We start from the raw sequence: 115343 nt of genomic DNA, 5'->3' as shown, positions 1-115343 counted from the left end.
GCCGCAATTCATCACGATAGGCATCGGTGGCCGTAGGCTGGTAAAGCGTTGCGGGATCGAGAAGTTCATCCAGCAGCAGAGGATATCGCGCAAGCTGGCTGGCGATCATTGGTGAAGCGGCGCACAGACGGATCAGATGTTTCAACGCACCATGATATTCAGTTAACAGCTCCAGATAGGTGGAGCGGGTGACAATCCCCAACAGCAAAGGCGTCAGGCGGCTCAGGGTGATATCAGCATCACTGCGTGGACAGACTTCAGACAGCAGGCGCGGCATCAGTTGATCCAGAGCCTGACGACCTCGCGGACCAATAGTGCGTTTATCCACATCCTGATGAAAATCGGTCATTATCTGTAGCAGGCGCTGTCGTGCCGTATCGCCCAGATGAGGAACCAGTGGAATAAGCTCGGCTTCCTCCAGCCTGTCCTGCCACAGGACACCGTACTCACCGTTTGTCTGACTTTCGCCGGTTTCAGGTGTGTCATCGCCGATAAGCTCATCAAACACAGCACGAACGGCTGCCATGTGCTGTTCCAGGTGCTGGTAAAGCTCATCCCATGAACCCTGTGCCATCGCCCAGGCCAGCCGCTCACGGTTCAGCGCATCACCGGGCAGCGTCTGCGTCTGGTCGTCATTGATGCTTTGCAGCAGATTTTCCAGACGCCGCAAGAAAAGCCAGGCCCCGGTCAGCTGATCTACCTGCTCTGATGACAACAGATTAAGTTCGCCAATTGCCTGCAAAGCCTTCAACAGTGAGCGCTGTTGCAGGCTGCGCTCCCGCCCTCCCCGAATCAACTGGAACACCTGAACAATAAACTCAATTTCGCGGATACCGCCCGCACCCAGTTTAATATTGTCGACCAGACCACGTCGTCGGACTTCCCGGGCTATCATGCTTTTCATGTTGCGTAACGACTGGACTACGCTGAAATCAATGTAGCGGCGGTAAACAAACGGTCGCAGCATCTGCTGTAATTCCTGGCTCCAGCGATCGTCCGCACTTCCCATCAGCCTGGCCTTCACCATCGCATAACGTTCCCAGTCACGTCCCTGCTCCTGGTAGTAATCTTCCAGCGCGGCAAAACTCAACACCAGTGGGCCGCTGTCACCAAAGGGACGCAGCCGCATATCCACGCGATAAACAAAGCCATCAACAGTGGGCTGATCCAGAACTTTAATCAGCCGCTGTCCCAGACGGGTAAAAAACTGCGCATTATCCAGCTCACGGCGACCACCTGTGGTGGTGCCATTTTCCGGCCAGGTGAAAATCAGATCGATATCAGAGGAGAAATTCAGCTCTCCGCCGCCTAACTTGCCCATACCCAGAATCAGCAACGGCTGTGCCTCCCCACGGGCATTTACCGGCGTGCCGAACTCGCGGCAGCAGGCCAGCCATAACCACTCTTTTGCAGCGACAATCAGCGTTTCAGCCAGCACGCTTAGCTGCTGCAACGACTCCTGTGTGCTACTGACAGCCAGCGTCTGCATCCATGCAATACGCGTGAGCATGTGGCGACGGAACAGCCGTAATTGTTGCATCAGAGTATTGTCATCAGTCACCGAATCCAAATGGGTATCCAGCCATTGCGCGTAATGCTGCCATTCATCCGCAACGGGCGGGCTCTCTCTCAATAGCCACAGCCACTGCGGATGGCGATTCAGGTTCTCACTGATAAAATCGCTGAAAGCGAACACTGCGGATTCAGTCGCATTGAGTGGTCCCGCTTCCGGGTTGAGACGTGACGCCTGTTCTTTCAACAGCGCAGGCAGCGACGACGAAGGTAATGGCAACATAAAAGAACTCCCTGGATGCATTATTTCCGCCAGCCGCTTACTGCGGCCGGTTTCAGATATTCCCGTTTTTCCAGAAGACAGGTTGTTTTATGGTCTGACGACACTGGCTTTCCAGCCAGGCTACCTGCCCGGACGTAATCGCCTGAGCCACCAGTTGCCAGTTCTCCAGCCAGTTGGCAACGGCGATGGGGTCATAAGCGCCCGCCAGCAGACGCGTTGCCAGCAGCTGACGATGCAGGCGGGTGAGTTTATCCTGATACTCATTCAGCTGATGTACGCGGGCAAAGGTTTCTTTCAGATCGGCTGAGATGCGTCCCAGCATGATGTCACTGAATCGCTTGAATGATCCCTGAAGCCTGGCATCAGCTTTGGCATCAATAAAATGTCGCCAGCGTTCAGTCACAATCCAGTTAGTAAGTGCCAACTGGGTCTCCAGACTGAGAGAGCTGAAACAGAATTTTTCCGCCGGTAAATTTTCCAGCAACAGCTCTTCCAGCCGGGTCAGAGACTGACGCAGTTCGCTACTCGCTTTGCGTGGCACCAATGCGCCAAAGAGCGAAAAGGCCTGACGCAGCGTTTCCAGAGCCTGGTGGATTTGCTCCAGCGCAGCCTGATTGCCGCGCAACCACAGCTCTTCATGATACTGCCACTGACTCAGTGCCAACATAAAGGCAGCGCGCATCCCCTGCTCAACGGTGGCTTTTGCGGCAATATTCATCACCGGAACGGGGCGAAGATCGCGTGGCGGATTGCCTTTTGCCAGCGCATAGCCCCTGGCTGCTTTACTCAGGCTCCCGAGCCGTATCCCCCCCATCGCCGCCAGCTCCGTCGCAAAAGCCAGCAGGTCATCGCGATGACCACTTTTCAGCTCCAGCTCAATCTCGCTCAATGCTTCAGTCAGTTCACCGGCCGCCACTTCACCGCGATCACAGGCGACTTCGATCTCGCTGTTGAGGTAAGTAATTACCCACTTCTCACGGAAAAAGTGCGTACTGAAAAGCGGTTTCAGTTGGTGTTGTAAAGCAATAACATCGCAGCCCTCTGGCCAGATTTCGGCAGGCAATCTGTTGAGATCTAACTCTGGCGTATCCAGGGGGACGTTGTATTCTGGCCGCTGATGCAGCCCGCCAACCGTCTGCCCTGCTGTTTTCAGCGTCATTTCATAACTGTCGCCAAAACCACGAATACGCAATCCCATATCCCAGCGTCGCAGCTGGCTGTCTGCCGTCTCAAAATAGATGTTGGTCAGTTTCTGCCCTTCGCTGTGCTGATGGGAAAAGCCTGCTAACAACGCCGGCAGTTTTTCGGCGCCTTCAGGGGTAACAATGAACTTTAATTCGATTTCGATGGTCATAATTTTTTATCAGTTGATTACCGGCATGGTAAATACGTTATCACGTGAAGAATAAAGCAGAAACGCCCAGGCTGTCCCGGCTTTCCTGCCACTTTGCGTGATGCCTCGCACCAGCCAGAGACCAGGACTGTTCTCATTCAGGTTTGTGCATACCAACTCCAGACTGTGCCATTACTTTTTTCCAGGACTTACGTAAAAAAGACATCGAATGAAAAAAACTCACCTTATCAGCCTTGCGCTACTGACCTTCAGCGTTGCCGCATCTGTTCATGCCGAAGAAAAACGCTACATCTCTGACGAACTTTCAACCTGGGTACGCAGCGGCCCCAGCGACAGTTACCGCCTGGTTGGCACCCTGAACGCCGGTGAAGAAGTGTCATTACTGCAAACCGATGAAAGCACGCATTATGCTCAGATTCGTGATGCGAACGGCCGGACCACCTGGATCCCTCAGGCCCAGTTAAGCCAACAGCCCAGCCTGCGCACACGTGTGCCTCAGCTCGAACAGCAGGTCAAAGATTTAACCGATAAACTGGCGAATATTGATAACAGCTGGAACCAGCGCACCGCTGAAATGCAGAAAAAAGTAGCGGGCAGCGATGGTGCCATCAACAGCCTGAAGGATGAAAATCAGAAGCTGAAAAATGAGCTGATAGTGGCGCAGAAAAAAGTCAGCGCCGCAAATGTTCAACTGGACGACAAGCAGCGGACGATTATTATGCAGTGGTTTATGTATGGCGGCGGCGTGGCCGGCGTTGGCCTTCTGTTGGGACTGTTTTTGCCACACATGATCCCAAGCAGAAAAAAGAAAGATCGCTGGATGAACTGATTTTCCTCTCAGTCCGCTACCAGGCTCCCCTGCTGGCCCTGACCTGACACAATATGGACATCATGACGATGTCCGTGTTGTTTTTCATGGCGGCTGGCTCTCTTCACTTTCCCGCAACAATGTGACAGCTTCCCCACTTCGCGTATGATGCCACTAACCAATCAGTCAGGAGCAAAGTAGTGAAGATTTATCTTGTTGGTGGCGCGGTACGCGATGCACTGTTAAATCTGCCAGTAAAAGATAAAGACTGGGTGGTGGTGGGCGCTTCCCCCGAGGAGATGCTGAATCAGGGCTATCAGCAGGTTGGTCGTGATTTCCCGGTATTCCTGCATCCACGTACCCAGCAGGAATATGCCCTGGCTCGCACCGAACGCAAGAATGGCAGTGGCTATACCGGTTTTATCTGTTATTCCGCGCCTGATGTTACTCTCGAGCAGGATTTACTGCGTCGTGATCTGACCATTAACGCTATCGCTCAGGATCAGGACGGCAATTACCACGATCCCTACGGTGGTCGCAACGATCTGACAAAACGCCTGCTGCGTCATGTTTCTCCAGCGTTCAATGAAGATCCGCTACGCGTGCTCCGCGTGGCACGTTTTGCCGCGCGTTTTGCCCATCTTAATTTTACCGTTGCTGATGAGACACTTGCGTTAATGCGCAATATGGCCGGCAGCGGTGAACTGAATACGTTGACACCGGAACGGGTGTGGAAGGAGACGGAAAAAGCGTTGGCAACCCGCCATCCTGAGGTCTATTTCCAACTGCTGCGCGACTGCGGCGCATTGGCGGTGCTGTTTCCTGAACTGGACAATCTTTATGGTGTTCCGGCCCCAGCGAAATGGCATCCGGAGATTGATACCGGCGTGCATACCCTGATGACGCTGGCAATGGCAGCCCGGCTCAGCGACGACGTTGCCGTTCGTTTCGCTACCCTGTTTCACGACGTGGGCAAAGCGCTGACGCCCCCTGAAAAATGGCCCAGTCATCATGGTCATGGACTGGCAGGTATCCCAATAGTTGAAAAGGTTTGTCAGCGGTTAAGGGTGCCCAATGCCTTTCGCGATCTGGCGCTGCTGGTCACTGAATTTCACGATATGATCCATGTCGTGGAGCGTCAGAGCCCGCAAACCCTGGTTACTCTTTTTGATCGTATTGATGCCTGGCGAAAACCGCACAGGGTGGAGCAGATTGCGCTGACCAGCGAAGCTGATGCGCGTGGCCGCACCGGGTTTGAAAATAATGCCTATCCCCAGGGCACCTATCTGCGTGAAGCCTGGGCGGTGGCGTTGAGCGTCCCTACAAAAGCAGTGATTGAGGCCGGTTTTAAAGGTGCGGAGGTTCGCGAAGAGTTAACCCGAAGGCGCGTTGCCAAACTGGCCGAATGGCAAACTCAGCAAAATTTATTGCCTTGAAGGGAAGGCCGGACTGAACGTCCGGCCTGCTTTTTCAGATCTGCACAAAGAGGAACCAGACCGCAATCGCCACGATGAAGCGATAGATAGCGAACGGCACAAAGGAGATGTTCTGAATCAATTTCAGGAACACCTTAATGGCAATCAGCGCCACAATAAATGCGGTGATAAAGCCAACGGCAAACATCGGAAAGTCTGCCATGGTCAGAAAACCTCTGCTTTTATACAGGTCGAGAATAGTGGCACCCAGCATCATCGGCACTGCGAGGATGAAAGAGAACTCAGAGGCAGCATAGCGGCTGACCCCCATCAGCATCCCGCCGGAAATAGTTGCACCAGAACGCGAGAAGCCCGGCCACAGCGCAAGACATTGAAAGCAACCAATCACAAACGCCTGACGGTATGTCATATCATCGATGCCGACGGCTTTCGGTTTCTTCGGTTTGAGAAATTCAGCAGCCAACAGCAACACGCCGCCCACGACCAGCGCATACATTACGTTAACCGGGTTGAATAACAATTTGATTTTGTCGTGAAAGATCAAACCGATGACCACTGCGGGGATCATACCCAACAGAATATGAATTAACGTCAGATGTCCCCGGCCAGTTCCTTCGTGTGGCACGTTACCAAAGTGGATCCCGATCAAACCAAACAAACGACGCCAGAACATCACCACAACGGCCAGAATAGAGCCCAGTTGAATAACGACTTCAAAGGTGTCTGCCTTGTCTCCTTCAAACCCCAACAGATGACCGACAATAATCATATGTCCGGTGGAAGAGACAGGCAGAAACTCTGTTAATCCCTCAACAATGCCCAGTATTGCTGCCACCCATAGCTGATGTAGATCTGCCATCAAATTCCCCTATCCGTTCAAAAAACATTAAAAAGGCGGTCGCTGTTCGCTACCGCCGAAATTGTGTCAGCCCTGGGTTAGGCCAACCTTAAGACAATCCATAATGTCGTTTGCTTTAACTGTGATGGCAATCACTCTGGCTCTATTTCGGATTAGTCCCGCGTTCAATAATCACACCAACCTGCGTTGCCTGGGCCACGGCACCGGGTTTGCTGAGTTTAATGCGCACCCACGGCGAGTTGAATCGCGCCAGTAATAAGCTGGCAACTTCTTCCGCTACCCGCTCCACCAGGGCGAATTTTCCCCCCGCGACATGGTTGATGATGGCTTCAGATACATCGGCGTAGCTCAGACAGTCTTTCACATCATCGCTGGCGGCGGCCTTGCGGTTATCCCAGGCCATTTCGACATCGAACACCAGCTTTTGTTGAATGGTTTGTTCCCAGTAGTAAACGCCGATAGTCGTGATAACGCAAAGTTGCTCTATAAATACGATATCCATGATGTCACTCTCTGTTTTTGTGATTGCCGGATACCACTTCCGACAGTTTATGCGTATTATCCACAGATGATGAAATCAAAACGACCCCAGCAACACGGAACTGTGTTATGAGTGTATTCGAGCTTGGTATGATTGTTTTCGCGTATCTTTGCGGCTCGGTTTCCAGCGCAATTCTGGTATGCCAGCTTTTCCGCTTACCCGATCCGCGTCAGCATGGCTCCGGCAACCCCGGCGCGACCAACGTATTGCGGATTGGTGGCAAGCTGCCTGCGCTGACGGTACTGATTTTTGATATCCTCAAAGGTATGTTACCGGTATGGCTGGCATACCATTATGGCGTCAGCCCGTTTTATCTCGGTCTGACGGCTATCGCGGCCTGTCTTGGTCATATCTATCCGGTCTTCTTTCATTTTAAAGGCGGTAAAGGCGTGGCGACTGCGTTTGGGGCCATCGCGCCAATAGGCTGGGATCTGACCGGGCTGATGACCGGAACCTGGCTGCTGACCGTGTTGTTGAGCGGTTACTCTTCTCTGGGAGCAATCATCAGCGCGTTGATTGCACCCTTTTATGTCTGGTGGTTTAAACCGCAGTTCACCTTTCCGGTCGCGATGCTCTCCTGTCTGGTATTACTCCGTCACCACGATAATATTCAGCGTTTGTGGCGCGGTCAGGAATCGAAAATCTGGAAAAGAAAGTCCAAATAAAACTTAACTTCACTTAATTGTAATTAATAATTGATAATTGCAAAAAAACCTGGCAATAAATTAAAATAACTGGGCCATTTAATGGCGTGGATTTAATTTAATAATATTAATTACAAGGAATTGTTAATGAAAGAATTATCACAGCAAGAATTATCACTGGTGAGTGGTGCAGGGTTTATTGAGGACGCCCTCAGTAATATTGGAGGCGTGATCGGCAAAAGCTTATACGGGCTGGTTTCAGATAGTACAAGCGTTAGCATTCCACTGCTTGGAAACGTCAGCATCAGTTCGTTGCTGCCAAATTTAGGCACCAGTATAGGCTCCAGCCTTGGGAGCAAGATTGGCAGCGCTATTGAAAACACCCTTGCCAGTATTCCTTTAATTGGCTCCTGGTTAAACAGCCTTTTAGGTAACTGATTTATATAACGACTCTACGCCACCCTACAGCGGTGGCGTATTATATTAATTGTTTCCCAGAGGTAAAAGCTCTGACAGCGGCCACCGTGGTTGTACAGTAACGCTCAGCTTATCCCGTGTCCCCTCTTGCAACCTGACCATGCCAGCATAGGCTATCATCGCACCGTTATCAGTACAGAGTTCCGGACGCGCATAAAATACTTCGCCGCCACGTGCTTTCATCACCTCAGCCATTTTTTCCCGTAGCGCGCGATTGGCGCTGACGCCACCGGCAATGACCAGTCGCTGGAAACCCGTTTGTTCCAACGCGCGTTTGCACTTAATCACCAGCGTATCCACCACGGCATCTTCAAACGCTCTGGCGATGTCCGCGCGCGTTTGAGCATCATCACAATTTTCACGTATGGTATTAGCAGCAAAAGTCTTCAGCCCTGAAAAGCTGAAGTCAAGTCCTGGACGATCGGTTATGGGGCGCGGAAAAACAAAACGTTTTTCGATGCCCAACTGCGCCATTTTAGACAGCAAAGGGCCGCCCGGATAATCCAGACCAAGTAGTTTAGCCGTCTTGTCAAAGGCCTCTCCAGCTGCATCATCGACGGACTCGCCTAACAGAGAATATTCGCCGATCGCGGTAACACTGATCAGTTGAGTGTGTCCACCGGATACCAGCAGCGCAACAAACGGAAATGCTGGCGGGTTGTCTTCCAGCATGGGTGCCAACAGATGTCCTTCCATATGATGGATGGGAATGGCCGGAACGTCCCAGGCAAATGCCAGCGAACGGCCAATCGTGGCACCCACCAGCAAAGCCCCCACCAGTCCGGGTCCCGCAGTGTAGGCTACTGCATCTATGTCCTGCGCCTGTAAGCCCGCTTCTTTCAATGCCGCCTGAATCAACGGCACGGTTTTGCGCACATGATCGCGTGAAGCAAGCTCAGGCACGACTCCGCCATAGTCGGCATGCAGTTTAACCTGGCTGTAAAGTTGGTTGGCGACTAACCCGGATGCATCATCGTAAATCGCCACACCGGTTTCATCGCAGGAAGTTTCTATGCCGAGCACACGCATTTCTTTCACCTCTTTTCTTGCGGCGCGCAGTGTAACATGAAGGGCACGCCACGGGCGGCAATTTTCAGTCTGCGCTTCTGATGGCCTCATGGGGGGACAGGAAAATAGTTTCGCCGCAGCGGATTGATTGATGTATAATCCTTCGCCTGAAAAAACCGGCAGCGGCACAGGCGCATCTGTTGGTGACATTACGCTATGGTGCTTTACAACGCAGCCTGTGTTGGAGTAGAATTTCGCACCATTTTGAAACAAGCTGGCACTGACGTCAGCAGCAAAACCGAATTTATCGAGGTGAGAGTTACATGCCGGTAATTAAAGTACGTGAAAACGAGCCATTTGACGTTGCACTGCGTCGCTTCAAACGTTCATGCGAAAAAGCAGGCGTTCTGGCTGAGGTTCGTCGTCGTGAGTTTTATGAAAAACCGACTACCGAACGTAAGCGCGCTAAAGCGTCTGCTGTAAAACGCCACGCGAAGAAACTGGCTCGCGAAAACGCACGCCGCACTCGTCTGTACTGATCTTTTAAGCTTCACAGACAAGTTTGTAGTATAAGAAGGCCGTGCTTTCCGAAAGGAATGCGCGGCTTGTTCTCGTTTATGAGCTGATAAACCGGGGCTTATGGCTGGACGAATCCCACGCATATTTATCAATGACTTGCTGGCGCGCACGGACATCGTGGATCTGATCGATGCTCGTGTGAAGCTGAAAAAGCAGGGAAAAAATTATCATGCGTGCTGTCCCTTTCATAATGAAAAAACCCCCTCTTTCACCGTCAATGGTGAAAAACAGTTTTACCACTGCTTCGGCTGTGGTGCTCATGGTAATGCTATTGATTTCCTGATGAATTATGATCGTCTGGAATTCGTGGAAAGTATTGAAGAGCTGGCCACACTCTACGGTCTGGAAGTACCCTATGAGAATGGCACGGGCCCCAGCCAGCTTGAGCGCCACCAGCGACAGAGTTTGTATCAGTTGATGGACGGGCTGAGCCATTTTTATCAGCATGCGTTGACTCAACAACACGCCTCTGCCGCACGAGACTATCTGCGCAAACGTGGTCTCAGTGACGAAGTGATTACACATTTTTCCATTGGTTTTGCCCCCGCAGGATGGGACAACGCCCTGAAGAAATTTGGTCATAATCAGGATGACCGCCAGTCGTTGATTGATGCAGGCATGTTGGTCACTAACGATCAGGGACGCAGTTACGATCGCTTCCGTGAACGAATAATGTTTCCTATCCACGACAAACGTGGGCGGGTTATCGGTTTTGGGGGACGAGTCCTGGGTGATGCGCTTCCCAAATACCTTAACTCACCGGAAACCGATATTTTTCATAAAGGCCGCCAGTTGTATGGCTTGTATGAAGCACAAAAAAAACATCCTGAACCGGCAAAGCTGTTGGTGGTCGAAGGCTACATGGACGTGGTGGCGCTGGCGCAATTTGGCATTGATTATGCAGTGGCCTCACTGGGGACCTCCACGACGCCCGAACATATTCAACTTCTTTTTCGCACGACAGACAACGTAATTTGCTGCTATGACGGCGATCGTGCAGGACGTGAAGCCGCCTGGCGGGCACTGGAAACCGCATTACCTTACATGAATGACGGTCGTCAGCTACGCTTTATGTTTCTGCCTGATGGTGAAGATCCGGATACGCTGGTACGTAAAGAAGGAAAGGCGGCTTTTGAAGCCAGGATGGAGCAGGCCATGCCGCTGTCCACTTTCCTGTATGACACGCTGCTGCCGCAGGTTGATCTGAGTACCCCCGATGGTCGGGCGCAACTCACCACGCTGGCGCTGCCACTGGTCAGTCAGGTGCCAGGAGAAACGCTGCGCATTTATTTGCGGCAGGTTCTGGGGGATAAGCTGGGCATCCCGGACCATGTCCAATTAGAAAAATTGCTGCCAAAGCAGGGTGAAAATGCGAAGCCCTCGCCGCAACCTCAGCTAAAACGCACAACCATGCGTATACTGATTGGGCTGCTGATTCAGAACCCAGGGCTGGCAGCAATAGTCCCCTCAATGCAGGGACTGGAGAATTCGGCGCTGCCCGGATTTTCGCTGTTTGTTGAGCTGGTCGAGACGTGCAATGCGCACCCTGGCCTGACGACCGGACAGCTACTGGAGTTATATCGCGGAACAAATTTTAGTCAGAGCATTGAAACTCTGGCGACATGGAACCACATGATCGTAGACGATGAGGTGGAGACCATGTTCAAGGATTCACTGGCCAGCATGTACGACGCCGCGCTGGAACGTCGTCTTGAAGAACTGATTGCCCGTGACCGCACTCATGGGCTCAACGCGGAAGAACGCCGCGAACTCTGGACGTTGAGTCAGGCACTGAAGAAGCAGTGACCTTCAGATGAACAACGGCAGGCAGCCAGTTTTAACAAGGTATTAAAGCGGTCCGTTTATTGCAGCCTGCTAACAGAAACTGGGGAGATGACTGGTTTAGCCGGTTTCAGTGGTCTGAGTGGAAATACGCATCCTCACCGGGCAGACAATCAGGTGGGAATTGAGCGTACTGCCCGGACTGGAAAGGCAACAACTGTGCCCCAGACAGAATATCCAGCGGCTTAAGTGCCGATTATCCGCCAGGTTGAGCCTGGCAGCCGCCATGACGGGCAGCGGCAATAATCAAACGCCCTCACTGTTATTGTTGGCTGCTTAGCCGACCGACACCAATCTAATTTAACAGAAGTGTGGATACCGTCTTATGGAGCAAAACCCGCAGTCACAGCTGAAGCTGCTTGTCACCCGTGGTAAGGAGCAAGGCTATCTGACCTATGCCGAGGTCAATGACCATCTGCCGGAAGATATCGTCGACTCCGATCAGATCGAAGACATCATCCAGATGATCAACGACATGGGCATACAGGTTGTGGAAGAAGCACCTGATGCCGATGATCTGATGCTGAACGAAAACACCAGTGATACGGACGAAGATGCTGCCGAAGCGGCTGCTCAAGTGTTATCCAGCGTTGAATCGGAAATTGGACGTACCACAGACCCTGTGCGCATGTACATGCGCGAGATGGGCACCGTTGAGCTGCTGACGCGAGAAGGCGAAATTGACATCGCCAAACGCATCGAAGACGGGATTAACCAGGTACAGTGTTCCGTTGCTGAATACCCTGAGGCCATTACTTATTTACTCGACCAGTACGATCGTGTTGAAGCAGGTGAAGCACGCCTGTCCGATATGATTACCGGATTTGTCGATCCGAATGCAGAAGAAGAGATGGCACCCACGGCCACTCACGTAGGCTCTGAGCTTTCTGAAGAAGAGCGCGACGACGACGACGATGAAGACGAAGATTCTGATGATGACAACTCTGATGATGACAACAGCATCGATCCAGAGCTGGCTCGTGAAAAATTTAACGACCTGCGCGTACAGTACGAAAAAACCCGTACCGTAATCAAAGCCAAAGGTCGCAGCCATGCTGATGCCGTTAGTGAGATCCAGAATCTGTCTGACGTGTTTAAACAGTTCCGCCTGGTGCCAAAGCAGTTTGACTACCTGGTGAACAACATGCGCACTATGATGGATCGCGTTCGTACCCAGGAACGCATCATCATGAAGCTGTGTGTTGAAATCTGTAAAATGCCGAAAAAGAACTTCATCACCCTGTTCACCGGCAATGAAACCAGCGAAACCTGGTTCAAAGCGGCGCTGGCTATGAATAAGCCCTGGTCTGAAAAGCTGAAAGAAGTAACAGAAGACGTGCAGCGCAGCCTGATGAAACTGTTGCAGATTGAGGAAGAGACGGGGCTGACCATTGAACAGGTCAAAGACATCAACCGTCGTATGTCCATCGGTGAAGCGAAAGCTCGCCGGGCGAAAAAAGAGATGGTTGAAGCAAACCTGCGTCTGGTTATTTCAATCGCCAAGAAATACACCAACCGTGGTTTGCAGTTCCTCGATCTGATTCAGGAAGGCAACATTGGTCTGATGAAAGCCGTGGATAAGTTTGAATATCGCCGTGGTTATAAATTTTCGACCTATGCCACCTGGTGGATCCGTCAGGCCATTACCCGCTCAATTGCTGACCAGGCGCGCACCATCCGTATTCCGGTTCATATGATTGAGACTATCAATAAACTCAACCGTATTTCCCGCCAGATGTTGCAGGAGATGGGCCGTGAACCGACGCCGGAAGAGCTGGCCGAACGCATGTTGATGCCAGATGATAAAATTCGCAAGGTGCTGAAAATTGCCAAAGAGCCTATCTCTATGGAGACGCCAATTGGTGATGATGAAGATTCACACCTGGGTGATTTTATCGAAGACACCACGCTTGAGCTGCCGCTCGATTCTGCCACCTCAGAGAGCCTGCGCTCCGCGACCCATGACGTTCTGGCAGGTCTGACCGCTCGCGAAGCAAAAGTCCTGCGTATGCGTTTTGGCATCGATATGAATACTGACCATACGCTGGAAGAGGTAGGTAAACAGTTCGATGTAACCCGTGAGCGTATTCGTCAGATTGAAGCAAAAGCGCTGCGTAAACTGCGTCATCCAAGCCGCTCTGAAGTATTGCGTAGCTTCCTGGACGACTAATCCCGCCAGGTTACCGTGCGAAGGCCCCTGCTTGCAGGGGCTTTTTTTTGGGGAGCAAAAAACCCAGCAGCCCCCCACTCATTGCAGATCAAAGTCCCCGCAAAGCAAGCGCCGTATCCAGTTCACGATACGCTTCCACCAGTTTTTCCTGTGAAGCCCGGTTCAGACCGCTGGGATTTGGCAGTACCCAGACCTCTGTTTTACCGACCGTTTGCCGTTGTCTGCCCCATTCAACCCGGCTCACCCGGAACGCCTGTTTGAAAGCCTGCTTGCCCAGCACTGCCAGCGCATCTGGCTGATAGTGAAGAATTTTATGCACCAGACTTTTGCCACCGTCGCGCAGCTCCTGACCTGACAACTCCGTAGCTTCCCTGGTTGGCCGTTCTACCAGCATGGTGATGCCACAACGCGTATCCAGCAACCGCATCTCCTCTTCTGGTTTCAGTTGCCTGCTGGTAAAACCAGCCTGCCAGATAGTTTTCCAGAAACGGTTACCAGGATGAGCAAAATGATAGCCGGTGTGGGCAGACGATTTTCCGGGATTAATACCGCAAAACACCACCCGCAGACCTGGGGCAAGAATGTCGCTAATGTTATGTTCTTCTGACTCATGCATGTGCTGTTCTCTCAACAAAAAAGATCTGATAACCGCTGGCAGCTGGCAAATTTCGGTTATTGCGAGCTGAAAGCCTCGCGCAGCCAGTGGATAAAGCCCCTCACGGCTCGCGGGACCTGGGCAGACCAGGGACGTACGACACAGATCGTACCGGCAAAGGTGCCAACCGTCTGCCAGTCTGCCAGAAGTTCAACCAGGCTACCCTCGCGCAGCGCGCTCCGGGCGCTGAAATCCGGTAGCATGGCAATTCCCATTCCCTGCAATGCCGCATCCCGCAGCGACTCACTGTTATTGGTGGCAAAGGGTCCGCTTACGTTAACCGTTAACTTTTCCGCCCCTTTGGTAAATGTCCAGCCTGGCGTTTCCGTGCCGCGTGGATAGTACAGACAGTGGTGTTCTGACAGCGACTGCGGCGATCGCGGCCAGCCACGCGCCGCCAGATACTCAGGCGAAGCCACCAGCAAGGCACGAGTAGCACACAACGGCTGCACCACATGGGTTTCAGACAGCGTGTCACTGTGGCGGATGGCGACATCAAATCCTTCACTGACCAGCGACACCAGCCGGTCTGTCACTTCCAGTTGAACGCGCACCTGTGGATGCTCATGCAAAAAGGCAGTGATATGCGGCACCAGTTGCTGACGGGCAAATGCCACCGGAGCCGTGACGCGCACCAACCCACGCAGCGGTCCGGCTGAGTCCCTGACGCTGGAAAAACTCTGTTCGATAAGGGCAAAGGGGACACGTAGTTCCTCCACCAGCTTCTCACCGGCACTGGTCAATCTGACAATGCGGGTGGTGCGAGTCACCAGCGGAACGCCAGCCTGGTGTTCAAGCTCTTTTATCTTCTGACTCATCGCTGCCTTGCTCACTCCCAGCCGTTCAGCAGCGCGGGTGAAACTGCCCTGCTCCGCCAGTACCGTCAGCCAGTGCAGATGCATCCACAATGCACCTGTTTTAATCTCTTTCATATTGATTGTTCATTTATAAAAACAATAAGTTCAAGTATAGCGACTTTTTTCCTGACCATCATGCGGGTAGAGTGTCTGCTCAGGGCAAAATATTCCCCCTTCCTGTGCCACTGACGCCATCGGGGAGCAACAGCCAAACGCCATTATTTCGCGATTTCAGCCCGGCCCCTCTTTTCACGCAAATTTAAATGTTTGATAAAATAAATGATTTAAAATCAGGAGAAAATAATGCCCTTACTTCAGTTTGATGTTATTGAAGGACGTTCTCCTTCAGAGCTAAAAATCCTGCTGGATGCTGCACACCGGGCAGTGCTGACTGCTTTCAATGTTCCCGAAAGAGATCGCTATCAGATTGTTCACGAAAACAAAGCTCATCAGATGGTTTTTGAGGATACCGGTCTGGGGCTGGAGCGTACACGCAATCTGGTGATGGTCAGGGTCTTTACCAGTCCACGTAGCGACCAACAGAAACAGCTGTTTATGGCGGAACTGTGTCGCGCACTGGAGGAGAGCTGTGGCATTGCAGGGAGTGATGTGATGATCAGTTTTATCACCAACGCGAAGGGAGACTGGAGCTTTGGTAACGGTGTCGCACAATATATTACCGGCGAACTGTAAGCACGGTAATGGCAGGTGGTGTCAGTGAAGGAAAAATGCCCGGTGGGTAACCACCAGGCATTTACCCGCTACTGGATACGTCACGACATCCGCCAGATGAAAAACCGAAACAGTAAAGCTGCCATCGGCGTTATCGGTTGCTGGCTGAGGATTCGTGAGATGGCTCTGAATTCTGATGATTAATTTCCGGGTGAAGAAAAACCAGATAACATTATTTTTTCTTAACATTCATTCCATAATACTCGCAGTATTTCTGCCATTTCACCTCGTTTTGTGCAGCATCCCGGCATTTATCATCTCAACAGGTAATAACCAGTTAGCCCTTTCAATCATGAAATAACATTTAATTAAATAAACCGTAAACAGAATACAGTAAATACCCCGCAGCCTGTCCCCGTTCTGATTGCCAGAGATAATTCGCTACGTTAAATTGATCTGCCGATGACAGATCGGTTCATCGCCATTTATGGCCAGGGATTGTGCCGCATAAGGATTAAAAATAAATAATGGGTTCTGAATTGCTTTCACTGATACTCTTTATCGCCTCAGTTACAATTTACAGCTGGAAGGCGGGCAGAAACCGGCTGTGGTTTTCTGCTATTTTGCTGTTTCTGGGCACTTATATTCTGCTTAATGCCTCAATGCTGGCGAGCGATTATTTTACTGGCGAAGGCATTAATGATGCTGTCATTTACACCATTACCAGCAGTCTTAACGGTGCAGGTGTCGGAAAATATATTTTTCCCGCTATCGGGCTGATAGCAGGGATGAGTTTGCTGTTCGGCCTGCTTTCCTGGATTTTACGTTTACGCAAAAGGCATGATTACAGCAGAATATACAGTCTGCTGGCGGTGATGCTGGCTATCGCTTCCATTAAAACTACCCCGGCTTATCAACAGGTTGCAAGCCTGATTAAATCACAGGTTGGTAAGGGCCATTCAGATTTCTACAGCCACTACAAAGTACCGGCTAAGCAGATCGGCGGTAACAAACTTAATCTGGTGTACATCTATGCTGAAAGTCTGGAACGCACCTATTTTGATGAAAATGCCTTTCCCGGTCTTGCGCCTGAGCTGAGCAAAATCAAAAACAGTTCGCTGGATTTCAGCAATACCGCACAGCTACCCGGCACCGAATATACCATTGCCGGCATGGTGGCCTCGCAGTGCGGCATTCCCTTATTCGCCCCCTTTGATGGCAATGCCTCCAGTTCACTGTCGACCTTTTATCCCCAAAACATCTGTCTGGGCGACATCCTGAAATCCTCTGGCTACCAGAACTATTTCTACCAGGGGGCCAGTCTTAATTTTGCCGGTAAAGACTTATTTCTCTCATCACATGGTTTTGAACCAGCGCACCTTTATGGCTTCAACGAACTGAAAAACGTGGTAAAAGATCAAAACTACCGTAATGACTGGGGTTGGTATGACGACACACTGCTGGACGTGGTTTTTGACAAGTATCTGGAACTGTCGCGTCTGAACCAACCCTTTTCGTTGTTTGCCCTGACCGTAGACACCCATCATCCGGATGGTTTTATTTCCCGCAGTTGCCAGCGCCAGACCTGGCAATATGACGGCAAACCCAATAAATCCCTGGCCGCCGTAGCATGCAGCCAGCAGCATATCGCCCGGCTAATCGAACGTATTCGCGCCACACCTTACTTTAAAAATACCCTGATTGTGGTCAGCTCCGATCATCTGGCGATGAATAACACCGCGTGGAAATACCTCAACCAGCACGATCGCCACGACCTGTTCTTTATGGTGCGCGGCGATGACAGCAGCAGCAAAGTGATTCCGGTCAAACGCAGTACGCTGGATAACGGCGCAACCGTGCTGGATGCCCTGGGTGGTGATAACTTTATTGGCCTGGGGCGCAGCAGCCTTTCGGCAACATCCCTGGCCAGCACTTATCTGAATCTGAAAGAGAAAATGCTTGAGTGGAAACCAGACGTTATCAAATTATGGAACTTCCCGAAAACCATCTCTGACTATCGCATAGATACGCTAAATAACACCTTCAGCTTTTCAGGTGTGGATTTTAAGTTGCCGTTGCTGCTTTCTGTTACGCCGAACAAGATTGAGCCAAAACTGGATGTCTGGCTCGCCACGCCCCTTAAGCAACAGCTGGCGCAATTTGCAGCAGATGAAAAATTTGTCTGGATTGACCGCTGCTTCAAACCCGGTTTCATCTGGGATAAAACACTGGAGCTGAGTCGTGATTACTGCGTGGTCGAGGGAACGCTGGATTCACCGCCGGTAATAAGGCAGATCAGGCCCGGTACCAGCACGGGGCGCGTAACTTTTCAGCAGGTCGGCAAGCGCGATGATAAACAATATCAACAGACCGTTGCCCGCTTAAAAATTTCTGACAGCGATCTGAAATACAGTGCAGACACCATTCTGTTTGCCCTACCCGGACTGCCAGAGCAGGTTTCGAAGGTGTCAGGCCTGTCATATATCGAACCCTGGGGAGGACGATGGTCTGATGCCAGTTTGCAACCGCAGGTCAGCATCCATTTTCGCGATCCGCTGCCAAAAGAATTTGAGCTCGAACTGACTGCACGCGCGTTTGCAGCCAACAGCCAGCAAACTTTTACGGTGAAAGTCGGTAAGGTGACAAAGGAGTTTAGCCTGGGTAAGGATGACAACACGGTCAGGCTGCACTTCACCCTTACTCAACAGGCAGACAGCATTGAGATTCAACCCCCCAGCCCACAGGAAACGACTGAAGGTGCTATCGATGGCTTTAAAGCACGCAAGCTGGGCATTGGCCTCACCAGCCTGAAAGTCACCCCCATCCACTGACATCCCCACCCCGGTGTGCCACACCGGGGCATTTTCTTAGTCGCCCATCCGTCATCCGTCATCCGTCATCCGTCATCCGTCATCCGTCATCCGTCATCCGTCATCCGTCAATATTTTCGCGTCATTTTCTGAAAAAAATAGCTAAACGACAGTCCGAAGCAGGAGATTGACATCAAGTTTCTGTGAACGCTGCCGATGATAGTAACTTGAGTAAACCAAAAAAAATGCCCTCCGCTTCCGTTGGTGATGCCCTCTCTAAGGCAAGGAAAAAAATAAAATGAAATCTGTCAAGAATATGAAAGTCGGCGTGCGCCTTGGGGCCGCTTTTGGTCTGGTGATCCTGTTACTGATTATCGTCAGTATTACAGCGATAACCAAAACCGGGCACATCAATGAAGCCGTTGACAGCATTGTTAACGACCGCTATCAAAAAGTTCGGCTGGCCTTTGCCGTGAGGGATGGCGTCAACGATCAGATCAAATATTTACGCGGCATGGTTATTGATACCACCCGGCCACAAAACAATATCCAGCGCCTGGGATTTCTCAATGAATCCACTCAAAAAACCAATAAAGCCATCGAAGCTATTGTGCAGCTACAGGTAACTGAACTCGGCAAACAGAAAATTCAGGGGTTGAAGGATGCGGCACAGGCTTTCGAAGCGTCAAAGGTTGAGCTGGTGAAGCTCATTCAGGCTGGCGACGAAAATATCGCGGCTGAATATGCACTGAAAAAAATCACCCTGACGCAAGGTGCCTACCTCGACGCAGCGGTGAAATTTGCTGAATCTCAGTCACAACAATTGCAGGCCGAAGGTGCTAAAGCCCTTGCTGACGGGGCAACCGCTATTCATATCACGCTGCTTTTCTCTTTTCTTGCCGTGCTGGCCGCCATTATTCTCGGTTTCTTCCTGACACGGTCTATTGTACGTCCCCTGCGTGAAGCAGTATCCATTGCTGAAAATGTCGCAGCTGGCGACCTGCGAACCGCCATCAAGGTGACCTCCTCTGATGAAACCGGTCAGCTGATGCTGGCACTGAAAAATATGAATGAAAACCTGCTGCGGATAGTCACGGAGGTGCGCTCTGGCTCACATCTGATCACCACCGCATCCGGTGAAATTTCCGCAGGGAATATGGACCTCTCATCACGAACCGAACAGCAGGCCAGCTCACTGGAAGAGACGGCATCGGCTATGGAGCAGATGACATCCACCGTGAAGCAAAACGCTGACAATGCCCGTCAGGCCAATGAGCTGGCAGCTCAGGCCTCGCGTGTGGCACTTCAGAGCGGTGCCGCCGTAAAACAGGTGGTCAGCACAATGGAGATGATCAATGGCTCGTCGAAGAAAATTGTCGATATCATCAGCGTGATCGATGGGATTGCTTTTCAGACCAATATTCTGGCGCTTAACGCCGCCGTAGAGGCTGCGCGTGCGGGTGAACAGGGTCGTGGTTTTGCCGTGGTGGCCTCAGAAGTACGCAACCTTGCTCAACGCTCGGCTTCAGCTGCCAAAGAGATTGCTCATCTGATTGAAGACTCCGTCGCCAAAGTGGACGAGGGCGGTCGGCAGGTGGCGCTCGCCGGAAGTACCATGGAAGAGGTCCTTAACAGTGTAAAAAGCGTGACCGAAATTATGGGTGAAATCTCTGTTGCCAGCAACGAACAGAGCACCGGTATCGAAGAGATCAACATGGCTATCACTCAGATGGATCAGGTTACTCAGCAAAACGCCTCACTGGTTAATCAGTCAGCCGCAGCAGCACAGTCACTTCAGGAACAGGCAGTGCAGCTTTCTCAGTCCATCAGCGTGTTTAAAGTCAACGAACAATCACAACCTGTGAACCCGCTCCTGGCATACTGAAGAGCCGCATCGGCTGCTTTTTTGCTCAGTCTGAGTAAACCTGCCGGATGAGATTAACACAATGACACCCTCCGGCCAGTGACAGAATCTTGTTAGCTGGCCGGTTTGACTTTGCAGGTTTTGCATCAGAAAACATTTATCTCTCTTTGCATAAACAAATAAATCATCGGCTCCTTACCAAAAACCGGGTTGCACTTAATGTCATTTTTTAAAAAACCAATCCCTCCGGTTGAAGGCCGTGTAAAACCGATTACTATACGGTTACTTTTCTGCTCAGTCTGATGGATACAGCCACATTGAAATCTTTCCTTCACCGATTACTGGTAGTGCTGACAGCGATCAGCCCACTTAGCAGTCTGGCTGCAAGGGTTGCGCCTGACCCGCTGCTTGCCTCCCAGATAGTGGATCGTTACGCACAGAATATTTTCTATAACACCAAAGCCACTGGCATGGCGATGGTGGCAATCGATACCAATCAGCGTGTTTTCGCCAGTATGGGTTCCGTGAGGCCCGGCAGCAGTGTCCGTCCTCAGAAGGACTCGGTCATTCGCATCGCCTCCCTGACCAAATTGATGACCAGCGAACTGTTGGTGAAGCTGTCTGAAAAGGGTGTCGTGCGGTTGGATGATCCACTGAGTAAATACGCCCCGCGTAGCAGCAGTGTGCCCAACTATGCCGGGCAAACTATTCGCCTGATTAATCTGGCAACCCACACCAGCGGGCTGCCCCGTGAGCTGCCCGGCGGCAAGGCAAACCGCCCGGTTTTTGTCTGGCCAACCTATAACCAGCGCTGGAACTGGCTGGATAACGCTAAATTGAAAGCTGCGCCCGGAACTCAGGCGGCCTACTCTAATCTGGCGTTCGACCTGTTGGCCGATGCGCTTTCCCGTGCCAGTGGCGTGTCATATCCCGCCCTGCTTCAGCGTGAAATCACCCGTCCACTGGGGATGAAAGACACCACCTTTACCCCTTCACCCGATCAGTGCTCACGCCTGATGGTGGCGGAAAAAGGCGCCAGTCCATGCATGAACACCCTGGCAGCGATTGGCAGTGGTGGCATTTATTCCACGCCGGACGATATGGGCCGCTGGATGCAGCAGTTTCTCTCTTCTGATATCCACACCCGCTCATCCCAGGTCGATCGCATGCAGACCATGATCTATCAGCGCAGCCAGTTAACCAAAGTGGATGGTATGGACGTGCCGGGTAAGGCTTCGGCACTGGGTATGGGTTGGGTTTATATGGCGCCACAAAATAACCGGCCGGGTATTATTCAGAAGACTGGCGGTGGCGGCGGTTTCATTACCTATATGGCCATGGTACCTCAGTGCAGCGTCGGAGTATTTATTGTGGTTACGCGCTCACCGCAAACCCATTTCACTGCAATGAGTGACGGCGTTAACAATCTGCTGACTGAACTGATTGGTAATACGCCAGACAGCGCGCAACTAGCCGCCAGTATTATGGCGAATTAACAATTTTTCTGTCCGGATGGTGGAAAAGGATGCGTGCCAGCCAGAATGAAATAATTGCGCTGTATGCATAACAGTTAAGAAGTCTGAGCACGGAATAAGTCCGTAAGTAATAATTAAAAAGCCGCCTTAAAACAAGGCGGCTTTCCCGCAATAAAATTCCTGCCGGAAAAGACGCCGTAATATCCTTTCAATTGGAAGATTTTTTAAAATTACTTTTCATGTTTTTTGTATGTCATGTCCCAATGTACTGTCATTTGTAGCCGGTATGCAGCTGAAGGTGACAACAACCGGGCCTCTGCTGCTACCTGCCTGTCGGGGGACCGCCATCCGTATTTTCCGGATAAGGATCACCGATAAAAAATGTCAGATATTAACTTAAAACCGACAGACAACCCGATTGATATGACAGTCCGGACAGGCCACTCATCGTCTTCACTTTCCTGCTTAATCACTGCAAGCTGATCTTAATCAAGATCGATAACTGATTTCCTCCGCATATTTTCCGACAGTAAAAATTGAACAAAACAAGCTTCACGTTACAGGAGAATATAATGCAACACCGTATGATACTGAATGAAACATCCTGGTTCGGACCGGGTTCGATTTCCAGGATAGTTGATGAAGTTTCTCAAAGGGGTTTAAAAAAGGCGCTACTGGTTACCGACAAGATTTTAATTCAGGCAGGCGTGATTAAGAAAGTCACGGCGCTGCTTGATAAGCATCAGCTGCCTTATGTTATTTACGATGAGGTTGTGCCAAATCCCACTATTGCGGTAGTGACCAAGGGTGTTGATATATTTAAAGCGTCAAAAGCAGATTATCTTATTGCTATTGGCGGTGGTTCACCGCAGGACACCGCTAAAGCCATTGGTATTATTATCAATAACCCTGAGTTTTCAGATGTCCGCAGCCTGGAAGGCGTAGCAGCGACCCGTCACGCCAGTGTGCCCATTATTGCTGTTCCAACCACTGCGGGCACCGCCGCCGAAGTGACCATCAATTACGTGATCACCGACGAGGAGAAACGCCGTAAATTTGTCTGCGTCGATCCCCATGACATTCCGATTGTCGCGATTATCGATGCCGAAATGATGGCCAGTATGCCCCCGTCACTGAAGGCCGCCACCGGCATTGATGCCCTGACACATGCGATTGAAGGCTATACCACCAAAGGAGCATGGGAGCTGACTGATGCACTGCATCTGAAAGCCATTCAGATTATCAGTCGTTCACTACGCGCTTCGGTTGCCGGAGACAGTCAGGGCGTTGAAGATATGGCGCTGGGGCAATATATCGCCGGGATGGGGTTTTCCAACGTTGGTCTGGGACTGGTGCATGGGATGGCACATCCGCTCGGCGCGTTCTACAACGTGCCGCACGGCGTGGCCAACGCCATTATTTTACCGCAGGTGATGGCCTGGAACGCAGATTACACCGGCGAGAAATATCGTGATATTGCCCGTGCAATGGGTGTTGCCAGCGTATGTGGTAAATCATTAAGTGAAGTCAGAATCGCTGCCGTTGAGGCCGTGCAAAAGCTCTCTGCCGATGTTGGCATTCCCACCAGACTGCGCGATGTAGGTATGAAAGAGGAAGATATTCCGGCACTGGCGCAGGCCGCTCTTGATGATGTCTGTACTGGCGGTAACCCACGTGAGGCCTCACTGGCCGATATTACTGAGCTTTATCGTCAACTTTATTAAGCATCCCTGAATGCAGGTGGCCGGTGCCCCTGCATTGCTTTGTAGCAACGGAATAAATTGCCACCCGATTACCTGCCGGAAGCAGCGCTATCACCTGATAAATTTCTTCGGCAAACCATCATTTTATCCATAAAAGCCGTACGAAGGACAACAGACAATGAAATATGCCAGCATCCCCTTTAATCAGAATCGAAATGGCTGGCTGGATGGTCATCCCCTTTCCGTTCCCCATCCGCCACTCAATGGTGATATTACAGCTGACTGGGTGGTCATCGGCTCAGGTTTTGCCGGGCTTGCCTTCGCACGCAGGCTGGCACAGCACGATCCTCAATTACGGATTGTCATAATCGACTCGGCCTGCGCAGCAGAAAGCAGCTCAGCCCGCAATTCTGGCTTTATTATTGGCTTGCCGCACAATATTGGCAGTTCGACCGCCGAGCTTAAAAAGGCGCAGGATTACAGAACGCTGCTTCAGGAAGGCATCCGCCTGATCGATGAAATGGTTAAACAGCATCGAATTGACTGTGAATGGGAAACCGTCGGCAAATACCACTGCCAGGTCGACGCCAGAAACAACCAGATTTTACAGGAATACCGCGACAGTCTTGATGCTCTGGGCGAATCTTACACGCTGTTCGACCAGCAAATGCTGGCACAAAAGCTGGGAACCCACTTCTATGCGAAAGGCATTTATACGCCCGGAGCGGTTCTGGTTAACCCTGCCACCCTGGCCGTTGGGCTGGCAAGCAGTCTGCCTGGCAATGTGATGATTTATGACCATACGCCAGCGCTGGAGATCCATTACGGCAGCACTAACCGGGTTTTCACACCAGGCGGTAGTATTACTGCCCGCAAGGTGATGCTGGCGACCAACGCTCTTTCATCAGCTCTTGCACCGCGTCACTCACGTCAGGCCGCAATGGCAACCTTTGCCAGTATTACCGCGCCATTAACTGCTGAACAGCAGCAGAGACTTCCTGACACAGGCAGTTGGGGCCTGACACCGGTTAACGCCATCGCAGGCGCAACGCTGCGTTACACGCGTGATGGTCGCTTTATGATCCGCCAACATGTCGTTCCGGCGCTGAAAGGGGCCGTTACTGCCGCGCAGACTTATCAGGCCGCCCAGCTGCACCGGCAAATTTTCCACAAAATCTATCCCCAGCTGAGCGATGTTTCGTTGACTGAATGCTGGTCAGGAACAATCAGCGTCACACGGAATGGCGCACCGGTTTGGGGGACGTTGGGCAACAACGTTTACACAGCCAGCGGGTGTAACGGCGCAGGCATATCGAAGCAAACCGTTGCCGGAGCACTGCTGGCAGACTATGTACTGGGCTATGATAATCCATTGATTGCCAGCATGCTGGCACTGGGCCAGGCAAATTATCTGCCTTCCTCCCCGATCCTGGATGTTGCTATTGCCATTTCACTGGCAAAAGAGCGTTATATGGGAAGAAATGAAATGTGACGCCCGTTTCAGCATGGTGATATTTTCGCTCAGACACGACGCCAGACCAGCATTGTTGCGGACAATATCGCCAGCACTGAACCTGGCGGCGGATGTTAAGTTTATCAGTTACGGACATTAAAAATATTATTGGAGCGAGAACGGAAAACCAATAAAACCGTAAAAAAGAAACAACTATCGCTTACGGCGATCTGATAATCAATGAGACTAAAATTTTAAAATTTAGAGATGGTATATTTGAAGAAAAAGTCAATTTCGTATTTAATAAAAATATTGTAAGAGGCCATTGGCATGCTTCGTCATAAAGTAAGAGTAAAACTGGTGTAAAATTAATTCGGTGTGCTGATCATGGTTTCTTTTAATACAGGCGAATATGGATTTAAAAACTCCTCTCTACTAAAAATAGCAAATGGATTTAAAAAAGATCATTTAAAATCCGCCGGGCGACATTATAAGTAATAAGGAAAATATATCATGAACGGTTTAATAAAAAGAAAGGGGAAAGAAACAGATAATAGTAATATTTTCACTCAACATACAACAACACTGATAACAACTCATTGCATCTGATGATAGAAAAAAACAGGAAATATATAAAGATCAGATGGTAATGATATTTAATGGCGGGAATTATTGAAATGTATCGTTTTGAAAATAATGAAATCTGTTATATCCGTCTTGAATGCTTTGAAAGAAATAAAAAAATTACCAGATACGATCTGAAATTTAAGGAGACTGGTGAAGCGAGAAATATAACGAAAATGCCGGAAAAATTATTAACTGAAGGTTGTATCTAATGCTGGGGCAGGTCAATAGCAACCGTAGTGTGCTGTTTGACTCTGTTGCCAGTACCAGAAAATGTCCACTTCTGGCTCAAGGTAGCCTGTTAGATCGATACTGAGGCTTATTCTCCTGAAATAATCAGCCCGAAAATAAGTCACTACAATAAATCAAACCAACACCTTCAATCCATGCTTTTGCACCACGGTAAGCAGTTTCAGCGATAATCCACCTGGACGCTTTACACCACTTTCCCATTTCTGCACCGTTGACACACTGGTATTCAGGTAGCTGGCAAAGACCGGTTGGCTGACGTTCAGCTTCTCGCGCAATGCTTTTATTTCAACAGGTTGCATATCGTCCACGTTATTAAGACACGCTTTATCAAAGTTGCGCATCGTTTGCTGTGGGATAGCATCAACGCTGAATAATCCAGCAGCCGCGCTGTGGATGGCCTCAAATGCAGGACTCTTGAATTTACTTTTTGCAGTCATGGCAAATCTCCACCAGTTCTTTACTCTTGTTCAGCGCCGCAATCTTTTCATCAGCAAGGGCAGCGTAGTGCTTTGCTAACTCGCGGAAACCGGCCAGTTCGCGATTATCAATGTTTGCCATATCCTGTTTGGCATGAAGGAACGTGTAAAACCAGTGCTCCCCGCCTTTCGCCAGGATAATGGAACGATCGCGATTCTGGTTCAGCCGTTTTTTGTAAACTCCGCCACCGAGATTGTCAGCTTTCCCTTGTATCACCGCCTCAATAGCCTGACACAACTCGCTATCCTTAATAGCATGGGATTTAGCTGCTTTGGTGAACCATTTGGTTTTGAATACGCGTATCAGGCTGACATCCTGTTACCTTAATATAGCACCAGGTGCCAGATTACTCTCTTTCAGTATTGATGCAAAGAACTCAAAGGCGGAATAATTTGGCCGTATTTTTAACTACATACACCTGCTGTCAATGACAGCCAGCCAATGTTTCCAGTATCAGGATGATACGAGTGACCTGTGAGAAACGCCCTGTGTTGGTCACAAGCCAAAGTGTAGTGGCACACTAAATTTGGCCACCTGAACAGAGGTGATATGCTCACCTCAGAACAACACAGGTGCTCCAATGAAAAGAAGAAATTTTAGTCCTGAATTTAAACGCGAATCAGCTCAGTTGGTTGTCGACCAAAATTACACCGTCTCTGACGCTGCTAAGGCTATGGATGTCAGTCTTTCAACGATGACGAAGTGGGTCAAACAACTGCGTGATGAGCGCCAGGGCAAAACACCAAAAGTCTCCCCCATAACTCCGGAACAAATCGAAATACGTGAGCTAAAGAAAAAGCTACAACGCATTGAAATGGAAAACGAAATATTAAAAAAGGCTACCGCGCTCTTGATGTCGGACCCTCTGAACAGTTCTCGATAATCGGGAAACTCAGGGCGCGTTATCCTGTGGTCACTCTCAGCCACGTGTTCGGGGTTCATCGCCGTAGCTACAAATACTGGAAAAACCGTCCTGATAAACCAGACGGCAGACGGGCTGCATTACGCAGCCAGATACTTGAGCTACATGGCATCAGCCACGGTTCGGCCGGAGCAAGAAACATCGCCACAATGTCAACCCAGAGAGGCTACAAAATCGGGCGCTGGCTGGCAGGCTCATGAAGGAGCTGGGGCTGGTCAGTTGCCAGCAGCCGACTCATCGGTACAGGCGTGGTGGTCACGAGCACGTCGCTATCCCGAATATCTTAAGCGACAGTTCGCCGTAACCAAGTCAAACCAGGTGTGGTGCGGCGATGTGACCTGTATCTGGACAGGCAGACGCTGGGCGCACCTCGCCGTTGTTCCCGACCTGTTCGCAAGGAAACCAGTGGGCTGGGCAATGTCGTTCTCACCGGACAGCAGACTCACCATGAAAGCGCTGGAAATGGCATGGGAAACGCGGGGCAAGCCCGTCGGAGTAATGTTCCACAGCGATCAGGGGAGTCATTATACAAGCACACAGTTCCGGTAGTTACTGTGGCGATACCGGATCAGGCAGAGTATGAGTCGGCGTGGAAACTGCTGGGATAATAGTCCAATGGAACGCTTCTCCCGGAGTCTGAAGAACGAATGGGTGCCAGTGACGGGTTACGTAAGCTTCAGCGATGCAGCCCACGCAATAACGGATATATCGTTGGATATTACAGCGTGCTCAGACCGCACGAATATAATGGTGGGTTGCCACCAAACGAATCAGAAAACAGATACTGGAATAACTCTAACACGGTGGCCAGTTTTAGTTGACCACTACAAAGACATTCCCTCAGTTAGTAAAATGCTTAATCATGGCTCAATAAAAGTCACAGAAATTTATCTTGATACAAGTCAGGACGATGTAAACAACAGTTATCATAATTTTCAAATTTAAGAATCATTGCGCATATCTAAGTGTAGCGACTTACCAACATAAGCGCCTATACTCATCCTGCGGTCAGACTTTCACGCGGATTTTATTGACAATCCAGTATAAAATGCCTGAAACAACCACCATCAGGAACAGTACCACCCAAAGAAATGATGGGTCAGCATCACCGTCAGCAAATCCCATCCCAGTTTTATTAAGAACATCATTGCTGATACGTGATAAATAATCGACAAGCGCCCCCAACGGGAATAAAACGACAAAAAATGAAGCAATAAAACAGCCCAGCCCGATTACAGTATTACTTATCAACTTTGCATGACGCATAATCAGTCCTCCCGGTTACATCTATACGGCCATACGCCATTAATCCTTTTCCTCCGGGTACGCGGACTTTCTTACGTCTAAGTAATGATGCTCTGACCATCTGAAAATCCGGGATATTATAGAATGTAATACATCCCCATGGCTCTCCTTCCCCGTTTGGGCGTAATGGGTGGAGCCTGAAAGATCCCCTGTCCACACCGTTTACAAAAACATGGTCACTCATTGTCGCTGAATTATATAAACCGAACCATTCAGCATGGTTTGTCCCGTTTTTGAAATCCTTTACAGCTCTTTCAAGCCGATTAACTAAACTCCCTTCTGGTGCATCAACAATCCAGTATGTCCCGACAGGTAACGCTGCATTCCTGATAAATGCGCACTCAGCAATATTGGTTACAGGCGCAATACCTGAGAAGACCGGAAAGGTTCCAACGCCATATACAAGCAGCTTGAGCCGTCTCCCGTCTGGCGATACATCGTCATAATCCATCCTGCAAATCTGCATAACATCACGTCCTGGTAATTTCTGAATTTTGTACAGCCTAAAGATAAGGATGATTTATCATAAAGCCTCATTCCAAAAAGACAATAAAAGACAATAGAAGCCATAAAGCCCCGTTGGTGGTACTACCAACAAGCAGAGCGTAGCGACTTCATCAACGGTTCAGAGTGATCACACCTTATCAGGATAACCGTGTACCGTTAGAGGCGTGGCTGAGATGCTGGTAGAGCCTGCATATCGTGTGCAGGTACGTTGCCACCATAAATCTGTTTAGGGGCCTTGTAAGGCGGCACATCGGGCTTTAATGCGTGTGATAAAACTGTTTTAGGAAAGTTTTGAGACGTAGGCTAAGTCATTAGCCTCAAGTTGACTATTGCTACGTGTTTGAGCCTGGAACTACACGCCGCTATGAGATAGCATTTCCTGATCTGCCACTACTAACTACAGCCAGCGGCAATTTCTGGTGAAACATACACATCATTTCTCACGTGCAAGAAAGGTAGAATTTTATCTCTAACTTGATGATAAGTAATGAATTTTATGTAATGGTGCGAAGGCCGGACTCGCCATAAATCACAATTTATTGATATTTAAGTAATTTAATAAAATTATAATTTTTCCGACCACCATATTGACCCCCTAGTAGTTTTATACCATGCTATTTTGGTTAATTTTTAAGCAAATATGAGGACGGCTATCAGACCACAACGAAAGCATTACTACAGGGGTATGCTTTACTCGATAGGATGAAGATGAGTGTTCATCAAAGATCTAATTCAGCACCACGAATCCTGAGCCATTCTTTTCTTTCCCGATAATCCGGTAACACCTTGTCTACCTCGTTCCAGAATGCGTCCGAGTGGTCTCGGTGGTGCAAATGACAAAGCTCGTGGACAATGATGTAGTCGATAACGGTCAACGGTGCCATCAAGCATTTCCAATGGAAATGGAGATCACCATTGCGGGTACATGATGCCCAGCGATAGCCCAGATCTTTAATCTCCAGAGCACCTGCGGTTACTCCCACCCTGGGGGCAAACCAGTTCACTCGATTGCGGATACGGGCCAGACCTTTTGCCTTATAAAAATCTTCGAATGCCTTATGGGCGGCGGAATGACCACCACGTTCGACGATCTCGCGTTGAAGGCAAAAGCGGCCATCTTTGAGTTTAAGAGCGTCGTCCTGTTCTGCAACTAGCTGAAGTCGGTAGCCACTCCCCAGATAGAGAAATGTCTCACCGCTGACCCATTCCCGCATCACCTGCGCAGCATTAAGATCGCGCCATTCAGCCAGATTGCGGTAAATCCACATACGTTTGCTGAGTACGGTCTCATCCACTTGCTCTGGCGTCATTCGTCGCGGAGGTCGAACAGTTATGACTCCGTTGCGTTCAATCACAATATCAGTGGTTTGACGATCGGTCCCTGGCAACAGTTGGTATTCAATATCGCGTACCTGTCGGATTGGCATCAGGTGCCTCCTGCCGGCGCGATGTTGACCAGTTCATCGTGGCGATTTTTAGCCAGCTTCATGATTTCCACAGCCACACGTTCACGGTTTAGCTTAAGCTCTTCAATGCCAGTCTTTGCGATCTCTGTTTTAATCGAACCACGCACACGTTTCTGCTTATCAGGGTTTTGCCAGAAGTCGATGCTGGAAATGGTTTCCTGCAGTATTTTCACAGATGCCTCCATCAATGCTTTGAACGCAGGCTTATCAGCATCATTCACCGTACCGCTGGCAAAACCAAGCTGAACGATATACTGATAAAAAGTGGTCGCCTCCTTGCTCATACCGCCCTCACCTTGCTGTCGCCCTGCAATAGCTTCTTTGCGCAGCTCTGACAGCTTTTCAGCCAGCATTTCCCATTCGTCATGGTGCTTTTCAATAAGCGCATCCACCTTCGCTGACAGGCTCTTATAAAAGGCGGGATCTTCATCGTGGTGAACAGTACAGTGCTTACGGATGGCATGTTCCATCTCGCTGGCCTTGGCTTCGCTATTCTCGCCAGCATGCGCAGTTAACTTATAGAGAAAGTCTTCCGCCAACAGCTCAACAGGCGGCACCTTCGGGTTAATTCCCAAACTGATTAGATGCTCATTAATAAGTGCTTTGACCTTTTCACCTGCACTCCCCAGATCAAGGCTGGTGTCCTTGTACCGCTCTTTGGTCACCTGCAGAATATAACCAAACCGCTTCGCAGGCACCCGGTAAGGCTGGGCAGAGTAATGCGGCAGAATGATATCCAGACTCATCAGGAACTTCTTGAGATACACTTCGAAATCGGCACGTTTCTTCTCATCTTTGAGCACCTTAACCGCCTGATGTACTACGGCAGCCTCGGCATCCAGATGCGGTAACTCGCCGTTAACGAAAGCTTTAATCTGCCTGATACCCAGAGCACTAAAATGTTGCAGTAGCCGCTGATAGCGTTCGTCCAGTATCGGGAGTTCTGACGAGATGTTCTGCATGCCATCATGCAGTTCCTGCAGCTCTTCACTGGCGGCATACAGCGTCAGCGCATCGGTCAGGTGATTGGCCAAACCGATATAATCAACGATGTAACCACGCTGCTTACCCTTTCTCACACGATTGGTACGCGCAATGGCCTGTAACAAGCTGTGTTCACGCAACTTTTTGTCGATATACATCACTTGTTCAATAGGCGCGTCAAAACCCGTCAGCAGCATATCGCACACGATCAGAAAAGCGATGCCGGTGTTGGCTTTGTCCGGATCATTCTGATCGAAGCCGCGGCAAAAGTTCTCCACCGCATTCATCTGCTGCGCCTGCTTGCGGGCATAAGTGATGAATGCCGCTTCGTTGGTGCCGTCACTGGATATCACCACCGCGGTTTTGAGAAAGCGCAGGCGTTCGATCAATGCTGTATCAGGCACTGCCTGCCCTTCTTCCCTGGCAATCCGGTCGGCCAGTGCTGCCTCTATTCCGTTACGATAACGCACGCAGGCCAGTTTGGAATGGCACACCACCTGCGCCTTAAAACCATTAGGTAGGATATTGTCCACATAGTGCGCCACCAGATCACGGGCAATAGCGTTAATCCGGTTTTCAGCCTCAAGAATATCGCCGGTAGCACCGTATTTCTTCTTGATCGCCAGCAATTCCTCATCGCTACGGTCTTTGAATAAATCTTCAAACGCCGTATCAAAGGCATGCTTCTCGTTCAGGGCGCTGTCGGCGGTTTTGCCTTCGTAGAGGATTTGCAGCGTGGCGCCATCGTTAACCGCATCCATCAGCCGATAGGTGTCGATGTATTCGCCAAAACGCTTATGGGTTTTCTTTTCACCATGGCGCTCGGTGAGCAAGGGCGTGCCGGTAAAAGCAATACGTGCCGCATGAGGAAAAGCCTCAAACAGGTTGTCGCCGAGATCCGAACTTTGTGTGCGGTGCGCCTCATCAATCATTAGGATGATGCGCTCAGAACTGTTTACTACACCAAAGGTTTTGCCCGCAGGCATCGCACGATAAGTGCCCAACGCCTCAGCGACCGTATTCGTCAGCGTCAGTTTATGCTCCTGGAACTTATGCACCATCACCATGTTCACATCCGAACTGTCGCCAGACAGATGCGCGCGCAAGCCCTGACGGCTTTCAATCACATTCACCCGCCCACCAATCAGGGTGGCAGTGTCTGACAGTTGCTTCTCCAGATCCTGCCGATCATTCACCAGCACCATCTTATAATCGTTCAGGTCAAGGCTTGAACGGATCATTCGTGCCAGAAACACCATGGTTAACGACTTGCCGGAACCCTGGGTATGCCACACCACACCACTGCGATCCAGCGCTGTCCCACCCTGACGCAAACGCTCGATAATCTTGCCTGCGGCACGAAACTGCTGATATCGGCACACCACTTTGACGCGCGGCCCACCGTCCGTATCCATAAACACCGCGCTGGTACGCAAAATCTGTAACAGATTGGGTTTATTCAACATTCCGGCAATCAGTTGCTGCTGAGCATTTAAGCCCTCCCGGGCGGCTTCCTCTTGCGGATAGAGCGTTTTCCACGCGTAGTAATGCTCTTCGCCCGACGTAATGGTTCCGTAGTCCGCTTTCTGGCCACAGCTGCGAATCAGCAACAGGTTGCTGTGAAATAATCGCGGCTCGCCCTCCTTCAGGCCCGCGTTTGTCGTTTCTTTACGCCGGCGCATATAGCGCTGCAACTGAACAAAGGCTTCCAGCATCGGATTGGCACAGGTTTCCGAGCCTTTCTTGCATTCCACCACCGCCAGTGGAATACCATTCACGAATAAAACGATGTCTGGAATGATAAAGGCCTTAACACAACCCGGCGTGTCGACGCGGAACTGGTTGATGGCGTGAAACTGGTTGTTCGCTGGGTTATGAAAGTCAATCAGACGTACCACCGGGTCAGCTTCGCCGGTCAGCTCGTTGCTGTCGGTCTGCGCCTTAAAGAGCAGCGTCTGCACGGCCTCATTAGACTCCAGCAGGGTACGATTGGGCTGACGCAGCAGTTGACTGCGCAGATCGTCCAGTTGTCTGTCCGTTAGCCATTCCCGATCATCGTCAGTGCGATTGATGGCACGTATAGCGTTATCGAACACCTCCGGCAAAAGCCACTGGCGGAAATTACTGCGCAAACTGGGGCCTGCATGCTGCGGTATACCTGCGCCCTGGTCAATGACCGTCCAACCCTGCCCGGCCAGTTGGTTAAGAAACGGCTTTTCGACTTCGCTATATTCGCTCATACAGAGTCCTTTTCTGCGCCCTTAGCCAACTCTCGTTCCAGTTGCTCAATACTCGGCAAACGGGTTTGCAGCTCCTCTGGCAGGGATTCAACTAATTTGTATTCAGCGATGCCCATCGGCTGGGACTTATCGCCTAAGGCATATTCGGCAACCACTTTGTTTTTGCTCTTGCACAGTAGGAGTCCAATGGTCGGGTTGTCCTGCTCGTCTTTCACCTGCCGGTCAACAGCGGTCAGATAGAACCCCAATTGCCCCAAGTGCTCGGGCCTGAACTTGCCGCCCTTGAGTTCGATAACCACATAGCAGCGCAATTTCAAATGGTAAAACAGCAGGTCGATAAAGAACTCGTCGCCGCCCACGTCCAGCAATACCTGTCGTCCGACAAAGGCAAAACCCGCGCCCAGTTCCAGCAAGAACTCAGTCACATGTTTTACCAAAGCATCTTCCACTTCCCGTTCCTGGGCTTCCTCAGTCAGTCCCAGAAAATCAAAACGGTAAGGGTCTTTCAGTGATTCACGCGCCAGATCGGACTGTGGCTCAGGCAGACTTACATTGAAGTTGGTTACTGCGGTACCGCTACGCTGCAACAAGCGACTTTCAATTTGCATTACCAGAACATTACGCGACCAGTTATGTTCAATAGCCTTGCTGACATACCAGCGTCGATCTTCCGGACGGTTAAGTTTGTCCAACAGCGCCAGTTGATGATACCAGGGCAATTGTGCAAGCACCGCTTGCACAAATTCCGCATCCGGCCAGGCTTCGGCAAAAGCACGCATATACTTGAGGTTACGTGGCGAAAAACCCTTCATTTCAGGAAAAGCAGTACGTAAATCATGAGCCAACCGGTCGATGACCCTCGCCCCCCAACCCTGCTCGGCCTGCCGCATAAGAATGTCACGACCAATCTGCCAGTACAGGCTCACCAGTTCCCGGTTGACCGCCAGTGCGGCACGCTGTTGAGCGCTATGGATGCGGCCCTTCAGGTCAGCCAGCCAGTCGGCGTAGCCGCTGGGTTCTGGGGTCAGTGAAGCCGGGAACTGCTGGGTCATGCGGTTACCTCCGTGTCATGTTCGTCAACCGTTACCGATACTTTGCCGGTAAGCAAGTCCTGCATCAGACCGCGTTTCTGTTTTCTGAGCTTTTCGAGTAATGATTTTTCCTGCTCAATCTGCGCTGAAATTTTCACATATCGGGCATAAATCAATACTTGCTCATCAACACCAGGAACAGGTAAGTGCAGCGTCTTCAATGTGCTGGATTGAATTGCATCCATTATACCCCCTGCATTGCACGACGAAACCACGCATGCGCCCAAAATGAATGGTTGAGCTGCCAGCAGATCAATTCTGGGATTACTTTATCGAGATCAAATGTCATCGTCCAAAGGTGCTTGGAAGAGAGCCCGAGTTCAAGATTGTCTGGAATGACACAGCATCTACCAACTGTTCCCATAATCGTGATAACCACATCGCGAGGGCGAACCCTATACCTGGCTAACTCCTGGAATTTTCGATTACTTACAAACCGACGAAACTCAGAATTAAAGCGTTCTACATGAACATTATCGATACCTAAGAATGGAATCCCATCCTCTACAAGCTCGTATTTAAGCAAGGCACTGCCAAATGGTCCGCTTCGGATATTATTTGGCAAAGGTGCAAGCAATTCTTCAAGAGTAGAAACCACCCACGCCTTCGGAATCCATCCAATCTCGGTTTCCTGATACTGCTCAGGGGCTTGGCTGCGCGGTGGGCGAAGTTGGCCGTTAGGTAATAACCCACGGGTAAATAGGTCGTGCATCAACCCCGCCTTGAGCTGCTGATATTTGGCGATCAAGGCTTCGGTTTTTTCGATGGTAGCGTCGATGACAGTGAGAATGGCAGCGATTTTTTTTTGCTTCTTTGGTTCAAATATCGGCACTGGTACCGTCTTGAGATCATCCGTTGAAACGGCAGCAAAAGTTGACCCCTGGCTGCGGCGATGCAGGTAATCCACATTTAATTCGACTGCGTGCTTGAGAAAAACCGTATCTGATTTCCCCTCTTTAGCTTTGAATGCCCCTAAACCTCTTCCGATACAGTAGTGCTGATCAGCGTAATTCATCGTTCCTACCGGTGCCCTAACACTAATTAGTACCGAACCAACTTTGGCTACCCTCAGCGGAGGTGAACAGTAAATTTCAGAGTGAGGATAATATGCACCGAACTCCGCACTTCCTTGTAGAAATGGTAGTCCTTGCTCTTCGGTATTACACAAATCAGCACCCGGAGACTGACCCATTACGACATCAGCAAGATTGCTCAATGGTGCATACCTAATCTCACTCATAACCCAGCTCCACTAAAAACGCCTGCAATGCTTTTGCGGCTGCATCCCGCTCCGCCTCAATCTGCTTCGCGGTGACTGCGTACTTATTCCACAAATTTTCAATCGCCGCGATACAGGCCCGCTGATCGGCACGCAGATACTGGCGGTAGCTGTCGAACAGCACTTTACCCAAACGTTCGACAATGACCTTTCGCGCTTCATCGTTACCGATCTTCAGGCGCGCCTGTTCCACCAGTTCATACTTCTTCGATTCGGTCGATTTTATCGCTGCCTTCAAGGCTTTAGCTTCGTCTTCCAACACCTTGTGGCGGGCCAGCTGTGCTTCAATACGAGCGGCTTCCTGCTGATGGCTTTGCCAGTTACCAAAGGCACTGTCACGTTTGGCCAGCTTCATCATACCTTTGGCTTCTCTCAGGCTGGTTTTCAGGGCCTTAACGTCACCCGCAGGCAACACACCTGTATCGTCCGTATCTTCAAACTCTTCTTCACTGGCGGCAGCAAACAGAGCCTGCAGTTCAGCCAGCCGGGTATGCTGCTGCTCCAGCTCGGCCAATACCTGCGGGAACTGACTTTGCAGAATGTCCTGATCCGGAATGAGCTCCGGGCCCCAGCCACTGGCAGCAATAGATTTAAAGTCGGAAGCAAGCAGTTTGAAGTAGTTGGCAAAAGCACCGCGAACCTGGTAATGATTGAGCAGATGCTGGCTGGCAAAGGTGCGCTCAATACTGTCGAGCAATGTGGCACGCATCTGGTAGACATTGTTGGCTTTGGCCTGCTGATTTTCCACATCGGGAGCCAACGCTTCAACCATGGGCAGATATTGCTGCCACCAGCTTTGTAGATCGGCCATAAACTGGGCCTGCCGCATAGCGATACTGGAGTGCTGATTAATGTGTTCTGCAATGGCACGTTTGTCATGCAGCGCAGGATGAAAATCGGCATAAGGCACCGCTCCATTGCTCAATGACGCTGTGGCGGTACGCGGCACAAAACAACTCTCGCGCAAACCAGCATAGTTCTGCCAGAAGTGGCCTAGGGCATCAATCTCACTGACCGGTACGCCACCGTGCAGATGAGCTCGCACATCGTGCGGTTCCGGCGGTGGTGCGTTGTCGACGTAGCGGCGAATGTTACAGTTGTATTCCTCGGCCTGGATATCTGCCACTGCGACGCGTCTGGCGTAGGCCGGGATATCCTGACCTGCGCGGTAGGCCTGTACAATTTTGTCGATATCTTCCGGACGCAGATGATTCTGCGCCTTACCTTCACGGTATTCACGATCGCCATTAATAAACAGTACGTGCTTACGCGCTGCCGCACCCGCCTTGTTCAAAACCAGAATACAGGCCGGGATGCCGGTACCGTAGAACAGGTTGCCAGGCAGGCCGATAACGGCCTCAAGGTAACCACTCTCAATAAAGAACTGGCGCGCCTCACGCTCTTCCCCACCACGGAACAACACGCCATGCGGCATAACGGTAGCCATGCGGCCATCGCTTTTAAGCACCGCCAGCATATGCTGCACGAACATCAGGTCAGCCTTTTTGCCTTTTTCCGGCATCCACACGTTGAAACGACCAGGGTAGGCAATGGTAACTTTCTTTTTAGTACCGCTGCCATCATCTTTAGACTGGCTGCGGGCGTAGTTCTGACTAAACGGCGGGTTAGCCAGTACACGATCGAAGCGCCGAAGTTCATTGCCTTCGGTTTTGTGCCGCGGATCGGTCAGGGTATCGGCATTGCGGATATCAGCGTGCGAAATGCCGTGCAACAGCATATTCATCTTACAGATAGACCAGGTGGTACCCATTTTTTCCTGACCGTAAAGCGCCAGTTCGCTGGCATCAGCACCGCATTCTCGCAAATAGTCACGCGCCTGGATCAACATCCCGCCCGAGCCTACCGTCGGGTCGTAGACGCTCATGCCTGCTTGCGGATCACAAATTTCAACGCAGATGCGCACTACTTCCGCCGGAGTGTAGAACTCGCCTGCCTTCTTGCCCGCCGAATCGGCAAAGTGCTTAATCAGCCATTCGTAGGCGGCACCAAGCAGGTCGGGAAATTCGAAGTCCTCATCACTTAGCGGTATTTTTTCGAAGTTCTGGATAAAATCGACCAGCGTGTCGTCATCAAGCGTGTTCTGGCCGATCTTGCGGTTAAAGTTGATCGTCACCTTAAGCACGTCCTGTAGGGCATCGACGTTACATTCTTCCAGCTCTTCAAGTGCTTTGTTAAGTGTGGAACCCACGTTATCTTTGACGTGTTTCAACGCAGGCTGAGGTTTGCCTGCGTCATCTGTCCATGACTCATTCCAGCGCGCACGCGGTGGAACGTAAAAGTATTTTCCGGAATACTGATCCGGGTCTTCCTGGTTAAGGGCGATATCCGCTTCCGACAGGCCTGCTGCCTTACCTTCCTTTTCAATCTCTTTTCGGCGTTGATCAAACAAATCACTGGCACGCTTGAGGAACAACATACCAAAGATGTATTCCTTGTATTCGCTGGCGTCCATATTGCCACGCAGATCATCGCATGCAGTGAGCAGCAGGCTTTCCAGGCGGGCGAGTGTAAGTTTAGGGGATGGCATTGTTCAGTGTGTTCCTAGGTTTTTTGTTGTCGCTGCAGCTCAATCCAGCACCATTAGAAATTAGTTAGCCTGCACACGGAGGCTGGTTTTTTTCAACGAGGCCAGTAAGTTATGGCCGCTGTTTTTGCCTCTCGGATCAACCGCAACAATGCCTTCAGGCAAGAGCCTGGAGGCCATGATTTAGAGGTGGTTCGCGGCTAAATGATGCTTCATGACGGATGTTTTAGTTGCGCAGAAAAAAGTGCTGAATTGTATCAGGCTGACACTACTATGACGAGGTCTGCAGTGGCCAACTGGAAACCGAATTGGAGTTTTCCTGAATCGTTATAACGTTTTTTTCTGGCACTAAGTAGCCTGTCAAATTAGCTCAAAACTTATCTTCCAAAATTGTCATTTTAAGAAGATATCAGTACAACTAAATCAAACCAAGGTCTTCAAATCAACACCTTCAACCCATGTTTCTGCACTACCGCAAGCAGTTTCAGCGCCAGGCCACCAGGGCGTTTTACGCCGCTTTCCCATTTCTGTACCGTTGACACACTGGTATTAAGGTAGCTGGCGAAAACCGGCTGGCTGACGTTTAGCTTCTCACGCAGCGCCTTAATCTCAAGGGGTTGAAGATCGTCCACGCTATTGAGGCACGCTTTATCAAAGCTACGCATTGTTTCCTGCGGGATAGCATCAATGCTGAATAATCCAGAAGCTGCGCTGTGGATAGCCTCAAATGCAGGACTCTTGAATTTACTTTTTGTCGTCATGGCAAATCTCCACCAATTCTTTACTCTTGAGCAGTGCCGTAATTTTTTCATCAGCAAGGGCAGCATAGTGCTTCGCCAGCTCACGAAACCCGGCCAGCTCAGCTTGATCGATATTTGCCATATCCTGTTTGGCATAAAGGAACGTATAAAACCAATGCTCCCCGCCTTTCGCCAGAATGATGGCGCGATCACGATTCTGATTAAGCCGCTTCTTGTAAACGCCACCGCCGAGATCGTCCGCCTTCCCTTGCATCGCCGCTTCAATCGCGTGGCATAACTCACTATCTTTGATAGCGTGAGATTTAGCCGCCTTGCTGAACCATTTAGTTTTAAATATCCGCATCAAGCTAACATCCTGTCACCTTAACTATAGCACCAAGTGCTAGATTACTCTTTCTTTCTGACGGATTCAAAGCGCTTGAAGCAAACAAAAAATTGCCGTATTTTTAACCATGCAAATCTGCTGTCAACGACAGCCACCAATGTTTCCAGTATCAGGACGATACGAGTGATCTGTGAGAAACGCCTTCGGGTGGTCACAAGCCAAAGTCATATGGAATGGAGTGTGGTCTGAGACTGACGCCTTCGGGCGACCACAAAGAAAGTTGTCATAACCTGAAAGACAACGCTGGAAGCGGTAAACCTGCACACCTTTGAAAGCAGGTATCGTCAGTAAAAACGCACCTATGACGTGACGATAAAGGTTCCTTAAACTAAGAGACGGCTAATAACGAGCGTTTCCGCACCGATCGGCATTAGCTGTAAAGAATGTTGTATTCGGTCTTCTCCTCAGTGAATGATTTGCTACCAGCAAGGTAATAGCCATTGCCTGCGCCGATAGCAATATCATCACCTGCTTAACGACAGGTACATCCCGTACCGACGGGTTTTTTGCACCTCAATTCTGGCGCGTATTAAACGCTGCTGGCTGCGCCTTGCTATGCCGTCAGGCATCTGCATGCGCCTGCCCTGCTGCGTACTAATACGTGGCGTCACTTTTCGCGTGTTAACGCATGAAAGTGACGCCGCCGCACCAACCAGCCTCAACCTTTGACATAAGCAGCTCACACAACGAGCCATGAATCTGACGCACAAGTTCGGGAGCCGAACTGACCACTTTTTACAGGAGATTTGAACCGATACCGAGGCAGGCCAACAGCCTGGGGGGATAACCTGCGATCGCAGGAGGCTGCACCGAGTGCATAACCTACACCCCGCAATACCTCAACTGCTGCCCGCTCTGGCGCACAGGTATGGTTCAAGGCAGGCCAATAACGATTGTTCCTGCCATTCAGCCCATGCGCCAGAGAAATGCAGCTCGTTGAAATTGTGAGAATATTGCTATGAGTAAATTAAGCCGTGAAATGAAAACGCTGGCGAAGCAAGCCGGCGGCAGCTTTAAAACCGTTCATGATCGTACCCGTATTATTGAACGATTTTGTCGTCACCTGATCGCCCTCAATATTCAGGTTCGTGATGTTCAGCATCTGAAAGCTAAACATATAGAAAATTATATTGCCGACCGCCAGGCAACAGGCATCGCTGTTCGTACTCTGCATAACGATATGTCGGCATTGCGTACAGTATTTCGGCTGTCTGGCAGGGAAAAGATTGTTACATCGATACGTTTAACGAATAAGGCGCTGGGGTTAAGCGGCGCGAGTCGTGCAGGTACAAAGTACGCAATCCCGGAAGAACGATTCCAGGCCGTATTGCAAAGCGCGCAACAGCATGACCAGGGGCTTGCCAGTGCTATTCGCCTTGCCCGACTGTTGGGGCTACGCTCACAGGAGGCTGTGCAATGCGCCAGTTCACTGAAAACATGGCAAAAGCAGCTTGAACGCAATCAATCCACTCTCACCATTGTTTTTGGCACGAAAGGCGGCAGGCCGCGTGAAACACGGATCATCGATCGTACAGCTGTACAGCAGGCAGTAAATGACGCTCTGCTGGTAGCTAAAACACGTAACGGCAAGCTGATCGATAAGCCAGATTTAAAAACGGCCATGAATTTCTGGCGTTCGCATACCACACGCTTAGGACTCACAGGCCATTATTCCCCACATAGTCTGCGCTACGCCTGGGCGCAGGATGCCATTCGTTATTACCTGTCACAGGGATTTTCCCGCAATGAAGCCAGAGCATTAACATCCATGGATCTCGGCCACGGTGATGGCAGAGGCCGGTATGTTGAGCGTGTTTACGCCAGGAAGGAGAACGCACAATGACGGATATCAAGTTGATTCGCTTATCTGATGTGATGAAAAAGACCGGTTTCAAAAAATCGTGGATTTATCTTTTGATAAGCCAGGGCGATTTTCCTCCGGCAGTCAAAATCGGTTCCCGCTCTGTGGCATGGCTAGAAAGCGAAGTGAATGAGTGGATTGCTGGACGTATCGGCAAACGCGAGGTAGTACAGCAAGCGTGGAAGCTAAACGATGAGTAAATTCGTAACGGATACTGAAGCAGAATTCAGAACCTCACTTCCTCTACGCAAAGGTTCCGACGGCTTTGATACCCGGCAGGACTACCTAATTAAGGGCTACTTACCTGCCTCGTCCGTTGCCAGTGCTTACGGTGCCAGCGGCTCTTACAAATCCTTCCTCGCAGTATCATGGGGATGCCATATCGCCACTGGCAAGCCGTGGGCTGGTAAACCGGTCACACAAGGCGCTGTCATTTATGTCGTTGGTGAAGGCGGGATCGGAGTCCCCCGCCGTATCCGGGCATGGGAGCAAACACTTAACGGCGGTAGCCCGATTGATGCACTTTATCGTGTCGACTGCCCAATATTTCCGGCCAGCCCGGAGAGCGTGCAACAGGTGATACAAGCCGCAAACGATGTTAAGGCCGCAACCGGTATGCCGATTCGCCTGATCATTCTGGATACGCTCGCCCGCTGCTTTGGGGGCTCAGACGCGAACGCTGCTAAAGATATGGGCGCTTTCATTCAGGGGTGTGATTACATCAAAGCGGCAACGCAGGCCACGGTGCTAATTATTCACCACTCAGGCAAAGATCAGGATAAAGGCGCACGTGGCTCAAGCGCCTTCCGGGCTGCCCTGGATGTGGAGTTTAACGTTCGTCGTGAAGGCGATGGCGGTGCATTGATCCTCAGTTGTACCAAGATGAAAGATGCAGAAGAGCCGCCACGTCGCGCCTATGACCTGAATTCTGTCGAGCTATATGTGGATGATGGTGACGACCTGATCACCTCACTGGTACTGAACAATGAAGGCCGTGTAGTCAGGGAAGATGATATCGCTAACGATCCCGAGCTAGCCGGTATTTCAAGGCTAACTGAAAACCATGTTGCCTTATGGCAAGCCATTCGCTCGCGCACAGCCAGCGGCGATAGTTGTACCCGCGCATTAGTCAGGGACGATATGAAAGCGATGGGATTCGACGTGTCCAAAAAATTTACCCGCTGGCTGGATAAACTGGAAAAGGATGGCCTGATCGCTTTTGACGGGGAATGCATTACGCCCTTGTCGCAACGAAACAAAACGGGGGACTAACTGGGGGAAAGTGGGGGCGATCGCACATTCGGTTATCATTAACGATATCTTTCCCCCACTTCCCGGCTATCTATACAGACGAAGTGGGGGAACAAATTAATCACATGATAAATAAGATTATTTTAAAAAACAAAACACTCAACTGGTAAACAGGTGGTCTGCATTTAAGTGGGGGATCAAATGGGGGAGTCAGTGCAAAATGTGACAAACTACCTGTTCGTCACATCTCTAATAGCACCAGCATAGAGTGCCTCAATATTGAGATCTTCATCAATCTCTTCCCAATGGATACCATTGCCACCGGTAAGAGTGAAATTAACTCTCTGCTCTGCCGTCGCGCGTTCGAGTCGAGGAAAATTTTTGAGTGGGATATTCAGCAGCGCTTTTCCTTTAGCCTGTACGTGCAGGTATTTATCTGAGAAATAAACAGTTACTGACGATTTATCAAATAACGGATTGCTCACCCTCTTCATGCAATTTTGTCCTTATTCGCATTTTACTGTCCAGCAGCTTACCAGAATCATCAAAATAACGGCTTGGCCAAATTTTAGCAGGATCAACGCCGAGCGCCGTGGATACAAGCCATTCCCCTTTCGGCCATGGACGGGAAAGCACATTGGCGAGCGTTGAAGAACTGAGTCCCGCAGAGCGCGATAACGCGGCCAGCGACGTGCCTTTCTTATGTAAGGCGGCAATAATGTCGGCCTTATGCCAGTCATGATGCAGTGTCATACCTTTCTCCTTTAAGATCTCAAGTAACCACACGCACTAAATACCAAGTATTACTTAGTATATTTTCAAGGCACACGAATGAGAATCGCGACAAGCCACACAAGAAATCAGGATTCTCATGCTACCTCAACGCTTAAAAGCCGCACGTCTAAAGGCTGGTCTGTCACAGGAACGGTTAGGGATTCTTGCCGGAATAGATGAAGCGACGGCCAGCGCTCGTATGAATCAATATGAGCGCGGGATACACACGCCAGACTTTGAACTGGCCTGCCGGTTAGCGTCAGTGCTACATGTTCCGGCCTTTTACTTTTATGCTGTGGAAGACGATCTGGCTGAAATGATACTTGGGTATTCTGAATCGCAGGAAAAATAAGCCACATAAGAAGAATGAGCTCCAGCCCCCGTGAAAAGGGGCTGGAGCGGTATAAAATCAGATGAGTTGCTGTTCATATATTTTTGAACTCATACGGCACCACATACGCCTTCCGGTTTGCATCCAGATAATCCGCCCACCATTGCAGCATTAAACGCCGTTCTTCAATGTGTTCAGCTTTATGGATATATGCAGCCCGCACGCCATTGCGTTCCTGATGGCTCATCTGGCGCTCAACCGCATCCCGCGACCACTGCCCGGACTCAACCAGTGCGCTACAGGCCATCGTGCGGAAACCATGCCCGCACAGTTCTGTAGCGGTGTCATATCCCATGACCCGCAACGCATTGTTGACGGTGTTTTCACTCATCGGTTTAGTTGGCCGATGGTCGCCAGGAAATATCAGTTCGTGACCACCACTGATGGCCTTAATCTCTTTCAGCAGCGCCAAAGCCTGGCGGGATAAAGGTACTAAATGCTCAGTGCGCATTTTTGCCCCGCGCTGGGAGTGCTTCACGCCGGGAATAGCTTCACGTTCAGCCGGTATAGTCCACATAGCGCGTTTAAAGTCGATTTCAGTCCAACGGGAAAAACGTAGTTCGCTGGAGCGGATAAAGACACACAGCGTAAACTTTAAGGCCAGAGTGGTTAACGCTCGCCCCTTATAGCGTTCAATCCTTGCCAGAAAATCCGGTAGCTTATCCAGCTTCAACGCCGGGCGATGAGTTGCCTTCGGCGGCGCTATGGCACCAGAGAGATCCTGAGCAGGATTGCGCTCTATCAGATCGTTCTGCACCGCATAGCGCATAATATCGGTCACTCTCTGGCGTAGTCGCGACGCTAAATCGAGATGGCCGTTTTGCTCCACCGCTTTCAGTGGTTCCAGTAAATCTTTGGTTTTCAGATCCGCAATGTGGCGATGCCCTATCGCTGGCAAAATATTGCGCTCCATATCGCGCCATACCCGTCCGGCATGGGTTTCTGACCAGCGGCTTTGGCTGATGTTTCGGTGCCAGTCTCTCGCGACCTTCTCAAAGGTTATCAGCGCGGCCTGCGCTTCTTCTTTTTCTTCTTCCCGTTTTTCTGCCGGGTTGATGCCATCGGCAAGCAGCAACCGCACCTCATCGCGCTTTTCTCTGGCCTTCGCCAGCGAGATCAGCGGGTAAGCTCCGAACGCAATCCTGCTTTCTTTACCTGCAAAGCGGTACTTAAGATACCAGCGCTTAGAGCCGCCAGGACTGATTAAAAGATACAGGCCATGCGCATCCGCGAGTTTGTAAGCTTGCTCGCGAGGCTTGGCGGTGCGGGCTACAACGTCTGTCAGGGCCATGATTGGGGGTCAACTCTTAATCGAAGTGAACTGACCCTCATACTGACCCCCAAATCATCCGGATGTCAATGGACGAAAAAAGACCAGTGTGGATAAAACAGGTAAATCAGAGAATGGGAAGATAAGTAAAAATCACTTATTTAACAATGAAATATGGACATTAATGGAAGATTGTGGACATAAAAAAAGCCACCCTAAGGTGACTGATTTTCCCACGATGGTGCCGAAGGCCGGACTCGAACCGGCACGTATTTCTACGGTTGATTTTGAATCAACTGCGTCTACCGATTTCGCCACTTCGGCACTGAAGGGTATGCGGAAAACGTTGAGGATTATACCTTTGCGACCTGTTTCCGCAACCATTATCCGCCGCTGAGGGTGCAACTGCTGAAAAAAGCGCCGTATGCACAGCTACACTGATAAACGCCGCCATTTACTTCCCATTGCATCACCCCGCAAAGGCTCCCAAATGTTGACTACCAGGCTGATTCCCTGCCAGGCTTCGTACTGACTATCACCTGGCTTTCGGGCTTCCTACCTACCTGGCTACCTACCTGGCTACCTGGCTACCTGGCTGCCACCTGCCACCTGCCACCTCTCACCTGCCACCTCTCACCTGCCACCTCTCACCTGCCATCTGAAAATACCACCATCAAAACACCCTGCTTCAGCCGATTTTCGCATTACAAAAGCAGCGCGATCCTGCGCCACCCCCTGACTGGTCACTCATGTTCTGAAAACCATACTGAGGACAAAACCTGCAAAGATTCCTGCCCAGGATTACTCCCAAAGTATTACTCACGGCATAACCATGCGAACAGTTGGGGAACTCAACGGGGAGCGGACAGTCGGAGTGTAGAGATCGGTGTAGGATGGAAATACGCTGAGCAAAAATAACGTCATAAAGGGTGCAGATATGAAAGCAGCAAATAAGCTAATTCTGGCTTTAACGGTTTCTTCTTTATTTACTGGTTCAGCGCTGGCCGCCAGCTGGCAGGATCAACTCAGTAGCGCTGCCAGTTCGCTGAGTCAGAACTCCACCGCTAATGCATCCACCAGCCAGACGGGCAACTCTGTGAGCGCCCTGACTGGCCTGCTCAACGGGGGCAACCAGTCGCTTAGTGCCAGCAGCATGACCAATGCGGCTGGCGTGTTGCAATATTGTGTACAGAACAATGTGGTGGATAACAATGTCAGCTCGGTAAAAGACCAGTTGATCAGTAAGCTGGGCCTGACCGATACACAAAAAGCGCAGGATACCACCGATTATAAACAGGGCCTGATGGGACTGCTGAATACCGGTAACAATCAGCAGGTAAATCTCAGCAGTCTGGGCAATACCGCGCTCGGTAAGAAAGTGAAAACCAAAGCCTGCGATCTGGTTCTGAAACAGGGCAAGCAATTTATCTCTTAATCCCAGCCGACTAAGCAGGCAACGTCACCTCACAGAGAGGCGGCATTTTATTGCCATCACCAAACAGCATCCGGTAAGCGCCATTTCCTGATATTGAGGCTGCCTCAACGCCCGGGCGTTCATCAGTCTTCACCGGCCTTTAAGATCTTCAGACCTTGCTGCGCGGGGCGCGGGGATAACAGAACTTTTACTTCACGATCAGCCGGATCCCCAGTAATGCCATCACGCTGCCGCCCAGCCGGTCAAACATCGCTTTATAACGCAGATAAGTATTACGCGGTCCACTTGACGAAAGCGCATAAGCAACAAAGGCATACCATAGTCCGTCCACCAACATCGAGATAACCGGCAACGAAACGTACATTACTTTACTGATGTGCGGCGGCAGCAACGCGGCAAAGATACCGGCAAACACCACGGCGGTTTTGGGGTTGCTTACCTGCGTACCAAATGCGGTCAGAAAAGCACGCTGAAAACTCTGACCGGTCGCGTTCCCCTGGGTCATTAACAGCGGCTGTTTCGCGCCGCGAAACATTCTGAATGCCATCCAAAGCAGGTAAAGTCCTCCGGCGGTCTTCAGTGCCAGCCACAACCAGGGAACAGCCGACAGCAAAGTATGCAGGCCCAACAATGCAACCAGCGAGATAATAAACGAACCTGCCGCCATGCCCACGGCGGCACCCATCCCGGCGCGACGGGCAGAGGCCATCGCGGTGCGCGCAACCAGAATAAAGCTTGGGCCCGGACTGATTGCACCCAAAATCAATGCGCCGAATATTGTCGCTAATGCAATAATGTTTGCTTCCATTTTTTACCCCTCGCCAAAAATTAAATAAATTACAGCATTTCTCCCTTTATTCCATCCCGTACTCTTCGCAGATCCCGCTTGTCGCGGCCACGGTTTGCATCTGCGACGGGCAGCCTGCATTATCAGTCGCTGACAAACGTTAATTTTTTCTTCTGTGAGAAAACGATGCAAAAGGATTTAACCGAGCTGTTGATCGAACGTGATGCGCAGCAGCATAAAGCCGAGCTGGAAAAGCTGCGGGAAGAGAATCAACGCCTGCTCCAGCAGGTCAGTGACAAAATCGACAATGCCAAAGCGGAAATTACCGAAAGCGCCATTACTAAAACAATGGCGGTGCTCAATCATACCCGCGCCTGGCTGCTGGCTATCGTCAGTGCGCTGGCGGTGACGCTGGCGGTAATTGGCTTTGTCGGGGTGAACGGTCTGACCAGACAGCTGACGATTTATTACACTGACACCATACATAACTGGTTGCGCTTTGATGACGGCAGCAGCGACAGCCATAAGATACTGGATAATCTGCGTACCAGCGCCCTGCTGGACTCGCTGAGCATACGCTATGCCCGCGATAAAACCCGTGGCGGTCTTTCAAGGCCAGAGTTAAATGATGCCGAAAAGCAGCGACTGATGTCGATTATCCTCAATCCCACATCAGATGATTATCAGTTTCGGGATGCGCTGAACCTGATTATCGCCAGCCGGGGAATCTTTGGCAGAGTGATGGCCGACGATACCGGCAAAAAAATCGCCGCGATCCTCGCCAGTAACGATTACAACAATGATAAGAAAGTTAACGTGCTGGAGGCGATGAGTAGTGAGCGCGCTCTTTTTCCCTTCTCACTGGAAATGCTTAACAGTACCAATCCCAGATATGATGAAAATATCCTGATGAAAGCGTTTGCCAACGTTAAACAGTTTGATGACAAACGCGCCCGTCAGTTTGCCGAACAGAACCTGACGCGTTTTGAATCGCCCTATAATCGGATTGAGCTGGCAAAGTATCTGATTGAAATCGATGCAGACAGCAACGCAGTCAACGCGTTGATTGCTGAACTTAAACAGCAGAAAAGTGAACTCTGGCAGGGAAATGATAAAACACTGATCTTTGCCCGTATCGAGCACAACCTGAAAGCCACGCCGCCAGACGTACCGGCGCTGGCCGCGATGATCGATGCACAAATCGATAACGGATTAACTCTCAAGGTTTCCAGTTACAGTCAGGGCAAGCCCTGGTTAAATCTTGCACTGGAAAATTACAGCGAAGTTTTTTCCCAACCCGAAAATCTTGTGGGTAATCCTAAGCTGGTTGATACCATTGTTAAACATCAGCAGGTCAGCGCTGCGCGTCTGCAAAAAGTCAGCGGCTTCTTCCAGACCCGCGATCGCGGCACATGGATAACCACGCTGATGATGAAGCCTGCGGCGGATACGCTGATAACGCTGGATAACGGTCAACAGCTTGCTGGCCGGGAAGTTCGCGATACCGTCTGGTTACGGGTGGAGAAAATAGCCGGAGAGCCGTCGTTGATCGCCACCTGGCGTGACCAAAGCGGCCGGGTGGGCGAAGGCACCATTCGTGGCCTCGCCGGTGGCGAACTGGCCAGTTACTATATCGATTACAACGCTCAGCAGTTGAGAAACTATACCTGGTCGGATGACAGTGATTACTGGCAGCTATAAAGAGTAATAACAGGAAGCGCTGATGAATAAAGAAACCGAACTGGCGAGGGCGAAACGCCTCCCGCTGCTATTGCTGTGCGGTGCAGCGATGGTTTTTATCGTCACCGTGCTTTGTCCGCTGTGGTTTCCGCCCAGTGCATGGATAAGCGCGTTGAAGGCCATCTCTGAGGCGGCAATGGTTGGCGCTCTGGCCGACTGGTTTGCCGTCAGCGCCCTGTTTCGTCGGGTGCCAATCCCGCTCGCCGGTCGCCATACGGCGATCATCCCCCGTAACAAGGATCGCATTGCCGATAATCTTGCGCTGTTTGTACAGGATAAATTTCTTAATACCGACGCGCTGTTAACGTTGATCCGCCGCCACGATCCGGCACAGATGGTGGCCAGTTGGCTGAGCATGCCAGCCAATGCGGCAACATTCAGCAGCTACCTGCTGAAAATGGTGCGCGGATTTCTGGATCTGGCTGATGACCAGCGGATCCAGTCTTTTATGCGCCGGGCCATCCACAAAGCCATTGATAAAGTCGATCTCTCCCAGTCAACGGCGATGGTGCTGGAGAGCCTGACCAAAAATAACCGTCATCAGGCGCTGCTTGATGATGCCATCCGGCAGTTACTGCATCTGGTCAACAAACCTGGTACGCATGAGTTCATCGCCCGACAGGTGGTCGAGTGGCTGAAACGCGAACATCCGCTGAAAGAGAAAATGCTACCTACTGAATGGTTGGGGGAAAAGAGTGCGGGGCTGGCCGCTAACGCCGTTAAGTCGATCCTTAATGATATCGAGCAGGATGGCACACATGAGTTGCGGCAGGGCTTTAACCGTGCGGTACAGCGGCTGATCGCCCGGCTGCGTGACGATCCGGAGATGCAGTTAAAAGCAGAAGAGATCAAAAGCTGGCTGAAAGAGGATACTGCGCTGAATACCTACATCAGTCAGCTGTGGGGCGATCTGCGCAGCTGGCTGAAGATGGACCTGGAAAGGCCGGATTCCGTGCTCCACGCCAGGGTCAGCGCCGCCGGACAATGGCTGGGCGAAACGCTGATGCAGGATACACAACTGCGTCATTCGCTCAATCAGCATCTGGAAGAGGCGGCAACCCGTGCGGCACCAGAGTTTTCGGCTTTTCTCAGCGGTCATATCAGTGACACGGTAAAAAGCTGGGACGCCCGGGATATGTCGCACCAGGTCGAACTGAATATTGGTAAGGATCTGCAACGCATTCGCATCAACGGCACGGTAGTTGGCGGTGTCATCGGACTCATTCTGTATCTCCTTTCGCTGTTACCGCAGTTTCTGGAAACATGGCGCTGACGCTAATACGGCGATGACGGATGCCTGCCGCAAGAAAAGCCGCTGCAAAAAGTAAAAAAGCCCCCTTTACAGAAGGAGGCTTTTTTTGCACCAGGCAGAGATTGCGCGCAGTAAGCTGAGGTTACCGACGCCAGCACCCTGTCAACAATGGCTGCTTAGCGGCGCTTTAACAGCATATAAATACTGAGCATGAAAAACGCCGCACTGGGTAACAACGCGCCCAGCACGGGCGGGATGTTATAGACCAGGCTCAACGGGCCAAAAATCTGATCCAGCACGTAAAACAGGAAGCCAAAGCTGATGCCGGTAATCACCCTCATCCCCATTGACACACTGCGCAGCGGTCCGAAGATAAAAGAGAGCGCCATCAGCATCATCACCGCCACTGACAGCGGCTGGAAGATTTTACTCCACATGTTTAACTGATAACGACCTGACACCTGGCCGCTCTGCTTGAGGTATTTGCTGTAGTTGTAAAGACCGCTGATTGACAGCGAGTCCGGGTCCAGCGACACCACGCCAAGTTTGTCCGGGGTCAGCGTGGTTTTCCATTCACCGCTCAGCGTCTGGTTGCCGGTGACCTGTTTCGGATCGGTCAGCACCGACTCATCCACTTCTGATAAATCCCACAGCTTTTTATCAGCATTGTATTTTGCCGTCGCAGCATAACGAACGGATTGCAGACGACGCTGCTGATTGAAGCTGTAGATACTGACGCCGCCCAGCTCATTATTGTCTTTTAAGCGCTCGATAAAGATAAAGTTATCGCCATCCTTCGCCCACAAGCCATTCTGCGTGGAGAGCAATGATCCTCCCACCAGCTGCTGCGCACGATAGCTGCGCGCCATCTGCTCGCCCTGCGGCGCGACGAACTCGCCGATAGCCATGGTCAGCAACACCAGTGGAATAGCGGTTTTCATTACCGATGCAGCAATTTGCATACGGGTAAATCCCGACGCCTGCATCACCACCAGCTCACTGCGCTGGGCGAGCATTCCCAGTCCCAGTAAGGCCCCCAGCAACGCCGCCATCGGGAAAAATATCTCAATATCCTTCGGCACGCTGAGAATGGTGTAAAGTCCGGCGCCCAACGCGGTGTAATCACCCTGCCCCGTTTTGCGCAGCTGATCGACAAACTTGATGATGCCGGAGAGTGACACCAGCATAAACAGCGTCGCCATGATGGTGTTGAAAATCGTTTTGCCAATATAGCGGTCGAGTACGCCAAACATCAGACGGAACCTCCCTTACTGAAGCGGGCGCGGATACGCCGCAGCGGCACGGTATCCCACAAATTCAGCAGTACCGCCAGCGCCAGATACGCCAGGTTAACCACCCACATCCAGACCGCCGGATCAAGGCGTCCTTTTGCGCCGCTGGAGCGCAACGAACTTTGCAGCAGGAAGAAGATCAGGTACAGCAGCATCGCGGGCAGCATCGACAATACGCGCCCCTGACGCGGATTGACCACACTCAGCGGCACCACCATCAACGCCATCACCAGCACCGAGAAGATAAGAGTAAACCGCCAGTGCAGCTCGCTGATAAACTCGGGATTCTGAGAATGACGCAGTGCGCCAAACCCCATCTGCTGGGCATCATTTGGATCCAGCACCACTTCCTGATGACCAATAATCGCCTGATAGTTTTCAAAATCGGTAATGCGGAAGTCGCGCAGCATGGCCGTCCCTTCGAAGCGGGTTCCCTTATCCAGGGTCACAATCTGCGAGCCGTCTGCCCGTTGGGTCATATGACCTTTGTCGGCCAGCACCACCGAGGGTCGGGCATTGCCTTTGGGACGCAGCTGAGCAAGGAACACATTGCCAAAAGCATTCCCTTTAACATTTTCAATAAACATTACCGACTGACCATCGCCAGATTGCTTAAACTGACCGGCAGCCAGCGCAGCCGCGCCCGGGTTTGCCTTGGCGTTTTTGGTCACCTCATTCTGATAACGTGCTGACCAGGGGCCAAGCCAGGCCACATTGGCCGCCGCCACCACCGCAGTGAACAGCATCAGCACCATCGCGGCTTTGACCAGCACCGCTTTGCTCAGCCCACAGGCATGCATTACGGTGATTTCACTCTCGGTGTAGAGCCGCCCTAAGGTCATTAAAATGGCTAAAAACAGGCTGAGTGGCAAAATGAGCTGGGCCATATCAGAAATGCCCAGCCCCAGTAATGTCAGAACTAAATTTGTCGGAATCTCGCCGTCTGCCGCCGCACCTAAAATCCTGACTAACTTCTGACAAAAGAAGATCAGTAGCAGGATAAACAGGATAGCCAGCTGACTTTTGAGGGTTTCCCGAACCAGATATCTAATGATGATCACGCTGAGTACGCCTGTGAAAACTTGTCTTTTTGCAGGAAAATCGCTAATTTCATCGCTTATACGCCATTTTTATCATTGATGGCCACGGTCATAACTCAATCAGTATGACAATAATCGTGTTCTGGTGATGTAAAAAATTATTTTATCCAACCCGGATTAAGGGTCATCACCAAAACGAAATCTGATGCCCGTTATGCTAACGGCGTGTTGCCCGGCAACATGCGGTCAACAAGCGCTATATTCTAGCGGCAGCCAACGCCGTTGTCTTTAAGATTCAGGAGAGTGCATGGAGTTCAGTGTAAAAAGCGGTAGTCCGGAGAAACAGCGCAGTGCCTGCATCGTGGTTGGCGTGTTTGAACCGCGCAGGTTGTCACCGATTGCTGAACAACTGGATAAAATCAGCGATGGCTATATCAGCGCCCTGCTGCGCCGTGGTGAACTGGAAGGCAAAGTCGGTCAGACCCTGCTGCTGCATCATGTACCAAACATCCTCTCTGAGCGGATTTTGCTCATCGGATGCGGTAAAGAACGTGAACTGGATGAACGCCAGTACAAACAGGTCATTCAGAAAACCATCAACACCCTCAATGATACCGGCTCAATGGAAGCCGTCTGCTTTCTCACCGAGCTGCACGTCAAAGGCCGTAATACCTACTGGAAAGTTCGCCAGGCGGTGGAAACCTCGAAAGAGACGCTTTACAGCTTCGATCAACTGAAAAGCAATAAAGTCGAACCCCGTCGCCCACTGCGAAAAATGGTGTTCAACGTGCCGACCCGGCGGGAACTGACCAGCGGTGAGCGTGCCATTCAGCACGGTCTGGCGATTGCCGCAGGCGTTAAGGCAGCGAAAGATCTTGGCAACATGCCACCCAACATTTGTAATGCGGCCTATCTGGCTTCGCAGGCGCGTCAGCTGGCGGATACCTGGAGTAAAAACATCACCACCAGGGTAATCGGCGAACAGCAGATGAAAGAGCTGGGGATGAATGCCTATCTTGCCGTCGGCCAGGGCTCACAGAATGAATCCCTGATGTCGGTGATTGAATACAAAGGCAGCCCGGATGCAGAAAGCAAACCGATCGTGCTGGTTGGTAAAGGGGTAACCTTTGACTCCGGCGGTATCTCCATCAAGCCCGGCGAAGCGATGGACGAGATGAAATACGACATGTGCGGCGCGGCTTCTGTTTATGGCGTGATGCGTATGGTTGCCGAACTGAATCTGCCGCTGAATGTGGTGGGCGTGCTGGCAGGCTGTGAAAATATGCCCGGCGGACGGGCGTATCGTCCGGGCGATGTGCTGACCACCCTGTCCGGGCAGACGGTAGAAGTACTGAATACCGATGCAGAAGGTCGCCTGGTGCTGTGCGATGCACTGACTTATGTTGAGCGCTTTGATCCGGAGGTGGTGATCGATATCGCCACGCTGACCGGTGCCTGCGTGATTGCCCTCGGCCATCATGTCAGCGGACTGATGTCGAACCACAACCCGCTGGCGCATGAGCTCATCGGCGCTTCTGAGCAGGCTGGCGATCGCGCGTGGCGTCTGCCGATGTCGGACGAATATCAGGAGCAACTGGATTCGAATTTTGCCGATATGGCCAACATCGGTGGCCGTCCTGGTGGGGCGATTACCGCTGCCTGCTTCCTCGCGCGCTTTACCCGCAAATATAACTGGGCGCATCTGGACATTGCCGGAACGGCCTGGCGCTCTGGCAAGGCCAAAGGTGCCACCGGGCGTCCTGTGGCCCTGCTGTCGCAGTTCCTGCTGAATCGCGCCGGTCTGAACGGCGACGATTAATCCATGAAGAACGCCACCTTCTGGCTGATAGAAACCGATACGCCGGTTGATGGGCTCAGCGCTCTTGAGGCGCTGGTGTGTCACCTGGCTGAGGTAAACTGGCGCGAGGGGAAACGCGTACTGATAGCCTGCGAAGATGAAGCGCAGGCTGTACGACTGGATGAAGCGCTGTGGCAGCGTCCGGCCAATGCCTTTGTACCGCATAATCTTGCCGGGGAAGGCCCGGCATTTGGCGCGCCGGTCGAGCTGGCCTGGCCCCAGCGCCGGGGCAATGCGCCACGTGATTTGCTGATCAGCCTGCTACCGCAGTTTGCAGATTTTGCCACCGCTTTCCATGAAGTGATAGACTTCGTGCCCTATGAAGAATCTTTGAAACAGCTGGCGCGCGACCGCTACAAAGCGTATCGCAGCGTTGGATTCCACTTGAATACGGCAACGCCGACGCCCCCAACGACATAGCAGAAATGGAAAAGACATATAACCCGCAAGATATCGAGCAGCCGCTTTACGAGCACTGGGAACAGCAGGGCTGGTTCAGACCTAATGGCGACACCAGCCAGGAAAGCTTCTGCATTATGATCCCCCCGCCAAACGTCACCGGCAGCTTGCATATGGGTCACGCCTTCCAGCAGACCATTATGGATACCCTGATCCGCTACCAGCGTATGCAGGGAAAAAACACCCTGTGGCAGGCGGGGACCGACCATGCGGGTATCGCCACTCAGATGGTGGTTGAGCGTAAGATCGCAGCCGAAGAGGGCAAAACGCGCAAGGACTATGGCCGCGATGCGTTTATTGAAAAAATCTGGCAGTGGAAGGCCGAATCTGGCGGCACTATTACCCGCCAGATGCGCCGTCTGGGTAACTCCGTGGACTGGGAGCGTGAGCGCTTCACCATGGATGAAGGCCTGTCCAACGCCGTCAAAGAAGTCTTTGTGCGTCTGTACAAAGAAAACCTGATTTACCGTGGCAAACGTCTGGTGAACTGGGATCCTAAACTGCGTACCGCCATCTCCGACCTGGAAGTGGAAAACCGTGAGTCGAAAGGCTCAATGTGGCACATCCGTTATCCTCTGGCCGACGGCGCGATCACCGCCGACGGCAAAGATTACCTGGTGGTGGCAACAACCCGCCCTGAAACCGTACTGGGTGATACCGGCGTGGCGGTCAACCCGGAAGATCCGCGCTATAAAGATCTGATTGGCAAGTTCGTGCTGTTGCCGTTGGTTAACCGTCGCATTCCGATTGTAGGTGACGAGCACGCCGATATGGAAAAAGGCACCGGCTGCGTGAAAATCACCCCGGCGCACGACTTCAACGACTATGAAGTGGGCCGCCGCCATCGCCTGCCGATGATCAACATGCTGACCTTTGACGGTGATATCCGTGAAACCGCGCAGGTTTTCGACAGCAACGGTGAAGAGTCTGACGTTTACGACGCGGCTATCCCGACTGCGTTCCAGAAACTTGAGCGTTTTGCCGCGCGCAAAGCCATCGTCGCGGCGGTTGACGAACTGGGCCTGCTGGAAGAGGTGAAACCTCACGATTTAACCGTGCCATATGGCGATCGCGGCGGCGTGGTCATTGAGCCGATGCTGACCGACCAGTGGTATGTCCGCACGGCTCCGCTGGCTAAAGTTGCCGTTGAAGCCGTTGAGCAGGGCGAGATTCAGTTTGTCCCTAAACAGTATGAAAACATGTATTTCTCCTGGATGCGCGACATCCAGGACTGGTGTATTTCTCGCCAGCTGTGGTGGGGTCACCGCATCCCAGCCTGGTACGATGCCGACGGCAATGTTTACGTTGGCCGAAGCGAAGACGAAGTCCGTGCAGAAAATAATCTGGCTGCCGATGTGGCGTTGAACCAGGATGAAGACGTGCTGGATACCTGGTTCTCCTCCGGCCTGTGGACCTTCTCCACACTCGGCTGGCCGGAGAATACCGAAGCGCTACGTACCTTCCACCCCACCAGCGTGCTGGTCAGCGGCTTCGACATTATCTTTTTCTGGATTGCCCGCATGATCATGCTGACCATGCACTTCATCAAAGATGAAGATGGCAAACCTCAGGTGCCGTTCAAAACCGTCTACATGACCGGTTTGATCCGTGATGAGGAAGGCCAGAAGATGTCGAAATCGAAAGGTAACGTCATCGATCCGCTGGACATGGTTGACGGTATTTCGCTGGAAGACCTGCTGGAGAAACGTACCGGCAATATGATGCAGCCACAGCTGGCGGAAAAAATCCGCAAGCGTACCGAGAAGCAGTTTCCAAATGGTATTGAACCGCATGGTACTGATGCCCTGCGCTTCACGCTGGCGGCTCTGGCCTCCACCGGTCGCGACATCAACTGGGACATGAAGCGGCTGGAAGGCTACCGTAATTTCTGCAACAAGCTGTGGAATGCCAGTCGCTTTGTGCTGATGAATACTGAAGGCCAGGACTGTGGGCAGAATGGCGGCGAGAAGGTGTTCTCGCTGGCCGATCGCTGGATCCGTGCGGAATTCAACCAGACGGTGAAGGCATATCGTGACGCTCTCGACAGCTACCGTTTTGATATCGCCGCCAACATTCTGTATGAATTTACCTGGAATCAGTTCTGTGACTGGTATCTGGAGCTGACCAAGCCGGTGATGAACGGTGGCAGCGAAGCCGAACTGCGCGGCACACGCAATACGCTGGTTGACGTGCTGGAAGCTCTGTTACGTCTGGCTCATCCGATTATTCCCTTTATCACCGAAACCATCTGGCAGCGCGTCAAAGCACTGAAAAACATCCAGGCTGAAACTATTATGCTGCAACCAATGCCGGCATATGATGCGGCCAGCGTGGATGAGGCAGCGCTGAGCGATACGGAATGGTTGAAACAGGCCATCGTCGCAGTACGTAATATCCGGGCCGAGATGAACCTCTCCCCGGCTAAACCCTTAGATGTGCTGTTGCGCGGTGCGAGTGATACGGTTGTTAATCGCGTTACTGCCAACCACAGCTTCCTTAAATCGCTGGCCCGTCTGGAAAGCATTACCTGCCTGGCTGCGGATGATAAGGGGCCGGTATCCGTTACCAAAATTATCGACGGTGCTGAACTGCTGATCCCGATGGCGGGCCTGGTCGATAAAACCGCCGAGCTGGAGCGGCTGGCAAAAGAGGTGGCGAAGCTGGAAGTGGAAATCAGCAAGATTGAAAGCAAGCTTTCCAATGAAGGATTTGTCTCCCGCGCTCCGGCTGATGTCGTGGCAAAAGAGCGTGAACGCATGAGCGGTCTGGAACAGGCAAAAGCAAAACTGATTGAACAGCAGGCAGTGATTGCCGCGCTGTAAGCAGTAGTAAACTGCGATAAAGCCCGTTGAGCTTGCTCAACGGGCTTTTTTTATCGGCCCGGTTAAGATGTTCTGTGCTGTGCCTGACGGCTGCTGCTGCCGACCGGTTTAAATATACTGGCTATCCTTCCCCATATTCTTGCAACAACAGGCAGACAACCTTTTGTTGATTTGCCTGAGCTTTTTTTGCGCACATCTGGCGCATTCCGCATGTCGGCATTCCCTGATCGTTTATGTTTGTTTTCGCCTGGTTTTGACTCAGTCAGGCGGTCGTCATTACGGAGAGGAGTAAAAAATATATTTTTATTAAATTCGGGCCTGACAACAATATAATCCTTATTTCTGGAGGCCTCGATATCAAAAACTGAAGGTGCTTTGTTAATATCCAACATGCCCCATACTTCAATGACTTCACCCTCATTTCCGCCCGGGGATGTTAACTGCTGAGGCGTTCTCAGCGCATATGTTCTGGCATGTCCCAAATTCCCTGCAACATAAAATCCCTCACCATTAACATTATTTTTAAGTTGCTGATCACCTGGCTCATAATCACCCCTGAGTCCTTCATTAATAAGACGCTGTGCCACCTGTTTCCCGGTGCCGTGCCATCCAAGAAACTGGGCAACTTTTATATTTTTCGTATCTGAGCTATTTATTCCTCTTTCACTGGCCACACACTTAAACCTTGAAAGAAAATATTTTTCAGCCTTTTTTTCTTGCTTTAACTCTTTTTCAGAACATTGCCCCAGTGCACTTTCTGCACTCTGAAAAATGTTATAGTCAATTATTTTTCTATTTATTTCAATGTCTGAAACGTTCACTGCACTGGATAAGTATTTTCTCACCGGGTTATGGATTAGCCTTACATTTTCGCCCTCTTTTTTACTGATATGATTAATATCAGCCATACAACTCCTGGTTTGCTCACCGCTCAATTTAATTGCCATCATTTATTTCCCGGATAATAAAAACTGATGACACTTTATCACTGCATTAAATCAGTGAATTTCAAAATTCATTTTTTAGAGCGAACAGGGCCGAGTTTCCAAAGAGAAATTTATATTCTGGTGATAATTGCAACTTCATTAACCAGATGTTATTACATCTGCCATGCAATCAGACAATGACAGATTATTATGACCCCGATCCCTTCAGCGAAAACAGAGATTCGCCTTATACAACCCGCCGACGATCGCCATATTGCCCGCGTCATTCGCGATGTTTCGGCCGAGTTTGGTCTTACCGCTGACAAAGGCTTTACCGTGGCCGATCCTGACCTTGATCGCTTGTTCGAACTCTACAGTGCCCCTGACAGCGCTTACTGGGTTATTGAGCACGATGGCGTCGTCGTCGGTGGCGGCGGCGTGGCTCCGCTGCTGTGCAGTGAGGCTGACGTCTGTGAACTGCAAAAAATGTACTTTATGCCGGTAATACGCGGAATGGGTATCGCCAGAAATCTGGCTGTGCAGGCGATGGCGTTTGCCCGCCAGCGGGGCTATAAACGCTGCTACCTGGAAACCACAGCCTCCCTGACGCGAGCAATCCGCCTGTATGAGCATCTTGGCTTTGAACATATCGACGCGCCGATGGGCTGCACCGGACACGTTGATTGCGAAGTACGGATGTTGCGACGGTTATAACCACAGCAGACAGGCTACTGCAGGCACCAGGCGGGCACACCGCTGTGAAAACGCAGCTCGTTATCTGGATCGTTAATCAGCCTGGCTTCCGTCTCACCAATCTTTCTTATCCGGTGAGAAAGATCGCCACCAGCAATCTGCGCCGCCAGCGCCAGATAATCCTGATAATGGCGCGCTTCGGAGCGCAGCAGCGAAATATAAAAAGCCGCCAGCTCGTTATCCAGATACGGAGCAAGGCTGGCAAACCGCTCACAGGATCGTGCTTCAATGTATGCACCGCAAATCAGCTTATCCACCAGCGTTTGCGGCTCATGCGTGGTGACTTCTGCCAGCAGGCCTCTGGCATAACGACTGGCGGTGATTTTGACATAGGGAATACATCTCTCCTGCATAATCTCCATGACCTGATAAAAGTGATGCAATTCCTCTTTTATCAGCAGCACCATTTTGTCCACCAGCGCATCGCCATAGCTGATTTCAGTGCGACTGACGATCATTTTTGACAAGCTTTTGTGCTCCGCAAGAAAAGCCAGATCGGCATCGCGGCTGTGAACAAACTGCTCCCAGGGTTTCAGCCAGGCAAGCAGTGCATTACCGCTTTCCTCATCGGCAACGTATTTGCGGATCAGCCACATTGCGGTCTGTGCTGCTTTCAGTTCACAAACCAGATGATCGGTTAATAACAGTGGGAGATTTTCCGGCTTACGTGCCTCATCAATCCACGCCTGGGGCGTGCGGCACAGTAAAAAGGCGTGGACAGGAGCCAGCAGGCGATCGGTATTCATGCGCTCAACGATTCCGTTGCAGGTGCGAGATTAACAGGTCTGTTCAGCAGCCGGGACAGGCTTTGTCCCGGCTCGAGGGGGGAAAACGGACATTTTCCTGGCTGATCTTGTCCTGACTCAGTGACGAACCCCGTTGTCATCCTCATCTTCCGGAAAGTCGTCCTCTTCATCTTCGGCATCCGGGTCTTCAAAGTAGGTTCCCCAGCCGTCGTAATCAACATTAAATTTACTTACCAGGCTGACTAACTGTTCAACCTGTGCGTCAATCAACTCTGCCTTCAGCGCCGATTCGCTCAGGATATCGCAGCACATCACTTTGCTGCCGTCTTCCAGCTCCAGCTCTTCCGGCTCCGTCACTTCATAGCCCAGTTTAAATGCTTCCACCGCCGCTTTTTCCAGCGCGTCGAAGCTGGGACAGGAGAAGTGATGCTCGATGGTGTAGAGCGCATCCGGGTCACTGCCATCTTCCAGCAGCTCTTCAATGATCAGTCGCGTCTCTTCCTGCTGCTCTTCCAGCAATGCTTTATTTGCCATGATCCGTTCCTCAGTATGTGGCATCTCATGCAAGTATTTTCCCACAGTGCCCTTCGCGCCACTACCTTTATCCAAAAGTTTCTGTAACGCAGGGTTGAAAATGCATATTCATACGGTTAAATTGAATTTAAATTCACAAAATCTTACCGGAGCACTTCATGAGTCAGTTCTGTCAACGCCATTTTCTCAGGCTGCTGGATTTCACCCCCGCGGAAATCACCGCCCTGCTGGCACTGGCCGCCACGCTGAAAACAGAGAAGAAAAAAGGTCAGGAAACACAATACCTGAAAGGTAAAAACATCGCGCTCATCTTCGAAAAAGACTCGACCCGTACCCGTTGCTCTTTCGAAGTTGCCGCTTACGATCAGGGTGCCAACGTGACTTATCTTGGTCCGAGCGGCAGCCAGATTGGACATAAAGAGTCCATGAAAGACACCGCCCGCGTGCTGGGCCGGATGTACGATGGTATTCAGTATCGCGGTCATGGTCAGGAGCTGGTTGAATCGCTGGCACAACATGCGGGCGTGCCGGTGTGGAACGGCCTGACCAATGAATTTCATCCTACCCAGTTGCTGGCCGATTTGCTGACCATGCAGGAACACCTGCCCGGAAAAGCTTTCAACGAAATGGTCTTTGCCTATGCAGGGGATGCCCATAACAACATGGGTAATACCATGCTGGAAGCCGCTGCCCTGATGGGATTTGATCTGCGTCTGGTGGCGCCAAAAGGCTGCTGGCCGGATGCCAGCCTGGTGGCTGAATGTCGCAAGGCGGCAGAGAAAACCGGCGGTAAAATCACCCTGACCGAGGATATTGCCGAAGGCGTGAACGGCGCAGATTTTATCTATACCGATGTGTGGGTGTCGATGGGCGAACCGAAAGAGGTCTGGCAGGAGCGTATTGCCCTGTTGCGGCCCTATCAGGTAAACCGCGCAATGCTGGCACTGACCGGCAATCCCCAGGTGAAATTTCTTCACTGCCTGCCGGCTTTCCACGACGACCAGACCACGCTGGGCCAGCAGATGGCAGAGCAGTACGATCTGCACGGCGGGATGGAAGTCACGGATGACGTGTTTGAATCTGCCCACAGCGTGGTGTTTGACCAGGCGGAAAACCGTCTGCACACCATTAAAGCCGTCATGGTGGCCACACTCTCCGGCCAGCATTAACCCTCGCCTGTGCCCCCTGCTATCGACCTGCCGGTTTCCCCGGCAGGTGACGGGCGGTGGCTAATATCTGATACGGTGCGTAAAGCAGGCGGAGAGCGCCATTCCTCCGCTCAGTGGCACCGCCGCCTCGCTTTCAATCGTCTCCAGGGCGGTAAGAAAAGATGCAGCCCACCAGTGGCAGTCCCAACGCTTAATACCTGCCATCAGCCGGGCATGCATTTTTTTACGTTCGCTGAGCGACAAATGCAGCGCGGTGTGAATCGCGTCGGCAATGGCGTCAGGATCGTAAGGGTTAACGATAATGGCACCGTCCATATGCTCCGATGCCCCGGCAAACTGCGACAGTATCAGCACGCCGGGGTTGGCCGGATCCTGTAGCGCAACATACATTTTTGCCATCAGGCTCATCCCGGCGATTAACGGTGTCACCACCGCCACCCGTGAGGCACGATAGATACCGGCCTGTTCTTCGCGGCTGTACTGCCGGGTGAGAAAGTTCACCGGATACCAGTCCAGCGTACCTTTCACCCCATTAAGTTCGCCGCACAGCGTTTCCAGCTCGTGGCTCATTTCCGCAGCCCGGTGAGAATACCCCGCCGACGGAGAAGCCAGCTGAAGCAGCATAATGTTACCCACGTATTCCTGATGCCGCCGCAGCAGGACCTCCATCGCGCTGATGCGATAAGGAAGCCCGGCGCTGTCATCAAGATGGCCTCCGCTGAGCACGGTATTTTCCGGCAGGGTTTCCCGGCACTCCTGCTCCGTTACCGTGCAGCCAGCGGTATGGCTGAGTGAATCGACATCGTCCAGGTCGATGCCCACCGGAAAAACGCCGGTGGTGATGATCCGGCCAAAGATACGAAAACAGGTGGCGCCCAGCCGCTCGGTACGAAATTCGCTTTCGACCCACAGTAGAAAATTTTTCATATCCTGTAAGGTCTGAAAACCTATCACATCGCAGCACAGCAGTGACTCAGCCAGCCAGCGCCAGTCCGGAATGGCTTCAAATCCCTGACCGGCAGGAAATGGCTGATGAAAGAAAAATCCCGTCCGGTTAGTCAGACCGGCATGACGAATAAGCTGAATGCAGGGGATCAGGTGGTAATCCTGCACCCAGATAACATCATCAGGCATGGCGTATTCCGCTATCGCCAGGGCATAAGCTTCGTTGAGTTTTCGGTATTGTGTCAGACCAGGCTGGCTGAAGCGCGCCAGGTCCGGGCGCTGATGAAATACGGGCCACAGTCCTTTATGGACATAACTCATATAACCATCCTGCAACTCCGCCTGACTGAGAGGAAAGGTCAGCGAGTCATAATCCTGGCCGCTGCTGAAGGTAAATTCTCGCGGCGTATCAGATGACACCTCTGCGGTTTTGCCATCCCAACCAATCCATAAACTCAAGCCATGACGACGGGTCAGTATGCTTTTATACAGGGCTGAAAGCGTGGAGGGATGAGACATATTATGAGAAACCAGAATCAAACCTGACATAACCTTTTCCTGATAACGCCTTCCCTGCCGGATGCAGAGAAACGGGTTGTGGTGGTACTGCTGACGCGGTTCATTAAACGGCTTCGGGTATAAAAAAAGCGTAAAAATATCAAGCGGGGAAGTAAAAAAACTGCTTAATAATGTTATCGTTCTGAAAGTAACTGGCACGGTAAATGTTGCAGACTTGCGATTTGGCATTAACTTTAAACCGACAGACACGCATGCCCTGTACTGCCCGCGCTGGTTTTTTTTGGGCTGTTCTGGCTCACGATAACTCACGGATAAAACGCATCTCTTATGACTTCAAAAAAACAGTCGCTTCCTGTAGCCATGCTGGCCGCAGCGGGCATCGTGTTTGGTGACATTGGCACCAGTCCGCTCTATACGCTGAAGGAGTGTCTCTCGATTCTGCCAGCCGGTGGCGTGACAGAAACGGCGATAATGGGCTTTCTTTCTCTGATTTTCTGGGGACTGACGCTGATCGTTACGGTCAAGTATGTCTGTTTTGTGATGCGGGCTGATATCGATGGCGAAGGCGGTATCCTGACCCTGATGTCGCTGGCGCGTCAAAGTGTCAAAGGGCGCGCCGTCCATCTGGTGGTGCTGGCCGGACTGACCGGCGGCGCTTTCTTTTATGGCGACGGCGTGATCACCCCGGCAATTTCGGTGATGTCCGCTATTGAGGGGATCGAAGTGGTCGCCCCGGCGCTGGACCGCTTTATTGTGCCGCTTTCCGTGGTTATTCTCGCGCTGCTGTTCATTATTCAGAAGCACGGCACCGAGCGGGTCAGCCGCGTTTTCGGACCGGTGATGCTGGTATGGTTCGTCACCCTGGCGGTACTGGGGATAAGAGGGATCATGATGAATCCGGGCGTGCTGCATGCGCTGAATCCGGCCTTTGCGCTGGAGTTTCTGCTCAGTCATAAAGCACTCTCCTTTGCCGCGCTGGGGATGGTCGTGCTGGCCGTTACCGGAGCGGAAGCGCTGTACGCCGACATGGGGCATCTGGGGAAAACGCCCATCAGAATGGCGTGGCTGGTTATCGCCATGCCCTCGCTGATACTGAATTATTTTGGCCAGGGAGCCCTGGTACTCGCCACGCCGGAAGCGGTTAAAAATCCCTTTTATCTGCTGGCACCCGGCTGGGCGCAGATCCCGCTGATTGTGCTCTCCACGCTGGCGACAGTGATAGCCGCGCAGTCGATTATCACCGGCGTTTACACCCTCACCCACCAGGCGATACGGCAGGGTTTTCTGCCGCCGATGCGCATCGTTTACACCTCGTCCACCGAATCCGGCCAGATTTATATCCCGGTGGTTAACTGGCTGTTGTTTGTCGCCGTTACGCTGATTATTTTTGCTTTCGAAAGCTCCTCGGCGCTCTCTGCGGCTTACGGCATTGTGGTCACCGGAACGATGGTACTGACCGCATTCCTGACCGGCATTGTGGCGTTCAGAAACTGGAAGTGGCCCCTGCCCGTGGCGCTCCTTTTCCTGCTCTGTATGCTGGTTATCGATGTCACGCTGTTCGGTGCGAACCTGATTAAACTCCTGTCAGGCGGCTGGGTGCCGGTGATGCTGGCAATGGTGATGCTGGTGCTGATGTTGATCTGGAGCAGTGAGCGCTCACGGCTTATCCGCCGTCTCAGTGACGACCCTGAAGGCCTCAGAGCAATGATTAACTCACTGGAAGCCTCGCCGCCAAAACGGGTGGAAGGCACCGCTATTTTTCTGACCAAAAAAGTCAGTGAGATCCCGCAGGCGCTGTTGCATAACCTGAAACACAATCGGGTCATGCACGAACGCATCGTCCTGTTGCATATCCGCACCACCGACAAACCGAGGGAATACAATCAGAATCGTATCGCTCTGCAACAGCTCTCACCAACTTTCTGGCAGGTGACCGCCTCCTACGGCTGGCATGAGGTGCCTGCCATGCAGGAGATCCTCCACCTTTGTGGGCTACAGGGATTTGGTTGCACGGTGAATGAAGCCTCATTTTTCACTTCTCACGATACGCTGGTAATGAAAAAGCGCCGGGGCCTGTCACGGCTTAAGGGCGGAATTTTCCATTTCTTCCAGCACAACGCGCTGCGGGCACATGAGCAGTTTATGATCCCGCCGAATCGGGTCATTGAGCTGGGCGGTCAGAAAGAGTTCTGATGCTAACGGCCCGGTTGCCTGATGGCAGCCGGGCCGTAAAAGGGATATTGACCGGCAAACCTGCCGTTTTCAGCGAGATTGATAATTATTCTGTTTTTAATCCGGATGGCAAAAAAAATCAAAAATAGTTATTCATCATTAATACATACCCTCAGCAAACTCCTTTCAACCCGCTTATTTAATTTCATGATTTACAGAAACAAAAAATAAAAACCTCAGTTTAATCACGAAAATAAAACCCGGCAAACAAGCAGACAAAAGAATAAATATCTTAGCTTTATAAAATAATCTGCAATAAAAATTCACCCTGATAAAACCCTCAATCAAAACCTGTCACAAAAGCAATATAAAACAGTAGGATAATAATTATTTTTTTCTTTTATTGTCAGCATCGGAAAAGCATCTGAAAAAATAAATCATCTTAACGCATTAAATATTCACTTCAATTAAAAAGAAAATAATAAAAACAATGACCATCATCAAGTCAGGATTGGTTTAATAAACCCCTGTATTTTTATGTGACATATGTCACGTTCAATATTCGGATGAAAATTATTATTCCTGCGCAAACACAATGCTAATGGCGTGCTCTTAATCGAAAGATTGAGTCACGGTGAGCGGTTAATGCTTAAAGCAGGTAATTCAATATGAAAAAACATTTTGTTGGCTCAGAAATAGGCCAGCTTCGTTCAGTGTTACTGCATCGGCCCCATTTAAGCCTGAAAAGACTGACACCTTCCAACTGCCAGTCTCTGCTGTTTGACGATGTGTTATCGGTAGAAAAGGCCGGGGAAGAGCACGACATATTTTCACAAACGCTACGGCAGCAGGGCGTTGAAGTTTTGTTGTTAACCGATCTGCTGTCCGAAACTCTGGCTAACGCGGAGGCAAAAAGCTGGCTACTCGACCAACAGGTTTCTGATTATACCCTTGGCCCCTCTTTTGCTGCCGATATCCGTGGCTGGCTGGCGGGAGTCGCTGACAGTCAGCTGGCCCACTATCTTTCCGGCGGCCTGACCTATGATGAAATCCCCCCGGCATTCAGCAATATGGCGATTGATCTGCACGCGCCGGATGATTTCATTATGGCACCGCTGCCCAATCATCTGTTCACCCGCGACACCTCCTGCTGGATTTATAACGGCGTCTCCATTAATCCGATGGCGAAAACCGCTCGTCAGCGGGAAACCAACAATCTGCGGGCCATCTATCGCTGGCACCCCGCTTTTCAGCAGGATGATTTCATTCACTATTTTAACGATGAAACCACCAACTATCAGCAGGCGACCCTGGAAGGCGGGGATGTACTGGTGCTGGGCAACGGCGCGGTGATGATTGGCATGTCGGAACGCACCACCTCCTGCGGTATTGAGTTTCTGGCCCGCTCACTGTTTCAGCATCAGCAGGCCAGCAGGGTCATCGCCATTGAGTTGCCCAGACACCGCGCCTGTATGCACCTTGATACGGTAATGACGCAACTCGACCACGATATTTTCTCTGTCTATCCGCAGGTGATTGACCGCAACACCCGCAGCTGGACGCTCACCAGCGACGGGCACGGCGGCCTGATCCGTAAAGAGGAAAGCAGCGTGATGCAGGCCATTGAGCACGCACTCAATCTCGATCATCTGCGGCTGATTACCACCGGCGGCGACCGCTTTGAAGCCGAACGTGAACAGTGGAACGACGCCAACAATGTGCTGACGGTGCGTCCGGGAGTGGTGATTGGCTATGAGCGCAATATCTGGACCAATGAGAAATATGACAAAGCAGGGGTTACCGTGCTGGCCATCCCCGGTAACGAACTGGGCAGAGGGCGCGGCGGAGCACGCTGCATGAGCTGTCCACTGGAACGTGACGGACTGTAAACAGAGGGATAAACAATGAGCAAACCATTACTGGTGGTGGCGCTGGGGGGCAATGCCCTGCTGAAACGCGGGGAACCGCTGGAAGCGGATATCCAACGCCGGAATATTGAACAGGCAGCCAGGGCAATTGCCACCCTGACTGCCGAATGGCGGATTGTTCTGGTGCACGGCAACGGGCCACAGGTCGGTCTGCTGGCCGTGCAGAACAGCAGTTGCGATCTGACGTCTCCCTGGCCACTGGACATTCTGGTAGCAGAAACCCAGGGGATGATCGGCTATCTGCTGCAACAGGCGCTGCGCAATTATCTGCCGCAAGCGCAAATCAGTACGCTGCTTACCCAGGTCGAAATTAGCCCAAACGATGCCGCATTTCGTAATCCGACCAAATACATCGGCCCGGTTTACTCGCCGCAGCAGGCACAGCAGGTGGCCGCTGAACAGGGGTGGACGATGAAAGCCGATGGTGAGTTTGTCCGTCGGGTGGTTCCCTCCCCCATGCCGGTCAGGATCGTAGAAGATCAGGCGATTCTGGCACTGACCGAACGGGGTCATCTGGTTATCTGCAACGGCGGTGGCGGCATCCCCGTAACAGGTAATTCACAGGGGCAATTCAGTGGCGTCGAGGCAGTGATTGATAAGGATCTCTCCGCCGCGCTGTTGGCGACGCAGCTTTCCGCTGACGCACTGCTGATCCTCACCGATGCGGATGCCGTCTATCTCGACTGGGGAAAACCTGACAGTCGCGCGCTGCGCCAGGTCACACCGGCCGACCTGCTGGGCATGACGTTTGACGCCGGATCGATGGGACCCAAAGTCGCCGCAGCCTGTGAATTTGTTACGCACTGCGCAGGAAGAGCCGGTATTGGCTCTCTGGCCGATGCCACCGACATTCTGAGTGGCCGTAAAGGCACGCTTATCACCAGCAGTTCAATGCATTAAAAAAGGAACCACTATGTCTGTTTCACTGCATAACCGTCATTTTCTGAAGCTGCTGGATTTTACCCGGCAGGAGATCCAGTACCTGCTCGATCTCTCTTTCTCACTGAAAAAAGCCAAATACAGCGGTAACGAGCAGCAAAAGCTGGTCGGCAAAAACATTGCGCTGATCTTCGAGAAAACCTCCACCCGCACCCGCTGTGCCTTTGAAGTCGCCGCCTTCGATCAGGGTGCGCAGGTGACTTACCTTGGCCCCAGCGGTTCACAGATTGGTCATAAAGAGTCAATGAAAGATACCGCCCGCGTATTAGGCAGAATGTACGACGGTATTGAGTATCGTGGTTTTGGTCAGCAAATCGTGGAAGAGCTGGCCGCCTTTGCGGGTGTACCGGTGTGGAACGGACTGACCGACGAATTCCATCCGACGCAGATCCTCGCCGATCTGATGACCATGCTGGAGCACGCACCCGGTAAACAACTGCATCAGATAGCCTTTGCTTACCTTGGCGATGCCCGCAACAACATGGGCAACTCCCTGATGGTTGGCGCAGCAAAAATGGGGATGGATATCCGTCTGGTGGCCCCCCAATCCTTCTGGCCTGATGAAGAACTGGTGGCCCGCTGTCGGCAACTGGCGAAGGAGAGCGGTGCCAGAATTGTGCTGACCGAGGATGTGGAAGAAGGCGTTGCCGGGGTCGATTTCCTCTATACCGATGTCTGGGTGTCAATGGGAGAAAGCAAAGACGCCTGGGCTGAGCGGGTGGCGCTGATGAAGCCCTATCAGGTCAATCAGGCGGTGCTGAAAGCCACGCAAAATCCCCAGGTAAAATTTATGCATTGCCTGCCAGCCTTTCATAACGAGCACACCCGGACCGGACGTGAAATCGAAATAGCTTATGGGCTGAAAGGCCTTGAAGTCACCGACGAGGTGTTCGAATCCCCGCATTCGATTGTCTTTGATGAAGCGGAAAACCGTATGCACACCATTAAGGCAGTGATGGTCGCCACCCTGGGTATGTAACAGAGGCTGCCACCCCCGGCACTGGTGGGTGGCATGTTAACGACAAAGGACGAGACGTTATGCATAAATTCAGCTTTCCTTCGGCGTATACCATTTTGCTGGTGCTGATTGTGGTGGTCGCCGGGCTGACGTGGATTATTCCTGCCGGACAGTACCAGATGGAGATGAATACCGCGCTCAATCAGGCCGTCCCCGTTGCCGGAACCTGGCACCCAACGCCGCCTCAGCCGCAAGGGCTGGTCGCGATCGTGCTGGCACCGGGTGATGGATTCTATAACCACCAGACCAACCAGGCCGGGGCGATTGATGTTGCACTGTTTATTCTGGTGATTGGCGGCTTTCTGGCGGTAGTCACTAAAACCGGAGCGATCGATGCGGGGATCGGGCGGGTGATGCTGCGCCTGCGCGGTAAAGAAGAGTGGATGATCCCGATTCTGATGGCGCTTTTTGCCGCAGGCGGCACCATTTATGGCATGACGGAAGAGTCACTGCCTTTTTATTCACTGATGGTGCCGGTGATGCTGGCGGCGGGTTTCGATGCCGTGGTAGCCGCCGCCGTGGTGATGCTGGGTGCCGGGATCGGCACCCTGGGATCGACAATCAACCCCTTCGCCACGGTGATTGCCTCTAATGCAGCGGGGATCTCCTTTACCGCGGGTACGGGGCTGCGGTTGATCATTCTGCTGGTCGGCTGGCTTATTTGCGTCGGCTGGGTGATGCGCTATGCCATTCGCGTGCGTAACTCGCCGGCCCGCTCGATCGTTGCCGATTTGCATGAGGAACACCGCGCTTTTTTTCTGCGAGGCCAGGCTGACGGTGCAATGCCAGCGTTCACCCCGCTGCGTAAAACAATCCTGCTGCTGTTTGCCATCGCCTTCGCCATTATGATCTACGGTGTCGCCGTGCAGGGATGGTGGATGGCCCACATTTCTGGCGTGTTTCTGGTGGCAGCCATCGTTACTGGTCTGATTGCCCGGATGAGCGAGAAAGAGCTGACCAGCACCTTTATTGAAGGTGCCAGGGATCTGCTGGGCGTGGCACTGATTATTGGTATTGCGCGCGGCATCGTGGTGGTAATGGATAACGGTATGATCACCCATACGGTGCTGCACTTTGCTGAAAAGATCGTCTCGGGCCTCTCTTCCGTGGGCTTTATCAGCGTGGTGTTTATGCTTGAGGGCGTGTTGTCGTTTCTGGTGCCGTCGTCGTCCGGCCTGGCGGTACTGACCATGCCGATTCTCGCCCCGCTGGCCGACTTTGCCAGCCTCAATCGTGACCTGGTGGTCACCGCCTATCAGTCAGCTTCCGGCCTGGTGAATCTGATTACCCCCACCTCTGCGGTGGTGATGGGCGGGCTGGCCATTGCCCGGGTGCCTTACATACGGTGGGTGAAGTGGGTAGCCCCGCTGTTATTGATCCTGCTGGTGCTGTTGCTGGCGGTGATGGGTGCCGGGGCCGCGTTATAACCTCATCATTCGACGAACTTTATTTACTGACCACGGCCTTATCCCCCACCCACCACAGCGTAGTATAAAGCGATGGTTAAAAAATCTACGGCAACACTTGAGAAAGAACAACAGCAGCTGGCGCTGTGTCGCCAGCTAATCGACAACCACCGGTTTCACAGTCAGCAGGAGATCAGGCAGGCGCTTCGCCAGCACGGCTACCGTGATATCAGCCAGTCAACGGTATCAAAGCTGTTGACGCTGCTTGACGTGATAAAAATCGCCGATGCCAGAGGAGAAAAAATTTACATGCTAAATCCGGTGCTACAGGTTAAACCGGATGCCGTCAGCCCGCTGTCAGCGATGATTATCAGCGCTGACTATAACCAGCACTTCGTTATCGTGCAGGTTATTGCCGGCTATGCCCGCGCCGTAGCGAGGGTCATTGAGCAAAGCGAGTTGGCGGAGATTCTGGGGATAGTGGCAACCAATAACAGCGTCTGGATTGCCCCACGCTGCCACCAGTTAACCCGCCAGCTGCATCGTCAGATTCTGAACGTGTTGAACCCCGCCAGCCCTGAAGAGGAACATCATTTTCCCTCTGGCTGGCAGGAGATTGCGCCTTGAAGTCAGGGCTAAAGCGCGTATAATTGCGCCCGTTTGCCGGGAGGAACTATGTTGTTAAACAGTGCTGAAATGCTTGCTCAGACACGCCTTTGTACCGGCGGGCAGCACCGTTTTTCCTTACCTGGTATCGTCGATCTTAAAAAAAAAAAGCCCCTCAGTTGAGGGGCTTTTTTTTGTCCGTTGACCAGTCACGGGGCTGAGGAGAAAGAAGATGGCTAACCCGCTCTACAAGAAACATATTATCTCGATTAACGATCTTGACCGTGCAGAGCTGGAGCTGGTGCTACGCACCGCTGCCAGTCTGAAGGCCAGACCACGACCGGAGTTACTGAAGCATACCGTGGTGGCAAGCTGCTTCTTTGAAGCCTCAACCCGTACCCGCCTCTCTTTCGAAACCGCCATGCATCGTCTTGGTGCTTCCGTCGTGGGCTTTGCCGACGGCAGCAACACCTCGCTGGGTAAGAAAGGCGAAACGCTGGCCGACACCATTTCTGTTATCGGTACTTATGTCGATGCCATTGTCATGCGCCATCCGCAGGAAGGCGCTGCCAGGCTGGCGACAGAATTCTCCGCAGGAGTACCGATTCTGAATGCCGGAGATGGTGCCAACCAGCATCCCACCCAAACCCTGCTCGACCTGTTTACCATTCAGGAAACCCAGGGGCGTCTGAACAATCTGAACATTGCCATGGTTGGCGATCTGAAATATGGCCGTACCGTGCACTCTCTGGCTCAGGCACTGGCGAAGTTTGACGGTAATCGTTTTATGTTTATTGCGCCAGATGCGCTGGCGATGCCCGCCTACATCACCGATATGCTGGATGAGAAAGGCATCAGCTGGAGCCGACACGACAGCATTGAAGAGGTGATCCCCCAGGTGGACATTCTGTATATGACCCGCGTTCAGAAAGAGCGGCTTGACCCGTCAGAATATGCCAATGTTAAAGCGCAGTTTATTCTGCGTGCCGCCGACCTGGCGGGTGCCCGCGAGCAGATGAAGGTGCTGCATCCACTGCCGCGCATTGATGAAATCACGCCAGACGTTGATAAAACCCCTCATGCCTGGTATTTCCAGCAGGCGGGCAACGGTATCTACGCACGCCAGGCACTGCTGGCTTTAGTGCTGTCCAGCGAACTGGCTCTGTAAGGAGGAATGATGTCACACGATAATAAATTGCAGGTGGAAGCGATAAAACGCGGCACGGTAATTGATCATATTCCGGCGCAAATCGGCTTTAAACTGCTGTCACTGTTTCGCCTGACCGAGACGGATCAACGTATTACCATCGGTCTGAATCTGCCCTCCGGCGAAATGGGACGCAAAGATCTGATCAAGATCGAAAATACCTTTCTGACTGACGATCAGATCAATCAGCTGGCGGTATATGCTCCCCACGCCACGGTTAATCGCATTGATAATTACGATGTGGTCGGCAAAATCGCCCCCACGCTGCCGGATAATATTGACCGCGTGCTGACCTGCCCGAACAGCAACTGTATCAGTCGTAGCGAGCCGGTAAACTCCAGCTTTGCGGTGAAAAAGCGTAATGATGACGTGCACTTAAAGTGCAAATACTGCGAGAAAGAGTTTGCTCACCATGTGGTGCTGGCGAACTGGTAATCAAGACCGGGCGGCTTATAATGGGCCGGATTCGGGGTGGATAAGAGCCTGCCTCTGCAGGCGTAATCGGCATTTACTCATCCCATTCATTCCCACGTTATCATGGAGAAACTATGTCCCGCGAAATCAGCACGAAAAATGCCCCGGCTGCTATTGGTCCCTACGTTCAGGGTGTTGACCTGGGCAGCATGATTATCACCTCTGGTCAGATTCCGGTCGATCCTGTCACTGGCAACGTGGCCGATGACGTGACGGCTCAGGCTCGCCAGTCGCTCGCCAATGTTAAAGCCATTGTGGAAGCGGCAGGGCTGAAAGTAGGCGATATCGTTAAGACCACGGTTTTCGTCAAGGATTTAAACGACTTCTCCACTGTGAATGCGGCCTATGAAGCCTTCTTTACGGAACATGACGCCAGCTTCCCGGCCCGTTCCTGTGTGGAAGTGGCGCGTCTGCCAAAAGATGTCAAAATCGAAATCGAAGCTATCGCCATCCGTCGTTAAGACCCATACCTCTCCCCGGCGTGGGAGAGGTATGATTGCGGTTAAGTCACAGGTTGTTATCAACGCCCCTCCCCCATTGACAAATTTTTTCACTTTCTCAGTCACTCAGACCATTTCACCCTGGCCGTTAATGGCTAACCTTAGTAAGAGCTGAACGCACAGGCCTGAACAGTTCGCACCGGTGTACCACACCAGGCGTCTCTGTGGCGCTGAAGGTAAACCAGCCTGACCGGACTGGCTCTGAAAAGAAAAAACCGTCTTATAGCTGCAAAACTTTTCACCTGATAATCAGGACTGAGCAATGACTAAAACTCCACCGTGGTGGCAAAACGGCGTTATTTATCAAATTTATCCCAGGAGCTTTCAGGATACCTCCGGAAGCGGTACCGGCGATCTTGCCGGGGTTATCCAGCATCTTGATTATCTTAAAGAGCTGGGCGTGGATGCAATCTGGCTGACACCTTTCTATATCTCCCCGCAGGTGGATAACGGCTATGACGTGGCGAACTATACCGCTATTGACCCGCAATTTGGCACTCTGGCCGACTTTGATAACCTGGTGGAAGAGACGCACAGGCGTGGGATGCGGCTGATTCTGGACATGGTGTTCAATCACAGCTCAACCCAGCATCACTGGTTTCATGAGGCACTGGATCCCACCAGCCCCTACCGCTCTTACTATATCTGGCGCGACGCCAGGCCAGACGGCCCACCCAATAACTGGTTGTCGAAATTCGGCGGCAGCGCCTGGCGCTGGCACCCCGAAAGCGGCCAGTACTACATGCACCTGTGGGCGCCGGAGCAGGCCGATCTCAACTGGGAGAATGAGAGCCTGCGCGCAGAGCTGAAACAGATTGTGAACTTCTGGGCAGATCGTGGCATCGACGGGTTGCGCCTGGACGTGGTGAATCTGGTCTCCAAGCCACAGGATTTTCCTGACGATCCCAGCGGCGACGGCTTACGGTTTTATACCGACGGACCACGCATTCATCAATTTATGCAGGAGATGAGCCGCGATGTCTTTCGCCCACGTGAGCTGATGACGGTCGGTGAAATGTCTTCTGCCACGCTGGAACACTGCCAGCGTTACGGCAATCTGAACGGCGAAGAGCTGTCGATGGTGTTCAGTTTCGATCACGTTGAGGTGGATTTTTATCAGGGGCAGAAATGGACCCTGACCCCGTTAGATCTGGTGGCGCAAAAAGCAATTTTTAGCCACTGGCAGAAGGGAATGCACAATCAGGCATGGAATGCGCTGTTCTGGTGTAATCACGACCAGCCACGGGTGGTGTCCCGCTGGGGAGATGAGGGGGAATATCGCGTTAAGTCGGCCAAAATGCTGGCAATGGTTCTGCACGGTATGCAGGGGACACCCTATATTTTTCAGGGCGAGGAGCTGGGGATGACCAATCCGCACTTTACCCGCATCATCGACTACCGGGATATTGAAAGCCATAACATGTATGCAGAATTACGTTCGCAAGGGCGCGACAGTGATAATTTACTGGCCATCCTTGCCAGTAAATCGCGCGATAACGGTCGCACCCCTATGCCCTGGCACGCCGGTGAGAATGGCGGTTTTACCACCGGCACCCCGTGGATTGGCATGTGCGATAATCTGGAAACGGTCAATGCTGAAGCCGCTCTGGCTGACAAAAACTCGGTTTTTTACACCTATCAACAGCTCATTCAGTTACGCAAGCGCTATGCGATTCTCACCTGGGGGGACTACCTCGATCTGCTGCCAGACCACGCTTATCTGTGGTGCTATTGCCGCCGCCATAACGATGAAACACTGGTGGTGGCCGCCAATTTCAGTGGGGATACGCAGGTCTGGCATCCCCCCGCTTACAGTGGTCACTGGGAGGTGTTGGCGGGTAATTATCCCGACACCCATGTCACGCCGGGCGAGGTGATGTTACGTCCCTGGGAGGCTGTCTGGTGGTATCAGAAGCAATGAGCCGCGCTTACAGCGGCTCGAACAGCATGGCGAGATCTTCACTGCTGAACAGGGTGGCATCACCCAGTTCATCCTGCAAAATGCCATCCGCCAGCTCGGCTTTCTGCTGCTGGAGCGCCACGATTTTTTCTTCGATGCTGCCAGCCGCGATCAGTTTATAAACGAAGACCGGCTTATCCTGCCCAAGCCGCCAGGCCCGGTCTGTGGCCTGATTTTCAGCCGCCGGGTTCCACCAGGGATCGTAGTGGATCACCGTATCAGCCGCCGTCAGGTTCAGCCCCACGCCGCCGGCTTTCAGGCTAATCAGAAATACCGGCACCTCACCATCCTGGAAACGCTGTACCGGGGTAGTGCGATCGCGTGTGCTGCCGGTCAGGGTGACAAACGGGATGCCCGACTTTTGCAGTTCACCGGCAATCAGCGTCAGCATTGAGGTGAACTGAGAGAAAATCAGAATACGGCGATCTTCTGCCAGCAGATCGCTGAGCATTTCACGCAGCAGCGCCAGCTTGGCGGAGGAGTGCATTTTTCGTGCACTGTCACTGTTGACCAGCCGGGGATCGCAACAGATTTGCCGCAGTTTTAGCAGCGCATCCAGCACCAGCAGATGGCTACGGCCTGCGCCCTGCTGTTCCACCGCCAGCCTGACCCGATCCTGCATAGCGCTGCGCACCGCTTCATACAGTTCCAACTGCGCGCCTTCCAGTCGGACAGAACGGACAATGGTGTTTTTGGGCGGTAGCTCTTTTGCCACATCCTGCTTACGCCGTCGCAGCATAAATGGTCGCACCAGCCTTGCCAGCAACGCACGGCGCACCCGATCGCCGTTACGCTCAATCGGAATACGCCACTCCTGGGTAAATTGCTTTTCATTACCCAGAAACCCCGGCAGCAGAAAGTCAAACTGCGACCAAAGCTCACCAAGATGATTTTCCAGTGGCGTACCGGTAAGACAGAGCCGGTGCCGGGCTTTCAGCGAGCGGATCACCGAAGAGGCGCGGGAGGCGCTGTTTTTTACATACTGCGCTTCATCAAGGATTAACAGATGATAGCTGTGACTGAGCAGCTGCGGCTGGTCGCGCCATAAAAGAGAGTAGGTGGTCAGCACCACATCGTGCTGTTCAATCTGGTCGTAGAAATCTTTGCGCTGCGAACCGGTCAGGGCCAGCACCCGCAAATCCGGAGCGAAACGGCCGGCCTCCTGCGTCCAGTTGTAAACCAGCGTAGTGGGCACCACAATCAGTGCAGGACGATCCAGCCTTCCGGCTTCTTTTTCCAGCAGCAGATGAGCCAGCGTCTGAATGGTTTTTCCTAATCCCATATCATCAGCCAGTACGCCGCACAGGTTTTGCGCGCGTAAAAACTGCATCCAGTTCAGCCCATGCTGCTGGTAATCGCGCAGTTGCGCCTTTAACCCCTGTGGCGGATTTACCGCTGTCAGCCCCTCGCGGTTGCCTGACAGGCTGGCCAGCTGATAAGCCCCACTGTCTACCTGAAACTGCCAGTCGCCACTTTCACTCAGTGCGATGAGTCTGCCTGCTTCACAGGGGGCGATGCGCAATGGCCCGACGGCATTTTCAGACAGTCGGTCAACCAGGTTTCCCACCACATTTTTAAGATGATCTGCCGTAATATGCAGCCGCTCATCGCGATCGCTGCGCAGCTCAATGATTTCCCGATCCGGAATGACCGACAGATCGCCGGAAAGCCAGCGCCGGTCCCTCTTCAACAGCCCGGCCAGCAACGGTTGCAAATCAATCCTGCGCTGCCCTACGCTGAGATCCAGCGCCAGATCAAACCAGCCGTCATTGCTCTGCACCACTCGGCCATCGATACCGGCGATATCAATCACATTCCAGGTAAAGTCATCCTCCATGCTGACCTGCCAGCCACGCTCAGCGAATTGTGGCAGCGCCAGACGAATGAAATCACGCCACTGCGCGGGAGATTCCGGCACGAAGATGGCAGGCGGCAGCGGCGCGGTTGCCGGGGTGTAGATATGTCCTGAAGAGAGGGTTTGTAAACCGGCCGCATTGATCTCATTCAGCCAGTTTTGCTCCTGTTGATACTGCCGTTCAATATGGAAAAGCTGGCCCCGATCATCAGTGAAGTGTTCACCCTCACTGCCCGCCGCGACGCGAACGCCAGCATAATCAAAGTGCACGGCAGCAAAGTCCAGGCGCTTCTGTCGGTGACCATAGTGTCCGAAGCCGCTGACAAATTTTGTGCGGGTTTCCAGGCGCAGGATCGGAACGGGATTAACAGAAAGCGTTTTTGCCACAGGCGCTGGCGTCTGAACTGCGGACTGCCGTTGCAGATGAGCCAGCATGACTGCTGCCACATGACGACAATTATTTCTGACCGGACAGGTGCATTCGCCGCTGGCATGGAGCTGCCCCTGTGGCAGGCTGAAATGCACCATCACCTGAAAAGGTTCAATCTGTCTTCCGGGAACCTCCCCGGTTAACAGATTATTTTGCCACTGAATATTCTGCGCTTTTTCGATCAGCCCTTTCGCCCTGGCAACGCTTCGCGCACCAATCCAGCGGCTGACCTGTTTTTCATTGTACGTCACAGAAGGCATCTGAAAATATCCCGGAATAATCAGAGCAAAGGCGTAAGTGCTCTGCATAACAGGCAATGATAGGGAACCCGCTGCCGGGAATGCAACCTTGAGACGTGAGGTAGCAGACAAAAAAATTACCGCCAGCCTGGCTGATTAAGTTTGCAGCACCGTTTTTCAATCTTTGCTCAGGGTCAATAAACTGGTGGTTATATCAGGCGAAAACACAATATATAGCGTTTAATATCCACCTCACGTTCTACATATAGTTTTCCGCCCGGAGAGTAATAATGGTTTCAATGGTCATTAAGCGAGATGGCTGCACAGTCACCTTTGATGAAGCACGAATTCTGGATGCGATTAAAGGCGCAGCCCGGGCAGCTGAAATTAACGATAATGATTATTGCGCTCAGGTGACCAGCCAGATTTGCCGGCAGTTACAGACGCAGCAACGGCTTGATATCCATGATATTCAGAAAGCGGTAGAAAATACGCTGATGGCCGGGCGCTATCCTGAACTGGCGCGAACTTACATCGAATATCGTCATGACCGGGATATCGCTCGTGAACTGCGAGGCAAACTGAATAAGGAGATTCAGGGACTGGTTGAACAGACCAACCCGGCTTTGTTGCATGAGAATGCGAATAAAGACAGCAAGGTGATCCCTACCCAGCGCGATCTGCTGGCTGGCATTGTGGCCAAACATTATGCCACCCAACATATGTTGCCACGCGATGTGGTCAGAGCACATGAGCGTGGCGAAATCCACTATCACGATCTCGATTACTCGCCGTTTTTCCCGATGTTCAACTGCATGCTGATCGACCTGAAAGGCATGCTTACTCACGGTTTTAAAATGGGCAATGCAGAAATTGAGCCGCCCAGGTCAATCTCGACGGCCACAGCGGTAACCGCACAGATCATCGCCCAGGTCGCCAGCCATATCTACGGCGGCACAACCATTAACCGTATTGATGAAGTGCTGTCGCCTTTTGTGGAGGCCAGTCTGGAGAAACACCGTCAGACCGCACAAAAATGGCAGATTGCCGATGCTGAAGCTTACGCCCGTGCCAGTACCGAGAAGGAGTGTTTTGATGCATTCCAGTCGCTGGAGTATGAGGTCAATACGCTGCACACGGCCAACGGACAGACGCCATTTGTCACTTTTGGTTTTGGCCTTGGCACCAGTTGGTCTGCGCGCCTGGTACAACAATCTGTTTTGCGTAACCGCATTGCCGGTCTGGGCAAAAATCATAAAACAGCGGTGTTCCCGAAGCTGGTGTTCGCCATTAAAGAGGGCCTGAACCGATCCCCGGGAGACTGCAATTACGACATCAAACAGCTGGCGCTGGAGTGTGCCAGTAAAAGGATGTATCCCGATATCCTTAACTATGAGCAGGTGGTGAGGGTCACAGGCTCATTCAAGACGCCGATGGGTTGCCGCAGTTTCCTTGGACCATGGGAAGAAAATGGCAGGCTGGTGCACGAAGGCCGCAATAATATTGGGGTGATCAGTATTAATCTGCCCCGTCTCGCGCTGGAGGCCAGAGGCGATGAAGCGGCATTCTGGGATTATCTTGATCAGCGCCTGCTGCTGGCGAAGAAAGCACTGATGACCCGCATTGCCCGGCTGGAAAATATTAAAGCCCGCGTCGCCCCCATTCTTTATATGGAAGGTGCCTGCGGCGTTCGGTTACAGGCTGATGAGAATGTGGCGGAGATTTTTCGTCATGGCCGTGCTTCCATTTCACTCGGCTATATCGGTATTCATGAAACCATCAATGCGCTCTACGGCAGTAAAACCCATCTGTATGATGACCCGATACGACGGGAAAAGGCGCTGGCTATAGTCGGCCATCTGCGTCAGGCGGTGGATGCCTGGAAAGAGGAGACCGGTTATGGCTTCAGCCTGTACAGTACGCCCAGCGAAAATCTCTGCGATCGTTTCTGTCGGCTGGATACCGCCGAGTTTGGCGTGATCAGTGGCGTAACGGATAAAGGTTACTACACCAACAGCTTCCATCTGGATGTAGAGAAGAAGGTGAATCCCTATGACAAAATCGACTTTGAGGCGGCTTATCCTCCTCTCGCCAACGGCGGCTTTATCTGTTACGGGGAATATCCCAATATCCAGCACAATCTGAAGGCGCTGGAAGATGTCTGGGATTACAGCTACAGCCGTGTCCCCTATTACGGCACTAATACGCCGATTGATGAGTGCTACGACTGCGGTTTTACCGGTGAATTTTCCTGTACCAGCAAGGGTTTTACCTGCCCGAAATGTGGCAATCACGAACCCTCAAGAGTTTCTGTTACCCGCAGAGTGTGCGGCTATCTGGGTAGTCCTGATGCCCGTCCGTTTAATGCCGGTAAGCAGGAAGAGGTGAAACGTCGTGTTAAACATATGGCGACCGGACAACTGGAGTGAATATTCATCAGTATTATCCGGTGGATATTGTTAACGGGCCGGGCACACGCTGCACGCTGTTTGTTGCGGGTTGTGAACATCGGTGTATCGGCTGCTACAACCAGCGAACCTGGCGACTTTCGTCAGGTTTTCCCTTTACCATTCAGCAGGAAGAACAGCTGATTGCCGATCTCAATGACACGCGCATCCCTCGTCAGGGGTTGTCACTATCGGGCGGCGATCCGCTGCATCCGGCCAACGTGGCCGATGTACTGAGGTTAGTGAAACGAGTTCGGCGCGACTGTCCGGGTAAGGATATCTGGCTGTGGACAGGTTACCGGCTGGAGGAACTGAGTGCATCACAGCAGGCTGTTGCTGAGATAATCAATGTGCTGGTGGACGGACAGTTTATTCAGGCGCTGAAAGATCCTTCGCTACTCTGGCGCGGGAGCAGCAATCAGGTCATTCACTATCTTCGCTAGCGCTGAGCCAAAGGTTCGTTTATCGCTGCCAGTGCAATTTCTTGCCAAATCCCAGCGTATTATCGGTCATTTTCAGTTCGTCGATTTGTATCTCCCACAAGGGTGCCGACACTTTTATCGCCACCGGAAAACGTTTGACGTAAGCTTTGTGCGCCAGCGCCTGAGCTTCCCCCTCCAGCAGCCGGATCCTGCCAGAGTACTGCACACCTTTTATCAGCAGGATACTTTTCGGCTGGCCATTGATGGTGCCGGCCACCTGCGATTCAGCAGCAAACTGCTCACCGTGTCGGGTGGTCTTTTCCGTCATGATCCAGAACACTACCGCTTGTGGATCAAAGATGTAAAAACAGTTGGCACACCATACGGGTGTCCCGCCACAGACCGAGAGAACATGCTGTTTTTGCAGATAACGGGCAATAGCAGCAAGAGGCTGAGAATCAGTCATCTTTATCTTCCTGAAATATAATCATTATTTTGTTATCTGCTCTCATGACAAAATGAAAAAGCGTGGTGGCTGGCTGAGCTGATAGAATTGACAGGTTATGCTACGAGCGAACGGCTTTATATGAAAAATCACGGTGAGGCGCAATGGCGTCTTTATATTCTGCGCACAGCCAGCGGGCTGCTTTACACCGGCATTACCAACGATATTGACCGCCGCTTTAACCAGCACCAAAACGGTAAAGGGGCGAAAGCACTGCGCGGTAAAGGTCCGCTGGAACTGCTGTTTCATTGTGAAGCGGGCGATCGCGCCAACGCGTCAAAACTGGAGTATCAGGTAAAAAAGCTCCGGCGGCTGGATAAAATCAGGCTGATTGCTCATCAGCCTGTTTCTCTCGCCCTCTGGCTTGATACGCTTAAAAACGGTTGAACGGAGCGGAATATTCAATATCCCCTTCGGCACCAACTAATGCGTTATCAGCAAGCTTGTAAACCTGAAAAGCCTTTTCAGTTCCCGGCCAGCGGCAGCGAAGCTGATTGCCCGCGGCCGAAACAAATCCGTAACGGCCGTAGAAATTTTCGTCTCCTACCACCACCACAGCCGCGTAACCAAATTCATTAAGTGTATCCAGCCCTTCGTAAATCAGCTGTTTACCCAGTTCCTGCCCGCGGACGCGCTGATCCACAGCCAGGGGAGCCAGACCAACCCACTGATAATCTTCACCATTCAGCGTTACCGGACTGAATGCTGCGTAGCCCAGAACCTGACCTTCATCATCGGTTGCTACTACCCCGAGCGTCAGTAATCCATCCTCACGCAGTTGCTGAACAAGCTCCGCCTCTGCCGGGGTTGCAAAACAACGTCGCAATAAACTGTCGATGCTGGCAGCATCGACGCCAATTTCCGTACGAATTAACATGATGCACCTGCGCGATTCACCCTGGAAGTCGCGTCCTCAGTCAGCCCCGCCTCAATAAGGTCAGCCAGTTGCATAAGTCCGGTGCGCATTAACACCGGCATAAATTCCAGCTCAACAGAATCCATCAGATTTTTCACCTCAAGACCCAGCTCCGTATCGCCCTCAATAACCAGACGACGCTGGAAAAACAAGGTATCAGGATCCAGCCTGCGCGCCGCCACCAACAGAAGATCGTTTGCATCGCCACGAAACCATACATCCGCTTCGCGACGGTCTTCCACCCGTAATTTTCCCTGCTCTACTGTCGTTGTCCAGCGCAGCCCAAGGTCCCGAATCTCTGTGCCAAACCAGCGCCCCTGGAGGAAGTTTAACTCACCTTCAGCTAAAGCATGATGAAATTGCCAGTTCAGAAGCTGTTGCAGGCCATAACGTTTCACGGCAAAAGGGGCACATCTTAGCGGAAAGCGCAAAAACTGTGGGCCTCCAAGTACTAACCGGGTGCGTAACTGGTTCAACACTTTTTCACTCCTTATGAACAAACTTCGGCTATTTTGCCACAATGACCAGATGTATCGGCGCACTGGATCAACAAACTGAAGGAACGCCGGTGCGCTGGCAGCGCATTCGTTTCCCATCAATACGCCAATAACTGCCTTAAATCAAAAATTGTCATCGCCAGCCTCACTACACTGAACGGTACTTCTGTTGATCCGGAAATCGTTATATGGAACTGCTCTGTCCCGCTGGCAACCTGCCGGCGTTGAAAGCGGCGATTGAAAATGGTGCAGACGCTGTTTATATCGGTCTGAAAGATGACACTAATGCCCGCCACTTTGCCGGACTGAATTTTACCGAAAAGCGTCTGGAAGAAGCCGCCAGATATGCTCATCAACACAGACGCAAACTGCACGTTGCGATTAACACTTTTGCCCACCCTGATGGTTACTCACGCTGGGAACGGGCGGTGGATATGGCCGCCTCGGCCGGTGTGGATGCGCTGATCCTCGCCGATATTGCCATGCTGGATTATGCCGCCAGTCGCTATCCTCAGATTGAGCGACACGTTTCAGTGCAGGCCTCTGCGACCAATGCTGAAGCAGCAAAATTTTATCAACGTAACTTCGATGTCGCCCGTATTGTCCTGCCACGCGTCCTGTCCATTCACCAGGTTCGTCAGCTTTCCCGGGCGACTACCGTTCCTCTGGAAGTTTTCGCCTTTGGCAGCCTTTGCATTATGGCGGAAGGACGCTGCTACCTCTCTTCCTACCTGACCGGTGAATCACCCAATACCGTAGGAGCATGTTCGCCCGCCCGATTTGTTCGCTGGCAACAAACCACAAACGGGCTGGAGTCGAGGCTGAATGAAGTGCTGATCGATCGTTATGACGGTGATGAAAATGCAGGTTATCCCACGCTCTGTAAAGGTCGTTATAAGGTGGCAGAGCAGCGTTATCACGCCCTTGAGGAGCCCACCAGCCTCAATACGCTACAACTGTTGCCAGAGCTGATGTCAGCAAATATTGCATCGGTAAAAATTGAGGGGCGCCAGCGGAGTCCTGCCTATGTTGGCCAGGTGGCAAAAATCTGGCGACAGGCCATCGATCATTGCAAAGCCAGTCCCGAGCACTTCGTGGCGCAGCAGAACTGGATGAACGCGCTGAGTGCGTTAAGTGAAGGGACGCAGACGACGCTGGGTGCGTACCATCGTGAATGGCAGTAGGAAAAGTGAGATGAAATATTCATTGGGTCCGGTCCTCTGGTACTGGCAGAAAGAAACGTTGCAGGATTTTTATGACGCGGCAGCAGGCAGCAGCGCTGAGATTATCTATCTGGGAGAAACAGTGTGCAGCAGGCGACGGGCAACAAAATTTTCGGACTGGATGGCAATAGCAAAAGATCTCCGCGCCGCAGGTAAACAGGTGGTATTAAGTACGCTGGCGCTGGTGCAGTCCGCTTCTGAACTGACCGAACTGAAACGCTTTGTAGACAACGGCGAGTTTCTGATCGAAGCCAATGACATGGGCACAGTCAATATGGCTGCTGAAACTGGCGTGCCGTTCATTGCCGGCCATGCGCTGAACTGCTACAACGCCATGGCGTTAAAAATTTTGCTCAAGATGGGGATGATGCGCTGGTGTATGCCGGTTGAGCTGTCACGTGACTGGCTGTCAGATTTACTGAACCAGTGTGATGAGTTAAAAATTCGCGGGCGGTTTGAGGTGGAAGTGCTTAGCTACGGTTATCTGCCTCTGGCGCTTTCCGCTCGCTGCTTTACCGCAAGATCGGAAAATCGTAGTAAGGATGACTGCCAGACCTGTTGTATTAATTATCCCCACGGCAGATCTCTGCTCTCGCAGGAAGATCAGCAGGTATTTGTACTGAATGGTATCCAAACGATGAGCGGCTACTGCTACAACCTGGGAAACGATCTGTCTTCCATGCATGGTCTGGTCGATATTGTGCGTTTTTCACCGCAGGGCAGTGAAACTCTGGCACTGATAGATGCCTTTCGTAAGAATGAAACCGGACTGGCACCACTCCCTCTGGTGGCACAGAAGCAGTGTAACGGCTACTGGCGGCAGATTGCAGGTCTGGAACTCATCGACACAACCGGATAATGGTGGCAATACTATCCGGAAAATTAAATTCAAAAAGTGCTGTAAACTGTCAATCTTGATAATCTGCTATCACTTAGGCTTTGAAGCTGTTCTGGCGCGAATGCCCCACGGATAAGTGAGCAATTATGTCTGATTCCATAAAGATCCCCCTGTCTGTACTTGATTTGGCCCCCGTTCCCGCCGGAGCGGATGCACGTGAGGCATTTCACACCTCACTGGCGCTGGCAAGGCACGCTGAAAAACTGGGTTTTAATCGTTACTGGCTGGCTGAACACCATAATATGACCGGTATCGCCAGCGCCGCCACTGCGGTTCTTATCGGCCATCTGGCAGCAAATACAACCACACTGCATCTGGGTTCTGGCGGCGTAATGTTACCAAACCATTCCCCCCTGGTTATTGCTGAACAATACGGCACGCTGGAGTCCCTTTACCCAGGACGAATCGATCTTGGGATTGGACGCGCCCCAGGCACCGATCAGCAAACCATGATGGCCTTACGTCGTCATATGGCCGGACATATCGACAACTTTCCCGCCGATGTCCAGCAGCTCATTAACTGGTTCGACGCTGAACAAAGTTCTCCTCCTGCGGTTCAGCCTGTACCAGGTCTGGGACTGAAAATTCCTCTCTGGTTACTTGGTTCAAGCCTTTACAGCGCGCATCTCGCGGCACAAATGGGCCTGCCATTTGCCTTTGCATCGCATTTTGCACCTGATTTGCTGATGGAAGCTTTGCATATTTATCGGGAAAAATTTGTCCCTTCGCCACGGCTTGAAAAACCTTATGCCATGGTATGCGTCAACGTGGTGGCAGCCGATAATGAAAATGAGGCAAAATTCCTCTTCACCTCAATGCAGCAGCAGTTTGTTAATCTTCGTCGCGGCAAACCAGGGCCATTACCTGCGCCTGTGGAAAATATGGACAGCTTCTGGTCACCTTCGGAGCGATATGGCATCCAAAATGCGTTGAGTATGTCACTGGTCGGCGACAGGGAGAAGGTTCGCCAGGGCCTGGCTTCATTAATTCGTGAAACCGGGGCAGATGAAATTATGATCAACGGCCAGATCTTTGATCAGCAGGCTCGTCTTCACTCCTTTGCGCTGGCAATGGCTGCACACCCGTCGTTGTAAACAAATCGCGCCATCCTCTGCCTTTAGCAATAAAAAAACCCGCTATGCGGTCAGCACAGCGGGTTCTTGAGCGGATGTGAAGTCCGTTAACTCAGTAACGGGCCCCCATCAGTTGTTACAACAATTACGCATCACGACGACGGCCTGGTGCGCCACCGTCTTCACGGCGACGGCTGCCACCGTCACGGCTGAATCCACCGCCACGGCGTTCACCACCACGATCGTTGCTGAAACGACGGCCACCTTCAGAACGGCCACCTTCACGACCACCGCCAAAGCCGCCACGGCGCTCACCACCACGGCGTTCACCACCGCGATCGTTACTGTGAGGCTGTGCATCACCAATCAGCTGCATGTTCATCGGCTTATTCAGGATCCGCGTGCGGGTGAAATGTTGCAAAATATCACCAGGCATACCTTTTGGCAGCTCGATAGTTGAGTGTGTGCCAAACAGCTTGATGTTACCGATATAACGGCTGCTGATATCACCTTCGTTAGCAATAGCGCCAACAATGTGACGAACTTCCACGCCGTCATCGCGACCCACTTCAATACGGTAAACTTCCATATCCCCAACATCGCGACGTTCACGGCGTGGTCGGTCGCCATCACGGCTGTCACGAGGACCACGGTCTGAACGATCGCCACGACGATCATCACGTTCTTTGAACTCGCGACGAGGACGCGGTGCAGGATCAGCAGGGACAATCAGAGGACGTTCACCCTGAGCCATTTTCAGCAGAGCGGCGGCCAGCGTTTCCATATCCAGTTCTTCGCCCGGCTGCATTTTGCTCAGCAGAGCACGGTACTGATCCAGATCGCTGCTTTCCAGCTGCTGTTGAACTTTGGCTGCAAATTTAGCCAGACGACGTTCACCCAGCAGTTCTGCATTTGGCAGTTCAACTTCGGGGATGGTCAGCTTCATTGTGCGTTCGATGTTACGCAGCAGACGACGCTCGCGGTTTTCTACGAACAACAGGGCACGACCCGCACGACCCGCACGGCCAGTACGACCTATACGGTGAACATAGGATTCTGCATCCATTGGAATGTCATAGTTAACAACCAGACTGATACGTTCAACATCCAGACCACGGGCCGCAACATCTGTGGCGATAAGGATGTCCAGACGACCATCTTTCAGACGCTCCAGCGTCTGCTCACGCAGAGCCTGGTTCATATCACCGTTCAGTGCCGCACTGTTGTAACCGCTGCGCTCAAGTGCTTCGGCTACTTCCAACGTGGCATTTTTGGTACGAACAAAGATAATTGCTGCATCAAAGTCTTCCGCTTCCAGGAACCGCACCAGCGCATCAGTCTTACGACCATAGGCAGTCCAGTAACTCTGGCTGATATCAGGGCGGGTAGTCAGACTCGACTGAATACGCACTTCCTGAGGATCTTTCATAAAACGTTTAGTAATACGACGGATCGCTTCCGGCATTGTCGCCGAGAAGAGCGCAGTCTGATGACCATCCGGGATCTGCGCCATGATGGTTTCAACGTCTTCAATGAAGCCCATACGCAGCATCTCATCGGCTTCATCCAGCACCAGACCACGCAGGTTAGAAAGATCTAAAGTACCGCGTTTCAGGTGGTCAAGCAGACGGCCAGGAGTACCCACCACAACCTGTGGACCCTGACGCAAAGCGCGCAGCTGGACGTCATAACGCTGGCCGCCGTAAAGGGCAACCACATTAAGACCGCGCATGTGTTTAGAGAATTCGGTTACTGCTTCAGCAACCTGAACTGCCAGCTCACGGGTTGGTGCAAGCACCAGGATCTGTGGAGCCTTAACAGTAGGATCAATATTGTTTAATAACGGCAGGGAAAAGGCCGCTGTTTTGCCACTCCCGGTCTGTGCCATACCCAACACATCACGACCCGCCAACAGGTGAGGAATACACTCAGCCTGAATAGGGGATGGCTTAACATAGCCCATGCCGTTCAGTGATTCGAGAATGTCGGCGTTCAGGCCAAGGTCAGCAAAAGTAGTTTGAATATCAGTCATGTAGTACGTGTGCCTCTTAGATTGCGGCGGCCAGTCTACATAACTCGTCGTGAAAATTTTCAGTCATTTTCATCAAAAAGTGTGAACCGGCTCATATTAGTGGTTTCGACGAACAAAAAGGCCTTCATCCGCTAAGATGATGACATTTAGAAAATTCGGGCAATAAAAGTTCGTCAGCTATTGCTGGTCAGATTCTGATAAATCGTCTTGTGTCTGGCCGAGTAGCGCCAGCTCCAACAATGCATACCGGTGCTCAACAAAGTTGTGAACATTGTTGGCTACCGTCAGCTTGAACAACGCTTCTGCGTTATCCTTCTCCCCCAGACTCAGGTAGTGTTTACCTAAATAGAAGTTGGTTTCACTGAGATGTTCAGCGAGCGAGGTGTTATCCGTTGCGTCCGCCTTGAGACGTTCCATCAGCTTGCTTTCGCTAATGTTGCCCAGGTAGAACTCGACAATATTCCATCCCCATTGGTCCCTGACCGCTTTATCGTAACGCTGTTGGAGCGCTATAACTGCCTTATTGGCATCGATCTCTCGTTCATCGAGATAAAGCCACAGGCTGCGGAAAGGATCGTTAGGATCGTCTTGATAAAACGCCAGCAGATCATCTTGCGCTAATTTGAATCTGCCACCGTAATACAGGGCAATACCACGATTCAAATGCGCGTAATTGTAAGTTGGATCAAGCTCAAGTACAGAATCAAACGCTTCATAGGCAGCATCAAAATTGCCTGCCTGCGTTAAATATATACCTAAATAATTGAAAACTTCAGGCATATCAGGTCTGACAGATAACGCTTGTGAAAAATCATTTCGCGCCAGTGCCCTCAGACCGAGACTATCATACAACACTCCGCGCTCATATAACAGCTGTGCGCGTTCATCATCGGTAAGAGCACGACTGGCAAGAATTTGTTCCATACGCGCCAGAATAACTTCCTGTTGCAGGGTTGGCTGTAACGGAACAGCCAGAACCTCGTTCTTACGCCAATCCGAGTTGCTGCATCCTGCCAGCATGATAGCTGTCGCAACGAAACACCAGCGCAAAAAAGGCTTCATTTCCCACTCCCGAATACAAACAATGGGATGAAATCCATTCATCCGCCTGTCGTGCACAAGGTGTCGTCCTGCCCTCGCGATGAAACCGTTCTCCATGGAGCTACCATGGAGAACTCATGGTCTGATGTAACTTATTCTGCTTCAGGACCAGTCGCAGTTGCCGCTTCAGGCTCAGCCTGCACGGTGGCTTCTTTGATGCTCAGGCGAACACGGCCCTGGCGATCAACTTCCAGCACTTTAACTGGTACTTCCTGTCCCATTTGCAGATAGTCAGTCACTTTCTCTACACGCTTGTCAGCGATTTGCGAAATATGCACCAGACCTTCTTTACCGCCACCGATTGCCACAAAGGCACCAAAGTCTACGATGCGGGTCACTTTACCGTTATAAATGCGGCCCACTTCGATTTCAGCGGTAATTTCTTCGATGCGACGGATAGCAAATTTCGCTTTGTCGCCATCGGTAGCGGCAATTTTCACCGTACCGTCATCTTCAATTTCAATAGTGGTGCCGGTTTCCTCAGTCAGCGCCCGAATGACTGAACCGCCTTTACCAATCACGTCTTTAATTTTGTCCGGGCTGATTTTGATGGTATGGATGCGTGGCGCAAACTCAGAGATATCACCACGTGGCGTACTGATAGCCTGTTCCATAACGCCGAGAATGTGCAGACGCGCACCTTTGGCCTGATTCAGGGCTACCTGCATGATTTCACGGGTAATGCCCTCAATTTTAATATCCATTTGCAGCGCAGAGATACCTTCACGGCTACCCGCCACTTTGAAGTCCATATCGCCCAGGTGATCTTCATCACCGAGGATATCGGACAACACCACAAAGTTGTCACCTTCTTTCACCAGCCCCATCGCGATACCGGCTACAGCAGCTTTGATTGGCACACCTGCGTCCATCAAAGCCAGAGAAGCACCACAAACGGACGCCATAGAAGATGAACCGTTTGACTCAGTGATCTCGGACACCACACGCACGGTGTACGGGAAGGCGTCACCCTTCGGCATTACTGCTAACACGCCACGCTTAGCCAGGCGCCCGTGACCAATTTCACGACGCTTAGGCGAACCCACCATGCCGGTTTCACCCACAGAATAAGGAGGGAAATTATAATGGAAGAGGAAGCTATCGGTGCGCTCACCCATCAGCTCATCCAGACTTTGCGCATCGCGGGCGGTTCCCAGCGTTGCCGTTACCAGTGCCTGAGTTTCACCACGCGTAAACAGTGCGGAACCGTGAGTACGTGGCAACACGCCGGTACGCACATCCAGACCACGGATCATATCTTTTTCACGACCATCGATACGCGGTTCACCACGCAGGATGCGACTGCGCACCACACTCTTTTCAAGGCTGTGAAGAATATCGCCGATTTCAGCTTCATCCAGCGCTGCATCTTCAGCCAGCAGTGCCGCAGTCACTTCTGATTTAATGACATCTACCTGCGCATAACGCTCTTGCTTTTCAGTGATGCGGTAGGCGTCGCTCAGACGGGATTCTGCCAGAGCAGAGATACGTGAATGCAACGATTCATTGACAGCTTCAGGTTGCCAGTCCCAACGAGGTTTACCCGCTTCAGCGACAAGTGCATTGATGTTTTCAATCACCACCTGCTGTTGATCGTGACCAAACACGACCGCGCCCAGCATCTGATCTTCACTCAGCAATTCAGCTTCAGATTCAACCATCAGCACAGCGCCCTGTGTTCCCGCCACCACCAGATCAAGCTTACTTTCCAGCAGCTCATCTGAGGTTGGATTCAGCACATACTGGTCGTTAATATAACCCACACGAGCCGCGCCGATTGGGCCATTAAAAGGAATACCAGACAAACTCAGTGCCGCAGAAGCACCAATCATAGCCACGATATCAGGATTCACCTGTGGGTTAACTGAAACCACAGTGGCAATGACCTGTACCTCATTCACAAATCCTTCCGGGAACAGTGGACGAACAGGGCGATCGATCAGACGCGCGGTGAGTGTTTCACCTTCACTAGGACGACCTTCACGACGGAAGAAACTCCCCGGAATACGACCGGCTGCGTATGTACGTTCCTGATAGTTCACGGTAAGAGGAAAAAAGTCCTGGCCGGGTTTAGCTTTTTTCTGACCGACAACAGTAACGAACACGGCAGTGTCATCCATACTTACCATTACGGCGGCTGTTGCCTGGCGAGCCATCATACCGGTCTCAAGGGTAACGGTATGCTGACCATACTGGAATTTTTTAACGATCGGGTTCAGCAAAATTTTGTCCTTAACGTCATGGCAAGGCACTGACCCTGCCGTGGATTTCAAATCCTCATCTGCATCCTCGCGACTAATGACAACCCTTAATCCCCACCCGGGACAAAGCCTCTCATTAGCCGCGCGAATCTCTGCAACTGAAGATCACACTGAGCAACAATACAATAGTTTGACCTGGATTGCTGCCGACTGCCTGAAAAAAGGGGCCATAAAGGCCCCTTTTTAACGAAACTCGCACGAATCTGTCTGATTGCCCGTATTCCCTATCAGAATACACTTAAAGGCCTGACTGATTCTTAAGACTTAGCGACGCAGACCCAGACGCTCGATCAGGCTGGTGTAACGTGCAACATCTTTACGCTTCAGGTAATCCAGCAGCTTACGACGCTGGGAAACCATACGCAGCAGACCGCGACGGCTGTGGTGATCTTTCTTGTGCTCAGAGAAGTGACCTTGCAGGTGGTTAATCTGAGCAGTCAGCAGAGCAACCTGAACTTCGGTAGAACCACTGTCGTTTGCGTCACGGCCAAAATCCGCAATGATTTGTGCCTTAGTTTTAACACTTAGAGACATTATTCAACTCCAAATTTTAAGATAAATGTACAGGTGCCGATCTCTAATTCAGCAACCCAGCGTTAAAGCCGCGCCATTCTACTCTTAGCAAGACGCTTACGCAAATGACTACTCGGAATATTCTACAACCAGGCGACGTGGTGCAACCCGACCATCATCAATGATCTCGGCCATACCGATGAACTTATGATCTGAGCCCTCAGTAACACGAACCAAACCTTTGGCTGGCACATGAGGCACTTGCACAGGTTGCCCCTGTTTAAAATAAGCCGCAGCCGCATTCAACAGATTAACTTCAGGATAAGCTGCTGCCGGACTGTCCAGAGGCATCAGAAGTGGGTCAAGTAAATCAGCAGCAGGGCGCTCGCTGCGCAGTGCTTCTTCGTTCAACGTGACGAGCTGTTCAAGAGTGACCATGCCAGCAATCGGGTATGTGGCAACCTGTAAACGACGCAGGTAGATGACATGTGCGCCACAGCCAAGCATCTCACCCAAATCATCGGTGATGGTGCGAATGTAAGTACCCTTTGAGCAGTGAATTTCCAGCTCCAGTTCATTGCCTTCCCAGCGAATGAACTTCAACTCATAGACCACGATGCTCCGGGACTCACGTGGAACGTCAATTCCCTCACGCGCGTACTCATACAATTTTCGGCCCTGATACTTCAGCGCGGAGTACATTGACGGCACCTGCTGCGTTTCACCACGGAAACGATCAATAGCGTCGTCAAGCTGTTGTTGTGTGAAGTTTAGCGGGCGCTCACTGATGATTTGACCATCAGCATCAGAAGTATCGGTGCGCTGTCCCAGCCGGGCAATTACCCGGTAGCGTTTATCTGAATCAAGCAGATAGCGGGAAAATTTAGTGGCCTCACCCAGACAAATCGGCAACATGCCGGTAGCCAGCGGATCAAGTGCACCGGTATGCCCGGCACGATTGGCGCTGAACAGACGTTTGACCTTCTGCAACGCATCATTGGAGGAAAGTCCCTGAGGCTTATCCAGTAACAATACGCCATGCACATCGCGACCACGACGACGAGGACGACTCATTACTCCTCCTGGTCTTCTTCCGCAGAACCACGGCGCTCAGCATCGCTTTTTACCACGTTAGTCACAAGGTTAGACATGCGCATCCCTTCAACCAATGAGTTATCGTAAAAGAAGGTGAGTTCAGGCACGATTCGCAAGCGCATCGCTTTGCCTAACAACGTGCGGATATAACCAGATGCATCGCCCAGTGCACGTAAACCGGCTTTGATAGCATCTTCATCTTTGTCATTCAAAAAGGTGACAAACACTTTGGCATAGGCAAGATCGCGGGAAACATCAACACCAGAGACGGTAACCATCATGCCCAGTCGCGGGTCTTTAATCTCGCGTTGTAAAATAATAGCGATCTCTTTCTGCAATTCCTGGGAAACACGCTGTGGACGACCAAATTCTTTCGCCATAATTATTCTCTCCAAATTAAGGCTTTATCCCACCTTTACTCGTGAGACCGTCGTAGAACAATCGTTCGTAATCAGGGTGGAAGATAAATTGGTGGGATATTAACAGTGGGAGGCCCGGTGGGCCTCCCAACTCAGTCACTTTTAAAGCGGCAATCAGGCGATAGTGCGCTGGATCTCAATAATTTCAAATACTTCGATCATATCGCCAACGCGCACGTCGTTGTAGTTTTTCACGCCGATACCACACTCCATGCCGTTGCGAACTTCGTTAACATCATCTTTGAAGCGACGCAGGGATTCCAGCTCGCCTTCATAGATAACCACGTTGTCGCGAAGAACACGGATCGGGTTATGACGCTTAATATTGCCTTCCGTTACCATACAGCCGGCGATAGCACCAAATTTCGGTGATTTGAACACATCGCGCACCTCAGCCAGGCCAATAATCTGCTGCTTGTACTCTGGTGCCAGCATACCGCTCATTGCCTGCTTAACTTCGTCTATCAGGTTATAGATGACAGAGTAGTAACGCAGATCCAGGCTCTCTGAATCAATCACACGACGGGCAGACGCATCAGCACGTACGTTGAATCCAACGAGGATTGCATTGGATGCCGCCGCCAGAGTGGCATCGGTCTCGGTGATCCCACCCACGCCGGAACCAACAATTTTGACTTTCACTTCGTCGGTAGAAAGCTTCAACAGCGAGTCAGAGATAGCCTCAACAGAGCCCTGAACATCAGCTTTCAGCACGATGTTAAGTTCAGAAACTTCGCCTTCAGCCATGTTGGCAAACATGTTTTCCAACTTGGATTTCTGCTGACGCGCGAGTTTAACTTCACGGAATTTACCCTGACGATACAACGCCACTTCACGGGCTTTTTTCTCGTCACGCACCACTGTCGCTTCATCACCCGCAGCAGGAACGCCTGACAGGCCGAGAATTTCCACCGGAATTGACGGGCCAGCTTCCAGCACTTCACGCCCCAGTTCATCACGCATCGCACGAACACGGCCGTATTCAAAGCCGCACAATACGATATCGCCTTTGTTGAGCGTACCTTCGCGGACCAGCACCGTAGCAACCGGACCACGACCTTTATCAAGGAAGGATTCGATTACCACACCGCTTGCCATACCCTGGCGCACAGCGGTCAGTTCCAGAACTTCAGCCTGCAACAGAATAGCGTTTAACAATTCATCTATGCCGGTACCCGCTTTCGCAGAGACGCTGACGAACATGTTCTCACCGCCCCACTCTTCCGGGATGATGCCATATTGAGTCAGTTCATTTTTAACGCGATCGGGATCCGCTTCTGGCTTATCGATTTTGTTAACAGCAACGACAACCGGCACTTTCGCCGCTTTAGCATGCTGGATAGCTTCGATAGTCTGTGGCATTACGCCATCATCGGCTGCGACCACCAGAATAACGATGTCCGTTGCCTGAGCACCACGAGCACGCATTGCGGTAAAAGCAGCATGGCCTGGGGTATCCAGGAACGTGATCATCCCATTGTCAGTTTCAACGTGGTAAGCACCAATATGCTGGGTAATACCGCCCGCTTCGCCAGAGGCCACTTTGGTAGAACGGATGTAATCCAGCAGGGACGTTTTACCGTGGTCAACGTGGCCCATAATGGTCACAACCGGCGCGCGGGACTCCATTGCTGCGTCGGTGTCACGATCGCTCATTACCGCTTCTTCCAACTCATTCTCACGGCGCAGCGTCACTTTGTGACCCATCTCTTCTGCCACCAGTTGAGCTGTCTCCTGATCAATCACCTGATTAATGGTGGCCATAGCCCCCATTTTCATCATGACTTTGATGACCTGGGAGCCTTTCACCGCCATTTTATTGGCAAGTTCGGCAACGGTAATAGTTTCGCCGATAATCACGTCGCGGTTAACCGCCTGAACAGGCTTGTTGAAACCCTGCTGCAATGCGCTTGGCTTACGCTTGCCGCCTTTGCCGCCACGGAATTGCGCACGCGCTTCTTCACGGTCGGTTTTAGCTTCAGAGTGTTTGTTACCTTTCTTCTGACGCGGTGCTTTTGCCGGACGCGCAGCGCGTGAACGACGATCGCCTTCAACCTGCGCGTCGTTTTCATCTTCTGCCTGACGGGCATGCGAAGACGTGGTCACATGGTAGTCGGATGTGTCTTCCACTTCTTTCTCCGCCTCAGCCCACTCGGACCCTTTTTCTTCCGCCATTTTACGGGCTTCTTCAGCTACGCGTTTGGCATCTTCTTCAATCTTACGACGCGCTTCCTGTTCAGCCTTGTGCTTGAGTTCAGCAGCTTCAGCTTCCCGTCGGGCTTTTTCAGATTGGTTTGCCCGGGCCATTTCGTCAGTATGTTGATTGCTCACTTTGTCTTTTTCCGCTGCTTCGCGTTTGGCTTTTTCAGCTGCCTCACGTTTAGCCTGCTCCTCGGCTTCACGCTTCGCTTTATCCTGAGCTTCGCGCTGGGCTTTGTCTTCAGCCTCGCGACGAGCCTGTTCTTCCGCTTCACGCTGTGCCTGCTCTTCTGCTTCCGCTTGTTCAGCTTCAGCAGCGTCACCTTTTACATAAGTGCGTTTTTTGCGGACTTCAATTTGCACCGATTTACTTTTACCCCCGGTGCCTGGAATATTCAAGGTACTGCGCGTTTTGCGCTGTAAAGTCAGCTTACCAGAACCGCCATTTTGGGCACGGTTCAAATGAGTGAGAAGGGTCTCTTTTTCCTGCTGTGTCACAGAGTCTGTGGCAGACTTGCGGATCCCTGCATCAGCGAATTGCTGTACCAGGCGTTCTACCGGAGTCTGAATTTCTGCGGCCAGCGATTTTACGGTTACATCTGTCATGCTGTTCCTTCCTGCTACAGTTTGTTATGCGTCGTCACCGAACCAACAGATATTTCTGGCAGCCATAATTAGCTCCCCAGCCTGCTCATCGCTCAGGCCCTCAATATCTGACAGGTCGTCAACACCCTGCTCGGCAAGATCTTCCAGCGTACAAACGCCCATCGCTGCCAGCTTAAATGCCAGTTCACGATCCAGACCTTCCAGATTAAGCAAATCATCTGCTGGCAGGTTTGTGCCCTGACTCTCTGCTTTTTCCAGAGCAAGTGTGGTTAACGCATTTTTTGCACGATCACGCAGCGCTTCAATGGTCTCTTCATCCAGACCGTCAATTTCAAGCAGCTCGTTAATCGGAACGTAAGCCAGCTCTTCAAGAGAAGAGAAGCCCTCTTCAACCAGAACGGTCGCAAAATCCTCATCAATATCAAGATGACGGGTAAAGACATCGATGGCTGCATGAGCTTCAGCCTGATGCTTGGCCTGTAGATCGTCTACCGTCATCACATTCAGTTCCCAGCCGCTCAGCTGCGCCGCGAGACGAACGTTTTGACCATTTCGGCCAATCGCCTGAGCCAGATTTCCGGCTTCGACAGCGATATCCATCGTGTGGTTATCTTCATCAACCACAATAGAGGCGACATCTGCCGGGGCCATGGCATTGATCACAAACTGTGCCGGATTATCGTCCCACAACACGATGTCAATACGTTCGCCACCCAACTCACTGGAAACCGCCTGAACACGCGCACCACGCATACCCACGCAAGCGCCGACCGGATCAATACGCTTATCATTGGTTTTCACCGCGATTTTAGCTCGTGAACCTGGATCACGCGCCGCAGCTTTGATTTCAAGCACCTCTTCCGCGATTTCCGGTACTTCGATACGAAACAGTTCAATCAGCATTTCGGGTTTAGAACGGCTGACAAAGAGCTGTGCACCGCGAGCTTCAGGACGCACCGCATAAAGTACCCCACGAATACGGTCGCCCGGACGGAAGTTTTCACGCGGCAGCATATCTTCGCGGATAATGACTGCTTCAGCGTTGGTACTTGAACCATCGTTTGGCCGGACTTCGAGGGAAATATTGTCGCGGTTAACCTTTTTCACCACGCCGGTGATAATTTCACCTTCCTGCTCACGGAACTGATCGACCACCATCGCACGCTCGGCTTCGCGCACTTTCTGGACAATCACCTGTTTGGCAGTCTGCGTGGTGATACGATCAAAGGTCACCGACTCAATCTGATCTTCAACAAACTCACCCGCATTCAGCGATTCATCTTCAAAACGCGCAGCTTCAAGGGTGATTTCACGGGTTGGCATAGTGACTTCATCAACAATCAGCCAGCGACGGAAGGTTTCAAAATCACCACTTTTGCGGTCAATGCTGACACGCACATCGATTTCCTGCTCGTATTTCTTTTTGGTTGCCGTGGCCAGCGCACTCTCCAGTGCCTCGAAAATCTTCTCGCGCGGGAGGGATTTCTCGTTAGATACGGCCTCGACTACAGCTAAGATTTCTTTGTTCATCCTGGTATGCCTCAATCCGAACTTTTAAAAGTGGGGAACCAGGTTCGCCTTCTGGATATTGCTCAGCGCGAACACTTCGTCGTTACCCTCAACGGCAACCGTAATCATCTCACCCTCGACTGATTTGATGATCCCCTGCCATTTGCGGCGGTTCTGCACGGCCATGCGTAACACCAGGCTCACTTCTTCACCGGTAAATCGTGCATAATGCTCTGCGGTAAAGAGTGGGCGGTCAAGGCCTGGTGAGGAGACTTCAAGGTTGTAAGCTACGGTGATGGGATCCTCAACATCAAACACGGCACTGACCTGGTGACTGACATCAGCGCAATCGTCAACAGTGATGCCATTTTCACTATCAATATAGATGCGCAACGTAGAAGTGCGGCCGCGTACAAATTCAATACCGACCAGTTCAAAGCCTAACGCTTCTACCGGTGCTGAAATCAGCTCTGTTAATTTTTGCTCTAATGTGGACAATCCCACCCCCAAGACATAAAAAAAGGGCTTAATAGCCCAGTTTACTGTTTCCTGATAACAAAAAACCCCGAAAATTCGGGGCTTTATGCGACTGGACCCTGTACGCCATAAATGGCGGTTCGGCACAATCCAGAAGAATTTTTTTCAAAACCCGCTGTCAGTGCCTCTGATGATGCACACAGTATATTTGAAAAATAACTCTAAGGGAAAGTGGTTGCGGGGGCCGGATTTGAACCGACGACCTTCGGGTTATGAGCCCGACGAGCTACCAGGCTGCTCCACCCCGCGTCCGAAAACGTGGCAAATACTACGCCAAACTTGTAAAAAATACAAGCAATACTGAGATTTGGTACCGAGGACGGGACTTGAACCCGTAAGCCCATGCGGGCACTACCACCTCAAGGTAGCGTGTCTACCAATTCCACCACCACGGCACTAAAGATTGCGACTTTTTTTATTCTGTCGCGCCGAATATAACAACATTAACAACTTACTGCGGGATATCGCTACCCGGCGTAGCCGGTTTTGCAGGCTGGCTCTGCTGCTGAGATTGCGCAGGCTGAGTCAGATTTTCCCACTCGCTTCCTTTCTGAGTTTTGTTGCTGTTGATGTTACCCAGAATCAGACTGATGATGAAGAACAACGTCGCCAGCACAGCGGTCATACGGGTCATAAAGTTACCTGAACCGTTAGAACCAAACAGCGTTGCCGAGGAGCCAGCACCAAATGACGCGCCCATATCAGCGCCTTTACCTTGTTGCAGCATAATCAGACCAACCAGGCCGATGGCTACAATAAGGAAAACTACCAAAAGAGCTTCGTACATAATTCAACCTGTTCCTTGCGCGAGACTCGCACATCAAAAGCTTCAAACCAACCAGCAGGTAGTATCACTACCCTTCCGAAGCGGGTGTGAATACTAACCAAAGCAGCCTGCCCACGCAAGGGCAATTTATCACCCTGAGGTTATTTGCAGAAAAAAACAGCAAAAGTCATGAGTGAAGATGGAAAATGCTGATAAATCAGACAATCACGGCTGCCCAGGCATTCCTGCACACACTTCAGCTCATCCATTAGCTTGAAAAATAAAGCGGAGCCAGCAACTCCGGTGATCACTGTGTTAAACGGCCTTGACGGCGTCGGCAATACGATGTGCCAGTGCCGTCACCTGATCTTCATTCTCGCCTTCAACCATTACCCGGATTAAAGGCTCCGTACCCGATTTTCTCAACAACACGCGACCACGACCGTGCAGTTCTTTCTCAACCTCGGATGTCACCGCTTTGACCTGCTCATCTTCCAGGGGATCGGTTTCACCGCTGAAGCGAACATTCACCAGTATTTGTGGCAGCAGTTTCATCCCGCTACACAAGTCATGCAGGCTCATATGATTACGTACCATCGCAGTAAGTACCTGCAAACCAGCTACTATGCCATCTCCGGTAGTGGTCTTATCAAGCAGGATGACATGCCCGGAGTTTTCCGCCCCGAGACGCCAGCCTTTTTCCTGCATTTTTTCTAAAACATAACGATCGCCGACTTTTGCTCTGGCAAAAGGAATTCCCAACTGCTTCAGTGCCAGTTCCAGCCCCATGTTGCTCATCAATGTGCCCACGACGCCGCCACGTAACTGCCCCTGGCGCAGACCTTCTCGAGCGATGATGTAAAGAATCTGATCGCCATCCACTTTGCAACCAAGGTGGTCCACCATCATGATGCGGTCACCATCACCGTCATAAGCCAGACCAATATCTGCCTTTTCTGCCAGCACTCGCGCCTGAAGTTGACGAACATCTGTTGCACCACATTCTTTATTGATGTTCATACCATCAGGGTGGACACCCAGCGTAATGACCGTGGCCCCAAGTTCGCGCAGCACATTTGGCGCGATATGATAGGTTGCACCATTTGCACAATCCACGACGATTTTCAGCCCATTCAGGCTCAGTTCGCCAGGAAATGTGCCTTTACAGAACTCAATATAGCGACCTGCGGCATCAACAATACGACTGGCACGACCAAGTTCAGCAGATTCCACGCAGGTAATCGGCTTTTCCATTTCTGCCTCAATCGCTTCCTCAACATCGTCAGGTAACTTGGTGCCTTCAATCGAGAAAAATTTAATACCATTGTCATCAAAAGGATTGTGTGAAGCGGAAATAACGATCCCGGCTTCAGCCCGAAAAGTACGGGTCAGATAGGCAATAGCTGGCGTAGGCATCGGTCCGGTAAAAGCTGCTGATAATCCAGCGGCCGCCAAACCAGCCTCCAGGGCCGACTCCAACATGTAACCTGAGATACGCGTATCCTTGCCAATAATGATTTTTTTTGAGCCGTTTCTTGCCAGCACCTTGCCCGCCGCCCAGCCCAACTTGAGCACAAAATCAGGCGTAATTGGCGATTCGCCCACTTTTCCACGAATGCCATCGGTCCCAAAATACTTACGGTTGCTCATAGGATTACTCTTCCTTTGCTGACAATGTTGCTTCGACGACGCGCATGGCCTCGACGGTTTCTTTAACATCATGGACACGCAGAATATGCGCACCTTGCATAGCGGCAATCACCGCGCAGGCCAGACTACCAGTCAGACGCTGAGATGGGCCGACGTTTAACAACTGGCCTATCATGCTTTTGCGTGACATTCCGACCAGCAGAGGCATACCAAAACGATGAAAATCAGCAAGGTGGGCCAGCAGCTGATAATTGTGTCTCAGATTCTTACCGAAACCAAATCCCGGGTCGAGCAGCAACCGATCTTTTTTAATTCCTGCGGCCTCACAGCGCGCAATGCGCTCGATGAAAAATGCCTCAACATCCTGTAAAAAATGCTGATAATGCGGTGACTGTTGCATAGTGCGTGGCTCGCCCTGCATATGCATCAGGCAGACCGGCAGGCCACTGGCCGCTGTAGCCTCCAGCGCTCCTGGCTCCTGCAATGAACGGATGTCGTTAATCAGATGCGCTCCCGCATGGGCAGCCTCGCGAATCACTTCGGTTTTAGATGTATCTACTGAAATCCACACTTCAAAGCGTTGCGCAATGGCTTCCACTACCGGGATCACCCGCTCCAGCTCCTGCTGTACACTGACCTCTTCCGCACCGGGACGCGTGGACTCGCCACCAATATCGATGATGGTCGCGCCTGCATTAATCATGGAATTAGCATGTGTAACAGCCTGAATTAACTCGTTATGCTTGCCGCCATCAGAGAACGAATCCGGAGTTACATTCAATATACCCATCACATGAGGATGGGATAAATCGAGCACGGAGTCTCTGGCATGAAGTTTCATAACGTTGTCTCTCCTGACAGATTTACGAATCATATTCAGTTGTCGTGGATATAAAAAACCCCGGTCAGCGCCGGGGTTCAGGGGGACGATGGCAGGATAACTTATTTATCGCCCAGCTGTTCTGACATGGTATTGCCTGGATTTGGCGTACGCGGTTCATCTACCGGTCGCGGAGCCTTTGGTGTACCGTTGCTGTCAGAATTATTAGTGCCTGGATCTTCCCAACCTGCTGGCGGACGCACTTCGCGGCGCGCCATCAGGTCGTCAATCTGCGGCGCATCGATGGTTTCATACTTCATCAGCGCATCTTTCATTGCATGAAGTATGTCCATGTTTTCGTTCAGAATGCGACGGGCACGTTGGTAGTTACCTTCTACCAGTGACTTCACTTCCTGATCAATGATACGAGCAGTTTCATCAGACATATGTTTTGCTTTAGCTACAGAACGTCCAAGGAAAACTTCACCTTCTTCTTCAGCGTAAAGCAACGGCCCCAGTTTTTCTGAGAAGCCCCATTGCGTAACCATGTTACGTGCAATTGAGGTTGCTACTTTGATGTCGTTAGAGGCACCGGTGGAAACATGTTCAACACCGTAAATGATCTCTTCAGCAAGGCGACCACCATAGAGGGTGGAAATCTGACTTTCCAGTTTCTGACGACTGGCGCTGATGGCATCCCCCTCAGGCAGGAAGAAAGTCACCCCCAGGGCACGACCACGCGGAATGATGGTAACTTTATGCACGGGATCGTGCTCCGGTACCAGCCGACCAATAATCGCATGGCCCGCTTCGTGATAAGCGGTGGACTCTTTCTGTGCCTCAGTCATCACCATAGAGCGCCTTTCGGCTCCCATCATGATCTTGTCTTTCGCCTTCTCAAACTCAACCATCGATACCACACGGCGATTACCACGAGCAGCAAACAGCGCCGCTTCGTTCACCAGGTTTGCCAGATCGGCCCCGGAAAAACCTGGCGTGCCGCGCGCAATGATTGCTGCATCAATATCTGTTGCCAGAGGGACGCGACGCATATGCACTTTCAGAATTTGCTCACGTCCACGTACGTCAGGCAAACCGACCACGACCTGGCGGTCAAAACGTCCCGGACGCAGCAGTGCAGGGTCGAGTACATCCGGACGGTTAGTCGCGGCGATAACGATGATGCCCTCATTGCCTTCAAAACCATCCATCTCGACCAGCATCTGGTTCAGAGTCTGCTCACGCTCGTCGTGACCACCACCCAGACCAGCACCACGTTGCCGACCAACCGCATCAATTTCATCGATAAAGATGATACAAGGCGCTGCTTTTTTGGCTTGTTCGAACATGTCACGAACACGAGAAGCACCGACGCCGACAAACATTTCAACAAAGTCAGAACCTGAAATGGTGAAGAAAGGCACTTTTGCTTCACCTGCGATGGCTTTTGCTAACAACGTTTTACCCGTACCGGGAGGGCCAACCATCAGCACGCCTTTCGGAATTTTACCACCCAGCTTCTGAAAACGGCTTGGCTCGCGCAGGTATTCAACCAGTTCACCAACTTCCTCTTTGGCTTCATCACAGCCTGCCACATCTGCAAAAGTCGTTTTGATCTGATCTTCCGTCAACATGCGGGCTTTGCTTTTGCCAAAGGACATCGCTCCCTTGCCACCACCGCCCTGCATCTGGCGCATGAAGAATATCCAGACACCAATCAACAACAGCATCGGGAACCATGAGATGAAGATAGAAGCCAACAGGCTTGGTTCTTCAGGTGGTTCACCCACTACTTTTACGTTTTTGGTCAACAGGTTATCGAGCAACTTGGGATCGTTGACGGGGATATAGGTCGTGTATCGATTGCTATCTTTTTTGGTAACGTTGATTTCACGTCCGTTGATACGAGCCTCGCGGACCTGATCCTGATTAACTTCAGACAGGAAAGTTGAGTAATCAACCCTACGGCCATTCGACTCGCTGGGTCCGAAACTCTGGAAAACCGACATCAGCACAACTGCGATGACTAACCAAAGAATCAGGTTTTTCGCCATGTCACTCAAGGGATTAACCTCATATTACAACTGTGTTAACAGACAGCGTAGGGTACTATAGTTTGCGCCCTGTCGCTACAATGTACACTTCACGCGAACGAGAGCGCGAAGAATCCGGCTTACGAATTTTCACTTTCGTAAACAGGGAGCGAATTTCCCGGAGGTAATCTTCAAAGCCATCTCCCTGAAACACTTTCACTAAAAAACTACCGCCAGGTGCCAGTACATCCCGACACATCTCCAGCGCAAGCTCAACCAAATACATTGACCTTGGAATATCCACCTCAGGCGTCCCGGTCATATTCGGTGCCATATCCGACATCACTACCTGGATTTTGTCTTCTCCGACGCGGTCCATCAGTGCTTTCAGCACCAGTTCATCACGAAAATCACCCTGTAGGAAATCGACACCAACGATAGGATCCATCGGCAGGATATCACAGGCAATGACGCGACCTTTATTGCCAATCTGCGTCACCACATATTGCGACCAGCCCCCGGGCGCTGCGCCGAGGTCAACCACCGTCATTCCCGGCCTGAAGAGCTTATCGCCCTGCTGTATTTCATCAAGTTTAAACCAGGCACGAGAGCGCAGCCCTTTTTTCTGTGCCTCGAGCACATATTTATCGCTAAAGTGTTCCTGAAGCCAGCGGCTGGAACTGGCCGAACGCTTTTTACCAGTCATACAATTTCCAACTTTGATTCAACGTATGCGATAAATAAACCGCGCAAATCAGCACACCGATTTGGTGATACACCGGAGATGGCGGTAGAATGACCCGTTTTCAATCCCAATGTAAGTAAAAAATACGATGAATCTGAGTACCAAACAAAAACAGCACCTGAAAGGACTGGCCCATCCGCTGAAGCCCGTCGTAATGCTGGGTAACAACGGCCTGACCGAAGGAGTGCTGGCCGAAATTGAACAAGCGCTGGAACATCACGAGTTGATCAAGGTAAAAATTGCTACCGAAGACCGTGAGACTAAAAGCCTCATAGTTGACGCTATTGTGCGTGAAACCAAAGCCGCTAACGTACAGGTCATCGGCAAAACACTGGTGCTGTTCCGTCCGTCAAAAGAAGGGAAAATAGCCCTCCCGCGCTGAATTCGGAAACATTTCTGAAAATCAGCCAGCAGAAGTTGCCATGCTCCTTATCCTTATAAAAGGCCGTCTGACGGCCTTTTCTTTTCTTTACAATCTTCTGAACTCAATTACCGCCTCTGTTCAGAGATATTCAACCTTAAGAATCTCGTACTCTACGTCACCACCCGGCGTTTTGATCACCGTGACGTCGTCCACCTCTTTTCCGATCAAACCACGCGCCATCGGTGAGTTGACGGAAATCAGATTTTGTTTGAAGTCAGCTTCGTCATCGCCAACGATGCGATAGGTCGACTCTTCATCGGTGTCCAGATTCAATACGGTCACAGTCGAACCAAAAATGATGCGGCCATTCGCATTCATTTTAGTGACATCTATTACCTGTGCATTAGACAGCTTGGCTTCAATTTCCTGAATCCGGCCCTCACAGAATCCCTGCTCTTCACGCGCAGCGTGATATTCGGCATTCTCTTTTAAATCACCATGCTCACGTGCTTCAGCAATTGAGGCAATAATTCTGGGGCGTTTAATGGTTTTCAGCTCTTCCAGCTCTTCGCGCAGTCTTTCCGCGCCCCTTAACGTCATCGGAATCTGATTCATCTCAATACCTCGTTAACTCTGTCCTGTGCAAAATTTCGTCATCCTGACAGTCAGATGCAGAAAAAGCGTTCTGCGGCGCTTGCTACTGAATTACAAACAAAATAACCCCGACCCGAAGGTATGTCTCAGGGTCTGAAGGTTTTGCATTTTGATACGTATTTTACCGCAGAGTTCATGGTGGGTCATCGTTTACTTTGCACCTTGAAGCACCGTAGTATGACAACATCACCTGCCAGTAAACGCGAGATTATGCGATTTTCACCATTTATAACCGGCCTGGCCTGCGCATTTATGCTAAATGCACAGGCCGCACAGGTCGAAGATTACACCCAGTATCTGCCAGATGGCGCCAATCTGACACTGATTGTCCAAAAAATAGGTGCAAGCACACCCTCCATTGATTATCACAGCAAACAGATGGCCCTTCCCGCCAGTACCATGAAGGTGATCACCGCACTGGCAGCACTGCTGCAACTGGGACCAGATTACCGATTTCACACCCAGCTGGAAAGTAAGGGGAGCATCAGCGATGGAACGTTGAAAGGCGATCTTGTCGCACGATTTGGCGGCGATCCCACCCTGACCCGGCAGGATTTACGTAATATGGTGGCAAATCTTAAAAAACAGGGTATCCAGCATATTCAGGGAAATCTGGTCATTGATACCTCCATTTTTGCCAGCCACGATAAAGCACCGGGCTGGCCCTGGAATGACCTGACACAATGCTTCAGCGCGCCTCCTGCTGCGGCAATTGTCGACCGCAACTGTTTTTCGGTATCGCTGTACAGTGCGCCTAATCCGGGCGAAAAAGCTTTTATCCGGGTTGCGTCTTACTATCCGGTCAACATGTTCAGTGAAGTCCGCACTCTGGCTCGGGGTTCATCAGAAGCGCAGTATTGTGAACTGGATGTGATGCCTGGCGAGCTGAATCGCTTTACATTAACGGGCTGTATGACGCAACGCTCTGAACCTCTTCCGCTGGCTTTTGCTATCCAGGATGGGGCCAGCTATGCAGGCGCTCTGCTGAAAGCAGAGTTGCAGGATGCAGGTATCGACTATTCAGGTCATCTTCTACGCCAGACGCAGGTCACCACGCCTGCCACCGTGCTGGCTGCAACGCAGTCCGCTCCCCTGCACGATTTGCTGAAAATTATGTTGAAGAAGTCGGACAACATGATTGCCGACACCGTTTTCCGCACTATCGGTCATGAACGCTTTGGAGTACCGGGTACCTGGCGCGCGGGTTCTGATGCCGTACGTCAGATCCTGCGACAGAAAGCAAATGTCGATTTGGGTAACAGTATCCAGGTGGATGGCTCAGGTTTGTCACGCCATGATTTGCTTTCACCTGCTACTATGATGCAGGTGTTGCAATACATTGCAAAAAACGATCAACAATTAAACTTTATCTCCATGTTGCCACTTGCGGGTTATGACGGCACCTTACGTTATCGGGGTGGTCTGCACGAGGCTGGCGTGGATGGCAAAGTGTCAGCCAAAACAGGTTCACTACAAGGCGTCTATAATCTTGCCGGCTTCATGACCACCGCCAGTGGACAGCGCGTGGCTTTTGTTCAGTATCTTTCTGGCTATGCGGTTCCGCCGCAGGATCAGAAACAGCGCCGTATTCCGTTGGTTCGCTTTGAAAGCCGACTCTATAAGGATGTTTACCAAAACAACTGACAACAATGAAATTACTGATTGTGGAAGATGACGCGCTCTTGCTGGGCGGGCTGGTTCAGGCACTAACCAGTGAGGGCTACGCCGTGGACACAGCAACAAAAGGATCAGAAGCATGTGCCCTGCTGGACAGTGGGCAATATAGTCTGATCGTGCTTGATCTGGGGCTGCCGGATCGTGATGGTGGCGATCTGCTACGTCAGTGGCGCAAAGCCCATATCGATCTACCGGTGTTAATTCTCACCGCCCGCGACGCTTTAGAGGATCGGGTAGAAGGTCTGGATGCGGGAGCCGATGATTATCTGGTGAAGCCTTTTGCTCTTGTTGAGTTAAAAGCCAGGGTGCGGGCTTTGATTCGTCGCTATCAGGGGCACAGTGATAATTTGCTGCAACAGGGGGATATTTCGCTCAATCTCTCCTCACGGCAGGTTTATCTCGACAATCAGCCGCTTGAAATTACCCCGAAAGAGTTTGCCTTGCTGACCCGTTTACTGATGCGTATCGGCCAGACGGTGCATCGTGAAACTTTACAGCAGGACCTTTACAGTTGGCAGGATGATACCGGCTCTAATACGCTGGAAGTTCACATTCATAACCTACGGCGCAAACTGGGCAAAGATCGTATCCGAACCGTCCGTGGTGTGGGATATCGTCTGGAAGAACGCGCGTGAACAGTATGCGTCGGCGCTTGCTGATTATGCTGGCGCTGATCCTGCTCACCTGCCAGTTAATGAGTGCCGCCTGGCTGTGGCATGAAAGTCGTGAGCAGATAGGTTTTCTGGTTAACGAAACGCTTTCGGCTCACGCACGTAATGAACGGGTTGAAGGAGAGATACGCGAAGCGATCGCCTCTCTGCTGCTGCCCTCGCTGGTGATGGTTTGCTTAACACTGTTACTGTCATTCTGGGCGATAAGCTGGATTATTCGTCCACTTCGCTCACTGCAAACAAGCCTGTCAGAGCGTTCGGCTGATAATCTGACGCCACTGCCACATTTTTCCGATATGACTGAGATAGCAGCAGTAACAGGTGCAATGAATCAGCTTTTGGGCAGGCTGGAACACACGTTGCAACAGGAGCGGCTGTTTACCGCCGATGCCGCTCATGAGCTCCGTACCCCGCTTGCCGGACTGCGTCTGCATCTGGAACTGCTTGAGCAACAGGGTGTGCCACAGGGAAAAATGTTGGTTGAGCGAATTGACCAACTGATGCATGTCATTGAGCAGTTGCTGATGCTGTCGCGGGCCGGTCAGGCGCTGGCAGGGGGCCATTATCAGATCGTTAGCTGGTATGCCGTATTTGCCCCCTTGCAGGTTGAAATGGTCGAAATGCTGGCCTTACGCAATCAGACGCTCGAAGAGCCCGGCAATATGACTCCCAGCATCCAGGGAGATGCCGTATTACTGCGATTAATGTTGCGTAATCTGCTGGAGAATGCCTCCCGCTACAGTCCGGAAGGAAGCCATATCAGTCTGATTGTGCAGACAGAACAAGGTGGCAGTAGTTTTACCGTGCGGGATGAAGGACCGGGGATCGATCCCTCTGCGACGCAGGATCTGACCAAAGCATTTCGCCGCATGGATCAGCGCTATGGTGGAAGTGGGCTGGGATTAAATATTGTGCAGAGAATCGCTCAGCTTCACCACGGCGAATTACGTTTGCATAATCGCCAGGACCGCAGCGGCCTCAATGCAACCTGCTGGCTACCCGCAAAGCTTAACTGAACTGCAATGGCGATCGAAAAGGGACACAGATTGTGTCCCTTTGCTGTATCACCGCTGGTAGATGATTTCGACGCCTTCGTCGTCGTCCTCGTCCCATTCATCATCCCAGTCGTCATCATCTTCTACCGACTGTTCAGCTTCTTCAAGTTGCTGACGATGATAGTCGTCCCACATAAATTCCACTTTCTCAGGCTGCTTCTGCGCCTCTTCCGCTTCTTTGGGATTGGCATTAAGGAAAGCCATGACATCCCAACAAAGAGGAGTTACACCAGCACGATTAGCTGCTGAGATCAGATAGTATTTATCACTCCAGCCTAACGACTCGGCAATCGCTTTAGCCCGCGATTCAGCTTCAGTCTGCTCCAACAGATCGACTTTGTTGAATACCAGCCAGCGTGGCTTATTGAACAACTTTTCACTGTACTTTTTCAGCTCCGCCAGAATAATACGGGCATTTTCCACCGGGTCAGATTCGTCAATCGGTGCCAGATCAATGGTATGCAGTAATACCCGGCAACGTTCAAGATGCTTCAGGAAGCGAATGCCTAAACCCGCCCCTTCAGAAGCTCCCTCTATCAAACCGGGAATATCCGCCACAACAAAACTTTGCTCGCTGTCCATCCGTACCACACCCAGGCTGGGTGCCAGAGTGGTAAAAGGATAGTCTGCCACTTTAGGCCGGGCGGCAGAAACAGCTCTGATAAAAGTGGACTTACCCGCATTGGGCAGTCCCAGCATCCCTACGTCTGCCAGCAACAGCAATTCAAGCTGGAGGTCTCGTTTTTCACCCGGCGTCCCCATGGTTTTCTGACGTGGCGTACGGTTCACCGAGGATTTAAAACGGCTGTTACCCAGGCCATGCCAGCCGCCTTTGGCCACCATCTGTAGCTGACCATGACTCATCATGTCGCCCAGCGTTTCACCTGTGCCCTGGTCGATAACCCGGGTGCCAACCGGAACTTTGATAATAATGTCCTGGCCGCGTTTGCCGGTGCAGTCACGACTCTTACCATTCTGACCACGTTCAGCACGAAAAGACTTTTCAAAGCGATAGTCGATCAGCGTGTTCAGGTTTTCGTCGGCCTGGACATAAACATCACCGCCATCACCGCCATCACCACCATCCGGACCGCCTTTAGGAATATATTTCTCACGACGGAAGCTGACGCAGCCATTACCACCATCGCCCGCAGCAACGAGGATCGTCGCCTCATCAACAAACTTCATGTTACTTCTCCGTAAATCATCTTTCCGCCCCGCTTTGCTATGCAGGTACGGCATGAGCCGTCGGGGCAGACCAGCGGTCTGATGACGGTAGCAAGGTGCCTGGTTCCGCAAAATTAATTTGCATTGCATCCCTGAAGGGACGATATCAACACATCCTGCAACTGAATATAAAGTGTACAGCAAAAAAGAAATTGCCGTGAATCTGCCGACCGCAGGGCCAACAAATCAAAATGCAGAATGTAAAAAGCCCCGCAATCATAGCGGGGCTTCATGATTCGCTGCTGAAAGCGGTATCAGCTACCGCCTTCCGACACGAAAACCTTACTCAGCAACGATGCTGATGTATTTACGGTTATTCGGGCCTTTTACTTCAAACAGGACCTTGCCGTTTGCAGTTGCAAACAGTGTGTGGTCACGGCCACAGCCTACGTTGTTACCCGCGTGGAATTTGGTTCCGCGCTGACGAACGATGATGCTGCCTGCCAGTACTGATTCACCACCAAAACGCTTAACACCCAGGCGTTTTGCATTGGAGTCGCGACCATTTCGTGTGGAGCCGCCAGCCTTTTTGTGTGCCATTTGTCAGATCTCCTCTTAGGCGCTGATGCCAGTGATCTTCACATCAGTGAACCACTGACGGTGACCCTGCTGCTTACGGTAGTGTTTACGACGACGAAACTTAACAATTTTAACTTTCTCGCCGCGACCATGAGCAACGATTTCTGCCTTGATCACGCCACCTGAAACTAAAGGCGCGCCAATAGTCACGTCTTCACCGTTAGCAATCATCAGAACCTGGTCGAATTCAATCGTTTCGCCGGTTGCGATATCCAGCTTTTCCAGGCGAACGGTCTGACCTTCGCTTACTCGGTGTTGTTTACCACCACTTTGGAAAACCGCGTACATATAAACTCCGCTTTCGCGCTTGCCATCCTGGTTTCAGGCTGCGCTATAAATATTCACAATAGGGCGCGAATTCTACGCAAGTTCACAGGCAATGACAAGGGGCTGTTGCAGGGTATTGCAGAAAAAAAACGCAAAGCGTATGCAAACGTTTCTCCGCCGGGATTTTCAAGTACAATCTGTTATACATTAGTCATTGCCGCAGGTACGGGTAAAGACGCTTATCATAGCAGCATACTGAGCAATAGCTGAACAGACTGATGAACTTAGAACAGATAAACGAACTCACCGCACAGGATATGGCGGACGTCAATGCAACAATACTTGAACAGCTGAATTCTGAGGTATCCTTCATCAATCAGTTGGGTTACTACATTATTAGCGGCGGGGGAAAACGTATTCGCCCGATGATCGCCGTTTTAGCCGCTCGCGCGCTCAACTATTCAGGAAAACAACACGTTACAGTTGCTGCCCTGATCGAATTCATTCATACAGCAACTCTGCTGCATGATGATGTGGTTGATGAGTCAGATATGCGCCGGGGTAAAGCAACCGCTAATGCGACTTTTGGTAACGCGGCAAGCGTGCTGGTTGGGGACTTTATTTATACCCGGGCGTTTCAGATGATGACCAGCCTGGGTTCTCTGCGCGTGCTCGCATTGATGTCTGAAGCCGTAAACGTGATTGCCGAAGGTGAAGTGCTGCAACTGATGAACTGCAATGACCCCGATATCAGTGAAGAGAGCTACATGCGGGTCATCTACAGTAAAACCGCGCGACTGTTTGAGGCTGCGGCTCAATCTTCTGCAATCCTTGCCTCAGCGACGTCAGAACAGGAAAAAGCTTTGCAGGATTATGGACGATTTATTGGAACCGCTTTCCAGTTAATCGATGATTTGTTGGATTACAGTGCGGATGGCAAAACTCTCGGTAAAAATGTCGGCGATGACCTGAGTGAAGGCAAGCCAACGTTGCCACTCCTCCACGCCATGCGCAACGGTACCGCAGAGCAGGCAGCAATGATTCGGGGCGCAATTGAACAGGGTAATGGTCGCCATTTACTTGAGCCGGTATTAGATGCGATGCATCAGTGTGGTTCACTCATCTGGACACGCCGTGCAGCTGAACAGGAAGCGGATAAAGCTATCGCGGCGCTTAAGGTATTGCCCGAGTCGCCCTGGCGCAGCGCACTTGAAGCGCTGGCGCACATGTCGGTGCAACGCGAATTCTGATACGCAATCTCTCCAGGCGCGGAAACCCGCGCTCTTCTTTTGCGATGATGTTGATGCACAACCCCGTCACCTGAACATTCGGGCTTAATTCGCTTTGCAAATTACCCTGTTACGTTTCACGCCTTTTGCGTAATGCCACACAAAATCAGCCCGACATCAAGAAAGTATTGGAAATAACTGGAGTTTTATTGCTATAAAATGTCCTGCGTACATGGAGGACGAATTGATGCTTCAAAAGAAAAAAGACTGGCATAATGCCGACATCATTGCAGGTTTGCGCAAACAGGGCACCACGCTGGCTGCCTTATCTCGTGAGGCAGGGTTGAGTTCTTCAACGCTGGCCAATGCTTTGTTCCGCCCCTGGCCAAAAGGAGAGTGGCTTATTGCTGATGCGTTAATGATTCATCCCGCCGAAATCTGGCCGAGTCGTTACTACGATCCAGTAAACCACAGCCTGATAGATCGCAAACGATTAATCAGAGCATGAAAAAAGGCCGGTAGTATTCAGACTACCGGCCTTATTTATCCTGGGGATTACTCTTCGCCGTTTACACGCTCAATATTGGCACCCAGTGCCTTAAGCTTGTCTTCAATATGCTCATAGCCACGATCAATATGATAAATACGATCAACGATAGTTGTGCCTTCAGCAATACATCCTGCCAGCACCAGACTGGCTGAAGCGCGTAAATCCGTCGCCATAACTTGCGCACCAGAGAGTTTTTCCACGCCATGGCAAATCGCCGTATTGCTCTCCAATTCAGCATGTGCACCCATGCGAATAAGCTCAGGTATATGCATGAAACGGTTTTCAAAGATGGTTTCAGTAATGACACCGGTCCCTTCCGCAACCAGATTCAACAGGCTGAACTGTGCCTGCATATCGGTAGGGAAACCAGGATGTGGTGCGGTGCGGAAATTAACCGCTTTTGGACGCTTACCGTGCATGTCCAGACTAATCCAGTCCGGTCCCAGTTCGATATCTGCTCCCGCCTCGCGCAGTTTTGCCAGCACGGCATCCAGCGTGTCGGGTTGCGTTGAGCGACAAACCACCCTTCCGCCGGAAATTGCCGCAGCAATCAGGAAAGTTCCGGTTTCAATGCGATCGGGAAGGACACGGTAAACACCGCCACCCAGCCGTTCAACGCCTTCGATGGTGATACGGTCACTGCCAGCACCGCTGATTTTCGCCCCCAGCGTGTTAAGAAAGTTTGCAGTATCAACAATTTCCGGCTCGCGTGCAGCGTTCTCGATAATCGTGGTGCCCGTTGCCAGGGTTGCAGCACTCATGATGGTTACAGTCGCACCCACGCTGACCTTATCCATCACGATATGCGCGCCCTTCAGACGTCCATCAACAGAGGCTTTGACGTAGCCCTCCTCCAGTCTGATTTCAGCACCGAGTTGCTCAAGGCCAGTGATATGCAGGTCAACCGGGCGAGCGCCTATAGCACAGCCACCGGGCAGGGAAACCTGCCCCTGGCCAAAACGCGCCACCAGTGGGCCAAGCGCCCAGATTGATGCACGCATGGTTTTGACCAACTCATAAGGCGCGCAGTAAATATTGACGTCGCTGGCATCCAGATGCACTGACCCATTGCGGTCCACCTTCACCCCCAGCTGGCTGAGCAGTTTCATGGTGGTATCAATGTCCTTCAGTTTTGGGACATTCTGAATCTCGACAGGATCGGACGCCAACAGAGCAGCGAACAGGATCGGCAGCGCAGCGTTTTTTGCGCCAGAGATTGTAACTTCCCCGCTTAAACGGGTTGGACCCTGCACACGAAATTTATCCATTGCACCAGTTCTCTTTGATCAAACCTAAATTTCTGTCCACACGTCATCATCTGACGCCGGACACAACCCACCGCTCAAAAGCCGTTCAGCTTACGATCGCGCGCCCATTCGTCAGGGGTGTATGTTTTGATTGATACCGCATGAATACGGTTGTCAGCGATGTAAGTCATTAACGGTGCATAGACCGTTTGTTGCTTTTTAACACGGCTGAGTTCACCAAACAGTTCGCCTACGGCTATCACCTGAAAGTGGCTACCATCGCCGGTAACATGAACTTCCTGTAAAGGTAATGCACTCATCAGCACAGATTGAATTTCACTGGTTTCCATAACGCTTCAGAATTCACTTAATGATTAACAAGGCACACATCTTAGTGGAAAGTGCCGCTATCTTAAACAAACAAAAAAAGCCCCGGACAACGCAGGGGCTTATTTTATAAGCGACTCACCGTTTGTCAGTTACGGGAGATAATGATTTGCTGAAGATTATACAGTGAAATCAGCGTACGAAGCTTATCGGTAATCCCGGTGAACAGCAGCGTTTTTCCCTGATGCAAGGCTATCTGCCGCAAATGGACAAGCAGTGCCAGCCCGGCAGTGTCCACCCTTTCTAACGCTGAGACATCAATAGTATCAACCTGTGTCATGACCGATTCACGTTGATCCCACAATGCCATTAATGTCTGCCGCTCAAGTTCTCCGGAAAGAAGCAGTTGATGCGACTCTACGCGCCAGTTAAGTTGAGCGCGCATTACCGTTGCTTATCCAGTTTGATTGGCTGATTAGCATAAGATTTCAGCAGTTCTGTCAATCCATCCACCCCTTTCAGGCGCAAAACATCGCTCCATTCGTTCTGTTTGGTGGTAATCATGCTCACGCCCTCAGCAATCATGTCGTAAGCCTGCCAGTCACCCGTACGGGTGTTTTTCCGCCACTGAAAATCAAGGCGAACCGGTGGACGGCCATTTGGATCAATGATGGTTACACGAATAGCGATGATGCTGGCGTCAGCATAGGGCTGCTCAGGCGCAATTTGATACGTCTGGCCATTGTAAAGCGCCAGCGCCTGGCCATAGGCCTGAGCCAGATAGTCGCCAAAAGCATTGAAATAAGCTTCCCGTTGCGCTGGCGTGGCTTC

The 115343-nt window shown here is 51.5% G+C and carries 105 protein-coding genes, 3 tRNA genes and 1 pseudogene (2 of these 109 cut by a window edge); 50 read left to right on the top strand and 59 right to left on the bottom strand.

The window, feature by feature from the left end; genetic code table 11:
• Together glnE and BG55_RS09600 are read right to left on the bottom strand one after the other, a co-directional pair.
• A protein-coding gene (gene glnE, locus BG55_RS09605) for a bifunctional [glutamate--ammonia ligase]-adenylyl-L-tyrosine phosphorylase/[glutamate--ammonia-ligase] adenylyltransferase (RefSeq protein ID WP_034936921.1) crosses the window boundary here: on the bottom strand, positions 1 to 1795 show its 5' portion. It extends 1043 nt beyond the left edge of the window; the window shows 1795 of its 2838 coding nt (coding positions 1–1795); its start codon is at positions 1793 to 1795; the stop codon falls past the left edge of the window.
• A 52-nt stretch (positions 1796 to 1847) separates the two neighbouring features.
• Positions 1848 to 3149, bottom strand: coding sequence for a CYTH domain-containing protein (locus BG55_RS09600; protein WP_034936919.1), 1302 nt, complete (start codon positions 3147 to 3149; stop codon positions 1848 to 1850).
• Positions 3150 to 3357: 208 nt separating this feature from the next.
• On the opposite strand from BG55_RS09600, the gene BG55_RS09595 reads away from it, so the two are divergent.
• Entirely contained in the window at positions 3358 to 3978 is a 621-nt protein-coding gene (locus BG55_RS09595) for a TIGR04211 family SH3 domain-containing protein (RefSeq protein WP_034936917.1), read from the top strand.
• Between the two features lie 179 nt (positions 3979 to 4157).
• On the top strand, positions 4158 to 5393 hold the full coding sequence (locus BG55_RS09590) for a multifunctional CCA addition/repair protein (RefSeq protein WP_034936914.1): 1236 nt from the start codon (positions 4158 to 4160) through the stop codon (positions 5391 to 5393).
• Positions 5394 to 5427: 34 nt separating this feature from the next.
• Here the strand turns inward: BG55_RS09590 and bacA are convergent, their stop codons facing one another.
• Positions 5428 to 6252, bottom strand: a complete 825-nt coding sequence (bacA, locus tag BG55_RS09585) for an undecaprenyl-diphosphate phosphatase (protein WP_034936912.1) — start codon at positions 6250 to 6252, stop codon at positions 5428 to 5430.
• A 142-nt stretch (positions 6253 to 6394) separates the two neighbouring features.
• The gene (gene folB / locus BG55_RS09580; RefSeq protein WP_034936910.1) at positions 6395 to 6754 is read right to left on the bottom strand and encodes a bifunctional dihydroneopterin aldolase/7,8-dihydroneopterin epimerase; all 360 of its coding nucleotides are present in this window, start codon (positions 6752 to 6754) and stop codon (positions 6395 to 6397) included.
• 107 nt (positions 6755 to 6861) lie between these two features.
• Here folB and plsY point away from each other — a divergent pair, with 107 nt between their 5' ends.
• Together plsY and BG55_RS09570 are read left to right on the top strand one after the other, a co-directional pair.
• Positions 6862 to 7458 carry a glycerol-3-phosphate 1-O-acyltransferase PlsY gene (plsY, locus tag BG55_RS09575; protein ID WP_034936908.1) on the top strand — a complete coding sequence of 199 codons (597 nt, stop codon included), beginning with the start codon at positions 6862 to 6864 and terminating at the stop codon, positions 7456 to 7458.
• Between the two features lie 126 nt (positions 7459 to 7584).
• The gene (locus BG55_RS09570; protein WP_034936905.1) at positions 7585 to 7875 is read left to right on the top strand and encodes a hypothetical protein; all 291 of its coding nucleotides are present in this window, start codon (positions 7585 to 7587) and stop codon (positions 7873 to 7875) included.
• Between the two features lie 45 nt (positions 7876 to 7920).
• Here BG55_RS09570 and tsaD read toward each other — a convergent pair whose 3' ends face one another.
• Positions 7921 to 8943, bottom strand: a complete 1023-nt coding sequence (tsaD, locus tag BG55_RS09565) for a tRNA (adenosine(37)-N6)-threonylcarbamoyltransferase complex transferase subunit TsaD (protein ID WP_034937380.1) — start codon at positions 8941 to 8943, stop codon at positions 7921 to 7923.
• 302 nt (positions 8944 to 9245) lie between these two features.
• Between tsaD and rpsU the strand changes: the two genes are divergently transcribed.
• From rpsU to rpoD, 3 genes are all read left to right on the top strand, one after another.
• Positions 9246 to 9461 carry a 30S ribosomal protein S21 gene (gene rpsU, locus BG55_RS09560; protein ID WP_001144069.1) on the top strand — a complete coding sequence of 72 codons (216 nt, stop codon included), beginning with the start codon at positions 9246 to 9248 and terminating at the stop codon, positions 9459 to 9461.
• A 100-nt stretch (positions 9462 to 9561) separates the two neighbouring features.
• Positions 9562 to 11307 carry a DNA primase gene (gene dnaG, locus BG55_RS09555; protein WP_034936902.1) on the top strand — a complete coding sequence of 582 codons (1746 nt, stop codon included), beginning with the start codon at positions 9562 to 9564 and terminating at the stop codon, positions 11305 to 11307.
• Positions 11308 to 11668: 361 nt separating this feature from the next.
• Positions 11669 to 13513: an RNA polymerase sigma factor RpoD gene (rpoD, locus tag BG55_RS09550; protein WP_034936900.1), complete on the top strand. Its 1845-nt coding sequence runs from the start codon at positions 11669 to 11671 to the stop codon at positions 13511 to 13513.
• Between the two features lie 88 nt (positions 13514 to 13601).
• On the opposite strand, the gene mug is transcribed toward rpoD, so the two are convergent.
• A complete protein-coding gene (gene mug / locus BG55_RS09545; RefSeq protein ID WP_034936899.1) occupies positions 13602 to 14129 on the bottom strand; it encodes a G/U mismatch-specific DNA glycosylase in 528 nt (175 codons plus the stop codon).
• A gap of 56 nt (positions 14130 to 14185) precedes the next feature.
• Positions 14186 to 15100: a LysR substrate-binding domain-containing protein gene (locus BG55_RS09540; protein WP_034936898.1), complete on the bottom strand. Its 915-nt coding sequence runs from the start codon at positions 15098 to 15100 to the stop codon at positions 14186 to 14188.
• A gap of 228 nt (positions 15101 to 15328) precedes the next feature.
• Between BG55_RS09540 and BG55_RS09535 the strand changes: the two genes are divergently transcribed.
• The 8 genes from BG55_RS09535 to BG55_RS22815 all read left to right on the top strand — a co-directional run bounded on the left by BG55_RS09535 (position 15329) and on the right by BG55_RS22815 (position 25838).
• Positions 15329 to 15718: a tautomerase family protein gene (locus BG55_RS09535; protein ID WP_034936896.1), complete on the top strand. Its 390-nt coding sequence runs from the start codon at positions 15329 to 15331 to the stop codon at positions 15716 to 15718.
• Between the two features lie 24 nt (positions 15719 to 15742).
• Positions 15743 to 15901 carry a hypothetical protein gene (locus BG55_RS22820; protein ID WP_160170845.1) on the top strand — a complete coding sequence of 53 codons (159 nt, stop codon included), beginning with the start codon at positions 15743 to 15745 and terminating at the stop codon, positions 15899 to 15901.
• 323 nt (positions 15902 to 16224) lie between these two features.
• A complete protein-coding gene (opgB, locus tag BG55_RS09530; protein ID WP_034936895.1) occupies positions 16225 to 18528 on the top strand; it encodes a phosphatidylglycerol--membrane-oligosaccharide glycerophosphotransferase in 2304 nt (767 codons plus the stop codon).
• A gap of 277 nt (positions 18529 to 18805) precedes the next feature.
• Positions 18806 to 20392, top strand: a complete 1587-nt coding sequence (locus tag BG55_RS09525) for a methyl-accepting chemotaxis protein (protein WP_034936894.1) — start codon at positions 18806 to 18808, stop codon at positions 20390 to 20392.
• A gap of 296 nt (positions 20393 to 20688) precedes the next feature.
• A complete protein-coding gene (gene ampH / locus BG55_RS09520) occupies positions 20689 to 21867 on the top strand; it encodes a D-alanyl-D-alanine-carboxypeptidase/endopeptidase AmpH (protein ID WP_420889615.1) in 1179 nt (392 codons plus the stop codon).
• A gap of 551 nt (positions 21868 to 22418) precedes the next feature.
• Positions 22419 to 23570: a lactaldehyde reductase gene (gene fucO, locus BG55_RS09515; protein ID WP_034936893.1), complete on the top strand. Its 1152-nt coding sequence runs from the start codon at positions 22419 to 22421 to the stop codon at positions 23568 to 23570.
• A gap of 157 nt (positions 23571 to 23727) precedes the next feature.
• Positions 23728 to 25041: an NAD(P)/FAD-dependent oxidoreductase gene (locus tag BG55_RS09510; RefSeq protein WP_034936892.1), complete on the top strand. Its 1314-nt coding sequence runs from the start codon at positions 23728 to 23730 to the stop codon at positions 25039 to 25041.
• Between the two features lie 620 nt (positions 25042 to 25661).
• Positions 25662 to 25838 carry a hypothetical protein gene (locus tag BG55_RS22815; protein WP_160170844.1) on the top strand — a complete coding sequence of 59 codons (177 nt, stop codon included), beginning with the start codon at positions 25662 to 25664 and terminating at the stop codon, positions 25836 to 25838.
• A gap of 153 nt (positions 25839 to 25991) precedes the next feature.
• On the opposite strand, the gene BG55_RS09505 is transcribed toward BG55_RS22815, so the two are convergent.
• Positions 25992 to 26315 carry a helix-turn-helix domain-containing protein gene (locus BG55_RS09505; RefSeq protein ID WP_034936891.1) on the bottom strand — a complete coding sequence of 108 codons (324 nt, stop codon included), beginning with the start codon at positions 26313 to 26315 and terminating at the stop codon, positions 25992 to 25994.
• Complete coding sequence (locus tag BG55_RS09500) at positions 26299 to 26658, bottom strand: type II toxin-antitoxin system RelE/ParE family toxin (protein WP_034936890.1); 360 nt, start codon at positions 26656 to 26658, stop codon at positions 26299 to 26301. The genes BG55_RS09505 and BG55_RS09500 overlap by 17 nt, the downstream gene beginning before the upstream one ends.
• A gap of 277 nt (positions 26659 to 26935) precedes the next feature.
• On the opposite strand from BG55_RS09500, the pseudogene BG55_RS09490 reads away from it, so the two are divergent.
• Positions 26936 to 28098 (top strand): annotated as a pseudogene (locus tag BG55_RS09490) (IS3 family transposase).
• A 187-nt stretch (positions 28099 to 28285) separates the two neighbouring features.
• Here BG55_RS09490 and BG55_RS09485 read toward each other — a convergent pair.
• The 10 genes from BG55_RS09485 to BG55_RS09440 all read right to left on the bottom strand — a co-directional run bounded on the left by BG55_RS09485 (position 28286) and on the right by BG55_RS09440 (position 39798).
• Positions 28286 to 28543: a hypothetical protein gene (locus BG55_RS09485; protein WP_034936886.1), complete on the bottom strand. Its 258-nt coding sequence runs from the start codon at positions 28541 to 28543 to the stop codon at positions 28286 to 28288.
• Complete coding sequence (locus BG55_RS09480) at positions 28518 to 29033, bottom strand: DUF2778 domain-containing protein (protein ID WP_420889614.1); 516 nt, start codon at positions 29031 to 29033, stop codon at positions 28518 to 28520. The genes BG55_RS09485 and BG55_RS09480 overlap by 26 nt, the downstream gene beginning before the upstream one ends.
• Positions 29034 to 29808: 775 nt before the next feature.
• A complete protein-coding gene (locus tag BG55_RS09475) occupies positions 29809 to 30516 on the bottom strand; it encodes a M48 family metallopeptidase (RefSeq protein ID WP_034936881.1) in 708 nt (235 codons plus the stop codon).
• Positions 30516 to 33779, bottom strand: a complete 3264-nt coding sequence (locus tag BG55_RS09470; RefSeq protein WP_034936879.1) for a type I restriction endonuclease subunit R — start codon at positions 33777 to 33779, stop codon at positions 30516 to 30518. Before BG55_RS09470 ends, BG55_RS09475 begins: the two co-directional genes overlap by 1 nt.
• Complete coding sequence (locus BG55_RS09465; protein ID WP_034936876.1) at positions 33776 to 34831, bottom strand: PDDEXK nuclease domain-containing protein; 1056 nt, start codon at positions 34829 to 34831, stop codon at positions 33776 to 33778. Before BG55_RS09465 ends, BG55_RS09470 begins: the two co-directional genes overlap by 4 nt.
• Positions 34828 to 35055 carry a restriction endonuclease subunit S domain-containing protein gene (locus BG55_RS09460; protein ID WP_034936874.1) on the bottom strand — a complete coding sequence of 76 codons (228 nt, stop codon included), beginning with the start codon at positions 35053 to 35055 and terminating at the stop codon, positions 34828 to 34830. The genes BG55_RS09465 and BG55_RS09460 overlap by 4 nt, the downstream gene beginning before the upstream one ends.
• Positions 35055 to 36110: a restriction endonuclease subunit S gene (locus BG55_RS21430; RefSeq protein ID WP_052018768.1), complete on the bottom strand. Its 1056-nt coding sequence runs from the start codon at positions 36108 to 36110 to the stop codon at positions 35055 to 35057. Before BG55_RS21430 ends, BG55_RS09460 begins: the two co-directional genes overlap by 1 nt.
• Positions 36103 to 38697: a type I restriction-modification system subunit M gene (locus BG55_RS09450; protein ID WP_034936871.1), complete on the bottom strand. Its 2595-nt coding sequence runs from the start codon at positions 38695 to 38697 to the stop codon at positions 36103 to 36105. The genes BG55_RS21430 and BG55_RS09450 overlap by 8 nt, the downstream gene beginning before the upstream one ends.
• Before the next feature lie 434 nt (positions 38698 to 39131).
• Positions 39132 to 39455, bottom strand: a complete 324-nt coding sequence (locus BG55_RS09445) for a helix-turn-helix domain-containing protein (protein WP_034936869.1) — start codon at positions 39453 to 39455, stop codon at positions 39132 to 39134.
• Positions 39439 to 39798, bottom strand: a complete 360-nt coding sequence (locus BG55_RS09440; protein WP_034936866.1) for a type II toxin-antitoxin system RelE/ParE family toxin — start codon at positions 39796 to 39798, stop codon at positions 39439 to 39441. The genes BG55_RS09445 and BG55_RS09440 overlap by 17 nt, the downstream gene beginning before the upstream one ends.
• Positions 39799 to 40798: 1000 nt before the next feature.
• On the opposite strand from BG55_RS09440, the gene BG55_RS09435 reads away from it, so the two are divergent.
• The 3 genes from BG55_RS09435 to BG55_RS09425 are packed head-to-tail and all read left to right on the top strand — an operon-like array spanning position 40799 to position 42973.
• Positions 40799 to 41683 (top strand): integrase domain-containing protein, encoded by an 885-nt coding sequence (locus BG55_RS09435; RefSeq protein WP_034936863.1) that lies wholly within the window; start codon positions 40799 to 40801, stop codon positions 41681 to 41683.
• Complete coding sequence (locus BG55_RS09430) at positions 41680 to 41901, top strand: helix-turn-helix transcriptional regulator (RefSeq protein ID WP_034936862.1); 222 nt, start codon at positions 41680 to 41682, stop codon at positions 41899 to 41901. Before BG55_RS09435 ends, BG55_RS09430 begins: the two co-directional genes overlap by 4 nt.
• The gene (locus BG55_RS09425) at positions 41894 to 42973 is read left to right on the top strand and encodes a helicase RepA family protein (protein WP_034936860.1); all 1080 of its coding nucleotides are present in this window, start codon (positions 41894 to 41896) and stop codon (positions 42971 to 42973) included. The genes BG55_RS09430 and BG55_RS09425 overlap by 8 nt, the downstream gene beginning before the upstream one ends.
• 209 nt (positions 42974 to 43182) lie before the next feature.
• Here the strand turns inward: BG55_RS09425 and BG55_RS09420 are convergent, their stop codons facing one another.
• Positions 43183 to 43446 carry a DUF2442 domain-containing protein gene (locus BG55_RS09420; protein ID WP_052018766.1) on the bottom strand — a complete coding sequence of 88 codons (264 nt, stop codon included), beginning with the start codon at positions 43444 to 43446 and terminating at the stop codon, positions 43183 to 43185.
• Positions 43418 to 43705, bottom strand: a complete 288-nt coding sequence (locus BG55_RS09415; protein WP_034936857.1) for a helix-turn-helix domain-containing protein — start codon at positions 43703 to 43705, stop codon at positions 43418 to 43420. Before BG55_RS09415 ends, BG55_RS09420 begins: the two co-directional genes overlap by 29 nt.
• 118 nt (positions 43706 to 43823) lie before the next feature.
• Here BG55_RS09415 and BG55_RS09410 point away from each other — a divergent pair, with 118 nt between their 5' ends.
• On the top strand, positions 43824 to 44078 hold the full coding sequence (locus BG55_RS09410) for a helix-turn-helix transcriptional regulator (RefSeq protein ID WP_034936855.1): 255 nt from the start codon (positions 43824 to 43826) through the stop codon (positions 44076 to 44078).
• Between the two features lie 73 nt (positions 44079 to 44151).
• On the opposite strand, the gene BG55_RS09405 is transcribed toward BG55_RS09410, so the two are convergent.
• The gene (locus BG55_RS09405; protein WP_034936854.1) at positions 44152 to 45408 is read right to left on the bottom strand and encodes a tyrosine-type recombinase/integrase; all 1257 of its coding nucleotides are present in this window, start codon (positions 45406 to 45408) and stop codon (positions 44152 to 44154) included.
• 218 nt (positions 45409 to 45626) lie between these two features.
• Positions 45627 to 45711, bottom strand: a tRNA-Leu gene (locus BG55_RS09400).
• Between the two features lie 613 nt (positions 45712 to 46324).
• Between BG55_RS09400 and BG55_RS09395 the strand changes: the two genes are divergently transcribed.
• On the top strand, positions 46325 to 46822 hold the full coding sequence (locus tag BG55_RS09395; protein WP_034936852.1) for a YjjA family protein: 498 nt from the start codon (positions 46325 to 46327) through the stop codon (positions 46820 to 46822).
• A 187-nt stretch (positions 46823 to 47009) separates the two neighbouring features.
• On the opposite strand, the gene BG55_RS09390 is transcribed toward BG55_RS09395, so the two are convergent.
• A complete protein-coding gene (locus tag BG55_RS09390) occupies positions 47010 to 47630 on the bottom strand; it encodes a LysE family translocator (protein ID WP_034936850.1) in 621 nt (206 codons plus the stop codon).
• A 165-nt stretch (positions 47631 to 47795) separates the two neighbouring features.
• On the opposite strand from BG55_RS09390, the gene BG55_RS09385 reads away from it, so the two are divergent.
• Complete coding sequence (locus BG55_RS09385) at positions 47796 to 49310, top strand: hypothetical protein (RefSeq protein WP_034936849.1); 1515 nt, start codon at positions 47796 to 47798, stop codon at positions 49308 to 49310.
• Positions 49311 to 49332: 22 nt separating this feature from the next.
• Positions 49333 to 50622: a DUF445 domain-containing protein gene (locus BG55_RS09380; protein WP_034936846.1), complete on the top strand. Its 1290-nt coding sequence runs from the start codon at positions 49333 to 49335 to the stop codon at positions 50620 to 50622.
• Positions 50623 to 50777: 155 nt separating this feature from the next.
• On the opposite strand, the gene lptG is transcribed toward BG55_RS09380, so the two are convergent.
• Both lptG and lptF read right to left on the bottom strand, forming a co-directional pair.
• A complete protein-coding gene (lptG, locus tag BG55_RS09375; RefSeq protein ID WP_034936844.1) occupies positions 50778 to 51854 on the bottom strand; it encodes an LPS export ABC transporter permease LptG in 1077 nt (358 codons plus the stop codon).
• Positions 51854 to 52954, bottom strand: coding sequence for an LPS export ABC transporter permease LptF (gene lptF, locus BG55_RS09370; protein ID WP_034936841.1), 1101 nt, complete (start codon positions 52952 to 52954; stop codon positions 51854 to 51856). Before lptF ends, lptG begins: the two co-directional genes overlap by 1 nt.
• 286 nt (positions 52955 to 53240) lie before the next feature.
• Between lptF and pepA the strand changes: the two genes are divergently transcribed.
• Genes pepA through BG55_RS09355 form a run of 3 tightly spaced genes read left to right on the top strand, consistent with a single transcriptional unit; the run spans position 53241 to position 58072 of the window.
• Positions 53241 to 54752 (top strand): leucyl aminopeptidase, encoded by a 1512-nt coding sequence (gene pepA / locus BG55_RS09365; protein ID WP_034936838.1) that lies wholly within the window; start codon positions 53241 to 53243, stop codon positions 54750 to 54752.
• 3 nt (positions 54753 to 54755) lie between these two features.
• Positions 54756 to 55211 (top strand): DNA polymerase III subunit chi, encoded by a 456-nt coding sequence (locus BG55_RS09360; protein WP_034936836.1) that lies wholly within the window; start codon positions 54756 to 54758, stop codon positions 55209 to 55211.
• 5 nt (positions 55212 to 55216) lie between these two features.
• Positions 55217 to 58072, top strand: coding sequence for a valine--tRNA ligase (locus tag BG55_RS09355; protein ID WP_034936833.1), 2856 nt, complete (start codon positions 55217 to 55219; stop codon positions 58070 to 58072).
• A 62-nt stretch (positions 58073 to 58134) separates the two neighbouring features.
• On the opposite strand, the gene BG55_RS09350 is transcribed toward BG55_RS09355, so the two are convergent.
• Positions 58135 to 58980, bottom strand: coding sequence for a hypothetical protein (locus BG55_RS09350; RefSeq protein ID WP_034936831.1), 846 nt, complete (start codon positions 58978 to 58980; stop codon positions 58135 to 58137).
• 228 nt (positions 58981 to 59208) lie between these two features.
• Here BG55_RS09350 and BG55_RS09345 point away from each other — a divergent pair, with 228 nt between their 5' ends.
• Positions 59209 to 59712 (top strand): GNAT family N-acetyltransferase, encoded by a 504-nt coding sequence (locus tag BG55_RS09345; RefSeq protein WP_034936829.1) that lies wholly within the window; start codon positions 59209 to 59211, stop codon positions 59710 to 59712.
• Positions 59713 to 59726: 14 nt separating this feature from the next.
• Here BG55_RS09345 and miaE read toward each other — a convergent pair whose 3' ends face one another.
• Positions 59727 to 60497: a tRNA isopentenyl-2-thiomethyl-A-37 hydroxylase MiaE gene (gene miaE, locus BG55_RS09340; RefSeq protein ID WP_034936827.1), complete on the bottom strand. Its 771-nt coding sequence runs from the start codon at positions 60495 to 60497 to the stop codon at positions 59727 to 59729.
• A gap of 117 nt (positions 60498 to 60614) precedes the next feature.
• Positions 60615 to 61031 (bottom strand): ribonuclease E inhibitor RraB, encoded by a 417-nt coding sequence (gene rraB / locus BG55_RS09335; protein ID WP_034936825.1) that lies wholly within the window; start codon positions 61029 to 61031, stop codon positions 60615 to 60617.
• 158 nt (positions 61032 to 61189) lie between these two features.
• Between rraB and argF (BG55_RS09330) the strand changes: the two genes are divergently transcribed.
• Positions 61190 to 62200, top strand: coding sequence for an ornithine carbamoyltransferase (gene argF, locus BG55_RS09330; RefSeq protein ID WP_034936823.1), 1011 nt, complete (start codon positions 61190 to 61192; stop codon positions 62198 to 62200).
• Between the two features lie 60 nt (positions 62201 to 62260).
• On the opposite strand, the gene BG55_RS09325 is transcribed toward argF (BG55_RS09330), so the two are convergent.
• Positions 62261 to 63694 carry an alpha,alpha-trehalose-phosphate synthase (UDP-forming) gene (locus tag BG55_RS09325; RefSeq protein WP_034936821.1) on the bottom strand — a complete coding sequence of 478 codons (1434 nt, stop codon included), beginning with the start codon at positions 63692 to 63694 and terminating at the stop codon, positions 62261 to 62263.
• Between the two features lie 297 nt (positions 63695 to 63991).
• Between BG55_RS09325 and kup the strand changes: the two genes are divergently transcribed.
• From kup to BG55_RS09275, 10 genes are all read left to right on the top strand, one after another.
• Positions 63992 to 65857, top strand: coding sequence for a low affinity potassium transporter Kup (gene kup / locus BG55_RS09320; protein ID WP_034936820.1), 1866 nt, complete (start codon positions 63992 to 63994; stop codon positions 65855 to 65857).
• A gap of 647 nt (positions 65858 to 66504) precedes the next feature.
• Positions 66505 to 67725 (top strand): arginine deiminase, encoded by a 1221-nt coding sequence (gene arcA / locus BG55_RS09315; RefSeq protein ID WP_034936818.1) that lies wholly within the window; start codon positions 66505 to 66507, stop codon positions 67723 to 67725.
• Positions 67726 to 67740: 15 nt separating this feature from the next.
• Positions 67741 to 68664 carry a carbamate kinase gene (arcC, locus tag BG55_RS09310; protein ID WP_034936817.1) on the top strand — a complete coding sequence of 308 codons (924 nt, stop codon included), beginning with the start codon at positions 67741 to 67743 and terminating at the stop codon, positions 68662 to 68664.
• Positions 68665 to 68677: 13 nt separating this feature from the next.
• Positions 68678 to 69682 carry an ornithine carbamoyltransferase gene (argF, locus tag BG55_RS09305; RefSeq protein WP_034936813.1) on the top strand — a complete coding sequence of 335 codons (1005 nt, stop codon included), beginning with the start codon at positions 68678 to 68680 and terminating at the stop codon, positions 69680 to 69682.
• 59 nt (positions 69683 to 69741) lie between these two features.
• Complete coding sequence (locus tag BG55_RS09300) at positions 69742 to 71148, top strand: YfcC family protein (protein ID WP_034936812.1); 1407 nt, start codon at positions 69742 to 69744, stop codon at positions 71146 to 71148.
• Between the two features lie 72 nt (positions 71149 to 71220).
• Entirely contained in the window at positions 71221 to 71754 is a 534-nt protein-coding gene (locus BG55_RS09295) for an arginine repressor (RefSeq protein WP_052018764.1), read from the top strand.
• Between the two features lie 211 nt (positions 71755 to 71965).
• On the top strand, positions 71966 to 72901 hold the full coding sequence (pyrB, locus tag BG55_RS09290) for an aspartate carbamoyltransferase (RefSeq protein ID WP_034936810.1): 936 nt from the start codon (positions 71966 to 71968) through the stop codon (positions 72899 to 72901).
• 9 nt (positions 72902 to 72910) lie between these two features.
• The gene (gene pyrI / locus BG55_RS09285; RefSeq protein WP_034936808.1) at positions 72911 to 73375 is read left to right on the top strand and encodes an aspartate carbamoyltransferase regulatory subunit; all 465 of its coding nucleotides are present in this window, start codon (positions 72911 to 72913) and stop codon (positions 73373 to 73375) included.
• Positions 73376 to 73488: 113 nt separating this feature from the next.
• Entirely contained in the window at positions 73489 to 73875 is a 387-nt protein-coding gene (gene ridA / locus BG55_RS09280; protein WP_034936807.1) for a 2-iminobutanoate/2-iminopropanoate deaminase, read from the top strand.
• Between the two features lie 301 nt (positions 73876 to 74176).
• Positions 74177 to 75835 (top strand): alpha,alpha-phosphotrehalase, encoded by a 1659-nt coding sequence (locus tag BG55_RS09275; protein WP_034936805.1) that lies wholly within the window; start codon positions 74177 to 74179, stop codon positions 75833 to 75835.
• A gap of 7 nt (positions 75836 to 75842) precedes the next feature.
• Here BG55_RS09275 and BG55_RS09270 read toward each other — a convergent pair whose 3' ends face one another.
• Positions 75843 to 78419, bottom strand: coding sequence for a DEAD/DEAH box helicase (locus BG55_RS09270; protein ID WP_034937372.1), 2577 nt, complete (start codon positions 78417 to 78419; stop codon positions 75843 to 75845).
• A gap of 269 nt (positions 78420 to 78688) precedes the next feature.
• On the opposite strand from BG55_RS09270, the gene nrdD reads away from it, so the two are divergent.
• Together nrdD and nrdG are read left to right on the top strand one after the other, a co-directional pair.
• The gene (gene nrdD / locus BG55_RS09265; protein WP_034936804.1) at positions 78689 to 80827 is read left to right on the top strand and encodes an anaerobic ribonucleoside-triphosphate reductase; all 2139 of its coding nucleotides are present in this window, start codon (positions 78689 to 78691) and stop codon (positions 80825 to 80827) included.
• Positions 80824 to 81288 (top strand): anaerobic ribonucleoside-triphosphate reductase-activating protein, encoded by a 465-nt coding sequence (gene nrdG / locus BG55_RS09260; protein ID WP_034936803.1) that lies wholly within the window; start codon positions 80824 to 80826, stop codon positions 81286 to 81288. Before nrdD ends, nrdG begins: the two co-directional genes overlap by 4 nt.
• Positions 81289 to 81307: 19 nt before the next feature.
• Here the strand turns inward: nrdG and BG55_RS09255 are convergent, their stop codons facing one another.
• Positions 81308 to 81733: a YhbP family protein gene (locus BG55_RS09255; RefSeq protein WP_034936800.1), complete on the bottom strand. Its 426-nt coding sequence runs from the start codon at positions 81731 to 81733 to the stop codon at positions 81308 to 81310.
• 120 nt (positions 81734 to 81853) lie between these two features.
• Here BG55_RS09255 and BG55_RS09250 point away from each other — a divergent pair, with 120 nt between their 5' ends.
• Positions 81854 to 82159: a GIY-YIG nuclease family protein gene (locus BG55_RS09250; protein ID WP_034936798.1), complete on the top strand. Its 306-nt coding sequence runs from the start codon at positions 81854 to 81856 to the stop codon at positions 82157 to 82159.
• Here BG55_RS09250 and BG55_RS09245 read toward each other — a convergent pair.
• Positions 82146 to 82649, bottom strand: coding sequence for a GNAT family N-acetyltransferase (locus BG55_RS09245; protein WP_034936795.1), 504 nt, complete (start codon positions 82647 to 82649; stop codon positions 82146 to 82148). The two genes, BG55_RS09250 and BG55_RS09245, sit on opposite strands and share 14 nt — an antisense overlap.
• Positions 82643 to 83167, bottom strand: coding sequence for a ubiquinone anaerobic biosynthesis accessory factor UbiT (ubiT, locus tag BG55_RS09240; RefSeq protein WP_034936793.1), 525 nt, complete (start codon positions 83165 to 83167; stop codon positions 82643 to 82645). Before ubiT ends, BG55_RS09245 begins: the two co-directional genes overlap by 7 nt.
• Positions 83168 to 83373: 206 nt before the next feature.
• Between ubiT and ubiU the strand changes: the two genes are divergently transcribed.
• The 3 genes from ubiU (at position 83374) to BG55_RS09225 (ending at position 86400) form a co-directional block, all read left to right on the top strand.
• Positions 83374 to 84369: a ubiquinone anaerobic biosynthesis protein UbiU gene (ubiU, locus tag BG55_RS09235; protein ID WP_034936790.1), complete on the top strand. Its 996-nt coding sequence runs from the start codon at positions 83374 to 83376 to the stop codon at positions 84367 to 84369.
• Positions 84370 to 84379: 10 nt separating this feature from the next.
• The gene (locus BG55_RS09230; protein WP_034936787.1) at positions 84380 to 85267 is read left to right on the top strand and encodes a U32 family peptidase; all 888 of its coding nucleotides are present in this window, start codon (positions 84380 to 84382) and stop codon (positions 85265 to 85267) included.
• Positions 85268 to 85392: 125 nt separating this feature from the next.
• Entirely contained in the window at positions 85393 to 86400 is a 1008-nt protein-coding gene (locus tag BG55_RS09225; RefSeq protein ID WP_034936786.1) for a luciferase-like monooxygenase, read from the top strand.
• A 124-nt stretch (positions 86401 to 86524) separates the two neighbouring features.
• Here the strand turns inward: BG55_RS09225 and BG55_RS09220 are convergent, their stop codons facing one another.
• The 17 genes from BG55_RS09220 to rlmE all read right to left on the bottom strand — a co-directional run bounded on the left by BG55_RS09220 (position 86525) and on the right by rlmE (position 104626).
• On the bottom strand, positions 86525 to 88411 hold the full coding sequence (locus tag BG55_RS09220) for a DEAD/DEAH family ATP-dependent RNA helicase (RefSeq protein ID WP_034936783.1): 1887 nt from the start codon (positions 88409 to 88411) through the stop codon (positions 86525 to 86527).
• A 16-nt stretch (positions 88412 to 88427) separates the two neighbouring features.
• A complete protein-coding gene (yrbN, locus tag BG55_RS23505) occupies positions 88428 to 88484 on the bottom strand; it encodes a protein YrbN (RefSeq protein WP_100229640.1) in 57 nt (18 codons plus the stop codon).
• A gap of 104 nt (positions 88485 to 88588) precedes the next feature.
• Positions 88589 to 89473, bottom strand: a complete 885-nt coding sequence (gene nlpI, locus BG55_RS09215) for a lipoprotein NlpI (RefSeq protein WP_034936781.1) — start codon at positions 89471 to 89473, stop codon at positions 88589 to 88591.
• 131 nt (positions 89474 to 89604) lie between these two features.
• Positions 89605 to 91734 (bottom strand): polyribonucleotide nucleotidyltransferase, encoded by a 2130-nt coding sequence (gene pnp / locus BG55_RS09210; RefSeq protein ID WP_034936779.1) that lies wholly within the window; start codon positions 91732 to 91734, stop codon positions 89605 to 89607.
• A 303-nt stretch (positions 91735 to 92037) separates the two neighbouring features.
• Positions 92038 to 92307 (bottom strand): 30S ribosomal protein S15, encoded by a 270-nt coding sequence (gene rpsO / locus BG55_RS09205; protein WP_034936776.1) that lies wholly within the window; start codon positions 92305 to 92307, stop codon positions 92038 to 92040.
• A 108-nt stretch (positions 92308 to 92415) separates the two neighbouring features.
• Positions 92416 to 93360 carry a tRNA pseudouridine(55) synthase TruB gene (gene truB / locus BG55_RS09200; RefSeq protein WP_034936775.1) on the bottom strand — a complete coding sequence of 315 codons (945 nt, stop codon included), beginning with the start codon at positions 93358 to 93360 and terminating at the stop codon, positions 92416 to 92418.
• A complete protein-coding gene (gene rbfA / locus BG55_RS09195; RefSeq protein ID WP_034936774.1) occupies positions 93360 to 93761 on the bottom strand; it encodes a 30S ribosome-binding factor RbfA in 402 nt (133 codons plus the stop codon). Before rbfA ends, truB begins: the two co-directional genes overlap by 1 nt.
• Positions 93762 to 93914: 153 nt before the next feature.
• A complete protein-coding gene (infB, locus tag BG55_RS09190; protein WP_034936772.1) occupies positions 93915 to 96605 on the bottom strand; it encodes a translation initiation factor IF-2 in 2691 nt (896 codons plus the stop codon).
• Between the two features lie 24 nt (positions 96606 to 96629).
• Positions 96630 to 98135, bottom strand: coding sequence for a transcription termination factor NusA (gene nusA, locus BG55_RS09185; protein ID WP_034936771.1), 1506 nt, complete (start codon positions 98133 to 98135; stop codon positions 96630 to 96632).
• Positions 98136 to 98159: 24 nt separating this feature from the next.
• Positions 98160 to 98612: a ribosome maturation factor RimP gene (rimP, locus tag BG55_RS09180; RefSeq protein WP_034937370.1), complete on the bottom strand. Its 453-nt coding sequence runs from the start codon at positions 98610 to 98612 to the stop codon at positions 98160 to 98162.
• Between the two features lie 211 nt (positions 98613 to 98823).
• Positions 98824 to 98900, bottom strand: a tRNA-Met gene (locus BG55_RS09175).
• A 59-nt stretch (positions 98901 to 98959) separates the two neighbouring features.
• Positions 98960 to 99046 (bottom strand) — tRNA-Leu (locus BG55_RS09170).
• Positions 99047 to 99102: 56 nt separating this feature from the next.
• Positions 99103 to 99438 (bottom strand): preprotein translocase subunit SecG, encoded by a 336-nt coding sequence (gene secG, locus BG55_RS09165; protein WP_034936769.1) that lies wholly within the window; start codon positions 99436 to 99438, stop codon positions 99103 to 99105.
• A 294-nt stretch (positions 99439 to 99732) separates the two neighbouring features.
• Entirely contained in the window at positions 99733 to 101067 is a 1335-nt protein-coding gene (gene glmM / locus BG55_RS09160; RefSeq protein WP_034936767.1) for a phosphoglucosamine mutase, read from the bottom strand.
• Between the two features lie 4 nt (positions 101068 to 101071).
• Positions 101072 to 101908, bottom strand: coding sequence for a dihydropteroate synthase (gene folP / locus BG55_RS09155; protein ID WP_034936765.1), 837 nt, complete (start codon positions 101906 to 101908; stop codon positions 101072 to 101074).
• A gap of 101 nt (positions 101909 to 102009) precedes the next feature.
• Positions 102010 to 103941: an ATP-dependent zinc metalloprotease FtsH gene (ftsH, locus tag BG55_RS09150; RefSeq protein WP_034936761.1), complete on the bottom strand. Its 1932-nt coding sequence runs from the start codon at positions 103939 to 103941 to the stop codon at positions 102010 to 102012.
• 55 nt (positions 103942 to 103996) lie between these two features.
• Positions 103997 to 104626 carry a 23S rRNA (uridine(2552)-2'-O)-methyltransferase RlmE gene (gene rlmE / locus BG55_RS09145; protein ID WP_034936758.1) on the bottom strand — a complete coding sequence of 210 codons (630 nt, stop codon included), beginning with the start codon at positions 104624 to 104626 and terminating at the stop codon, positions 103997 to 103999.
• Positions 104627 to 104753: 127 nt separating this feature from the next.
• Between rlmE and yhbY the strand changes: the two genes are divergently transcribed.
• Positions 104754 to 105047 carry a ribosome assembly RNA-binding protein YhbY gene (gene yhbY, locus BG55_RS09140; RefSeq protein WP_034936755.1) on the top strand — a complete coding sequence of 98 codons (294 nt, stop codon included), beginning with the start codon at positions 104754 to 104756 and terminating at the stop codon, positions 105045 to 105047.
• A gap of 120 nt (positions 105048 to 105167) precedes the next feature.
• Here yhbY and greA read toward each other — a convergent pair whose 3' ends face one another.
• Positions 105168 to 105644, bottom strand: a complete 477-nt coding sequence (gene greA, locus BG55_RS09135; RefSeq protein ID WP_034936753.1) for a transcription elongation factor GreA — start codon at positions 105642 to 105644, stop codon at positions 105168 to 105170.
• Positions 105645 to 105893: 249 nt separating this feature from the next.
• On the opposite strand from greA, the gene dacB reads away from it, so the two are divergent.
• The 3 genes from dacB to pmrB are packed head-to-tail and all read left to right on the top strand — an operon-like array spanning position 105894 to position 109047.
• Complete coding sequence (gene dacB / locus BG55_RS09130) at positions 105894 to 107327, top strand: serine-type D-Ala-D-Ala carboxypeptidase (RefSeq protein WP_034937368.1); 1434 nt, start codon at positions 105894 to 105896, stop codon at positions 107325 to 107327.
• 5 nt (positions 107328 to 107332) lie between these two features.
• Positions 107333 to 107995 carry a two-component system response regulator PmrA gene (gene pmrA, locus BG55_RS09125; protein ID WP_034936751.1) on the top strand — a complete coding sequence of 221 codons (663 nt, stop codon included), beginning with the start codon at positions 107333 to 107335 and terminating at the stop codon, positions 107993 to 107995.
• The gene (gene pmrB, locus BG55_RS09120; protein ID WP_034936748.1) at positions 107992 to 109047 is read left to right on the top strand and encodes a two-component system sensor histidine kinase PmrB; all 1056 of its coding nucleotides are present in this window, start codon (positions 107992 to 107994) and stop codon (positions 109045 to 109047) included. The genes pmrA and pmrB overlap by 4 nt, the downstream gene beginning before the upstream one ends.
• A 48-nt stretch (positions 109048 to 109095) precedes the next feature.
• On the opposite strand, the gene cgtA is transcribed toward pmrB, so the two are convergent.
• The 3 genes from cgtA to rplU all read right to left on the bottom strand — a co-directional run bounded on the left by cgtA (position 109096) and on the right by rplU (position 111180).
• A complete protein-coding gene (gene cgtA, locus BG55_RS09115; RefSeq protein WP_034936746.1) occupies positions 109096 to 110274 on the bottom strand; it encodes an Obg family GTPase CgtA in 1179 nt (392 codons plus the stop codon).
• 321 nt (positions 110275 to 110595) lie between these two features.
• Entirely contained in the window at positions 110596 to 110853 is a 258-nt protein-coding gene (gene rpmA / locus BG55_RS09110) for a 50S ribosomal protein L27 (RefSeq protein ID WP_016190554.1), read from the bottom strand.
• 15 nt (positions 110854 to 110868) lie between these two features.
• Complete coding sequence (rplU, locus tag BG55_RS09105; RefSeq protein WP_034936744.1) at positions 110869 to 111180, bottom strand: 50S ribosomal protein L21; 312 nt, start codon at positions 111178 to 111180, stop codon at positions 110869 to 110871.
• A gap of 257 nt (positions 111181 to 111437) precedes the next feature.
• On the opposite strand from rplU, the gene ispB reads away from it, so the two are divergent.
• Both ispB and BG55_RS09095 read left to right on the top strand, forming a co-directional pair.
• Positions 111438 to 112409 carry an octaprenyl diphosphate synthase gene (ispB, locus tag BG55_RS09100; RefSeq protein WP_034936743.1) on the top strand — a complete coding sequence of 324 codons (972 nt, stop codon included), beginning with the start codon at positions 111438 to 111440 and terminating at the stop codon, positions 112407 to 112409.
• Positions 112410 to 112635: 226 nt separating this feature from the next.
• Positions 112636 to 112896 carry a helix-turn-helix domain-containing protein gene (locus BG55_RS09095; RefSeq protein ID WP_034937367.1) on the top strand — a complete coding sequence of 87 codons (261 nt, stop codon included), beginning with the start codon at positions 112636 to 112638 and terminating at the stop codon, positions 112894 to 112896.
• Positions 112897 to 112943: 47 nt separating this feature from the next.
• On the opposite strand, the gene murA is transcribed toward BG55_RS09095, so the two are convergent.
• The 4 genes from murA to mlaC form a co-directional block, all read right to left on the bottom strand.
• On the bottom strand, positions 112944 to 114206 hold the full coding sequence (gene murA, locus BG55_RS09090) for a UDP-N-acetylglucosamine 1-carboxyvinyltransferase (protein WP_034936740.1): 1263 nt from the start codon (positions 114204 to 114206) through the stop codon (positions 112944 to 112946).
• Between the two features lie 74 nt (positions 114207 to 114280).
• Positions 114281 to 114535, bottom strand: a complete 255-nt coding sequence (gene ibaG / locus BG55_RS09085; RefSeq protein ID WP_034936738.1) for a BolA family iron metabolism protein IbaG — start codon at positions 114533 to 114535, stop codon at positions 114281 to 114283.
• A 125-nt stretch (positions 114536 to 114660) separates the two neighbouring features.
• On the bottom strand, positions 114661 to 114957 hold the full coding sequence (gene mlaB, locus BG55_RS09080; RefSeq protein ID WP_034936736.1) for a lipid asymmetry maintenance protein MlaB: 297 nt from the start codon (positions 114955 to 114957) through the stop codon (positions 114661 to 114663).
• On the bottom strand, positions 114957 to 115343 hold the 3' portion of the coding sequence (gene mlaC, locus BG55_RS09075) for a phospholipid-binding protein MlaC (RefSeq protein ID WP_034937365.1). Its footprint extends 249 nt past the window's final position; 387 of the gene's 636 nt are visible here — the last part of the coding sequence; its start codon lies off the right edge, out of view; the stop codon is at positions 114957 to 114959. Before mlaC ends, mlaB begins: the two co-directional genes overlap by 1 nt.

Origin of the sequence: Erwinia mallotivora (assembly GCF_000590885.1) — a bacterium.
GTDB classification, from domain to species: domain Bacteria; phylum Pseudomonadota; class Gammaproteobacteria; order Enterobacterales; family Enterobacteriaceae; genus Erwinia; species Erwinia mallotivora.
The sequence above is the reverse complement of the archived record's forward strand: the minus strand, read 5'-3'. Positions and strand labels throughout refer to the sequence as shown.

Excerpts from the sequence above, each read along its gene's own strand:
- ubiU (WP_034936790.1), top strand. The coding sequence starts at position 83,374 with ATGGAACTGCTCTGTCCCGCTGGCAACCTGCCGGCGTTGAAAGCGGCG.
- BG55_RS09325 (WP_034936821.1), bottom strand. The coding sequence starts at position 63,694 with ATGTCAGGTTTGATTCTGGTTTCTCATAATATGTCTCATCCCTCCACG.
- rpmA (WP_016190554.1), bottom strand. The coding sequence starts at position 110,853 with ATGGCACACAAAAAGGCTGGCGGCTCCACACGAAATGGTCGCGACTCC.
- nusA (WP_034936771.1), bottom strand. The coding sequence starts at position 98,135 with ATGAACAAAGAAATCTTAGCTGTAGTCGAGGCCGTATCTAACGAGAAA.
- BG55_RS22815 (WP_160170844.1), top strand. The coding sequence starts at position 25,662 with ATGGCGGGAATTATTGAAATGTATCGTTTTGAAAATAATGAAATCTGT.
- BG55_RS09505 (WP_034936891.1), bottom strand. The coding sequence starts at position 26,315 with ATGACTGCAAAAAGTAAATTCAAGAGTCCTGCATTTGAGGCCATCCAC.
- BG55_RS09420 (WP_052018766.1), bottom strand. The coding sequence starts at position 43,446 with ATGAAGAGGGTGAGCAATCCGTTATTTGATAAATCGTCAGTAACTGTT.
- folP (WP_034936765.1), bottom strand. The coding sequence starts at position 101,908 with ATGAAACTTCATGCCAGAGACTCCGTGCTCGATTTATCCCATCCTCAT.
- folB (WP_034936910.1), bottom strand. The coding sequence starts at position 6,754 with ATGGATATCGTATTTATAGAGCAACTTTGCGTTATCACGACTATCGGC.
- BG55_RS09510 (WP_034936892.1), top strand. The coding sequence starts at position 23,728 with ATGAAATATGCCAGCATCCCCTTTAATCAGAATCGAAATGGCTGGCTG.
- BG55_RS09360 (WP_034936836.1), top strand. The coding sequence starts at position 54,756 with ATGAAGAACGCCACCTTCTGGCTGATAGAAACCGATACGCCGGTTGAT.
- BG55_RS09095 (WP_034937367.1), top strand. The coding sequence starts at position 112,636 with ATGCTTCAAAAGAAAAAAGACTGGCATAATGCCGACATCATTGCAGGT.
- lptG (WP_034936844.1), bottom strand. The coding sequence starts at position 51,854 with ATGTTTGGCGTACTCGACCGCTATATTGGCAAAACGATTTTCAACACC.
- truB (WP_034936775.1), bottom strand. The coding sequence starts at position 93,360 with ATGAGTCGTCCTCGTCGTCGTGGTCGCGATGTGCATGGCGTATTGTTA.
- infB (WP_034936772.1), bottom strand. The coding sequence starts at position 96,605 with ATGACAGATGTAACCGTAAAATCGCTGGCCGCAGAAATTCAGACTCCG.
- BG55_RS09380 (WP_034936846.1), top strand. The coding sequence starts at position 49,333 with ATGAATAAAGAAACCGAACTGGCGAGGGCGAAACGCCTCCCGCTGCTA.
- pyrI (WP_034936808.1), top strand. The coding sequence starts at position 72,911 with ATGTCACACGATAATAAATTGCAGGTGGAAGCGATAAAACGCGGCACG.
- BG55_RS09445 (WP_034936869.1), bottom strand. The coding sequence starts at position 39,455 with ATGACGACAAAAAGTAAATTCAAGAGTCCTGCATTTGAGGCTATCCAC.
- kup (WP_034936820.1), top strand. The coding sequence starts at position 63,992 with ATGACTTCAAAAAAACAGTCGCTTCCTGTAGCCATGCTGGCCGCAGCG.
- arcC (WP_034936817.1), top strand. The coding sequence starts at position 67,741 with ATGAGCAAACCATTACTGGTGGTGGCGCTGGGGGGCAATGCCCTGCTG.
- secG (WP_034936769.1), bottom strand. The coding sequence starts at position 99,438 with ATGTACGAAGCTCTTTTGGTAGTTTTCCTTATTGTAGCCATCGGCCTG.
- rlmE (WP_034936758.1), bottom strand. The coding sequence starts at position 104,626 with ATGACTGGTAAAAAGCGTTCGGCCAGTTCCAGCCGCTGGCTTCAGGAA.
- BG55_RS09220 (WP_034936783.1), bottom strand. The coding sequence starts at position 88,411 with ATGACTGATATTCAAACTACTTTTGCTGACCTTGGCCTGAACGCCGAC.
- BG55_RS09525 (WP_034936894.1), top strand. The coding sequence starts at position 18,806 with ATGAAATCTGTCAAGAATATGAAAGTCGGCGTGCGCCTTGGGGCCGCT.
- nlpI (WP_034936781.1), bottom strand. The coding sequence starts at position 89,473 with ATGAAGCCTTTTTTGCGCTGGTGTTTCGTTGCGACAGCTATCATGCTG.
- BG55_RS09355 (WP_034936833.1), top strand. The coding sequence starts at position 55,217 with ATGGAAAAGACATATAACCCGCAAGATATCGAGCAGCCGCTTTACGAG.
- BG55_RS09485 (WP_034936886.1), bottom strand. The coding sequence starts at position 28,543 with ATGCGTCATGCAAAGTTGATAAGTAATACTGTAATCGGGCTGGGCTGT.
- BG55_RS09245 (WP_034936795.1), bottom strand. The coding sequence starts at position 82,649 with ATGTTAATTCGTACGGAAATTGGCGTCGATGCTGCCAGCATCGACAGT.
- rbfA (WP_034936774.1), bottom strand. The coding sequence starts at position 93,761 with ATGGCGAAAGAATTTGGTCGTCCACAGCGTGTTTCCCAGGAATTGCAG.
- opgB (WP_034936895.1), top strand. The coding sequence starts at position 16,225 with ATGGGTTCTGAATTGCTTTCACTGATACTCTTTATCGCCTCAGTTACA.
- cgtA (WP_034936746.1), bottom strand. The coding sequence starts at position 110,274 with ATGAAGTTTGTTGATGAGGCGACGATCCTCGTTGCTGCGGGCGATGGT.
- ridA (WP_034936807.1), top strand. The coding sequence starts at position 73,489 with ATGTCCCGCGAAATCAGCACGAAAAATGCCCCGGCTGCTATTGGTCCC.
- BG55_RS09225 (WP_034936786.1), top strand. The coding sequence starts at position 85,393 with ATGTCTGATTCCATAAAGATCCCCCTGTCTGTACTTGATTTGGCCCCC.
- BG55_RS09425 (WP_034936860.1), top strand. The coding sequence starts at position 41,894 with ATGAGTAAATTCGTAACGGATACTGAAGCAGAATTCAGAACCTCACTT.
- BG55_RS09460 (WP_034936874.1), bottom strand. The coding sequence starts at position 35,055 with ATGGATGCAATTCAATCCAGCACATTGAAGACGCTGCACTTACCTGTT.
- BG55_RS09440 (WP_034936866.1), bottom strand. The coding sequence starts at position 39,798 with ATGCGGATATTTAAAACTAAATGGTTCAGCAAGGCGGCTAAATCTCAC.
- pmrA (WP_034936751.1), top strand. The coding sequence starts at position 107,333 with ATGAAATTACTGATTGTGGAAGATGACGCGCTCTTGCTGGGCGGGCTG.
- miaE (WP_034936827.1), bottom strand. The coding sequence starts at position 60,497 with ATGAATACCGATCGCCTGCTGGCTCCTGTCCACGCCTTTTTACTGTGC.
- yhbY (WP_034936755.1), top strand. The coding sequence starts at position 104,754 with ATGAATCTGAGTACCAAACAAAAACAGCACCTGAAAGGACTGGCCCAT.
- BG55_RS09390 (WP_034936850.1), bottom strand. The coding sequence starts at position 47,630 with ATGGAAGCAAACATTATTGCATTAGCGACAATATTCGGCGCATTGATT.
- BG55_RS09410 (WP_034936855.1), top strand. The coding sequence starts at position 43,824 with ATGCTACCTCAACGCTTAAAAGCCGCACGTCTAAAGGCTGGTCTGTCA.
- pyrB (WP_034936810.1), top strand. The coding sequence starts at position 71,966 with ATGGCTAACCCGCTCTACAAGAAACATATTATCTCGATTAACGATCTT.
- argF (WP_034936813.1), top strand. The coding sequence starts at position 68,678 with ATGTCTGTTTCACTGCATAACCGTCATTTTCTGAAGCTGCTGGATTTT.
- rpsU (WP_001144069.1), top strand. The coding sequence starts at position 9,246 with ATGCCGGTAATTAAAGTACGTGAAAACGAGCCATTTGACGTTGCACTG.
- BG55_RS09230 (WP_034936787.1), top strand. The coding sequence starts at position 84,380 with ATGAAATATTCATTGGGTCCGGTCCTCTGGTACTGGCAGAAAGAAACG.
- fucO (WP_034936893.1), top strand. The coding sequence starts at position 22,419 with ATGCAACACCGTATGATACTGAATGAAACATCCTGGTTCGGACCGGGT.
- ispB (WP_034936743.1), top strand. The coding sequence starts at position 111,438 with ATGAACTTAGAACAGATAAACGAACTCACCGCACAGGATATGGCGGAC.
- BG55_RS09535 (WP_034936896.1), top strand. The coding sequence starts at position 15,329 with ATGCCCTTACTTCAGTTTGATGTTATTGAAGGACGTTCTCCTTCAGAG.
- rpsO (WP_034936776.1), bottom strand. The coding sequence starts at position 92,307 with ATGTCTCTAAGTGTTAAAACTAAGGCACAAATCATTGCGGATTTTGGC.
- argF (WP_034936823.1), top strand. The coding sequence starts at position 61,190 with ATGAGTCAGTTCTGTCAACGCCATTTTCTCAGGCTGCTGGATTTCACC.
- BG55_RS09570 (WP_034936905.1), top strand. The coding sequence starts at position 7,585 with ATGAAAGAATTATCACAGCAAGAATTATCACTGGTGAGTGGTGCAGGG.
- BG55_RS21430 (WP_052018768.1), bottom strand. The coding sequence starts at position 36,110 with ATGAGTGAGATTAGGTATGCACCATTGAGCAATCTTGCTGATGTCGTA.
- rplU (WP_034936744.1), bottom strand. The coding sequence starts at position 111,180 with ATGTACGCGGTTTTCCAAAGTGGTGGTAAACAACACCGAGTAAGCGAA.
- bacA (WP_034936912.1), bottom strand. The coding sequence starts at position 6,252 with ATGGCAGATCTACATCAGCTATGGGTGGCAGCAATACTGGGCATTGTT.
- ftsH (WP_034936761.1), bottom strand. The coding sequence starts at position 103,941 with ATGGCGAAAAACCTGATTCTTTGGTTAGTCATCGCAGTTGTGCTGATG.
- tsaD (WP_034937380.1), bottom strand. The coding sequence starts at position 8,943 with ATGCGTGTGCTCGGCATAGAAACTTCCTGCGATGAAACCGGTGTGGCG.
- BG55_RS09595 (WP_034936917.1), top strand. The coding sequence starts at position 3,358 with ATGAAAAAAACTCACCTTATCAGCCTTGCGCTACTGACCTTCAGCGTT.
- BG55_RS09300 (WP_034936812.1), top strand. The coding sequence starts at position 69,742 with ATGCATAAATTCAGCTTTCCTTCGGCGTATACCATTTTGCTGGTGCTG.
- ibaG (WP_034936738.1), bottom strand. The coding sequence starts at position 114,535 with ATGGAAACCAGTGAAATTCAATCTGTGCTGATGAGTGCATTACCTTTA.
- BG55_RS09475 (WP_034936881.1), bottom strand. The coding sequence starts at position 30,516 with ATGCCAATCCGACAGGTACGCGATATTGAATACCAACTGTTGCCAGGG.
- BG55_RS09345 (WP_034936829.1), top strand. The coding sequence starts at position 59,209 with ATGACCCCGATCCCTTCAGCGAAAACAGAGATTCGCCTTATACAACCC.
- BG55_RS09465 (WP_034936876.1), bottom strand. The coding sequence starts at position 34,831 with ATGACCCAGCAGTTCCCGGCTTCACTGACCCCAGAACCCAGCGGCTAC.
- BG55_RS09275 (WP_034936805.1), top strand. The coding sequence starts at position 74,177 with ATGACTAAAACTCCACCGTGGTGGCAAAACGGCGTTATTTATCAAATT.
- BG55_RS09415 (WP_034936857.1), bottom strand. The coding sequence starts at position 43,705 with ATGACACTGCATCATGACTGGCATAAGGCCGACATTATTGCCGCCTTA.
- greA (WP_034936753.1), bottom strand. The coding sequence starts at position 105,644 with ATGAATCAGATTCCGATGACGTTAAGGGGCGCGGAAAGACTGCGCGAA.
- BG55_RS09430 (WP_034936862.1), top strand. The coding sequence starts at position 41,680 with ATGACGGATATCAAGTTGATTCGCTTATCTGATGTGATGAAAAAGACC.
- BG55_RS09385 (WP_034936849.1), top strand. The coding sequence starts at position 47,796 with ATGCAAAAGGATTTAACCGAGCTGTTGATCGAACGTGATGCGCAGCAG.
- BG55_RS09480 (WP_420889614.1), bottom strand. The coding sequence starts at position 29,033 with ATGGATTATGACGATGTATCGCCAGACGGGAGACGGCTCAAGCTGCTT.
- BG55_RS09255 (WP_034936800.1), bottom strand. The coding sequence starts at position 81,733 with ATGACTGATTCTCAGCCTCTTGCTGCTATTGCCCGTTATCTGCAAAAA.
- BG55_RS09295 (WP_052018764.1), top strand. The coding sequence starts at position 71,221 with ATGGTTAAAAAATCTACGGCAACACTTGAGAAAGAACAACAGCAGCTG.
- BG55_RS09540 (WP_034936898.1), bottom strand. The coding sequence starts at position 15,100 with ATGAAAGAGATTAAAACAGGTGCATTGTGGATGCATCTGCACTGGCTG.
- BG55_RS09350 (WP_034936831.1), bottom strand. The coding sequence starts at position 58,980 with ATGGCTGATATTAATCATATCAGTAAAAAAGAGGGCGAAAATGTAAGG.
- BG55_RS09270 (WP_034937372.1), bottom strand. The coding sequence starts at position 78,419 with ATGCCTTCTGTGACGTACAATGAAAAACAGGTCAGCCGCTGGATTGGT.
- dacB (WP_034937368.1), top strand. The coding sequence starts at position 105,894 with ATGCGATTTTCACCATTTATAACCGGCCTGGCCTGCGCATTTATGCTA.
- BG55_RS09450 (WP_034936871.1), bottom strand. The coding sequence starts at position 38,697 with ATGCCATCCCCTAAACTTACACTCGCCCGCCTGGAAAGCCTGCTGCTC.
- BG55_RS09470 (WP_034936879.1), bottom strand. The coding sequence starts at position 33,779 with ATGAGCGAATATAGCGAAGTCGAAAAGCCGTTTCTTAACCAACTGGCC.
- glmM (WP_034936767.1), bottom strand. The coding sequence starts at position 101,067 with ATGAGCAACCGTAAGTATTTTGGGACCGATGGCATTCGTGGAAAAGTG.
- BG55_RS09435 (WP_034936863.1), top strand. The coding sequence starts at position 40,799 with ATGAGTAAATTAAGCCGTGAAATGAAAACGCTGGCGAAGCAAGCCGGC.
- BG55_RS09600 (WP_034936919.1), bottom strand. The coding sequence starts at position 3,149 with ATGACCATCGAAATCGAATTAAAGTTCATTGTTACCCCTGAAGGCGCC.
- rpoD (WP_034936900.1), top strand. The coding sequence starts at position 11,669 with ATGGAGCAAAACCCGCAGTCACAGCTGAAGCTGCTTGTCACCCGTGGT.
- murA (WP_034936740.1), bottom strand. The coding sequence starts at position 114,206 with ATGGATAAATTTCGTGTGCAGGGTCCAACCCGTTTAAGCGGGGAAGTT.
- rraB (WP_034936825.1), bottom strand. The coding sequence starts at position 61,031 with ATGGCAAATAAAGCATTGCTGGAAGAGCAGCAGGAAGAGACGCGACTG.
- pepA (WP_034936838.1), top strand. The coding sequence starts at position 53,241 with ATGGAGTTCAGTGTAAAAAGCGGTAGTCCGGAGAAACAGCGCAGTGCC.
- BG55_RS09250 (WP_034936798.1), top strand. The coding sequence starts at position 81,854 with ATGAAAAATCACGGTGAGGCGCAATGGCGTCTTTATATTCTGCGCACA.
- mug (WP_034936899.1), bottom strand. The coding sequence starts at position 14,129 with ATGCATGAGTCAGAAGAACATAACATTAGCGACATTCTTGCCCCAGGT.
- mlaB (WP_034936736.1), bottom strand. The coding sequence starts at position 114,957 with ATGCGCGCTCAACTTAACTGGCGCGTAGAGTCGCATCAACTGCTTCTT.
- plsY (WP_034936908.1), top strand. The coding sequence starts at position 6,862 with ATGAGTGTATTCGAGCTTGGTATGATTGTTTTCGCGTATCTTTGCGGC.
- nrdD (WP_034936804.1), top strand. The coding sequence starts at position 78,689 with ATGGTTTCAATGGTCATTAAGCGAGATGGCTGCACAGTCACCTTTGAT.
- BG55_RS09395 (WP_034936852.1), top strand. The coding sequence starts at position 46,325 with ATGAAAGCAGCAAATAAGCTAATTCTGGCTTTAACGGTTTCTTCTTTA.
- dnaG (WP_034936902.1), top strand. The coding sequence starts at position 9,562 with ATGGCTGGACGAATCCCACGCATATTTATCAATGACTTGCTGGCGCGC.
- arcA (WP_034936818.1), top strand. The coding sequence starts at position 66,505 with ATGAAAAAACATTTTGTTGGCTCAGAAATAGGCCAGCTTCGTTCAGTG.
- BG55_RS09405 (WP_034936854.1), bottom strand. The coding sequence starts at position 45,408 with ATGGCCCTGACAGACGTTGTAGCCCGCACCGCCAAGCCTCGCGAGCAA.